The sequence below is a fragment of the Kamptonema formosum PCC 10802 genome, from assembly GCF_000332335.1.
GTDB lineage: Bacteria > Cyanobacteriota > Cyanobacteriia > Cyanobacteriales > Oscillatoriaceae > Oscillatoria.
Genome location: NZ_KB235948.1, coordinates 2972 through 118314 on the forward strand (window position 1 = coordinate 2972; position 115343 = coordinate 118314).

Annotated in this window: 101 protein-coding genes, 2 tRNA genes and 2 pseudogenes (1 of these 105 cut by a window edge); 37 read left to right on the forward strand and 68 right to left on the reverse strand. The window is 51.3% G+C overall.

Translation table 11 applies throughout. The annotated features are described in order from the left end of the window. The 7 genes from OSC10802_RS38030 to OSC10802_RS0100145 form a co-directional block, all read right to left on the reverse strand. Nucleotides 1-783 (reverse strand): AAA-like domain-containing protein (locus OSC10802_RS38030; RefSeq protein ID WP_017714742.1); only part of this gene is annotated, 783 nt, incomplete at its 3' end. Between the two features lie 267 nt (nucleotides 784-1050). Continuing rightward, entirely contained in the window at nucleotides 1051-4173 is a 3123-nt protein-coding gene (locus OSC10802_RS0100120; protein WP_017714743.1) for a response regulator, read from the reverse strand. 5 nt (nucleotides 4174-4178) lie between these two features. Next, nucleotides 4179-4505, reverse strand: a complete 327-nt coding sequence (locus OSC10802_RS56115; RefSeq protein ID WP_071593245.1) for a methyl-accepting chemotaxis protein — start codon at nucleotides 4503-4505, stop codon at nucleotides 4179-4181. A 179-nt stretch (nucleotides 4506-4684) separates the two neighbouring features. Continuing rightward, a complete protein-coding gene (locus OSC10802_RS56120; RefSeq protein WP_017714745.1) occupies nucleotides 4685-8389 on the reverse strand; it encodes a PAS domain S-box protein in 3705 nt (1234 codons plus the stop codon). 175 nt (nucleotides 8390-8564) lie between these two features. After that, on the reverse strand, nucleotides 8565-12380 hold the full coding sequence (locus OSC10802_RS43740) for a methyl-accepting chemotaxis protein (RefSeq protein WP_017714746.1): 3816 nt from the start codon (nucleotides 12378-12380) through the stop codon (nucleotides 8565-8567). Between the two features lie 210 nt (nucleotides 12381-12590). Then, complete coding sequence (locus OSC10802_RS0100140) at nucleotides 12591-13091, reverse strand: chemotaxis protein CheW (protein WP_017714747.1); 501 nt, start codon at nucleotides 13089-13091, stop codon at nucleotides 12591-12593. 141 nt (nucleotides 13092-13232) lie between these two features. Then, nucleotides 13233-13646: a response regulator gene (locus OSC10802_RS0100145; RefSeq protein ID WP_044169913.1), complete on the reverse strand. Its 414-nt coding sequence runs from the start codon at nucleotides 13644-13646 to the stop codon at nucleotides 13233-13235. A 473-nt stretch (nucleotides 13647-14119) separates the two neighbouring features. On the opposite strand from OSC10802_RS0100145, the gene OSC10802_RS38045 reads away from it, so the two are divergent. The 3 genes from OSC10802_RS38045 (at nucleotide 14120) to OSC10802_RS47225 (ending at nucleotide 15731) form a co-directional block, all read left to right on the forward strand. Beyond that, a complete protein-coding gene (locus OSC10802_RS38045; RefSeq protein ID WP_017714750.1) occupies nucleotides 14120-14443 on the forward strand; it encodes an IS1/IS1595 family N-terminal zinc-binding domain-containing protein in 324 nt (107 codons plus the stop codon). Nucleotides 14444-14595: 152 nt separating this feature from the next. Next, a tRNA-Gln gene (locus tag OSC10802_RS0100160) sits at nucleotides 14596-14667 on the forward strand. A 506-nt stretch (nucleotides 14668-15173) separates the two neighbouring features. After that, nucleotides 15174-15731, forward strand: a complete 558-nt coding sequence (locus OSC10802_RS47225; protein ID WP_155967239.1) for a ribosomal eL19 family protein — start codon at nucleotides 15174-15176, stop codon at nucleotides 15729-15731. A gap of 197 nt (nucleotides 15732-15928) precedes the next feature. Here the strand turns inward: OSC10802_RS47225 and OSC10802_RS43745 are convergent, their stop codons facing one another. Both OSC10802_RS43745 and OSC10802_RS48465 read right to left on the reverse strand, forming a co-directional pair. Further along, nucleotides 15929-16792 carry an AbfB domain-containing protein gene (locus OSC10802_RS43745; protein WP_017714752.1) on the reverse strand — a complete coding sequence of 288 codons (864 nt, stop codon included), beginning with the start codon at nucleotides 16790-16792 and terminating at the stop codon, nucleotides 15929-15931. A gap of 105 nt (nucleotides 16793-16897) precedes the next feature. Then, complete coding sequence (locus tag OSC10802_RS48465) at nucleotides 16898-17206, reverse strand: hypothetical protein (RefSeq protein ID WP_155967241.1); 309 nt, start codon at nucleotides 17204-17206, stop codon at nucleotides 16898-16900. Nucleotides 17207-17235: 29 nt separating this feature from the next. Here OSC10802_RS48465 and OSC10802_RS0100175 point away from each other — a divergent pair, with 29 nt between their 5' ends. From OSC10802_RS0100175 to OSC10802_RS0100215, 9 genes and pseudogenes are all read left to right on the forward strand, one after another. Continuing rightward, nucleotides 17236-18021 carry an HAD family hydrolase gene (locus OSC10802_RS0100175; protein WP_017714753.1) on the forward strand — a complete coding sequence of 262 codons (786 nt, stop codon included), beginning with the start codon at nucleotides 17236-17238 and terminating at the stop codon, nucleotides 18019-18021. Between the two features lie 567 nt (nucleotides 18022-18588). Then, nucleotides 18589-19803, forward strand: coding sequence for a DNA double-strand break repair nuclease NurA (locus OSC10802_RS0100180; protein ID WP_017714754.1), 1215 nt, complete (start codon nucleotides 18589-18591; stop codon nucleotides 19801-19803). 21 nt (nucleotides 19804-19824) lie between these two features. Beyond that, on the forward strand, nucleotides 19825-20265 hold the full coding sequence (locus OSC10802_RS0100185; protein WP_017714755.1) for a hypothetical protein: 441 nt from the start codon (nucleotides 19825-19827) through the stop codon (nucleotides 20263-20265). 187 nt (nucleotides 20266-20452) lie between these two features. Next, nucleotides 20453-20612: pseudogene (locus OSC10802_RS52445) on the forward strand (RNA-guided endonuclease TnpB family protein); the annotation flags it as partial. Between the two features lie 18 nt (nucleotides 20613-20630). Beyond that, nucleotides 20631-20897, forward strand: a complete 267-nt coding sequence (locus OSC10802_RS0100190; protein ID WP_017714756.1) for a hypothetical protein — start codon at nucleotides 20631-20633, stop codon at nucleotides 20895-20897. A 48-nt stretch (nucleotides 20898-20945) separates the two neighbouring features. Next, complete coding sequence (locus OSC10802_RS0100195; protein WP_155967243.1) at nucleotides 20946-21404, forward strand: hypothetical protein; 459 nt, start codon at nucleotides 20946-20948, stop codon at nucleotides 21402-21404. 162 nt (nucleotides 21405-21566) lie between these two features. Beyond that, nucleotides 21567-22652: a recombinase RecA gene (recA, locus tag OSC10802_RS0100200; protein ID WP_017714758.1), complete on the forward strand. Its 1086-nt coding sequence runs from the start codon at nucleotides 21567-21569 to the stop codon at nucleotides 22650-22652. Between the two features lie 854 nt (nucleotides 22653-23506). Next, nucleotides 23507-25525, forward strand: a complete 2019-nt coding sequence (gene sir, locus OSC10802_RS0100210) for a sulfite reductase, ferredoxin dependent (RefSeq protein ID WP_026098038.1) — start codon at nucleotides 23507-23509, stop codon at nucleotides 25523-25525. A gap of 160 nt (nucleotides 25526-25685) precedes the next feature. Beyond that, nucleotides 25686-26471 (forward strand): 16S rRNA (uracil(1498)-N(3))-methyltransferase, encoded by a 786-nt coding sequence (locus tag OSC10802_RS0100215; RefSeq protein WP_017714761.1) that lies wholly within the window; start codon nucleotides 25686-25688, stop codon nucleotides 26469-26471. A gap of 346 nt (nucleotides 26472-26817) precedes the next feature. Here the strand turns inward: OSC10802_RS0100215 and OSC10802_RS0100220 are convergent, their stop codons facing one another. Next, complete coding sequence (locus OSC10802_RS0100220) at nucleotides 26818-27210, reverse strand: hypothetical protein (RefSeq protein ID WP_017714763.1); 393 nt, start codon at nucleotides 27208-27210, stop codon at nucleotides 26818-26820. Between the two features lie 465 nt (nucleotides 27211-27675). Here OSC10802_RS0100220 and OSC10802_RS38055 point away from each other — a divergent pair, with 465 nt between their 5' ends. Beyond that, a complete protein-coding gene (locus OSC10802_RS38055) occupies nucleotides 27676-28311 on the forward strand; it encodes an esterase/lipase family protein (RefSeq protein WP_017714764.1) in 636 nt (211 codons plus the stop codon). 233 nt (nucleotides 28312-28544) lie between these two features. Continuing rightward, nucleotides 28545-29210, forward strand: coding sequence for an esterase/lipase family protein (locus OSC10802_RS0100230; RefSeq protein ID WP_017714765.1), 666 nt, complete (start codon nucleotides 28545-28547; stop codon nucleotides 29208-29210). On the opposite strand, the gene OSC10802_RS45595 is transcribed toward OSC10802_RS0100230, so the two are convergent. Beyond that, nucleotides 29140-29571: a VOC family protein gene (locus OSC10802_RS45595; protein WP_071593246.1), complete on the reverse strand. Its 432-nt coding sequence runs from the start codon at nucleotides 29569-29571 to the stop codon at nucleotides 29140-29142. The two genes, OSC10802_RS0100230 and OSC10802_RS45595, sit on opposite strands and share 71 nt — an antisense overlap. Nucleotides 29572-29765: 194 nt before the next feature. On the opposite strand from OSC10802_RS45595, the gene OSC10802_RS0100240 reads away from it, so the two are divergent. The 3 genes from OSC10802_RS0100240 to OSC10802_RS0100245 all read left to right on the forward strand — a co-directional run bounded on the left by OSC10802_RS0100240 (nucleotide 29766) and on the right by OSC10802_RS0100245 (nucleotide 31961). Next, the gene (locus OSC10802_RS0100240) at nucleotides 29766-30560 is read left to right on the forward strand and encodes a TIGR00297 family protein (protein ID WP_017714767.1); all 795 of its coding nucleotides are present in this window, start codon (nucleotides 29766-29768) and stop codon (nucleotides 30558-30560) included. Continuing rightward, nucleotides 30530-30769, forward strand: a complete 240-nt coding sequence (locus OSC10802_RS48470) for a hypothetical protein (RefSeq protein ID WP_155967245.1) — start codon at nucleotides 30530-30532, stop codon at nucleotides 30767-30769. Before OSC10802_RS0100240 ends, OSC10802_RS48470 begins: the two co-directional genes overlap by 31 nt. 184 nt (nucleotides 30770-30953) lie before the next feature. Next, the gene (locus tag OSC10802_RS0100245; RefSeq protein WP_017714768.1) at nucleotides 30954-31961 is read left to right on the forward strand and encodes a CIA30 family protein; all 1008 of its coding nucleotides are present in this window, start codon (nucleotides 30954-30956) and stop codon (nucleotides 31959-31961) included. Between the two features lie 108 nt (nucleotides 31962-32069). Here the strand turns inward: OSC10802_RS0100245 and OSC10802_RS0100250 are convergent, their stop codons facing one another. The 39 genes from OSC10802_RS0100250 to OSC10802_RS0100440 all read right to left on the reverse strand — a co-directional run bounded on the left by OSC10802_RS0100250 (nucleotide 32070) and on the right by OSC10802_RS0100440 (nucleotide 74911). Next, the gene (locus tag OSC10802_RS0100250) at nucleotides 32070-32273 is read right to left on the reverse strand and encodes a hypothetical protein (RefSeq protein ID WP_017714769.1); all 204 of its coding nucleotides are present in this window, start codon (nucleotides 32271-32273) and stop codon (nucleotides 32070-32072) included. A 301-nt stretch (nucleotides 32274-32574) separates the two neighbouring features. Next, entirely contained in the window at nucleotides 32575-33459 is an 885-nt protein-coding gene (locus OSC10802_RS0100255) for an SDR family oxidoreductase (RefSeq protein ID WP_017714770.1), read from the reverse strand. Nucleotides 33460-33618: 159 nt separating this feature from the next. Further along, nucleotides 33619-34401 carry an exodeoxyribonuclease III gene (xth, locus tag OSC10802_RS0100260; protein ID WP_017714771.1) on the reverse strand — a complete coding sequence of 261 codons (783 nt, stop codon included), beginning with the start codon at nucleotides 34399-34401 and terminating at the stop codon, nucleotides 33619-33621. A gap of 16 nt (nucleotides 34402-34417) precedes the next feature. Further along, the gene (locus OSC10802_RS43750) at nucleotides 34418-35056 is read right to left on the reverse strand and encodes a class I SAM-dependent methyltransferase (RefSeq protein ID WP_017714772.1); all 639 of its coding nucleotides are present in this window, start codon (nucleotides 35054-35056) and stop codon (nucleotides 34418-34420) included. A gap of 132 nt (nucleotides 35057-35188) precedes the next feature. Further along, entirely contained in the window at nucleotides 35189-36826 is a 1638-nt protein-coding gene (locus tag OSC10802_RS0100270) for an acetolactate synthase large subunit (protein WP_026098039.1), read from the reverse strand. A gap of 111 nt (nucleotides 36827-36937) precedes the next feature. Next, nucleotides 36938-38305: an NAD-dependent succinate-semialdehyde dehydrogenase gene (locus tag OSC10802_RS0100275; protein WP_017714774.1), complete on the reverse strand. Its 1368-nt coding sequence runs from the start codon at nucleotides 38303-38305 to the stop codon at nucleotides 36938-36940. 1150 nt (nucleotides 38306-39455) lie between these two features. Continuing rightward, nucleotides 39456-41783, reverse strand: a complete 2328-nt coding sequence (locus tag OSC10802_RS0100280; protein WP_017714775.1) for a GumC family protein — start codon at nucleotides 41781-41783, stop codon at nucleotides 39456-39458. Between the two features lie 250 nt (nucleotides 41784-42033). Beyond that, nucleotides 42034-43542: an SLBB domain-containing protein gene (locus OSC10802_RS0100285; RefSeq protein WP_232731583.1), complete on the reverse strand. Its 1509-nt coding sequence runs from the start codon at nucleotides 43540-43542 to the stop codon at nucleotides 42034-42036. Between the two features lie 227 nt (nucleotides 43543-43769). Then, nucleotides 43770-43934 carry a hypothetical protein gene (locus tag OSC10802_RS48475; protein ID WP_155967247.1) on the reverse strand — a complete coding sequence of 55 codons (165 nt, stop codon included), beginning with the start codon at nucleotides 43932-43934 and terminating at the stop codon, nucleotides 43770-43772. 417 nt (nucleotides 43935-44351) lie between these two features. Then, on the reverse strand, nucleotides 44352-44606 hold the full coding sequence (locus OSC10802_RS48485) for a hypothetical protein (protein WP_155967251.1): 255 nt from the start codon (nucleotides 44604-44606) through the stop codon (nucleotides 44352-44354). 130 nt (nucleotides 44607-44736) lie between these two features. After that, nucleotides 44737-45747 carry an NAD-dependent epimerase gene (locus OSC10802_RS0100300; protein WP_017714779.1) on the reverse strand — a complete coding sequence of 337 codons (1011 nt, stop codon included), beginning with the start codon at nucleotides 45745-45747 and terminating at the stop codon, nucleotides 44737-44739. Between the two features lie 315 nt (nucleotides 45748-46062). Continuing rightward, a complete protein-coding gene (locus OSC10802_RS0100305; protein ID WP_017714780.1) occupies nucleotides 46063-47070 on the reverse strand; it encodes an MraY family glycosyltransferase in 1008 nt (335 codons plus the stop codon). Continuing rightward, the gene (locus tag OSC10802_RS0100310; RefSeq protein WP_017714781.1) at nucleotides 47070-48047 is read right to left on the reverse strand and encodes an NAD-dependent epimerase/dehydratase family protein; all 978 of its coding nucleotides are present in this window, start codon (nucleotides 48045-48047) and stop codon (nucleotides 47070-47072) included. Before OSC10802_RS0100310 ends, OSC10802_RS0100305 begins: the two co-directional genes overlap by 1 nt. A 61-nt stretch (nucleotides 48048-48108) precedes the next feature. Then, on the reverse strand, nucleotides 48109-49038 hold the full coding sequence (locus OSC10802_RS0100315) for a glycosyltransferase family 2 protein (protein ID WP_017714782.1): 930 nt from the start codon (nucleotides 49036-49038) through the stop codon (nucleotides 48109-48111). Next, on the reverse strand, nucleotides 49025-49594 hold the full coding sequence (gene epsC, locus OSC10802_RS0100320; RefSeq protein ID WP_017714783.1) for a serine O-acetyltransferase EpsC: 570 nt from the start codon (nucleotides 49592-49594) through the stop codon (nucleotides 49025-49027). The genes OSC10802_RS0100315 and epsC overlap by 14 nt, the downstream gene beginning before the upstream one ends. After that, on the reverse strand, nucleotides 49591-50718 hold the full coding sequence (locus OSC10802_RS0100325) for an NAD-dependent epimerase/dehydratase family protein (RefSeq protein WP_017714784.1): 1128 nt from the start codon (nucleotides 50716-50718) through the stop codon (nucleotides 49591-49593). The genes epsC and OSC10802_RS0100325 overlap by 4 nt, the downstream gene beginning before the upstream one ends. An 83-nt stretch (nucleotides 50719-50801) precedes the next feature. Then, nucleotides 50802-51857 (reverse strand): glycosyltransferase, encoded by a 1056-nt coding sequence (locus tag OSC10802_RS38065; protein ID WP_512699230.1) that lies wholly within the window; start codon nucleotides 51855-51857, stop codon nucleotides 50802-50804. A gap of 30 nt (nucleotides 51858-51887) precedes the next feature. Next, the gene (locus OSC10802_RS0100335) at nucleotides 51888-52823 is read right to left on the reverse strand and encodes a glycosyltransferase family 2 protein (RefSeq protein ID WP_369797048.1); all 936 of its coding nucleotides are present in this window, start codon (nucleotides 52821-52823) and stop codon (nucleotides 51888-51890) included. Continuing rightward, nucleotides 52805-53791 (reverse strand): class I SAM-dependent methyltransferase, encoded by a 987-nt coding sequence (locus OSC10802_RS0100340; RefSeq protein WP_017714787.1) that lies wholly within the window; start codon nucleotides 53789-53791, stop codon nucleotides 52805-52807. Before OSC10802_RS0100340 ends, OSC10802_RS0100335 begins: the two co-directional genes overlap by 19 nt. A gap of 146 nt (nucleotides 53792-53937) precedes the next feature. Further along, entirely contained in the window at nucleotides 53938-55203 is a 1266-nt protein-coding gene (locus OSC10802_RS0100345; protein WP_017714788.1) for a glycosyltransferase family 4 protein, read from the reverse strand. Further along, nucleotides 55200-56021 carry a class I SAM-dependent methyltransferase gene (locus OSC10802_RS0100350; protein ID WP_026098040.1) on the reverse strand — a complete coding sequence of 274 codons (822 nt, stop codon included), beginning with the start codon at nucleotides 56019-56021 and terminating at the stop codon, nucleotides 55200-55202. The genes OSC10802_RS0100345 and OSC10802_RS0100350 overlap by 4 nt, the downstream gene beginning before the upstream one ends. A gap of 10 nt (nucleotides 56022-56031) precedes the next feature. Continuing rightward, nucleotides 56032-56799 carry a TylF/MycF/NovP-related O-methyltransferase gene (locus tag OSC10802_RS0100355; protein WP_017714790.1) on the reverse strand — a complete coding sequence of 256 codons (768 nt, stop codon included), beginning with the start codon at nucleotides 56797-56799 and terminating at the stop codon, nucleotides 56032-56034. A gap of 40 nt (nucleotides 56800-56839) precedes the next feature. Next, a complete protein-coding gene (locus OSC10802_RS0100360; RefSeq protein WP_017714791.1) occupies nucleotides 56840-57520 on the reverse strand; it encodes a class I SAM-dependent methyltransferase in 681 nt (226 codons plus the stop codon). 29 nt (nucleotides 57521-57549) lie between these two features. Further along, entirely contained in the window at nucleotides 57550-58293 is a 744-nt protein-coding gene (locus OSC10802_RS38070; RefSeq protein ID WP_017714792.1) for an asparagine synthase-related protein, read from the reverse strand. After that, nucleotides 58286-59242 carry a glycosyltransferase gene (locus OSC10802_RS0100370; RefSeq protein ID WP_017714793.1) on the reverse strand — a complete coding sequence of 319 codons (957 nt, stop codon included), beginning with the start codon at nucleotides 59240-59242 and terminating at the stop codon, nucleotides 58286-58288. Before OSC10802_RS0100370 ends, OSC10802_RS38070 begins: the two co-directional genes overlap by 8 nt. After that, nucleotides 59229-60326 (reverse strand): DegT/DnrJ/EryC1/StrS family aminotransferase, encoded by a 1098-nt coding sequence (locus tag OSC10802_RS0100375; protein WP_026098042.1) that lies wholly within the window; start codon nucleotides 60324-60326, stop codon nucleotides 59229-59231. Before OSC10802_RS0100375 ends, OSC10802_RS0100370 begins: the two co-directional genes overlap by 14 nt. Before the next feature lie 8 nt (nucleotides 60327-60334). After that, nucleotides 60335-61330, reverse strand: coding sequence for an NAD-dependent epimerase/dehydratase family protein (locus OSC10802_RS0100380; RefSeq protein WP_017714795.1), 996 nt, complete (start codon nucleotides 61328-61330; stop codon nucleotides 60335-60337). Nucleotides 61331-61388: 58 nt separating this feature from the next. Continuing rightward, nucleotides 61389-62348, reverse strand: coding sequence for an FkbM family methyltransferase (locus OSC10802_RS38075; protein ID WP_017714796.1), 960 nt, complete (start codon nucleotides 62346-62348; stop codon nucleotides 61389-61391). A gap of 13 nt (nucleotides 62349-62361) precedes the next feature. Next, nucleotides 62362-63186, reverse strand: coding sequence for a TIGR04325 family methyltransferase (locus tag OSC10802_RS0100390; protein WP_017714797.1), 825 nt, complete (start codon nucleotides 63184-63186; stop codon nucleotides 62362-62364). Nucleotides 63187-63245: 59 nt separating this feature from the next. Continuing rightward, a complete protein-coding gene (locus tag OSC10802_RS43755; protein WP_017714798.1) occupies nucleotides 63246-64466 on the reverse strand; it encodes a CgeB family protein in 1221 nt (406 codons plus the stop codon). Between the two features lie 3 nt (nucleotides 64467-64469). Further along, nucleotides 64470-65777, reverse strand: coding sequence for a nucleotide sugar dehydrogenase (locus tag OSC10802_RS0100400; RefSeq protein WP_017714799.1), 1308 nt, complete (start codon nucleotides 65775-65777; stop codon nucleotides 64470-64472). After that, nucleotides 65774-67108, reverse strand: coding sequence for a hypothetical protein (locus OSC10802_RS38085; RefSeq protein WP_017714800.1), 1335 nt, complete (start codon nucleotides 67106-67108; stop codon nucleotides 65774-65776). Before OSC10802_RS38085 ends, OSC10802_RS0100400 begins: the two co-directional genes overlap by 4 nt. A 21-nt stretch (nucleotides 67109-67129) precedes the next feature. After that, nucleotides 67130-68338 carry a glycosyltransferase family protein gene (locus tag OSC10802_RS0100410; protein WP_017714801.1) on the reverse strand — a complete coding sequence of 403 codons (1209 nt, stop codon included), beginning with the start codon at nucleotides 68336-68338 and terminating at the stop codon, nucleotides 67130-67132. A gap of 24 nt (nucleotides 68339-68362) precedes the next feature. Then, nucleotides 68363-69145: an FkbM family methyltransferase gene (locus tag OSC10802_RS38090; protein WP_017714802.1), complete on the reverse strand. Its 783-nt coding sequence runs from the start codon at nucleotides 69143-69145 to the stop codon at nucleotides 68363-68365. A gap of 38 nt (nucleotides 69146-69183) precedes the next feature. After that, the gene (locus OSC10802_RS0100420) at nucleotides 69184-70065 is read right to left on the reverse strand and encodes an FkbM family methyltransferase (RefSeq protein ID WP_017714803.1); all 882 of its coding nucleotides are present in this window, start codon (nucleotides 70063-70065) and stop codon (nucleotides 69184-69186) included. Beyond that, nucleotides 70062-71651, reverse strand: coding sequence for a lipopolysaccharide biosynthesis protein (locus OSC10802_RS0100425; RefSeq protein WP_017714804.1), 1590 nt, complete (start codon nucleotides 71649-71651; stop codon nucleotides 70062-70064). Before OSC10802_RS0100425 ends, OSC10802_RS0100420 begins: the two co-directional genes overlap by 4 nt. Next, nucleotides 71648-73675, reverse strand: coding sequence for a right-handed parallel beta-helix repeat-containing protein (locus tag OSC10802_RS38095; RefSeq protein WP_082218219.1), 2028 nt, complete (start codon nucleotides 73673-73675; stop codon nucleotides 71648-71650). Before OSC10802_RS38095 ends, OSC10802_RS0100425 begins: the two co-directional genes overlap by 4 nt. Next, on the reverse strand, nucleotides 73668-73820 hold the full coding sequence (locus OSC10802_RS48490) for a hypothetical protein (RefSeq protein WP_017714806.1): 153 nt from the start codon (nucleotides 73818-73820) through the stop codon (nucleotides 73668-73670). The genes OSC10802_RS38095 and OSC10802_RS48490 overlap by 8 nt, the downstream gene beginning before the upstream one ends. Nucleotides 73821-73843: 23 nt before the next feature. After that, nucleotides 73844-74911 carry a zinc-dependent dehydrogenase gene (locus tag OSC10802_RS0100440; protein WP_017714807.1) on the reverse strand — a complete coding sequence of 356 codons (1068 nt, stop codon included), beginning with the start codon at nucleotides 74909-74911 and terminating at the stop codon, nucleotides 73844-73846. A gap of 70 nt (nucleotides 74912-74981) precedes the next feature. Between OSC10802_RS0100440 and OSC10802_RS0100445 the strand changes: the two genes are divergently transcribed. From OSC10802_RS0100445 to hetR, 3 genes are all read left to right on the forward strand, one after another. Beyond that, nucleotides 74982-76796 (forward strand): FAD-dependent oxidoreductase, encoded by a 1815-nt coding sequence (locus OSC10802_RS0100445; RefSeq protein WP_017714808.1) that lies wholly within the window; start codon nucleotides 74982-74984, stop codon nucleotides 76794-76796. A gap of 92 nt (nucleotides 76797-76888) precedes the next feature. Continuing rightward, a complete protein-coding gene (locus OSC10802_RS53870; RefSeq protein WP_232731585.1) occupies nucleotides 76889-77113 on the forward strand; it encodes a hypothetical protein in 225 nt (74 codons plus the stop codon). A gap of 664 nt (nucleotides 77114-77777) precedes the next feature. Continuing rightward, nucleotides 77778-78677 (forward strand): heterocyst differentiation master regulator HetR, encoded by a 900-nt coding sequence (hetR, locus tag OSC10802_RS0100450; RefSeq protein ID WP_026098043.1) that lies wholly within the window; start codon nucleotides 77778-77780, stop codon nucleotides 78675-78677. A 331-nt stretch (nucleotides 78678-79008) separates the two neighbouring features. On the opposite strand, the gene OSC10802_RS0100455 is transcribed toward hetR, so the two are convergent. After that, nucleotides 79009-79082: transfer RNA gene (locus OSC10802_RS0100455), tRNA-Pro, on the reverse strand. 69 nt (nucleotides 79083-79151) lie between these two features. Between OSC10802_RS0100455 and lipA the strand changes: the two genes are divergently transcribed. The 3 genes from lipA to sigC all read left to right on the forward strand — a co-directional run bounded on the left by lipA (nucleotide 79152) and on the right by sigC (nucleotide 83242). Next, nucleotides 79152-80048, forward strand: a complete 897-nt coding sequence (gene lipA / locus OSC10802_RS0100460; RefSeq protein WP_255349184.1) for a lipoyl synthase — start codon at nucleotides 79152-79154, stop codon at nucleotides 80046-80048. 215 nt (nucleotides 80049-80263) lie between these two features. Further along, entirely contained in the window at nucleotides 80264-81181 is a 918-nt protein-coding gene (locus OSC10802_RS0100465; RefSeq protein WP_017714811.1) for an NAD(P)H-dependent glycerol-3-phosphate dehydrogenase, read from the forward strand. Between the two features lie 813 nt (nucleotides 81182-81994). Beyond that, nucleotides 81995-83242 (forward strand): RNA polymerase sigma factor SigC, encoded by a 1248-nt coding sequence (gene sigC / locus OSC10802_RS0100470; RefSeq protein WP_017714813.1) that lies wholly within the window; start codon nucleotides 81995-81997, stop codon nucleotides 83240-83242. A 539-nt stretch (nucleotides 83243-83781) separates the two neighbouring features. Here the strand turns inward: sigC and OSC10802_RS0100475 are convergent. The 4 genes from OSC10802_RS0100475 to OSC10802_RS56270 form a co-directional block, all read right to left on the reverse strand. Next, complete coding sequence (locus tag OSC10802_RS0100475) at nucleotides 83782-84993, reverse strand: glycosyltransferase family 4 protein (protein ID WP_026098044.1); 1212 nt, start codon at nucleotides 84991-84993, stop codon at nucleotides 83782-83784. Then, nucleotides 84987-85910, reverse strand: coding sequence for an NAD-dependent epimerase/dehydratase family protein (locus tag OSC10802_RS0100480; RefSeq protein WP_017714815.1), 924 nt, complete (start codon nucleotides 85908-85910; stop codon nucleotides 84987-84989). Before OSC10802_RS0100480 ends, OSC10802_RS0100475 begins: the two co-directional genes overlap by 7 nt. A 5-nt stretch (nucleotides 85911-85915) precedes the next feature. Then, nucleotides 85916-86761 carry a class I SAM-dependent methyltransferase gene (locus OSC10802_RS0100485; RefSeq protein ID WP_026098045.1) on the reverse strand — a complete coding sequence of 282 codons (846 nt, stop codon included), beginning with the start codon at nucleotides 86759-86761 and terminating at the stop codon, nucleotides 85916-85918. A gap of 213 nt (nucleotides 86762-86974) precedes the next feature. Next, nucleotides 86975-87226 (reverse strand): MDR/zinc-dependent alcohol dehydrogenase-like family protein, encoded by a 252-nt coding sequence (locus OSC10802_RS56270; protein WP_026098046.1) that lies wholly within the window; start codon nucleotides 87224-87226, stop codon nucleotides 86975-86977. Nucleotides 87227-87510: 284 nt separating this feature from the next. Between OSC10802_RS56270 and OSC10802_RS38115 the strand changes: the two are divergent. The 5 genes and pseudogenes from OSC10802_RS38115 to OSC10802_RS0100515 form a co-directional block, all read left to right on the forward strand. Beyond that, nucleotides 87511-88413, forward strand: a pseudogene (locus OSC10802_RS38115) (FAD-dependent oxidoreductase); the annotation flags it as partial. A gap of 340 nt (nucleotides 88414-88753) precedes the next feature. Next, a complete protein-coding gene (locus tag OSC10802_RS48500; RefSeq protein ID WP_155967257.1) occupies nucleotides 88754-88921 on the forward strand; it encodes a hypothetical protein in 168 nt (55 codons plus the stop codon). A gap of 36 nt (nucleotides 88922-88957) precedes the next feature. Further along, nucleotides 88958-91585 carry a GTPase family protein gene (locus tag OSC10802_RS0100505; RefSeq protein ID WP_017714818.1) on the forward strand — a complete coding sequence of 876 codons (2628 nt, stop codon included), beginning with the start codon at nucleotides 88958-88960 and terminating at the stop codon, nucleotides 91583-91585. Nucleotides 91586-91614: 29 nt separating this feature from the next. After that, nucleotides 91615-94965, forward strand: coding sequence for an acetate and sugar kinases/Hsc70/actin family protein (locus OSC10802_RS0100510; protein ID WP_017714819.1), 3351 nt, complete (start codon nucleotides 91615-91617; stop codon nucleotides 94963-94965). Between the two features lie 210 nt (nucleotides 94966-95175). Then, a complete protein-coding gene (locus OSC10802_RS0100515; protein ID WP_017714820.1) occupies nucleotides 95176-96333 on the forward strand; it encodes a hypothetical protein in 1158 nt (385 codons plus the stop codon). A gap of 190 nt (nucleotides 96334-96523) precedes the next feature. Here the strand turns inward: OSC10802_RS0100515 and OSC10802_RS38120 are convergent, their stop codons facing one another. From OSC10802_RS38120 to OSC10802_RS0100580, 13 genes are all read right to left on the reverse strand, one after another. Continuing rightward, a complete protein-coding gene (locus OSC10802_RS38120) occupies nucleotides 96524-97660 on the reverse strand; it encodes a peptidoglycan-binding domain-containing protein (RefSeq protein ID WP_017714821.1) in 1137 nt (378 codons plus the stop codon). A 416-nt stretch (nucleotides 97661-98076) separates the two neighbouring features. Then, nucleotides 98077-98253 (reverse strand): hypothetical protein, encoded by a 177-nt coding sequence (locus tag OSC10802_RS52450; RefSeq protein WP_198525030.1) that lies wholly within the window; start codon nucleotides 98251-98253, stop codon nucleotides 98077-98079. Nucleotides 98254-98276: 23 nt separating this feature from the next. Next, nucleotides 98277-98459 (reverse strand): hypothetical protein, encoded by a 183-nt coding sequence (locus OSC10802_RS48505; RefSeq protein WP_155967259.1) that lies wholly within the window; start codon nucleotides 98457-98459, stop codon nucleotides 98277-98279. Between the two features lie 343 nt (nucleotides 98460-98802). Continuing rightward, nucleotides 98803-99279 carry an SH3 domain-containing protein gene (locus tag OSC10802_RS0100535; protein ID WP_017714824.1) on the reverse strand — a complete coding sequence of 159 codons (477 nt, stop codon included), beginning with the start codon at nucleotides 99277-99279 and terminating at the stop codon, nucleotides 98803-98805. A 68-nt stretch (nucleotides 99280-99347) separates the two neighbouring features. Then, a complete protein-coding gene (locus OSC10802_RS0100540) occupies nucleotides 99348-100871 on the reverse strand; it encodes a Ycf46 family AAA ATPase (protein ID WP_017714825.1) in 1524 nt (507 codons plus the stop codon). 236 nt (nucleotides 100872-101107) lie between these two features. Further along, entirely contained in the window at nucleotides 101108-101614 is a 507-nt protein-coding gene (locus OSC10802_RS0100545; RefSeq protein ID WP_017714826.1) for a YceD family protein, read from the reverse strand. Between the two features lie 123 nt (nucleotides 101615-101737). After that, on the reverse strand, nucleotides 101738-102241 hold the full coding sequence (locus OSC10802_RS0100550; RefSeq protein WP_017714827.1) for a Jag family protein: 504 nt from the start codon (nucleotides 102239-102241) through the stop codon (nucleotides 101738-101740). After that, the gene (gene yidC, locus OSC10802_RS0100555) at nucleotides 102241-103398 is read right to left on the reverse strand and encodes a membrane protein insertase YidC (RefSeq protein WP_017714828.1); all 1158 of its coding nucleotides are present in this window, start codon (nucleotides 103396-103398) and stop codon (nucleotides 102241-102243) included. Before yidC ends, OSC10802_RS0100550 begins: the two co-directional genes overlap by 1 nt. Before the next feature lie 201 nt (nucleotides 103399-103599). Then, nucleotides 103600-104001 (reverse strand): PH domain-containing protein, encoded by a 402-nt coding sequence (locus tag OSC10802_RS0100560; RefSeq protein WP_017714829.1) that lies wholly within the window; start codon nucleotides 103999-104001, stop codon nucleotides 103600-103602. Beyond that, a complete protein-coding gene (gene rnpA / locus OSC10802_RS0100565) occupies nucleotides 103991-104398 on the reverse strand; it encodes a ribonuclease P protein component (RefSeq protein ID WP_017714830.1) in 408 nt (135 codons plus the stop codon). Before rnpA ends, OSC10802_RS0100560 begins: the two co-directional genes overlap by 11 nt. Nucleotides 104399-104442: 44 nt before the next feature. Beyond that, the gene (gene rpmH / locus OSC10802_RS0100570; RefSeq protein WP_017714831.1) at nucleotides 104443-104580 is read right to left on the reverse strand and encodes a 50S ribosomal protein L34; all 138 of its coding nucleotides are present in this window, start codon (nucleotides 104578-104580) and stop codon (nucleotides 104443-104445) included. 173 nt (nucleotides 104581-104753) lie between these two features. Further along, nucleotides 104754-105284 carry a DUF2808 domain-containing protein gene (locus tag OSC10802_RS0100575; protein ID WP_017714832.1) on the reverse strand — a complete coding sequence of 177 codons (531 nt, stop codon included), beginning with the start codon at nucleotides 105282-105284 and terminating at the stop codon, nucleotides 104754-104756. A gap of 52 nt (nucleotides 105285-105336) precedes the next feature. Next, on the reverse strand, nucleotides 105337-105558 hold the full coding sequence (locus tag OSC10802_RS0100580) for a hypothetical protein (RefSeq protein WP_017714833.1): 222 nt from the start codon (nucleotides 105556-105558) through the stop codon (nucleotides 105337-105339). A gap of 305 nt (nucleotides 105559-105863) precedes the next feature. On the opposite strand from OSC10802_RS0100580, the gene OSC10802_RS0100585 reads away from it, so the two are divergent. The 9 genes from OSC10802_RS0100585 to OSC10802_RS0100625 all read left to right on the forward strand — a co-directional run. After that, complete coding sequence (locus OSC10802_RS0100585; RefSeq protein ID WP_017714834.1) at nucleotides 105864-106271, forward strand: hypothetical protein; 408 nt, start codon at nucleotides 105864-105866, stop codon at nucleotides 106269-106271. A gap of 62 nt (nucleotides 106272-106333) precedes the next feature. Then, on the forward strand, nucleotides 106334-107482 hold the full coding sequence (locus OSC10802_RS0100590; RefSeq protein ID WP_017714835.1) for a Re/Si-specific NAD(P)(+) transhydrogenase subunit alpha: 1149 nt from the start codon (nucleotides 106334-106336) through the stop codon (nucleotides 107480-107482). Nucleotides 107483-107571: 89 nt separating this feature from the next. Then, nucleotides 107572-107865, forward strand: a complete 294-nt coding sequence (locus tag OSC10802_RS0100595; RefSeq protein WP_017714836.1) for an NAD(P) transhydrogenase subunit alpha part 2 — start codon at nucleotides 107572-107574, stop codon at nucleotides 107863-107865. 91 nt (nucleotides 107866-107956) lie between these two features. Beyond that, a complete protein-coding gene (locus OSC10802_RS0100600; RefSeq protein ID WP_017714837.1) occupies nucleotides 107957-109363 on the forward strand; it encodes an NAD(P)(+) transhydrogenase (Re/Si-specific) subunit beta in 1407 nt (468 codons plus the stop codon). Between the two features lie 202 nt (nucleotides 109364-109565). After that, the gene (locus OSC10802_RS0100605) at nucleotides 109566-110252 is read left to right on the forward strand and encodes a hypothetical protein (RefSeq protein WP_017714838.1); all 687 of its coding nucleotides are present in this window, start codon (nucleotides 109566-109568) and stop codon (nucleotides 110250-110252) included. A 187-nt stretch (nucleotides 110253-110439) separates the two neighbouring features. Further along, nucleotides 110440-111072 (forward strand): Uma2 family endonuclease, encoded by a 633-nt coding sequence (locus OSC10802_RS0100615; RefSeq protein WP_017714840.1) that lies wholly within the window; start codon nucleotides 110440-110442, stop codon nucleotides 111070-111072. A gap of 259 nt (nucleotides 111073-111331) precedes the next feature. After that, nucleotides 111332-114310 carry an SUMF1/EgtB/PvdO family nonheme iron enzyme gene (locus OSC10802_RS56275; protein WP_017714841.1) on the forward strand — a complete coding sequence of 993 codons (2979 nt, stop codon included), beginning with the start codon at nucleotides 111332-111334 and terminating at the stop codon, nucleotides 114308-114310. 292 nt (nucleotides 114311-114602) lie between these two features. Continuing rightward, on the forward strand, nucleotides 114603-114788 hold the full coding sequence (locus tag OSC10802_RS48510; protein ID WP_155967261.1) for a hypothetical protein: 186 nt from the start codon (nucleotides 114603-114605) through the stop codon (nucleotides 114786-114788). Between the two features lie 138 nt (nucleotides 114789-114926). Beyond that, nucleotides 114927-115343, forward strand: partial view of an REP-associated tyrosine transposase gene (locus OSC10802_RS0100625; protein WP_017714842.1) — the 5' portion only. 114 nt of this gene lie beyond the right edge of the window; 417 of the gene's 531 nt are visible here — the first part of the coding sequence; the start codon lies at nucleotides 114927-114929; the stop codon falls past the right edge of the window.

Genomic DNA, 115343 nt, shown 5'->3' on the forward strand with positions numbered 1-115343 from the left:
TGAGGGGGAAGCCTCGATGAGTTTGCAAATCTTCTGAGTCAGAAACGGCTGTCCGCCAGTCCACGCTATAATCTCAGCCAAAACACCCTCCGGATTCCCCACCGTTTCCCCCAGCCCCTGCGCCAGAGGCAAAGCCGCCGGCAGTTCAAACCCCGCCATCTCAATCGCCCTGCCAATATTAAACGGCGTGCGAGTTTTGTCCGCAATCAAATCCGAGGGAGTGCACACTCCCAGCAGGCAAAAACCGAGCCGGCTGTATTCCGGACTGTCAGCCCGCTTATTATAGCACGCCCTAATCCAAGCAAAGAAATCGTCCGTCGGAAATCTTAAAGCCAGAACGCTGTCTATTTCATCGATAAATATGCTAATATTAGATTGAACCTCTGCCAGCACCACCGTTCCGATAAACTCATCCAAACGCTGCACCGGCGGCAGGATTTCCCGCTCTTTCCACCACGCCCGCAAATTAACTTTGCCGGCCAGGTCTAGACTGCTGGCCAAACTCCGGGCCATGCCGGCATACCACTGTTCCGAAGTGAGTTCCTGACTGCCAATAGCAGTCAGGTCAATAGACGCGCAGGCAAATCCTTCCGCTTGCAGCCGGCGCATGGTTTGCACCCGCAGGGAAGATTTGCCCATTTGCCGGCAGTTGAGCACATAGCAAAACTCGCCGGCTTTCAACCCCTGATAGAGATCCTCATCTGCTTGTCGCCGCACATAGGTGGGAGCGTCAGCCGGCAGGCTCCCCCCGACTTGATACACTGATGCTTCTGCTGTGCTCATGGCTCTATCTCACCTTGGAGTCTGAATCAGAATTTTTCCTCATTTCCCCCTGTCTCCTCCGGTCTTGGCGTCTCCTCGCGGGGGGTCATTATTACCGCTTCTGGCTGGAATTTATAACTCCCCCTTCCCTATTATAGCGGTTTTCATCTGAGTGAGCTACTGAGAAACCCGGTTTCTTAAAGAAACCGGGTTTCTGGCATGTACTTCATCCAACTGAAAACCGCTATATATCAGAGCCGGTGCTCCCAACAGTACCCACACCAACCCTTAGCGATGAGCTTCCAAAAGTTGAGAGACAACCTGTAACAGCTGAACTTCACTGTAAGGCTTCGTGAAGTAATGAGAAGCGCCCAATTCCAGCGCGGTTTGCCGGTGTTTAGCGCCGCTGCGGGAGGTGAGCATGGCTACGGGAAGGCTGGCTAATTGGGAGTCGGATTTTATCGCCCGCAGCAGTTCAAATCCATCCATGCGGGGCATTTCAATATCGGCGATGACTAGGGAGCAATCCAAACCGCTTTGCAACTTTTCCAGGGCCTCCTGGCCATCTTTGGCCTGAACCACCCGGTAGCGAGCCCGATTCAGCGTCAGTGCCAGCATCTGGCGGATGGTGTAAGAATCGTCCACGACCAAAATTTGCGCCGGCAGCCGGGGCGGCAGTAGAGATGGGGAGCCGGGATTTGGGGATTGGGGGATTGGGATTGCGCTTGGAGAGGGGGCGGAAGTTTGAAGTTGTGGGGGCGGTTGGTGCGGGGCATTGTGGTGCCGGCTGGGCGCGAAATCTTGCACTCTGGCTGCCCCCAGAGTGCGGGCCTGAAATTGGCCAATTAGATCGTCCACATCCAGAATGGTAACAGCACGGCCATCTCCCAGAATCGTGCAGCCAAGGATGCCGTGAGGTTTAGACAGGGGTGCCGGCAGAGGTTTGACGACGATTTCCTGCTGGCCGACCAGGCGCTCAACTGCTGTGGCCAGAATGCCCTCACTGGAAGCGAGGACGATTACGGGGATGTGGTCTTGGGCGATGGGGTCGGGAGACGGGCCATCGGGATGGGGAATGCTGTATTTGACCAGTTCCTGCAGGCGCACGAGGCGGATAAACTCCCCCCGCCAGCGCAACATGGGCTGGGTGCCGGCCATATGGATCTGGTGCCCTTCCAGGTGGAGAATCTCCTCGACGGCATCCAGGGGCACGGCTACCGTATTGCGGTCGGTTCGCACCAGCAAAGCGTCTGCGATGGACAGCATCAGGGGCAGCTTCAGGATAAAACTGGTGCCTTTTCCAACGCGGGAGTCCACTTTCACCGTTCCCCGGACAAGCCGGAGATTGGTGCGAACCACATCCAAACCCACCCCCCGACCGGAAAGGTCGGTCACCTGACCGGCAGTGGTGAGCCCGGGCCAGAACAAAAATTCATAAAGTTCAGCGGTGGAGAGTTCGCGGGCTTGTTCCGGTGTGATATAATTATTTTCCACAATTCGCCGGCGAATGGCTTCCGGGTCAATTCCCCTGCCGTCATCGCTGACCGTAATGATGGTTTTGCCGCCTTGATGGCGAGCTTCGATTTCAATTTGGCCGGTTGCCGGCTTCCCTGCCGCCTTGCGCACGGAAGGCGGCTCAATCCCGTGGTCAAAGGCGTTGCGCACCAGATGCACTAGCGGATCGCGCAGGGCGTCGAGCAAGCTCTCATCAATTTTGGTGTCGCGCCCGAAAAGCTCCAAATTCACCTGTTTGTGGTGGGTTTGGCACAGGTCCCGCACCGCTCTCGGCAGGTGATCCACCGCCCGGCTGAAAGGCACCACCCGCAACTGCATCACCCGCGCTCGCAAGTCGTCGCAGATGCGGCGCAGGTGATCTGTGCTGCGCTCGAACTTGGTGGCCAGTTCGTCAATTTTGCTGGCCGACTGGGCGATAGCTTGGGTTGTCTCAATCACTTCCCCCGCAGTGGAGTGGAATTCTGTATACTCGTCCATCTCCAGAGGATCGAAGAAAGCGGTAAGGGGCGATGGGGCGACCGGCGCTGGAAATTGAGCTTCCCAAACCGGCGGTTTGTCTTGCTGAACATACCCCCCACCCCGCGCCCCACTGCCGGCGAGCCGGTCATACTCTTCCCGCAGCTGGCTTCCGTACTGATTTAAATCTAAAATTTTTCGCCGGATGCGCCTGACTTCATTTCGCAGCTGGGATTCCTGAAGTTCTAAATTTGTCCGGTTAATCACTAACTCTCCCACGAGATTGATTAACTCCGTCAGGCGTTCCAAGTCAACCCGGATGGTGGGGCGCGCTTCCACCGGCACCGGCACCCCTGCCCTTGCGGGGCGCTGCATTTGTGCCGGCATCTCTGACTCGCCGGCAGAATCTGCCGGCAGCAATTCCTCACCGGCACGCAATTCCACATCAGAAGATTCTGTGAGGGAGTAATTGTCAGCGAGCGAAGATGAATCCGTGTTTTCTCTTAACTCCTCATTTCCGATTTCGCTGTCATCGCTGAACTCCTCACTCACGCTTTTTGTTTTCACACTTTGCGCCACAAAAATTGGCTTACCGGAACACACTTGCTCGCGGGCAACTCGCAAGAAAAGTGCAATTTCTCCGCCAGACGATCGCAGCATTTCGGCACTCAAATCGGGAGTTTCAATCAGGGAGCGCAAAGCCTCAGCGATTTGGCCGTATTCCGGAAGATTTAGCATGCCGGCAACGCCTGACAGCTGGTAATAAATCTCGCTGACGGCGCGGACGGTTTGCTCCAAAGTTTCTGGCAAAACTTGCGAAATCTCTGTTTCTAAACGGTTGAGCACCGGCGGCAAATCGCGCTCAAAAATCGCCTGGATCGCCGGCGCGATGGAACTGCCGGCAGCAACCGAGCTTTGCGGAGGCGCTTGTTTTTTGCCGTACTCGGCTTCCAGTTGAGCTTTCAGCTGGGAGATCGGCAAATACGGTTCAGAATCGATATTCTCGGATGCTTCCGCACTCTCACTTGGCGGGAGGGGCGAGCCTGCCGGTGAGGAATTTCCAGGTAAAATCGATAAACTGTCGCCCGGAGGCTTCGCCCCGATTTGAATGGTGCCGGCAATCTTTCTCAGACAATCGACTCCGCGCAACAGAGCTGTTACCGTTTCCCGGTCTAAGTAGGACAGGTCCGCCTTATCGCGCAAAATCGAAAAACAGTCTTCTAAAGCGTGAGCTGCCTGAGAGATCGTTTCAAAACCAAACATTCGAGCCGAGCCTTTAATCGAGTGGGCGGCTCGGAACATCTCCTTAACCAATTGCAGTCGCGTCTCGCCGGTGCCCCCGCTTTCCATCGCCAGCAAATTCGTTTCTAGCAATTGCAGGAATTCCTGTGTTTCGGCGATAAATACGCCGATAAGTTGGCTGTAATCTTGGGAATTCATCGGTGTTAGACGGGATTTGCTAATGGTTGGCGCGAAAGGCAAAGGAAGGGGGAGCGGGGGAGAGCGCAAGTGTAGAGTTTTTGCACGGCTATGGGGCAGGGGTGTGAAGTTAAAGTTAATAATGAACCGCCAAGACGCAGAGATCGCCAAGAAAGAAGAGGGAGTTGCCGGCGGAAAACGCCATTACAGCGAACCCAGCGCCCGTGTTCGCCGGCGCGGACAGCTTCTATGGTAGCATTGAGCGCCGGCAAGTTGGTTTGGGCGGCGATTTGAGAGAGCGACGTTACTATTTTACTGATTTGTTGCGAACTTTCTCCCAAGCGCTTTATCATGTTGGAGGTTTGGGAAATGGTTTGCCGCAGTTCGTTAATCCCCTCTCGTGCCAGAGCTACAGCTTCCCCACTGGCGAAACGCTGTCTCCGCGCTATCTCTGCCAGAAACCCGGTTTCTTTAAGAAACCGGGTTTCTCAGTCCCTCTCAAAGGATGAAAATCGCTATAGTTCTGGCGGGATTAGGTGCTGAAGTGCTGCACTGAACGCTGCAATTCACTGACTGTGGTGGCTAAGCGATCCAGGGAGGCGGTCACGTCTCGGGATTTATCTGCCGTGGTGGTGGAAATTGCAGCGACTTTCTGCATGCTGGCGGAAATGTCTTCGGCAGAAACAACCTGCGCTTGAGAGGCGCGGGTGATGGTTTGAATGAGCGAGTTAATCTCCTGGCTAACTTCCATAATAGCAATCAGGTGGGTTTTGGCTTCTGCGGCGAGAGAGGTGCCGGCGACGACTTCTCGGGTGCCGGCTTCCATCGCTTCCATCACCCGCCCGACTTCGCTCCTGATCTGCTCGACAATATCGGAGATTTCTTCGGTAGCTTCTGCGGAGCGTTCGGCGAGTTTGCGGACTTCCTCGGCGACGACGGCAAACCCCAGCCCCTGTTCGCCGGCGCGGGCGGCTTCAATGGTGGCGTTGAGTGCCAGCAAGTTAGTTTGGGAGGCAATTTTGGAGATAGAGGTAACGATTTTGCCGATTTGTTGGGAGCTTTCTCCCAGGCGTTTCATCATCTTGCCGGTTTGGGAAATGGTCTGGCGCAGTTCGTTAATTCCTGACACGGTGCGGTCTACAGCCAGCCCGCCGGCGCGGGCTGTTTGGGCGGCTTGTTGGGCGACTCGCTCTGCTTTTTGGGAGATGTCAGATACTTCTTTAATAGAGTTGACCGTTCGCTCAATTTGCTGTAAGGCGCTTTCAATCTGTTGGGCTTGATGCCCGGCTTGTTTGGCCAGTTCCTTGGTGTCGCTAATCGATGCGGCAGACCGATCTCGCACCCCTTCAGCCACCTCCTGAATGCCGGTGACGACTTGCCGCAAAGACTCTATCAGGAAGTTGAAGGATTGCGCAACCGCTGCCAGGATGCTGTCGGACACCGGCGCTGTCACCGTCAGGTCCCCTTTGGCTGCGCCTTTGATTTCATTTAACAGGTTCTCGACTTGTTGGGTGAGGGAATCGGCTTCGGCTTTCCTTTCTGCCGCTAATTTTTCCAGCCTGTCTTCGGCGAGTTTGCGGTCAGTGATGTCAAAGCGAATGCCAATATATTTGACAATTTTGCCGCCGGGGTCAAAAATTGGCGCAATCGTGGTGTTCACCCAGTATAATGAACCATCTTGGCGCTTATTTTTGATTTCTCCTTGCCAGACTCTGCCGCGAGTGATAGTGGCCCACATCTCTTTAAAAAAGGACTTGGGGTGATAGCCAGAGTTGATAATGCGGTGGTTTTTCCCTATAAGTTCTTCCCGGCTATATTCTGAGATTTGGCAAAACTTGTCATTGACAAAAGTAATGGTTCCTTTTAAATCCGTTTCGCTGACAATCGCCGCTTTGTCGAGGGCTTTCTGCCTGGTTTTCAATTCCTCAGCCATGCGGTTTTGCTCTTCCGCCAGCTGTTTGAGGCGCTCCTCTGTCCGCTTGTTTTCGGTGATGTCGTGAGCGATAGCGTACAGCAATTGCTGCGCCGGGTCGGGCTTTGCAGTCCACGCCAGCCAGCGGTAGGAGCCATCCTTGCAGCGGTAGCGATTTTCAAAGTAGAGGGAGGTCAGGCCGGTGGCCAGTTTTTGCGCTTCGGCAATCGTCGCTTCCCGATCCTCCGGATGGACAAGCTCGATAAATGCAATGCCTGCCAGTTCCTCTGGCGTGTAGCCCAGGATGGGTGCCCACGCCGGGTTGAGGCGTTTGAAATTGCCATTCATATCGGCAATGCACAGCAGGTCGAGAGAGAGGGTGAAAAAGCCGTCGCGCTCTTGTTCTGCCCGCTTTCGCTCGGTGATGTCGATTCCCATTTCCAGCACCAGCAGCGTGCCATCGATGTCAGAGAATGGGTAATCGTAAATCTGGTAGGTGCGGCCTGTGTTTGCGTCGGGCCACTCCCAAGTTTGCGGAGTTTTGGTGTCGAAAACCCGGAACGTGGGGCACTCCTCGCAAGGCTCTTGCCGACCGGCCATCGTGGCGTAACAGGCTTTGCCTTCGGGCTCCCCAAACTGCTCCCGGAACTGCCGGTTGGCCAAGCGCACCGAATAATCGGGTGCCTGGAGGTACAGGAAAGCGGGAATGCCGTCAATGAGGGAGCGCAAACGCTGCCGCTCTGCCTGCAATGCTGCCTCCGCCTGTTTCCGCTCGCTGATGTCGGTAAAGATGGCAATAATTCCCAGCTGTTCGCCCCTGTCATCTTTCACTGCAGTGCTGCGCAGGAACGCCGGCTTTGAAACGCCGGTGCGAGTGCGGATTTCTATCTCGCCGCTCCAAGAATTTCCCCCGATTGCGGCAGCGATGGCAACTCTTGCTATTTCCGGAGCCTTAAACACCGCCTTTTGCCCCGCTGCGGCGCTCAGCCGGTCGGCAGTTGCGCATTCAAACAGCTCCGAGAACGCTCTGTTTTGATAGATTGGAGTGCCGGTCATGTCGGCAATCAAGATAGCGTCACCGGCACATTCTACCGCTTGTGTCACCCGCTGCAGGGACTCAATTAATCGCGTCTTTTCTTCTTCCGCCCGCTTGCGATCGCTCATATCGCGGGCGATGGTGGAAATAAACTCAACCTCCCCACTTTCCGATCTGTGCGCCATAATCACCTGGGAGACAGGAATTTCCGGACTGTTGCGGTACTGCAAAACAGTTTCGCCGCTCCAGACACCGTTTTTGATTGCGCTTGGCAGCCCTGTGTTTAAAATCAGTTCAGCTGCCGACTTGGCGCAAAATTCAGAGTTGTGGATGCCGGAAATATCCTCATTTTCCCCAATGCCCAACAAACGCCTGCCAGCCCGATTGATATAAAGCGAGTATCCATCGGTGCCGGCGGTGCCCACGCAGTCTGAGGTCATCTCCAAAATGTCAGCCAGACGCTTCAGGGAGGCTTCTGAGCGCTTGCGCTCGGTGATGTCTTGCCAGCTGCCGACGATTTCCACCATAGCGCCTGCGTCATCGCGCACCAGCCTCCGCTCGTCGCACAGCCACAGGTAGGTGCCATCTTTGCGCTCAAACCGATATTCTTCTGAGTGTGCTAGAAGCTCAAACAGCTTGTAACGGGTGGCTTTCAGGCGCTTTGCGTCTTCTGGGTGAATGCGACGGCTCCAGAAGGATGTGTCCTCGATAAATTCCCTCGCTTCCCAGCCGGTCAGGGTCTTGACATTCTCTGACAAATATGCATATTCGCCGCTGTTTTTGCAGCTGTAAATCACAGCTGGGCTACTGGCCAGCAACTGTTGCAGCCTCGCCTGAGTGGCTTGCAGGGCTGACTCCGCCTGCCGGCGCTCGGCAATTTCTTTTTCCAGGGCTAGGTTGGCTGCCTGCATCTGGGCTGGACTGGGCAGAGCCAGCGCCTCGGGCATCAGTGGCACCAGCATGCCGGCAGTGTACACCGAAACCGCAGCGGTTATGGCTTTGACGAAACCGCTCAGCCAGTAATCCGGGTGCCACAGCACCCACACTTCCATCAGGTGAGTGGTGCCGCAGCTGACGATAAAGGCACCAAACAGCAGGAAAATCCAGCTGAAAGGCAGGTCGCGCCGCCGGCGGACGAAATAAATCAGGAGAATGGGAATTGCCCAATAGGATACGGCGATTAACAAATCTGAAACCAGGTGGAGCCCCACTAATTCTGGCTTCCACAGGTAGCAGTGCCCGTGGGGAATAAAAGGGCCGGCAAAAAAGGTTTTCCAATCTTCTAGCATAGTCGATAGTCATCTATTTAGTAAGCTTTTAGGCTTTTAATCTTCCTGTCTGCCCAAAGGAGGCAGAGCCTCCTGGACGGCGTTCCCAGCCTGAGGCTGGGAACGAGGGATAAAATCCAAAATCCAACATCCAACATCCAACATCCAACATCCAACATCCAACATCCCCATGTCCCTAACTGCGGAAATTGGCCACCGAACTTTGCAGCTGGTTGACCGCCACGGCTAGCCCATCTAGGGAGAATGTCACCCGTTCAGCTTTGTGAGCGGTGGTGGCAGAAATTGCGCTCACCTGGCGCATGCTGCCGGCGATCTCTTGAGCGGAAACCGTCTGTTTTTCAGCGGCGCGGGTGATATTTTGCACCAGGGCGTTCATCTCCTGACTGACTTCTATAATGGCGATGAGATGGGTTTTGGCTTCTGCGGCTAGTTTGCTGCCGGCCACTGCTTCTTGGGTGCCGGCATCCATCCGCGCTGTCACCCGCCGAATTTCCTCCTGAATGGTGCCGACAATCTCCCCAATCTCCTCGGTGGCTTCTGCTGAGCGTTCGGCGAGCTTGCGGACTTCCTCCGCCACTACAGCAAAACCCAGCCCTTGCTCACCGGCACGGGCGGCTTCAATGGTGGCGTTGAGCGCGAGCAAGTTTGTCTGGGCGGCAATTTGGGAAATTGAGGTGACAATTTTGCCGATCTGTTGCGAGCTTTCTGAGAGGCGTTTCATCATCTTCGAGGTTTCGGAAATCGTGTGCCGCAGTTCGCTTATGCCTTCTACGGCGCGGTCTACGGCGACACCTCCGGCGGTGGCGGTTTGGGATGCCTGTTGGGCGACTTGTTCGGCGCGGCTTGAAACGTCGGAAACTTCTTTGATGGAGCTGACCAGAAGCTCAATTTGCTGTAGCGCCGCCTCAATTTGTTGCGCCTGGTTGCGAGCCAGACCGGCCAGTTCCTCGGTATTGCCAATCGCGGAGCTAGTAGCGGCTGTCACTTGCGCCGCCAGCTCCACAATGCCGGTAACGGCTCTCCGCAAGGAGTCGGTCAGGAAGTTAAACGAGTCGGCAATAGCGCCAAGAACGCCAGAGGGGACTTCGGCGCGCACTGTCAGGTCTCCTTTGGCTGCTCCTTGGATTTCACTGAGCAGTTTCAGCACTTGTTGGTTGAGGGCATCGGCTTCGGCTTTCCTTTCCGCCGCCAGTTTTTCCAGTTTTTCCTCTACCTGTTTGCGCAGCGCTGACGCGCCGCTATCGCTAACGGTGATGTCGGTAAACACAGCAATCAGCCCCACCATACTGCCGGTGTCATCTTGAATGCTATCCGCCCGGAAAAATGCCGGTAAGGTGCGCCCCGACCGGCTGCGAATCCCGACTTCCCCACTCCAGGAATTTCCAGCGATGACCGTCTCCAAAATTTCGCTGCCGGCATTTTTGTCGGCAAAGGGCAGCCACAGGGGGTTGCTCCGCCGCGACCGGGCGGCAAAGCTGTCAAGAGCCGCGTGTTCTAGCAACTCCGAAAATGCTCGGTTGTGGTAATAAATTTCCGTGCCTGCCGGGTTCAGGATGGCAATGGCATCCCCGGCACTTTCTACGGCTTGAGTGACGAGCCGGAGTTTTTCTTCGGCTTGCGCGCGGTGGGTGATGTCAGTGGAAATGCCACAGATGGCGTAAGGAACGCCGCTGTCGTCGCACAGGGGAAATTTGATGGAAAGGTAGGTGTGGGTTCCGCCGTCTTGCAGCATAACCTCTTCTAGCTTCAGGGGCGTTCTGCCAGCGAGGACTTGGCGGTCGTTGGCGCGTAAAACCTCCGCTATCTCCTGCGGGAACAGATCGCTGTCTGTCTTGCCAAGGATCTGCTCTGGGGGCATGTGGCAGACCGTTTCAAACTGCCGGTTGGCGAGAATGTAGCGGCCTGCGGTATCTTTGAGATAGATGACTGCTGGGGAGTTGTCCAGAATGGCTTGCAGCCGCTCTCTGCTCTCTCGGAGCGCAGCTGCCACAGAGGTGCGCTCTTCAATTTCTTGTTTGAGCAGTGCGTTGGCTCGCGACAGCTCTAAGGTTCTTTCTTCCACCCGCTTTTCTAGTTGATCGCGAGCTTGTTTGAGCGCAACTTCTGCTTGCTTGCGCTCGGTAATGTCGCGGGTGACTTTGGAGAATCCGCGCAGCTGCCCAGATTCATCTCGCAAGGCGGTGACAATCACATTGGCCCAGAATTCTGACCCGTCGGCGCGCACCCGGATGGCCTCTTCTTCAAACCGGCCTTCTTGTGCGGCTAGGAGCAGCTCTCGCTCGGGCTTGCCGGCGGCGATGTCAGCGCGGGTGTAGAAGCGCGAGAAGTGCTGCCCGAGGATTTCTGAAGCTCGATACCCTTTAATTTTTTCAGCGCCGGCATTCCAGCTGATCACGTTCCCTGTTGTGTCCAGCAGCAGAATTGCGTAGTCTTTGACGCTTTCAACCAGCAAGCGGAAGCGCTCTTCGCTTTGCCGCAGCGCTTCCTCTGCTTGCTTGCGCTTGGTGATTACTTCGCTGGCGATGATGATGCCACCGATCTCACCTTTGGCGGTGCGCCAGGGGTGAATTTCCCACTTCACCCAGTCGGTGCTGCCATCGGCGCGGGGAAACGGATCTTCGTCGCATTTCTCCACCGCTCCCGCCAGACACTTCCGATGAATCTCTTTCCATTGGTTAGAGATTTCGGGAAATATTTCGTAGTGGGATTTGCCAATAATATCTCCCTCTGCCAAGTTCAAATCTGCCAGCCACCGGCGGCTGGCTGCTAGATAGCGCATCTGCCGGTCGAACATGGCTACGGCAGCAGGCGTGTGCTCCACAAACAAGTGCAGCTGTTCCGATCTCTCCCGCAGGGCGTCCTCTGTCCGCTTGCGCTCGCTCGTGTCCCTGATGATTCCTAAAAAGACGGATTCCCCATCCCGCTCTATCAGTTGCAGGTGCACTTCTACCGGATAGATACTGCCGTCGGCTCGCTGGTGGGCGCTTTCAAACACCAGTTTCTCTCGCTCGCGCCGCAGCAGGGGCGCAATAATCTGGCGAAATTCATGATAGTCTATTTCGGGCTGGATGTCAACAAGTGTCATCGCCCGCATGACTTCTAGGGAGTAGCCCAGGTTGTGCGCAGCGCCGGTGTTGACATACTGGAAGCGCAGGGTTTGAGCGTCGAAAAGGTAGATTTCGTTGAGGCTGGATTCAACGACTTGCCACAGGCGCATTCGCTCGGCTTCCGATCTTTTTCGCTCTGTTATTTCCTCGTAAGTTCCGAGGATGCCGGTGACGGTGCCGGTGGCGTCGTGCAGGGGAATTTTGTTTGTCTCTACCCAGGTTTCTTTTCCTGCTGCGTTCTTCAGCGGCTCGATAATCTGATACTCTGGGGTTTCACTTTCTATCACCCGGCGGTCTGCGTCCCGGAAAAATTCGGCTTCTGAATGTTTCCACGCTAAGTCGTAATCGGTTTTGCCAACGATATCTGCCGGAGAGGCCACACCGGCCTGTTGGGCGAAAGCTTGGTTGCAGCCCTGGTATACTAAGTTTCTATCTTTCCAGAAGATGGTCTGGGGAATGCTGTCGATAGCCAGCTGCATCAGCTGCAGGTACTGTGTTTGACCGGCCTTTGGCGGGGCAGCCCCTTGCCCCCACCACTGCCGGCCAAACGGCAGCAACGCCAGGGCACTGATTGCGTGGGAGATATCTCCGCTGGTTTGCCACAGGTCAAGCGCTTCTGGGGCGTCAGAGCAACCGGGGGCGTGGCAGAGATGGCTGACTGCGCCGGTGAGGAAAAAGGCAAAAGCGAACACGGGCGCGCTGCCACCGGCTGTGCCGGCGGAGGATTTTTTTTCTTTTTCCTTGCGCCGCAAGCGCGTCAGTGCCAGCGCCAGACCCAAATAGCAGAGCGCGAGGAGCGCATTCGCCCCTCTATCTAGCCCTTGTAATTGGCGGCTGCTGACGGAGAAGGTATAAGCCAGTGCCATAAAGTTAGCAGATCCCATACTGTGGGGGATTGTTCACGAAACGTTTTAACTCTGTCCTCGCTGCCAGTTGCGAGCCGTGAGCGGTGAGCCGGCAGCCGCGACCTCTGACCTATTATATAGCGGTTCTCAGTTGCATAAACTCTGGCCTTTGAAACCCGATTTCTTTAAGAAACCGGGTTTCTCAGTACCTCACTAATATGAGAGCCCCTATATCTTTAATTTTTCCAGTTACCAGTATGGAGATTGCCCGATTCTTTCTGCATCCAAAATCATCAGCAATCGCCCATCAAAATCGTATAAACCCTTGAGAAAGGGAGCCAGGTCTTCGCTGACTTCTATCGCCGAAACAATTTGGTCCCGATTGAGCGCCACCACTCCCTCTACATGAGTGACGGCCAATCCCACACGCATAACTTCCAATCTCCCCTCTTGGCGACGCTCCTGCGGAGCTGCTCCGCCCACCGGCACTTCCAGGATCAGGATGCGGCTGCGGGGATTTTCTGTGTCCGCCGGCGCGTCCCCAATCAAGCGACCGAAATCCCCCACGGCCAGAATTTCACCGCGCAGGTTTGTCAGTCCCAGCAGGAACGGCTGTGTGTTGGGCACCGGCGAAACTGGCTGTTCGCTGAGCATCAGAACTTCCCGGACACCAAAGAGTTCGACAGCAAAGAAACTGCCTCCTTGGCCAAAGAGCAGATATTGCCGCAAATGTGACGCATTGGGCATCATCGTGTTGGGCAGTGGGCGATGGGGCAGTGGGCGATGGGCGCGCTGGCACGCGCGTATTGGGCATTGGCTGTTGCGGAAAATCTTCGGTATGCGCCCGGGGCCATGCGCCATGCGCCATGCCCTTTGAAGTTGAGCCCGGTTTTAAGCGTTCTGTTTCTCTTCACTCGGGAGGGACACACCGGCGAACTTGCCAACAACCAGACGCAGTTGATCCGCATCAAAGGGCTTGGTTAAATATTCTGTCGCGCCGGCAAGACGGCCTTGCACCTTGTCAAAAAGCCCATCTCGCGCCGTCAGCATGATCACCGGCAGGTTTTGAAATTGAGGCAAGTTGCGCACCGTGCGACAGAGTTCCAAGCCATCAATCCCTGGCATGGAAACATCCAGTAACAAAACCGCAATCTGGTGGTGGTAAATCAAGGACAGAGCGTCCACTGCATTGTCTGCCACTAAAACCCGATAGTCGGGTTCTAAAGCCCGTTTGACCAGGTTTTGCATGACCGCACTATCATCCACTGCCATCACTGTCCGTCTCGGACTCTCACTGGTAAACATATTTTTCTTCCCTGGCCATTTTTCTCTTCAAAGCTACTGTACACCCAGCCGGTGACTCGCTGAGGCACCCTCACAGTCCTGTGTCCTTTTGAGGAGGCAGGCGCTTCACCTACTGACAATTTGTCGCAGCTAGTGCGGCTGTATCCTGCGTAACCTCTCCTCTCAACCAGAGTGCCCCATTTTTATTTTAAGTCACCGCCCCTTAATGGTTTTTCACTATTTTAGGCCAAGACAACTGCAGCAGAGCACGCAAGCGCAGTTTTTCTCCCCCCGTTCCCTGAAGTTCCTCAACCCACCGTTGAAATGCCCTCCCACCGGCACCTATCGAACGGTCAAACTCAGCCAGACTCTGATGGCCACAGCGGGCTTGCTGTTAAAAAGATTAAAGTTTTTATACTTCTGATTGCAGGTGGCACCTCACAGAGCCTGTAGGTTTGCTAACACAGAAATGTACACACTCCTCCAAAAAACCAATGAACTGCCCCTTGTGCGCTCATCCCACAACCCACAAACACGGGAAAACGACCAAAGGCAGCCAGCGTTACCGCTGCGCCAAGTGCAACCGGACGTTCACCGACAGCCTCGACACCGTTCACTATCGCCGCCAAATCAGCCCCGAACTGGTGGGCAACGTTTTGCAGGCGTATGCCGAAGGCACCAGTCTCCGGGGCATCAGCCGGCTGACGGGACTGGCCTACGGTACTGTGGCCAGCCTTGTTCGAGCTGCCGGTTCCGGAGTTCAGTCCATTCCCCACCCCCCCGCGCCCCTGGTGGAAACCGCCACCGGCACTCCCTGAACCGAGAAGAACCCACTCCTCCCCCCTCCCCCAGAGACAGCAGCAGGTCAGAACCCTTGTGCTGTCTTGATTTCAAAAAAATTTTAAAAAAATTCCCAAAATAGCTTGACAAGCTCTAGGAGTCAGTCTTAAGATAATAAACGTCAAGGCAATGGGGTGTCGCCAAGTGGTAAGGCAGCTGGTTTTGGTCCAGCCATTCCGAGGTTCGAATCCTTGCACCCCAGTTGGAAGTGGCCCGCAGTGCGGGCCCCCTCACCTCAAAGGTGAAAATTTAAGGCTGCCAGCAGCCGAGAGATCGTTCCGCTTGCCACAGTATGCTATACTTTGCTATTGGCAGCGGACAATAGCCCGAGAACCAAAGGCGGACGGTTGGCCGCCGCAATCGGGAGCCATCTTAACCTAAAAACCATAATTGTGTGCCGACTTTCCTAAATTTAGATACCCGTTTCATTAACTTCATAGAGCGGTAAACGGAATCTAGACTGAACTTAAAATGCTGCTCGTGGGATTTGACTGCGGGCAAAAGGTTGATACGCCTTGGCTAAAAGACTCTCTCAACTTATATAGCAGCAGTCATATTGGTTAGAACAATAGAAGCTTCGGGAGCTCTGGAGCAAGGGAGGCCGGAATCTAGGTTTCCTAAATGCTTACTGCTCTATAGACGTAGGGCAGGCGTCCGCCGAGCCTGAAGGTCTAATGTTCTAACCTAAGTGCATACTGCTATATCAGGGTGTGGGAGGCTGAAAACAGCAGTGGGTTGGCGGCAACCGGCACGACGGAGCCGGCAATTGGTACGACGGAGCCGGCAATTGGTACGACGGAGCCGGCAATTGGTACGACGGAGCCGGCAATTGGTACGACTGAGCCGGCAATTGGTACGACGGAGCCGGCAATTGGTACGACGGAGCCGGCAATTGGTACGACTGAGCCGGCAATTGGCACGACGGAGCCGGCAACCGGCACGACTGAGCCGGCAATTGGTACGACGGAGCCGGCAATTGGTACGACGGAGCCGGCAATTGGTACGACTGAGCCGGCAATTGGTACGACTGAGCCGGCAACCGGCACGACGGAGCCGGCAATTGGTACGACTGAGCCGGCAATTGGCACGACGGAGCCGGCAATTGGTACGACGGAGCCGGCAATTGGTACGACGGAGCCGGCAATTGGTACGACTGAGCCGGCAATTGGCACGACGGAGCCGGCAATTGGTACGACTGAGCCGGCAATTGGTACGACTGAGCCGGCAATTGGTACGACTGAGCCGGCAATGATTAACGCAGATTAACGCAGATGTGGCACTGTCCTAACCTAAGTAAATATTGCTATATAGCAGTATTCACTTAGGTGATGACATTAATAGTATGGCGCATGGGGCATGGCGCATGAGGCATGGCGCATAGGGAAGACTGACAGCTTTTGCCCAATGCCCAATGCCCCATCGCCCACTGCCCAATGCTCAATGCCCAATGCCCAATGCCCAGATTAAACATTAACGAATGCCCATTTTTCCGATGGTTCTGCTGGCTTTGCCAAATAGTACACAACTCCTATTTGAAAACTGTCCGCAGTATAGGAGCCGATCGCAAACCCATTGGTTTTATTTTTAATCGTGCCATCAGCGCCAATAACCCATTGTTGGGTAGCACTGCCATTTATGGGATTAATTACCAATAATTTGTTCGCCCAGCCGGGAACCTCCTTGATATCCAGAGCATAGTTTCCCAACTTGCTCTTAATCACCCCATCAGCGGTAATTTGCCACTGTTGCTGATTCCCCGCATTATAGGGGTAAACTAACACCTGGGTTTCGGGATTGGCTTGACTCCCTGCCACATCCAGCACCGCACCATTGGCCGCACTTTTGATTGCAATCCATTGGATTGGCTGCGGCGGAGCTTCTAATAAAATAGGCAACCAAGTTGCATCTCGATCGAATAATCCCGAGCCGTCCCGACGATTCAGCCGACCCAAAAACGAGCTATGCCGCATGAAGAATCCGGGGTAGTTTACTGACTCAAAGGAGAAACCTTGAGCATTAGCTAATCCTCGTTGAGGATTCCACGAAGCGTCTTTCTTGAACAAGTCACTGCCGTCTAATTTGTGAATATAGCACTCATAGTTAGAGTGCCGGATGTAATGGTCTGGGTAGTTTTCCGACTGGAAGCTAATCCCAGTTCCTGCCAGACCTGAAACTATACGGAATGAACTATCTAACTGGTATAAGGCACTGCCGTCATTGGGATCGAGCTTAATCCGAAAATTTTGGTGCCGCAGGTAACGGTCGCGGTAATTGTTTGATTGAAAGCGGAACTTCTTGCCTAAGAGTTCATCGATTACTGCAGCCACTCATAGCTCCTTTGTGTGAGATTTATTGCTGAGGATATTCAGTGAATTCATCGGCCTGTACGCTCTTAGGATATTATGTGCGATGGCTGTCTTGAAAAACCTTTATTATCTTTTTATGTTTGTAGAACTGCCGGGATGAGTTATCCGAGTTATGGCCATAGTGCGGGTGGGAATCGCGACCGGGGTAAGCGCAGAATACGCTAAGGGTTTTTGTGTCGGTGTGGCCAAATCCAGAGTCGGCCCGCCGGTGTGGCCAAATCCAGCGCTGACATTAGCCTTAACGGTGCCGGCATTGTCTGGAGGATTGAGAATTAATTGTTTTCCGCCACGCCCCACTCCTGCCGCCACGCCCCACTCCTGCCGCCACGCCCCACTCCTGCCGCCACGCCCCATACCCCATACCCGTGGCATCATAGACAGGGATGTCCCACCAACCACCTACCATGCCGGCAAAAGCACCCACAATCCTCGCTCTTGACTTCGATGGCGTCCTCTGTGACGGACTGCTAGAATACTTCCAAGCCGCATGGCGCACCTACTGTCAAATATGGTCGCCCTCCAGCCCCACACCGCCTCCAGAGTTAGCGCCGGTTTTCTACCGGCTGCGCCCGGTTATCGAAACCGGCTGGGAGATGCCGGTGCTGATCCGCGCCTTGCTGCTGGGGATTCCCGAAGGAAAAATCTTGCAAGACTGGCTAACCGTCGCGCCGCAGCTATTAATCGACGAAAAACTCCAAGCTGCAGACATCGGCGCTAAACTCGACCGGCTGCGAGATGACTGGATTGCCGGCGATTTGGCTGACTGGCTGAGCTACCACCGATTCTACCCTGGCGTTGCCGAAAAATTGCAGCAGCTGCTCGCGGAAAACTCAGTGCTGCCGGTAATTATCACCACAAAAGAAGGGCGATTCGTCCGCCAGTTATTGCAGCAGAAAGGCATTGACCTGTCGGAAAAGTACATTTTTGGCAAAGAATTGAAGCGCCCCAAACACTTTATTTTGAGAGACTTATTAAAAGGGGCTGCCGGCAATGCCGCGATCTGGTTTGTGGAAGACCGGCTGAAAACCCTGGAAATCGTCCAGCAGCAGCCAGACCTCACCGCCGTCAGACTTTATCTGGCAGAATGGGGGTACAACACCCCGCAAGAGCGAGAATATGCCGGTCAAAATCCTGGCGTAGAGCTGCTGTCACTCGAGCAATTTGCCCGCGATTTTTCAGAATGGCCCTAGAAATTGAAGCCGCCGGTGAGCGCTGGTAAGCCCTGCGCTCCGAGGGCACTCATTTGACTGAGGTGAGCGAAAGAGAGCCGGTCTGTTTAAGAAATTGGCTCTCAACCCACCTCACTAATATGAGAGACGCTATATCTATATCTGCGTTCATCTGCCTTTATACCAGTAGCCACTGAGGGCAGGGACGTAGGACAGGCGTCTCGCCTGTCCCTGTCCCTACTGCCCTGTGAAATACCTTGTCCTAAACTGACTGTCTGTTGCTATATCTGGGGTTCAAAGAGTCTGTTGGCGAATGAATGGGGGGTTATACCTCCTGCGCCCGTGGAATATCGCGCTTATTGCTTGGAGAGAGGGAGGCGGAGCCTTCTTTGAAGCGTCTCCCATAAGGAGCCTGGGAACGAGGAAAAAGGGAGCATGTAGGGGCGGGTTCACCCAAAACTTGTGCCACACAACCCCAACGCCGAAAAACCCGCCCCCACCCCTCCCTAACCCCTCACGAATTCGCCAACAGCATCTTCAAATCCAAAATCCCAAATCCACAATCTACAATCCACAATCCACAATCTTATGCTAGACCTGACCAAACTGGCACGGCAAATCCCCGACATCAGCAAGCACCTGACGCAAGAAGCGCTTTCGGCTCGCCAGCGCTTGGAATTAGCCCAGAAGCTGATGCAGCAAGCGGAAGCGCAAAACGAGGCATTGGTAGCGCGGCAGCAGGAGTGGCGGCACCGGCTAGTCTTTCCGAACGCCGAGCCGGTGGAGCCTCTGAACACGCGCAGCTACGTCGCCCCACCCCCTCGCCCGCACACCGTCATCGCTACAGATGGCTCTCAAATTGCCCCCAGCCACCACGAAATTGCCTACTGCTATTTGCTCAACGTAGGGCGGGTGGTGCTGCACTATGGCCAAAGCCGGCACCCCCTGTTAGACAGCGTGCCACAAGTATTCTACCGGCCAGAAGACCTTTATGAATCTCGCCAGTGGGGGATACGCACAGAGGAGTGGATGGGCTACCGGCGCACGGTGCAGGAGGCGAAAGTGATCGCGGAACTGGCGGTGGCGGTGCGGGCGGGAGCCGCCGCGCCGCCGGTGCCAACCATCGCCCTGGTGGACGGTTCGCTGATATACTGGTTTATCGAACCCTTGCCCTCCGAAGCGCGCGACCGCATCCTGTACGCCATTCTAGAAGCGTGGGACAAGCTGCAAGCGGTTGGGATTCCCATCGCCGGCTATGTCAGCGCCTCGCGCAGCATAGAAGCGATTAACTTCTTGCGGCTGCAAGCTTGCCCTTACAAAACCCCGGACTGCTTCACCCACTGTCCTCCCAGTCTGGAAACCGACGCCGGCGGGATGCCGAAAAAATCACCCTGCCAGGTTTTCGATCCCGTGCGAGACACCACCCTGTGGGCGTCGCTGCTGCAGCCTGGACAGCGCAGTCCCCTGTGGCGCAGTTCGGCTGCGATTCTAGACCTGTATGGCCCCCACACGATTTATTTTTGCTATGTTCATGTAGGGAGTGAAATTGCCCGCATTGAGATGCCGGCTTGGGTGGCGGAAAATCCCGCAATGTTTGAGGAAGCCCTCAGCCTCACCGTGGCTCAGGTGCAAAAAGGCTACGGCTATCCCGTGGCTTTGGCGGAGGCGCACAATCAGGCGGTGGTGCGGAGTGCCGACAGGAACCGCTTCTTCGCTCTCTTGGAGCGGGAGATGATCAAAGCCGGTTTGAAAAATGTTGGCACGTCCTACAAAGAAACGCGCAAGCGCGGTAGCATTGCTTAAAGGTTTGAGACGGTAACACCCATGACTCACGACAACCCCGATCTGCCTGAACCTGTCAGTGATCAGGATTTTGCCCTAGCCCGGGAGATTGAAGAGGGGCGGTTGCTGCGCAAGCGCCTGTACGAGGCGCTCAACGGCTCCATGAAAGCGCTGTTCAGCCATTGCGAGTGGCGCGTCACCCGCTACGACAGCGGTATGACGGAACTGGTGGTTCGCTGTCCGACTATGGTTGTGTATAAGCGGCTGAACGAGAAAGTGATTACCATCCAAAGCCGGTTGGAAAATACCGTCACCGTCAAGCACACTAAGTTTATTCTCTACTGCCCCAAAGACCCTGAAGCTTATTACGAGCACGAAATCACCTGCAGGGGGTGGATACAAATGAATAACTACCGGACGATCTGGGATCTGGACTTTGATGATTTCAGTGATGAAGAAGGCTATTACGACGATCGCTCTTGAGTTCTAGCTTCCTGCCTCCGCGCCGGTACAGAGTCTGGGTTTTTTGCCGGTGAGTGCCGGGCGGCTTTTTTGTAAAATCGGAACGTGAGAGAGGCGAAATTTAATAGTGGATTTTATGGACAAACCTGGATAATGTGATAGAATATAGGCAGAGAGTTGAGGACAGCCCTATTGCTAGATATGTTAAGTTTTCCACTGTCCCACTTGCGGCTTTACGCTATCGCAAGACTGGAATGGCGATGCGTGGGATTTTCTTGAAAGCTTTGCGGGATACCGCCTCTATCACTTTTAACGGGGATAGAGCCATCGTTGCATTGTCCAGAGATTCCCGGACAAATGTCGCGTAAATGTATCAGGGTTCAAGTATGGGAAGAGTCAAAGCCCACCAAATCAAAGGCTTTTGGATGGCCGACAGAATCTACGAGCGCAACGGCACCCACGTTGCTGTGTTCAATAAGCATCACTGCGTCTTGGTGACTCGTCCCCCTGAAATCAAACGCAAAGATTGGCGGAAGCGGGGATACCACCCAGTCGCCGTGCGCGACAAGCACCGGCACATTGTCTCGGAACCGGAACTCTGGTTCTGGCAGCAGTTTGACCCGGGCGAGGAACCGCCGGAAGGAGAAGATTAGGAAATCCCGCTGTATGCTTAGCTATCCTGCAGGGGGCGCTCCCCTGGGGTGCCGTCTGTGTGGCGTGCGCCGCCGGCCTATTCTGTGCCCCCATCGCACTGCAGTGCCGGCGTTCCACCGCACGGTGCAGTCCCCAAGGCTCACCGGCGCGACAGCCGAACCGGTGCCGGTGGCGATTGCGCACAATTGCGCAAACGCGCCGGCATCTCACCGCCTTCTGGCGATCTGCCACAGGAGATTTGCGGATTTCTCCCTTGGCGTTACAAAAATTTATTTAACTTCACGATTGCTGTCAGGTGGTGGCTCCCACCGGCCCGCTCCGGCCCGCTTCGCCCCGAGCGAGCGCAGAAAAAAGGCACTATACCACCGAAGCCGAGCTGCGTCAATTTATTAAGTTTTGTGTGGGATTCTGGCGGCTGCGGCAGCGGGACTCAGAGAAATGTGCTACAAAGAGCTGTAACGGGGGTAGATTTTTTCGTCAACGCCGGTGCCGGCAAGAGGGGATAAGCGCTGAAACCCTGAAATGAAGGGCATTTCGCCGCCGCTCTCCGGGACTGCGCCACCGAGTGCGCCCCGAGCCCTGGCCCGTCTTGAGCCAGAGGCTAAACGTTAAAATAGAGACTCTGCCCCAAACCCTCACAACCCCAAATACCCTCCTTGAAGCGAAACATGCCTGCAGAAACGACCGACGTTGTCCAGCAAAAGCAAAAAGCGCTGGACATGGTGCTCAATCAGATTGAGCGCAACTTTGGCAAAGGCTCAATCATGCGCCTGGGAGATGCCGCCCGCATGAAAGTGGAGACAGTCTCCACCGGCGCGCTGCCCCTAGATTTGGCCCTGGGCGGAGGCTTGCCCAAGGCGCGGGTGATTGAGATCTATGGACCAGAAAGCTCCGGGAAGACGACACTGGCGCTGCACGCGATCGCAGAAGTGCAAAAAGCCGGTGGGATAGCCGCCTTTGTCGATGCCGAGCACGCCCTAGATCCGACTTACGCAGCGGCGCTCAACGTCGATACCCAGAACCTGCTGGTGTCCCAACCCGACACCGGCGAAATGGCTCTAGAAATCGTAGACCAACTCGTTCGCTCTGCCGCCGTTGACATTGTGGTGGTGGACTCAGTGGCGGCGCTGGTCCCCCGGGCTGAAATCGAAGGCGATATGGGAGACGCCCACATGGGCTTGCAGGCTCGCTTGATGAGCCAAGCCCTGCGCAAGATCACCGGCAACATCGGCAAATCCGGCTGTCTTGTCATTTTCCTCAACCAGCTGCGGCAAAAAATCGGCGTCACCTACGGCAACCCAGAAGTCACCACCGGCGGGAACGCGCTGAAATTCTACGCCTCCGTGCGCCTGGACATTCGCCGCAAGGAAGCCTTGAAAAAAGGTTCAGAAGAGTACGGCGTCCGCGCCAGAGTTAAAGTCTCCAAAAACAAAGTGGCCCCTCCTTTCCGCTCCGCTGAGTTTGACATCCTGTTTGGCAAAGGCATTTCCCGGGTGGGCTGCGTGTTCGACATCGCCGACGAAACCGGGGTGATTGTCCGCAAAGGCACCTGGTACAACTATAACGGTGAGAGCATGGGTCAGGGGCGGGAAAACGCGCTCAAGTACCTCGAAGACAGGCCGGCACTGATTGTCAAGATCGAGCAGCAAGTCCGGGAAAAACTGGATGCGGGAGCCGTTGTCTCCGCCACGACAGTTGCCCCCAGTGAAGCTCACGAAGACGAGCAAGAAGAAGTCTTTGAGGAAGTGGAATAACTGACAGCCCGCCTCCCCTGACTTCCGCAGCAGCTGCGCCGCCAACGGGCAGCACAGAATACCTTAAAATTGCACTAAACCTGCAGGCTGGAGCCCCCGCTCGCGAGCGACTAAAAAAGCTCTAATATGCAGGTTTATTGTTTTTTCTTGAGGTGGGGCGCGCGCGCGGTGCGTCCCGAGGGGCTCGCACTTTCGCCGGTGCCGCCCACAAAATCGGTTTCAGCGCTCTTGGGGAGGGCGGACATTTCCCAGATATAGCAGCAGTCATATTGGTTAGAACAATAGAAGCTTCGGGAGCGGGTGGAGATCCTAAATGCTTACTGCTATATAGACGTAAGGCAGGCGTCCCGCCCCCCCTGAAGGTCTAATGTTCTAACCTAAGTGCATACTGCTATATCTGCTGTAAAGTAAGCAATGCCCACCGCGACCGGCCCGGAGCGGGCCCGCACAGCCATAACTCGTATCCGAAGCGCACCGGCAGTGTTTTCTCCCGTTATGCAAAGAACCTGCAACGTCCTGCAGGGTTAATCAAATTCCGCAGCGGGCTCAGCTCGGGGAGGTCGGGCGCTTTTCGCGGCGTTGGGCGATTGCCGGCTGCTTGGGATAGCCCAATTTCCAGCCAAGTCCCTGGCCGGGGGATGGCCATGATAAAATCGGAGTGTTGATTGCAAAGCCGTCCGGCAGAATGGGGAGATCGGAAACCGGTTGAAAGTAATATGTCCGATTTTCCTGACTCTAATTACGGTTCAGCCGTTCCAATCCTGGCGTAAAGCGATATGATAGCTCATCGGGCTCTTCCGGCGAAGATGATTCAATGACGGACGCTTTTTCCCACATCGCACTGCATCTTTCTAATGTCTGACTCTCCGACTGCAATTCCTAGCGACCGCAAGCTTTCCAAGGTGGAAGGCATCAAGGATCGCAGCAACTTTTTGCGGGAACCCCTCGCCACTGAGCTGCTGCAAGACACCACCCACTTCAGCGAAGACGCGGTTCAGATTCTCAAATTTCACGGCTCGTACCAGCAGGACAACCGGGACAATCGGGTCAAGGGGCAAGAAAAGGACTACCAGTTCATGCTGCGCACCCGCAGCCCCGGGGGGTTCATTCCGCCGCAGCTGTATCTCACCCTAGACCGGCTCGCGGACGAGGCCGGCAGCGGCACCCTCCGCGCCACCACGCGCCAGGGCTTCCAGCTGCACGGCGTCCTCAAGAAGAACCTCAAGGCGACGCTCTCCGACATTATCAACAGCATGGGGTCAACCCTGGGGGCGTGCGGCGACCTCAACCGCAACGTCATGGCACCGCCTGCTCCATTCCACAACCGCCACGACTACGACTGCGCGAGGAGGTACGCTAATAACATCGCCGATCTGCTCACACCCCAAACCGGCGCTTACTACGAGATTTGGCTGGATGGGGAAAAAGCGATCGCCGGCGAAGAAAACCCAGCCGTAAGAGAGGCGCGCCTGCGCAACGGCACCGGCACCACCTTCTCTGACTGCGAGGAGCCAATTTATGGCAAACACTACATGCCTCGCAAGTTCAAGTGCTCCGTCACCGTACCGGAGGACAATTCCATTGACCTCTACTCCCAAGACCTGAGCTTGGTGGTGATCACCAAACCCAGCGGCGAGCTAGAGGGCTTTGACCTGTTTGCCGGTGGCGGGTTGGGGCGCACACACAACAAAGAGGGAACCTTCGCCCGTCTGGCTGACCCGATTTGCTTTGTCCCCAAAGAAGATATCTACGACCTGGTGAAGGCGATTGTCGCCACCCAGCGGGATTATGGAGATCGGGCTGACCGGCGTCACGCCCGCTTAAAATACCTGCTCCATGACTGGGGTGCTGACAAGTTCCGCACCGCCGTCGAGAAATATTTTGGCAAACCTCTTGAACCGTTCCGACCGCTGCCCCCCTGGAAGTACGAAGACTTCCTGGGATGGCACGAACAGGGCGACGGCAAGCTCTTTGCCGGCATTTCTATCGAAAATGGCCGGATTAAAGATGAGGGCGGCTTGCAGCTGAAAACGGCGCTGCGAGAACTCGTGGGGAAGTTTCAGCTGCCAATGCTGCTGACGCCGCACCAAAATGTGATTCTCTATGACATTGAACCGGCTAATCGCCAGGAAATTCAGCAAATTCTAGACCGCTGCGGCGTCAAGAAGGAAACCGACATCGACCCGCTGGTGCGCTATTCGATGTCTTGCCCAGCTTTGCCCACTTGCGGTTTGGCCATTACTGAATCAGAGCGGGCTATGCCTGGTATACTGGATCGGATTCGGGCGCTGCTGGACAAACTGGGCATGGAACACGAGCATTTCGTCGTGCGGATGACCGGCTGCCCTAACGGCTGCGCTCGCCCTTACATGGCGGAATTGGGGTTTGTCGGCAGTTCCCCCGAAGCCTATCAGGTTTGGCTTGGGGGTTCTCCTGACCAGACGCGGCTGGCAGAAGTTTATGTCGATAAGCTTCCTATCACTGACCTGGAAACTTTTCTGGAGCCAATTTTTGTTTGCTTCAAGCAAAAGCGGCAACCGGCAGAGAGTTTTGGGGATTTCTGTTTTCGCGTCGGTCTAGAATCCATCCGTCAGTTTACCACTACCTACTCAGCTGCTTCCACGATGACAACTGATACAACTAACGAACAACAAGAAATCAAACCAGAAGTTACCGCTCCAAGCGCTAACGAAGAGGCGGCTCCCGCTGAAGAAACTCCTGTCGATCCCAATAAAATCCGCCACCGGGTCAGCCTTCGCCATGAGGTTTACATCGAGCTCAAAGCAGAAGCGGAGCGCCAAGGTAAGCCTCTCGTCCAGCTGGCTACAGAAGCGATCGAGTCCTATCTCAGACAGGTGAAGGGGGAAGCCTAACGGCGGCTTGGTCTGGCCGGCCCTCCCTTCCCTTGAAGGGCTTTACCCCTGCGGCTGGCGGCATGCGGGATCGGTTATCGAGCCGGCGCTTGGGCAGCCTAGGGGCGGATGCCGGTGCCGCACCAGGTTTCTCTTCTCTATTTAGTGGCACCTTCGGCTGATGGCTCAACTGCAACGGCTGGCGCTCGCACCCGAGCAACTCCACAACCAGCACATTCACCTGACGGCTGAACAGCAGCACTACTTGTGTCGGGTGCTGCGGTTGCGGGACGGAGATCGCTTTATCGCCATCGACTGCCAAGGTCAGTGGTGGCTGGCCAGACTGCACTTGGCGGCGGTCGCGCCAGCCGGCGCTGAAATTCTCGAACGGGTGCCCGCCCAAACTGAGCTCCCAGCCGGCGTGAGGCTGATAGCGGCCTTGCCGAAAGGCAATGGATTTGACGATGTGGTGCGTCAGGCTACCGAAATTGGCGTGACCGCTATCGCGCCGGTGCTTAGCGAGCGCACCCTCCTCGATCCCGGAACCCAGAAAATCGAACGCTGGCGGCGCATCGCTCGCGAAGCTGCTGAGCAATCCGAACGCCAGGTGGTGCCGGCTATCCTCTCTCCGGTGCTTTTTTCTCAAGCTTTGAGCGAGCTTGCCGCCACAGATGTTTCCGCTCTTTACATTTGTGTGGCTCGCCCTGAGAGCCCGCATCTACTGGATTGTCTGTCCGAGCAACAGTCCCTCTCCCAAGTTCTCTCCGCAAGCGACTCAAATCCAAGGCCCAGTATTGTCATCGCCACCGGCCCCGAGGGAGGGTGGACGCCCTCCGAGGTGGAGGGGGCCATCGCCGCCGGCTTCCAACCCGTTTCCCTGGGCCGTCGCATCCTCCGAGCCGTCACCGCGCCGGTGGTGGCTCTCTCCCTGGTGGCGGCAGTCCTGGAATTACAAATTAAAAATTAAAATACCATTAACCCTCCTGTCTCTTGCAGGTCGCCGAGCTAAAATTTCCGGCTGGCCAAGAAAGCTATATCAATATTAATCAAAAGGATATTAAGAAACTGTGTTCCCTGCTTATAACACCAGGCGCAGTCCACAGACCTTTATTTTTTGTATTATCCGGTTATTTAATCATATAAATTGACCGGTGGCGGACCCCACTTGAGGGCGGGCAAAGCAACCGCCGGTGGGGCCGGCGGGGGAGGATTCCCAGTCGGGCGGGAGTGGGCTGCCCGCCCTGGGAACGAGAGACTGTCAAGATTCAGACCGCAACTGCACAGGCATTGGGCAGGAACACCCCAACCGGCTGCTAGCGGGCTGTTTTCACTTGAGTGGCCATGTTCAGGAACGAGTTCATGTTCGCACCCGGACGCCGGCGAGTGGAAGTTGAGGTGGAAACCAAGTAGCTCGTGGCAAAACCGCCGGCAGGCTCGGCAGCCTTCGGGGGTTGCGGCTTCGACTCTTTGGCCGGGGCTGCCGATTGGGCTGGCTTAGCGGGTGCCGGTTCCGCCTTCGCTTTTGCCTCGGGGGCTGCCGGTTTGGCTGGCTGGGTTTTCGCCGGCTCAGCCGGCTGGCCTTTCGCCGCTGGCACGGTGCCTGAGCCCGAGTCGAACTCCAGAACGTATTCAGACTTGTTGAAGCCAAACAGCTTGCCGAAGAAGCTAAAAATGCCGCCAAAGAAATTTTTGATGAAATCGAACATGCCGATAACTCCTAACGTGAACGCTAATCAACGCTACTGCTGTCCCCACAGCCAAGCTCGGGGGACTCTTGCCGGTCAGACCCCGACCCCTGCGCTGCGTGGAAGAATGGGATCTGGGATAATTATGAATTTTTCCTAAGTCTTATGATCGGACTCGGGGAATTTATTCATAAAATTTAACATATTGTCGGGCCGGCAGCCCCTCGCCCCACCCCAGAAACCGGGTTTCTTCCCGCCACGGGGTGCAGGGCCTTAATTTTCCTTTGCAATTCTTTGCAGCCTTTTAAGAATTGGCTGCCGGTCTGCCGCTGGCCCACACCGCTGTGGGGCCCAGAGCCTTTAAAGTAACGAAGTAAACGGAATTTCCATAAAATCTGCCAGCCAGTTGGCGAACCGGCCCCTTCTGAGATAGCTGCGAGCGGGAAGCCGGTCTATGCTTGGATCAGGCGATCTTTTTCAGGTGAAATGAAAAGTTCAAACAACCGCAATCCAGTCCTGCTGGTTCACGGCATCTGGGACACTTCCGCCATATTTGGCACCATGTCTGCATACTTGAGCCAGCGGGGGTGGTCTGTGTGCGGCCTCAACCTCACCCCGAATAACGGAGACAAATGCCTTGACCATCTGGCGGAACAGGTCGCCGATTGCGCAGCCCAGACCTTTGGGCTAGAACAGCCCTTCGATCTGGTCGGTTTCAGCATGGGCGGGATTGTCAGCCGGTACTACCTGCAGCGCCTGGGAGGAATTAACCGCGTGCAGCGCTTTATTTCCATCTCCTCCCCTCACGGCGGGACTTTGACCGGCTACGGTTCTTGGCGACCGGGCTGCGTCCAGATGCGTCCTGACAGCCCGTTCCTGCGGGATTTGAATAGGGATGTGGCGGTGCTGGAAAAGCTGAATTTCACCTCCATCTGGACGCCTTACGACCTGATGATTTTGCCGGCAACCAGTTCAAAAATGCCGGTGGGGCGAGAAATCATCGTGCCGGTGGCTTTGCACGCAATGATGGTGAGGCACCCGAAAGTTATCGCAGCCGTGGCTGAGGCGCTGGCGGAACCCGTTAAGGTTCGGAGTGGAACAGTGAGCCGCAAATCTATGTAGCGTTTTTCATATTAGTGAGATACTTAGAAACCCGGTTTCTCCAAGAAACCGGGTTATGGATGCGCCTCTATTTGGGTCACAGCAAAGAATCGCAGTCAAGAATCACAGTCAACCCGCCCTACCCCGGTGTGGGAATAGGATATTTGGGTGCGGTACTGTGAGTGCGGCACCTATTTCTGAGATAATAGGAGGTTCAAGTAAAAACAAGCTAGGAACTAATAACTAACAGTCACATGCACAGCGCTTCTCGCCGCAACCCGGTGTTGCTGATTCACGGAATCTTTATCAATTCGGCAGTTTTCCACAAAATGTCTGCCTATTTAACTGAGCTGGGCTGGGAGGTACACGCCCTCGACCTGCCGATTCACGATACTGCTCTGGGACTTGATCGGCTGGCAGAGCGAGTGGCGGACTATGCAAACAAGAAGTTTGGGCGAGAGCAGCAGCTGGATATCGTGGGCTTCAGTATGGGGGGGCTGGTGAGCCGGTACTATGTGCAGCGCCTGGGGGGAATTGAGCGGGTGCAGCGCTTGGTTGCGATTTCGTCGCCGCACAACGGCACCTGGATGGCACACTGTCTCGAAAGTCTGACTACCGTTCAGATGCGCCCTGGCAGCGCTTTTTTGGAGGATTTGAATGGGGATGCCGGCATGCTGGAACGGCTGAATTTTACCTCGATTTGGACGGATTGGGATTTCATTATTGTGCCGGCATCTAGCTCGCAAATGCCGGTGGGCAAACAGGTGAAGGTGCCGGTGTTCGCCCACCCTTTGATGCCGTGGCACCCGAAAACTTTGGAGGCTGTGGCTGAGGCGCTCAGGGTGCCGGTTAAACCACATCGCCCACTTGTGCGCACTCTTGAACGCCAAAAATCGCTTCAGGGTGGCAGTAATATTTAAATTCCAGCACGTTATAAAACGGGTCTTCTAAAAAGAAAGTTCGGTGTTCCAGAGGCGAGCCGGTAAACCGGCGCTTGGGCTGCTCTCTAAAAGGCAGCTGTTTTTGCTGTGCGCGTTCTAATAAAGCTTCCCAGTCCGCTTCGGAAGTAAAGATTAAGCCGAAGTGTCTGGGATAGATAGTTTTCTGGGGGGTGAGGGGTTCTTTAGTGAGGTGGGCAACAATTTGATGCCCGCAGAGGTTGAGAATCACCGAGGTGGGGGATTCGCGCCCGACTTGGCAGCCAAGTCCGCCGGCGTAGAATACTTTGGTTTCGGCGATGTCGGTAACGGGAAAGGCAAGATGAAATATAACTGCGTTCATGGCTTTTTTATTTTAACCGAACAGTGCACAGGCGGGACGCCTGTGCTACGGGAAGCCTGTCCCTCCCCGAAGGCGTAGGACAGGCGTCTCGCCTGTCCTTACCCCTGTGCACAGGCGGGACGCCTGTGCTACGGGAAAAAGGGGGACGTTAAGCTATATTCTGGCAAACCTAAGACGCTGTTGACTTTTTGCTAATGCTATCTACTATTTATTCCCTAAATCCCTGGCTGGTTGCGGTTGGCTTAAATACCGTTTTGCTGGCGATTGCCCACTTCGCCCCCAAAAAATTGCTTACCCCCGCTGGGCTGTTGCACGCCTGGGCGCTGGGCGTCATCATCTGGGGGACATTGGGCTGGCAAGGATATGCGGTGGTGATGTTCTATTTTCTCGTGGGTTCGGCAGTGACGCGCATCGGGATGGCCGAAAAGGAGGCGGCTGGAATTGCGGAAAAGCGGTCGGGTGCCAGAGGGCCAGAAAATGTCTGGGGTTCGGCGCTCACCGGCACGCTCTGCGCTTTGGGATCATTTATTATACCTTTTTTTGAACCTTCTGTCAAGGGGGGGGTGGCGGTGTCGCTGCTGCTGCTGGGCTATGTGGCCAGTTTTAGCACCAAGCTGTCGGACACTTGCGCCAGTGAGGTGGGGAAGGTGTATGGGAAGCGGACGTTTCTGATTACGACGCTGCAGCCGGTGCCCAAGGGGACGGAAGGGGCGGTGAGTCTGGAGGGGACGCTTGCCGGTGTGGTGGCGTCTGCGGTGATTGCGCTGGTGGGCTGGGGTGTGGGGATGGTGGATTTGACAGATGTGCTGTTTTGTGTTATGGCGGCTTTTGTTGCCACCAACATAGAAAGCGTGATTGGCGCGACGGTGCAATCGCAGTTTGAGTGGCTGACGAATGAGGTGGTGAATTTTATTAATACGCTGACGGGGGCGCTGGTGGCTATTATATTAGCTCAGCTGTGGAGTTACTGGCAGGGGCTGATGTTTTAGGGGTGGATTTGGGGGATTTGAGGTTCAAGGTTTCAGCCGGCTTTTCGGGCGGGATGGCTAGCCGGCTTTCCCACCGGCATGAGTGGCAAATATTTGCCGGCGAGACAGGGATATTAGGGGGTGGGGGGTGCCGGTTCGGAGAGAAACGCCGGCGAGGGGAAGTGCATTCAGCTTGCCGGTGCAGACTGACTGAGCGCGATCCTGCTTGATTTTGGTGCGGTAAAAAGGCGTGCTGATGGAACGAGGAACTCACGCACAGCTGATTCAACAGAAAGTGCTGGGCGCTTTATGAGGGACAGCGCCCATAAATGTAAAATTTTGATAAAAAAAATTGAAATTTTCCCTCTCAAGCCTATGGCTTGAGAGGGAAAATAGATTTGTGACTGACTGGCAATGGCAGTTAACTTATTTGACGCGAATTTCTACCGAGGCGTCAATCCAGACTTGCGGGGGTTGAGCGATGGCCAAGCCTTGCAACACTTGCTGGATTTTGGGCTGAACGAAGGGCGGGTATTTTCACAGTATGCCGATCTTAATGTCTATCGGTCTAGCAATCCAGACTTGGCGGCTGCCGGTTTGACCACAAACAGACAACTGTATGACCATCTGTTAAATTTTGGGGTCGCCGAGGGACGGCAGTTTTCAGGTGTTTTTAATGCGCCTTTCTATCGGAATGCCAATCCAGACTTGGCGTCTGCCGGTTTGAATAACGAGCAACTGTTCGAGCATTTCCGAAATTTTGGTCTCAGTGAGGGACGCCAAGCGTCAGAATCGTTCAGTGTTAGCTTTTATCTGGCTAATAACCCTGACTTGAGGCAAGCGGGACTCAACAACCAGCAAGCAGTGCAACACTTCGTTTTAAATGGAATTCGAGAAGGGCGCATTGCTTCGCCACCTCTCCCCAGTAACGTTTTATTTTTTGAAGACTTTGAATCGCCGGAGGCTCTGTCCCGATGGACGGGAAAATCGAGGGGAGAGCATAGCGGAATTCTTGTTACAGATCCTCTTCAAGGAGACCGCGCCCTTTCCTTTACTGATTTTGGAAACGGTGGGGATATCTTTACTCTCCAGTCCTTCAGCAGTCCCTCTGAGATATACCGGCTCTCTTTTGACTATCTCGGTTTAGCAGGTCCGCAAAGTGAGGGGGGAGACTTAGGTGGGTTTGTGGGATATGGAGCCACGCTGTCTGGCAACGCAGATTTATGGCTGGCTGGGACTAGCAACGATAGCATCAATTTATCACCCGACTTTCGTGTGTTACCCGATACTGGACAGTGGGAGTCTATCTCAATCCCATTCGCCACTGCTGAGAGCATTCACCTAACTTTTGAAGATTTTGTCTCTTCAAGCGGGATAGCTGGGGATGTCTACTTCGACAATATCCGCTTAGAAGCTTTGTAAATCCCACTGACAGGCTTTTTCTGTTCGCCTTTGAATTTCATTCACCGGGGCAACATTTGGGGGGGGCACCGGCAATCAGCCCCCCCAAAAGATTTTTTGAGCCTTCTGTCAAGGGGGGGTGGTGGTGTCGCTGCTGCTGTTGGGCAACTCCCAGTCCCGCTCGGATAGCTGCCCAGGTCGATTGCTGTAGGCAGCCGGCCCATTGATAGTCGCATCCAATTCATCCAAGTATTCTTGGAGTAAATGCAGGCAAGCCAGCCACTTAACCCTGGTTTCGCTTCTCTTTTCTGTACAGCGATTGCATAGTGCCATTCCTTCCGCTGCCCATTTCCTTGCCAGCGTCAACCCCCACCGGCAGCTACTATACATCTATTATAGCGTTTAGATTTGAATTGTGACACTGCACTTGCTTGGAGAGACGGAGGCGGAGCCTCCTTTCAGGCGTTCCCAGGCGGAGCCTGGGAACGAGCAAAAAAACCACAGATTTTGAAAGTCTCGCTCCACTCTTAGCCCGCGAAGGCGGGCTTCGTTTGTATAGCCGCGATTTCCAATCGCCTGAAACCTAGCTAATCCCTAGCGAATACCCAGCAAACAAGAGGGCATTCCCAATTCCTCACCCTCCCAAATACCGCCGGACAAAACTCTCCAGAGACTCCATCTTCATATTAAAAATACTCTCCAAATTCTCAATCTCATCCGGCGTGCAGAAAAACTCATTTGCCAGCAACACCCGCAGCGTTCCCAGAGACTTTTGCAGCCGGGGGTTCAACAGCCCCAACCCATTCCGCAACCCATCAAACACAAACAGCGGCGGATTTACAGTCACCGGCTCCCGCTTAAAAACGCGCCCGAAAATGCGAGGGACATCCTCCCTCATCAAAATCTCAGGACCCCCCACCGGCAAAACTTGATTCCGCGCACCCGCCACCGAAACCGAATCCACCGCAATCTTCGCCAAATCATCCGCACTCACAACAGACGAGCGATTCTTCGGGTCCCCAATCAGCAGATAAATCCCCGTATCCCGGAACCGTTCTGCCAGCGGTAACAAATTCGACGCAAAACCAGACGGGCGCAGAATTGTATAGTTCAACCCACTCGCTTGCAGGTATTTTTCCACCTCCCGCTTCGCCTTAAACACCGGCGCATCCTCATAGCCCCGATCCGCACCCAGCACCGAAATAAACACAAAGTGCTGCACCCCCGCCTCCTTGGCGAAGTCAATCAGATCGATATTCGCCCGGTAGTCAAGCGCCTGAGCGCCCCCACTCGCCTCATTCGAGCCGTGAGCGCTTATCACATAGCGCACTTTTTGGCAAGCCTTGCGAATATCCCGCTCCTGGCGCAAATCCCCAATAAAGATATCCGCACCGCGCTCTTCCAACTCCCCATAGCGAGAAGTCAGGCGGACAAAAGCCCGCACCGGCATCTCCCGCTCGCGCAGCACCCGCACAATTCGCCGGCCCAATCCGCCGGTGGCACCCGTAACTAAAAACATCACCCTAACTCCTTTACAAACATCTACACACAACTTAACATTTTTCTTCTTCCCCCTCTTTCTTACTCAACAAGTAGGGTGCGTTCCCTTGAAAAAAGCACCCTGCAAGCTAACTCCTTCCTTTGGGAACGCTACAAACTTCACGGGGGCGCTTTATCCCTAAAATTCCACAATCACCGGCGCGTGATCGCTCGGTTTTTCCAACGTCCTGGGAGCCTTATCAATCGCGCACCCCCCACACCGCTCATAAAGCCCCGGCGTCAGATAGACATGATCGATGCGCCAGCCCATATTGCGCCGGAAGGCAACCGCCCGGTAGTCCCACCAGCTAAAATGACCCCCCTCCGCCGTGAACTTGCGAAAGGCATCTGCCAGCCCCAGCTCCAGCAACGCCTGCAACGCAAGGCGCTCAGCCTCAGACGCCATCACTTGGTTTGCACAAGCTACCGGATTGTAAATGTCCCGGTCTTCCAGGGCCACATTGAAATCCCCGCAAATGCACAAATCAGGAGTTTTGTCAAGCAGTGTTTTGAGGTATTCCCGCAGCACTTTTAGCCAGCTCAGCTTGTAGGAGTATTTTTCGCTCCCCACCGCTTCGCCATTGGGGACATAGACATTGACAATGCGGACACCGGCAACAACGCCGGATATCGCGCGTTTTTGCGCGTCAAAATCGGCTACATCGGGGCCGAGTGTGGGCGCAAAGCCGGTGCGGAGATCCCCCACCGGCAGCCGGCTGAAAATTGCCACGCCGTTATAGGATTTCTGTCCAGAAACGTAAAGGTCATAGCCCAGCTGCTCAAACGGCGCTCGCGGGAAATCCGCATCTACCACCTTCGTTTCTTGCAAGCAGAGCACATCAACCGGATTTGCCTGCAACCATGCCGTGACGTGCTGCAATCGGGTGCGAATCGAATTAACGTTCCAGGTCGCAATTTTCATTCACCTTGCTGCCAACTTAGATAATTTCCGGCATCGCTTCCGTATGGACTGCCGGTGCTGCCGGTTTCCTGTGCGCCCACAGAGACGGAGCTACCACTTGACCTTGCAGACCAACTGTTTGCACTGCTTGCGCAACTCCAGGGAACTCAGGCACCCCGTAGTCATCGCAAAACAGCCATCCGCCCGGTTTTAGTTTGGGATACCAGTTCAATAAATCTGATTTTACCCCCTCGTAACTGTGGTCGGCATCGATGAAAACCAGGTCAAAATATTCTGCAGCAAATTTTACAGACGCTTCATTTGTACTCATCACGAGAACGCGAACTTTGTCCTTGACTCCAAACGCTTCAATATTTTTTGTTAGAGCGTTAAGATTCTTTTTAACTATCTCTTCTATCGGCGGCTTCTTCTCCCCGGGGCGAATAATTGTTCCGCGAAACATATCCACACAGTACAGGATACTGTCGGGAGGCATCACCGAAGCAATCGCCACGCTGCTTTTCCCTTGAAAAGATCCCAATTCAGCGATCCTTGAGCCAGGGGGTAATTGCTTGACCGCAGTTTGAATGGCAATCGCTTCTTCCAGGTCAAACCAACCCGTAAGTCGCATCCATTCTCGCAAGCTGGTTAACTCAGTAAAGTCGTATTTATTCATGCTCAAGTTCTCTGGCGATGTTTTTTTGGCAATACAGCGTCATGAGCCATTGCTTTCAGAGCCTTCTCAGTTGAGTAGGCTCCAGAAACCCGGTTTCTTAAAGAAATCGGGTTTCTGTTTCGCGTCTTTATTCTAGATCGCGCAAGTCAAATCGCCCGCTTTTTGGGAGAAGCGGATATTTTCCCGATAGTCCACCGGACAGTCTATCACCGAGGGAACGTCCTGAGCGAGAGCCTCCTTGAGAGTGGGAATCAGGTCAGCAGCGGAAGAAATGCGGTAGCCCTTCAGGCCCATGCTTTCGGCGAATTTGACAAAATCGGGATTGCCGAAATGGACGAAGGCAGAATCACCGTAGTGATTGTGTTGCTTCCACTCAATCAAGCCGTAGCCGCCATCATTGAAAATGACAGTGACGAAAGGCGTGCCGACGCGCAGAGCAGTTTCGAGTTCCTGGCAGTTCATCATAAAGCCGCCATCGCCGGTGGCTGCCACGATTTTCCGGTCGGGATGGACCAGTTTCGCCGCGATAGCGCCGGGGATAGCAATGCCCATTGCCGCGAAGCCATTGGAAATCAGGCAGGTGTTGGGCCGGTCGCAGTGGTAGTGGCGGGCGATCCACATCTTGTGGGCACCCACATCAGAGATGAGAATATCTTCAGGGCCCATTACCTGACGCAAGTCATAGATGAGTTTTTGCGGCTTAATGGGGAACCCGCCGTCATTGGCATACTGCTCGTAATCCGCGCGAATATTCGCCCGCAACTCAATGGCATAGGGGTCGGGTTTCCCCTGCCGGTCGGCGCGGCGCACAATTTCGTACAGCGAATCGGAAATATCCCCCACCACCTCCACTTCCGGAATGTAACTGCTGTCAACTTCTGCCGGAGTGGCACTGATATGGATAATTGGGATCTTGCCTTCCGGATTCCACTTCTTGGGGGAATATTCAATTAAGTCGTAGCCAACCGCGATCACCAGATCGGCGCGGTCAAACCCACAGCTGATGTAATCCCGCTGTTGCAGACCGGCACTCCACAGGGCCAGCGGATGGGTGTAGGGAATCACCCCTTTGCCCATGAACGTATTGGCCACGGGTATGTTCAGGCGGGTGGCAAATTCCGTCAGCGCCCCACTGGCGTTGGCGCGGATTGCTCCATTGCCCACCAAGAGCAGCGGGTGTTGCGCCTTGGAAATAATGGCAGCCGCTTCATTAATACTGTGATAGGAGGCGAAGGTTTTTTCCAGCTTGTCCTTATTCAGGGGGGCACCCGTTACCGGCATCGCCGCAATGTTTTCCGGCAAATCAATGTGAACCGCCCCGGGTTTTTCGGTCTGCCCTAGCTTAAACGCCTTGCGGACCACTTCTGGCGCAATGCTGGGGCGGACGATCTGGGCGTTCCATTTGGTCACCGGCGCAAACATGGCCACCAAATCTAGGTATTGGTGGGATTCTATGTGCATCCGGTCGGTTCCCACCTGGCCGGTGATCGCCACCAGCGGCGCACCGTCGAGGTTGGCGTCTGCCACTCCTGTCATCAGGTTGGTGGCACCGGGACCGAGGGTGGACAGGCAAACCCCGGCTTTGCCGGTCAGACGCCCGTAAACATCGGCCATAAAAGCCGCACCCTGCTCGTGCCGCGTCGTGATAAATTTGATCGAAGAATTTCGCAGTGCTTCCAGGACGTGGAGATTTTCTTCTCCAGGCAGTCCAAACACGTATTGCACGCCTTCGTTTTCCAGACAGCGCACTAGCAGTTCGGCTGTGTTCATCTCTCCCATGTCAGTTTTTCCTCAACAATTCCTCAAGCGCGCGAATTGCTAATTGCTAATTGTTAATTTGTGAGGCCGGTCAGCGATTAGCCACTAGCAATGGACGCGATACTACTTCACCCAAACGGTTTTGACATTCACAAATTCGTGAATGCCTTGGATGCTCAATTCCCGACCGTACCCGGAACGCTTAATGCCGCCAAAGGGCAGGCGGGGGTCAGATTTGACCATGCCGTTGATAAATACGGCACCGGCTTCCAGTTCCTCCATTAAGCGCTCGCCCTCTGACTCATCGTTCGTCCAGGCACTCGCTCCCAGCCCAAACACCGTGCTGTTGGCCAGCTCAATGGCCTCGTCGATCCCGGCCACCCTGAAGAGCAGCGCCACCGGCCCAAAAAATTCCTCGCTGTACGCCGGTGAGCCTGGCGGCAGATCCGTCAAAATCGTCGGGGGATAGAAATAACCGGGGCGGTTGGACAAAGGTTGTCCTCCTGTTAAAACGCGGGCACCCTTTTGAATGCAGCTTTGGACAAGGCTATCCAGCTCCTTGAGAATTTCTGGAGTCGCCAAGGGGCCAACTTCTGTTGTAGCACTCATCGGATCGCCGATCTGCAAAGCTTTAAATTTCTCTACGAATCTTTGCTCAAATTCATCTGCGATCTGGTGGGCCAGAATAAAGCGTTTGGCCGCAATGCAGGATTGGCCACTGTTGAGCATGCGAGAGGCGACGCCGGTGGCCACAGCAGCTTCCAGGTCGGCGCTGGGCAGGACAATAAATGGGTCACTCCCGCCCAGTTCCAGGACGGTTTTTTTAATCTGCTTGCCGGCGGCTTGTGCTAGGCTGATTCCGGCGTACTCGCTGCCGGTGAGCGTCGCTGCCATGACCCGCTCGTCAGCTATAATATTGGCAACTTTGTCCGAGCCTACTAGCAAGGTTTGAAATACCCCCTCAGGGAAACCCGCCTCCAGGAAGATTTCCTCAATGGCCAAAGCGCACTGCGGGACATTGGAGGCGTGCTTGAGCAAGCCGGTATTTCCCGCCATCAGTGCCGGTGCGGCAAAGCGGAAAACCTGCCAGAAGGGAAAATTCCAGGGCATGACGGCCAAAACCGGGCCCAAGGGCTGGTAGCGGACAAAACTGCGGCTGGCATCAGAGGACATCGGCACGTCCGCCAGAAAGTCTGTAGCGTTTTCAGCGTAGTACCGGCACACCCAGGCGCATTTTTCCGCCTCTGCAATTGCAGATTTTAAGGTTTTGCCCATTTCCAGGGCCATAAGGAAGCCAAACCGCTCGCTCCCCTGCTGTACAATATCGGCAGCTGCCTTCATCCAGCTGGCTCGTTGCTCGATAGGGATGCGCCGGTACTGCTGAAACGCCCGCGCGGAAAGGTCGAGTTTCGCTTCTATCTGAGCATCGGTCAGTGGCGCGAAGGTTTTCAGGGTTTCCCCGGTGGCGGGGTTAATCGTAGCGATAGCCATAAGGTGAGATCCAAATTAAACAGGATGTGGGGGGACAGGCATCGGCCACTCCGGACGCCGGTGCTGTCGCCCGCAAGCACCTATTATTAAGTTTGTCTTTAAAAAGATCGTTTTGCTACAAAGTCAGGGGATTTGAAACGTAACTCAACAATGTAGCGTTTTTTGCTCTCATATCATGTCCGCTTGCATCGGTTTTGTATACATAGCCTTGTAGGGGCGGGTTCTGCCAAGATATTTGTGGCGAGCGAGCAGAATATGAATAAACCCGCCCCCCCTCAGCACACAAACGGTGCTGCCGGACATGATATCACGCCACTCTCCCTGTGTGCGGCGGGAAGAATTTATCTAAATTTTAGGAGAACAATAAACCGGGTTTCTTGTGGTGGGGAAGCCGGAAGAACAAGTAGGGGCGGGTTTATGGATATCCTTTGCCACCGTGCAGATGTGTTGGATAAACCCGCCCCTACCGGGGGGAACATAGGCGACTGCCAGAGAAACCCGGTTTCTGGCCCTCACTCTGACTTAACAATTACTTTATAGACACGATAAGCTGTTAGGCTTTTAATCTGCTTGTCACATAAAGTCGGCGGAGCTGACACCGCCTTACAGCAAGATATGTAAACGAGCGCACATCTTATTTAAATGCAAATTAAATGTTTTGTTACTTATCAGCGCCCTAGAGCGCCGGTCAATAAAGATAGCAATAGCCACTTAGGGCGCGGACATTAGACCTTGAGGGTATGAGGCTAGGGCGTTTGCCTCCCCTACGTCTATAAGGCGTAGGACAGGCGTCTCGCCTGTCCTTTGTGTCTTAATATAAGTGGCTACAGCTATATCAGCAATCCTATCGGGCTAAACTTTCTAAAAATCTGTATATAGCAGTTCTAAATTATAGGTGAAATTCTCTCTCTTTTCTTTCCTTGGCGATCTACTCTGCGGGAAGCCGTATGCCGTAGGCGCTTTGCGCCGGGAGCTCAACCCTGCGGCAAGCCGCTTGTGCGTCTATAGCGCAAGGCATTCCCGCTTTCTTGCCGCGCGTTTATGGCATCAATGCGGTTTATTTTCAATAATATCACATCTCAATTATCCTAAGGACAGGCAAGATGCCTGTCCTACAGGCACAACCGGCAAACCTAACTGACACCGGCGATTAGACGGAGACAGCATCGGGGTCCGGGCTTTGTTCCTCGGCAGGAGGCGCGTAATACCGGCGGCGGTTATAGTAAGAGCCGGTGGCAAACTCTTTAGCCCGATTGGCCACGACACCCAAAACCGGCGTGCCAGCCATTTGCAATCCCTCCAGTGCTTGCTTGACTTCAGAGCGATCCGTCTCACCCATGCTGACAACCAGCAAAATCCCATTCGTATGGCCGGCCAGAAGACTGCCGTCTGCCAGACCCAATAAAGGCGGCGTGTCATAGATAATTAAATCATAGTCAGCTTGCCATTGCGCCATTAAATTGTGCATTTTCTTGGAAGAGAGGAGGCGGAGAGGGTCGGGTGGGACAGAGCCGGCAGTCAGCACAAACAGGTTTTCCTCGTGGGGGGCTTTCTGAATCGCCTCCTCCGGCGCTAGGGCAGTAGCAACGACATCGCTCAGTCCCCGCTTATTGGGGAGGCCCAACAGGTCATGGAGATAAGGCCAGCGCAGGTCCGCATCCACCAGTAGCACCCGCTGTCCCATAGCCGCTGCCGCCAAGGCCAGGTGTGCGGCAACAGTGGACTTACCGTCTGCCGGTGCCGGTGAGCTGACGGCCAAAGAGCGGATGGGGCTGCCGGCTCCCAGGAGGCGGAGATTGGCGTTGAGAGAGCGAAAAGCTTCCACAAACGGCGAAGTGCTGGCATAGTGGAATTGGTCAGTTGGGATTGAATCAGCGATAAGTGCCGGTGGGGCCGGTTGAGCATCCCTCTCACTGGAGGGAATCACCCCTAGCAGGGGCCATCTGGTAGCATCTTTCAGCTCATCAGCTGAGTGGAACACATTGTTTAGCCTTTCGGCAAGCATTGCCGCCCCCAAACCCAGCATCAAGCCCAAAATCGTCCCCAGCGCCACATTGCGCATCAAGCTAGGAGAGGCCGGTATCAGTTTGCCGTTTTCGTTGCGCGGGATTTTGGGAGCCTTAACATCCTCTGTCAGCTCCCAAGGCACATCCTCCTTAGCTGCATCCACCTGCAACCCTTCTCGTTGGGCTAGAAATTGGTTCAACGTATTGGTCGCTACCCCTAATTCCCGCTGTCGGTCTGTGAACTCACGCACCGTGACTGGAAAATTTAGAATGTCTTGATTGAGAGCGTTGATAGCCTGAGTAATAGCTTTATCTCGCACCTCTAAAATCTGGATGGTCTGGACGGTACTCACCAGTTGCCCTGCCAGATTGCGGCGAATCGAGCTCTGGAAAGTTAGCGCTTGCGGATTGCCCACAACGCTTGCCAAGTCTTTTCCCAGAACATTTTCGGCTTCTTCCTGCAACAGGGGAAGCAAATTTCGCTGTCGCTCCCGCAGCACCTGGATATTTGGATGGTTTTCTCGAAACCGAGTTAATTCAGAGGAGATCGCAGATTCTATATCCTGGAGTTGGTTGAGTAAGTTTTGGTAGCGAGGCGATTCACTTAAAGCTGAAGCTGCGATCGCCGAATTCGGGTCTAGTCCCAGCTGCTGTTTCAGGGTCTGGTAGATACCTCGGTACTGAGTCAGTGCGGTTTGATTCTCCATGCTTTGGTTCTGGAGTTGAGCGAGTTGCTGAGCCAACTGTTGCCCTTGAACTTGAGGGTCAATTAATTGCTTCTGCTGGCGAAAAAGCTGGAGGTCTGCTTGCAATTTGTCAACTCGCTCCCGCAGTTTTGGCAGCTGGGTGTCAATAAACTGAATTCCTTGGCGGCTGGCTGTCTTGCGATCGTCCCGACTGTAATTGAGATACCCTTGAGCTACTTGTTCCAAGACAAACTGAACCTTTTCCGGATCGGGGTCGAGGTAGCTGATTTCTATCAGTTTCGTTTTTTTCAAGCGCCCAATCGATAAGGTTTTTTTCCCCAACAGTGATTTGTAGTCAATGTCGGGATACCGAGCGTGCAGCTGCTGAATAATGGGATCCATCACTTTGTGACTCTGCAACACCTCAAGCTGGCTGTCGTAATCCAAGCCGGAATTTCCCAGACCCCCTCCGAACCCAAGGTTCTGCGCCATTGCAGCCGCCGCAGACAGCTTATTTGAACTCGACACCGGCTCAACTAACAGCTGAAATTTACCTTGATACTTAGGAGTCTGATTCACAGTCCCAATCAAGGCTGCAGCCGTCACTGCCGTGGTGACACCGGCAATTAAAACTGCTCGGCGACGGACAACACCCAAAAGCTGCCCCAACTCCAACTCATCTTCTTCAGGCTCTTGGACTTCGGTCCCGTAGGGTGACGGGAATTGCTGCGGCGGGCTGCCATTCCTGTTGAGCGATAGCGGCTGAGAATTTTGTGCGGTTTCCATCTTTAACCCTATATATGTTTTGTTAATTGCTATCCTATAATTGTAACTTTGTTGAAATTTTTCCCTGGCACGCTTGCCGGCGTCTAGCGAGCAATTAAGTAGGTTGAAGAAGAACCCCACCCCCCAACCCCCTCCCCTTTAACGGGGAGGGGGAGAATTTCCTTTTTCTCTGCTGGCGGAAAGGGGGGTAGGGGGGAGAAGTTTATTGTACGTTGAATTTTGTGCATCTGCTTAACTGCTATTGGCCAGTCTACTGGAAGAGTCTAAAAATGTTAAAGATTGAAAACACTCCGCCCAAGGGACTGAGCACTGTACCTAGGGTGTCCGAGAAACTGGCCACACCAGAGCGCCCTACGACAATCACATCGTTGGGGCGCAGGGCAGGATTTGTTTCCTCATTGAGTTCTTGGGAAAAGTCAACCTTGACAGTCCGGCGAGCAACGGTGCCATTGGGGTTCAGGCGAATCAGTTCCACTTCCCGCTTGCGGGCTCGCGTATTGTTAAATCCGCCCGCTGCCAGCAATGCCTGGTTCAAGGAAGTGTTGGGTGGCACTTGCACAGCGCCCGGTTTGACCACTTCTCCCACGACGTTGACTGCAATCGTCTTTGGAGAGAAACTGGCAGTCGCGAGTTGGGGTGCCTCCGTTAAGTCTATATTCTCTGCCGGCGGAATAACAACGGTGTCTCCCTGATCCAAAATCATGTCTTGGCTGAGGTCGCCGGACTGCAAAAGTTGCCAGAGATTCACATCAATAACCTTTTCGACGCCTTCTTTGGTGGGCCGGCGCACCTGAATCCGCCGAACATCGGCTATTTGGGTAATCCCTCCCGCCGTTTCAATGGCCCGGGTTACAGTTACCAGCCCCAGCTGTGCGCCTTGGTCACTAACTCTCTGTATGGTGTAGGAACCAGGACTGTTGACTTCGCCGACGACAGCAACCTTCAGTGGTCGAGTTGGATCGCCAGAAAAGCTGGTAGTCGATAGTTGTGACGCTTCTGCCAGGTTGACATTCGTTGCCGTCGGGACAAAAATCGTGTCCCCATCTCGCAAGCCGAGGTCTTGGCGCAAATCGCCGGTCTGTAGCAGTGCCCAAAGATCGATGTTGAGAATTTCCTCGGCACCAGATACCTGAGGGCGGCGCACCTGAATCCGCCTCAGATCCGCAGCTTGCGTAATTCCCCCGGCCATTTGAATCGCCCGCGTTACCGTTGGCACTTGTATCCCCTGCCCCGTATTACCGCTTCCCACTCCTATCAGGGTGAGGCTGTAAGAGCCTGGACGGTTCACTTCTCCTGCGACGCCAATGTTCAGGGGGCGCGGTTCTTTCAGAGTCAGGGTAACGATGGGACGTGTGAGGAAGGGAGCGTACCCATCAGAAATTACTTTAGCGGCCTGTTGCAATGTTAGCCCTTTGACGGGGACACTGCCAATCAGGGGCAAGTTGAGTGTGCCATCCACCAGAACTCGGCGCTGGCCATTCTGCCCGCTGTATTCGGGCACATTAAAGATATCGATTTCAATGAGATCCCCTGGCCCTAAGATGTATGCTTCTTTCTGTTGAGTCGGCCCTGCTGCTGGACTGGGCGCGACTGTCCCGATACCGGGGAGCTGAGCGATAGCCGGGACGGTGCCGGTGATTGCCATTAGACCTGATAGTGTTAACCCGGTTACAGGTTGGGTCAGGCGCTGAATTAAGCTGTGGCTGCTGGCAAGCTGGGAGCGCATGGATTTCGGATACCTAAAATCTGCACGAACCATACGGATTTTAGCATCAACGGCAAGAGAGCCAACGAGAGTGCCCCCGCAAGATGGGCTTCGCGATGAATCGCTGACAGGATACGACCGGCATATCTACCACAGCCAAGGTTGTGTCCAATCTTGCTCTACAGGTTGGACTTCTAGCTGGACTGCTTTTCCACAACAGTGACTGACAAGCCTCTGTCGGAGGGCAATCTCACGGCTGGCAAGGGTCTGAGCTATACCGTCTAAAAACAGGGCACGAGCAAAAAACAAAATTTTTGCCTGCCGGTGGCGCGCACCGCCAAAGCTTCTATCTTCTGGGGGATGGCAGATCCGTGCGGGAAGCCGCTTTCCGCAGTTGGTGCCGGCGGGAGCGTCACGGGTTTCAACCTTACGTTAGCAAAAGACAAGACCTCTAGGAGCTTTCTTGAGGTTGCTGTTTCCAAATTCTCAGTTATCTTGGCAGCCGCTCAAAGCCCGGTGATTATTGCAACAGGCGTTTTGCTTTCTCCGCTTCAAGGCCAGAGATTTCTGGCGCTTGAGCTTGGGGATATCAAGGGGGCAGAGGGTTGCTGGCTCTTGGAGGAGGGCGCTCCCAAAGAGGTTTTACCTAGGACGCCATGTAAACTCACCCGGTTCCCTGCTTTCCCGAAACAGCTGGTGATGCCGGCAACTGCAATCGCCAGCGCCGGTGTTCTGGGTTGCCCAGAGCGCCTCACACTGGCCTGATGCCTGCAATCCCCGACCTGCAGGCCGGTGGAAATCAGCGTAAAATCCCCAGATACCAGAAGCCCAGCTTCTTACAGACACAGGGTTTTTTAACTCAGTTACTTGACATAACGGTTTTTTTGTGCGTCCCCACTTGCAGATTGCAGAGGGCTTTGAGATATTTTCCCCGCCTCTGGGGTGACGGACAAGGGCGCAAATGGCATCACCGGCAGTGCCGGGGTGATGGCCAGGGCAGCTCCGTTTCCAGCCGTGCCGCACCGAAAACTGTACTGCCCTTTCGGCGGTGAGGATTTTGGCCGGTGACTTCCTGCAGGGCCAAACCCCCCCGCAACAGTGACTGCCTTTTGTTGCAATGGCTCTGCGTGCGGGCGAACCGGCTCTTTTTACTGATAAACCCCGCGCCAGAAGCACTCTGCTCCCCAAAGCCAAGAATTCTTGACAGTCGGGCCAGGCCGCACAATAACATGCTGGCACCGATTTCTGTCAGACATTATAATAAGACCGATACCAGGCCACAAAACGTTCAATCCCTAGCTCAATCGGTGTGCTGGGTTGAAAGCCAACATCTCTGACTAGATCGGAGATATCTGCATAGGTTACAGGCAAATCACCGGGCTGGAGCGGCAGCATATTTTTTTCAGCCTTCACGCCCAGGCAATTTTCCAGCACCTCAATGAAGTGCATTAAGTCAATCGGTTGATTGTTCCCGATATTATAAATTTTGTAAGGGGCATTACTGGTGCCGGAGTCAGGTGTATCTCCTGACGGCGCGGGATTGGTTTCAGGTATTTTATCCACGACCCGCACAACCCCCTCTATAATATCATCTATGTAGGTAAAATCTCGCCGCATCTGGCCGAAGCCAAATACATCAATCGGCTTCCCTGCCAAAATTGCTTGGGTAAACAGAAACAGCGCCATGTCAGGACGCCCCCACGGCCCGTACACTGTAAAGAAGCGCAGCCCAGTTGCCGGCAGACCGTACAAATGGCTGTAGCTGTGAGCCATCAGTTCGTTGGCTTTTTTGGTGGCAGCATAGAGGCTGACCGGGCGATCTACGTTATCGTGAACGGAAAACGGTATTTTAGTATTAGCACCGTATACTGAACTGGAAGAAGCAAATACTAAGTGCTTCACTCCTGAGTGCCGGCAACCTTCGAGGATGTTGGCGAAACCGACCAGGTTGCTGTCGGTATAAGCGTGGGGATTCTTTAACGAGTAGCGGACGCCAGCCTGTGCTGCCAAGTTGACGGCGACATCGAAGCGTTGCTCGGAAAACAGCTTTTCCATGCCGGCACGGTCTGCTAAATCTAGCAGGTGAAAACTAAAGCCTGGTTTCCCTTCCAATTGAGCTAATCGGTTTTTTTTGAGAGAGACATCATAGTAATCATTGAGGTTATCTAGCCCAACGACCTCATTGCCCCCAGCGAGTAGGCGTTGACTTAGGTGAAAACCGATAAATCCCGCTGCGCCGGTGACTAAAATTCTGCCCACGTTTTCTCCCTATAAGCTCCAGTAATCTATATGTGTTGGTAGTGTAGCAGGAGCTGGAATGGATTTTACACCCACCAGCACTCCTGCCGGGGGCACGCCGGTCAGCAACTGCTCGCGGGAATTCCCCCATCCGATTCTCTCCTCTGGGTTATCAGACGCCCGGGCTGTACCGCGAAGGGGCACCGGCGTCGGGAAGAAGTTAATGCCAGTGAACTTGAAATTACTCTGTGACGATCTGAACAGGCATTCTGCTTGTAGAGTGTGAGGCCGGGGATTTCTCGCGCTTGAACCGAGCAATATGATGGGGGCGGGGAGTTACCGGCTGGGGGACGAGTGCCAGCCCAGATAGGTTTCACCAACAATGATGGCACCAGCAGTGCCGGCTAAAGTCACCCAAGCACCAGCGGGCCCGAAAAGGCTGATGCTGGCAGCAGCTAGAACAGTGACGCCGATATAGGTGCTGGCGACTTGTGCGTGCGACCACCCAGAGAGCTGCAGTCGCTGATACAGGTGGCTGCGGTGGGCTTTGAAAATATTTTCCCGGCGTCTGAGGCGGCAGACGAGGGTGTAAATGGCGTCGCCGATCAGGGGAAGGGTGATGGCTAGGGCAGGCCAAGATCGGGCCGGGTCGCTGCCGCTGTTGAGCAGGGAAAGCGCCACAGTCGCCCCCAGGACTGTGCTGCCGGCATCTCCCATAAAGATTTTAGCAGGCGACCAGTTCCAATACAGAAAGCCCAAAATTGCCGCTACCATCAGCCAGAGCAAGGGCTGATTGAGGTAGATGGCCAAGAAGCCCAGCTGGACTGCGGCGGTACCGGCAACCAGACCGTCAAGTCCGTCCATGAAGTTATATAAGTTAATCAGCGCAGTCATGCCGAGAGCGGTGAGGGCGATGGCGGCGATGGTGCCGGCGGTGCCTAGACTGGTGAGCCAGGGTTGGGGGAATGGCCCGAAACAGGTGAGGGAGATCCCGGCGGCTGCCAGCTGCACCAGGTAGCGGAAGGCTGCAGGAAGACTGTGCCGGTCATCCAGGATGCCGGTGATGGCTAGGGGAGTGAGAATCAGCCACAGGCAACTCAGGTTTGGGGTGGCGAGCTCGGTGGGGAGGAGTTGTGGGAAATAGCCGGTCAGGGCAGCGATCAGCGAGCTTGTTACTGCAAAGGCGATGATGAAGCCCAAACCGCCGCCTCTGGGTGTGGGCTGGGTGTGGGAGCTGCGTTCGTTAGGGATATCGAGCAGCTGTTGACTGAAGCGCTGTCTGATCAGGGCTGTGACGATCAGGCTGAGCAGAAAAGTGGCCAATGACAGAATTAGGACTGGCATTATGAGCGCAACATTTGCGAGAGACCCTGATCAATGGTATAGGGTGGCTGCCAGTTTAGGGTGGTTTGAATGTGGCTGCTGTCAACAGCCAGGGAACCGAGCAGGCGGTCAATGGTAGAGCTTTTGAGAGGTATCGGTCGTTTGAGGAGGTGTTCTGCGGTATCTCCCAGGTAGCCGGCAAATCTCAGAAGGCTGGGGGGCACCGGCAGGAGGTGACAGGGGCGTCCCAGATGGTGGGCAATTTTGCGGATCAGTTCGGGTGTGGAGAGGTCTTGACCGTCAGTGACGAGAAAAATTTGATTTTTGGCATTGGGGTGAGTCACGCAGGTGGCGATGGCCTCAACGAGATTGCCAACATACACGAAGCTGCGGCGATTTTTTACCAGACCCAAGGGCAGGGGCAAGCCTCGGCTCACGAGTTTGACCAGTCGCTCCATATTACCGGGATTGCCCTGACCGTAGACTAGGGTGGGGCGCAGGATAGTCCAGGTCATGCTGCTTTGGCAGGCCAGGTCAATTAGGGCTTTTTCGGCTTGGAGTTTGCTCCGTCCGTAGGGAGTGTCGGGTTGGCAGGGGGAGTTTTCCGTGAGGGGGCGCTCGCTCAGGGTTGCCATTGCGCCAATGGAGCTGATGAAGATGAAGTGTTTTACACCGGCTGCTATGGACTGTCTGACAAGGTTGGCGGTGCCGGCGGTGTTGACTGTGAAAAATTCGGCTTCGGGGTTGGGGCTTTTGTCGTTAAAAATGTGGGCGCGAGCGGCTAGGTGGAAGACGGTATCAATGTTTTGTAAGGCTTCTGTCCAGTCTGTATGGCCGCAAAGCTCTCCACCCTTAGTTAGTTCAATATCAGGGGATATTGGTTGATGATAATTTATATCACGGGTAGATGCCCTGATGAACCAGCCTTTCTCAAGCAACTTCGGCATTAGGTTGTGTGCTATAAAGCCATTAGCACCAGTCACAAGAGTGGTTGGCATGATTCCTAATTTTTTAAGTATTATTAAACTCTACAAGGGAACCCATTTTAACCCTCATTGATTAAGAAGGTTTGATCGGTCTTTTGGAGGCAGATGACACATTTGGAGATCGCCAGACGCGCTTATTACTTGAGATACTATACTCCATTAAATTTATTATCTCGCGGAACTTTATCCCCGAACGAATTAGGGAGCGTTTCAAGATATTGTCTTCAGGGGCATAGTACAAGTCATAAAACCTGCGGAGTGCTTCGTGGAGCAAGCTTATTTCTTTGATTCCACTCTGATTAATACTTTGACTTCCATAATGTAAAACAACCGCATCTGGTACATAATAAATTTTTTGATTTTGTTTTTTTAGCATATAGCAGTATGCTAAATCCACGAACGCTAAGGAAAACCTCTCGTCTAGCATACCATAATTTTCCCAGGTACTGCGTCGAATGATAAAACTGGTTGTACCAATACTGTCAACGACCTGTGATTTGCTATAATCAAAATCCGTGTTGTAATACTTATTCGTAATTGGATTATTAGGCCACAACAAATGAAGATTCAAAGACTGAAAAATCATTGGGATTAATCCGGGAAAACTCCGAATACAATGCTGAATCGAACCATCAGGATTAATCAGTTTAGGGCCAGCAGCCGCCGCATCGGGGTGGGCATCCATAAACTTAACCAAGTTATCGAAAGCACTCGGTTGAACCTCAACATCACTATTGAGCAATAAACCGTAACGACCAGCGGCAGCTTTCAAGCCAATATTGTTAGTTTTAGCGTAACGTACATTGACATCGTTGCAGATTAATTTTGCCTTTGGGAAACACTCTCGCACCATTTGAGGACTGTCATCTTTTGAGCAATCATCTACAACAATTACCTCAAAATTTATCTCGCGAGTATTGTCATAAATAGACAGCAAACACTTACTCAATAAGTCTTTTGTGTTGTAACTAGCAACAATAATAGATAAGTCAATCGAGTTCATAAAACGGGTTCCCGACTAGATGACGTATGATTTGAGCGGGTATGCCAACAGCGACAACGTTATCAGGCAATGATTTAGTGACAACAGCGTTGGCTCCTATTGTTACATTATTGCCTATGATAATACCACCTAGGATTTTAGCGCCTGCACCAATATTGACATTGTTGCCTATTATAGGTCGTCGTTCTGGGTGATAGCCCATATCTATTTCTTTTGCACCTATGGTAACATTGTGATATATAACAGCATTCAAACCAATACTCTGGGCACCAATAACTGTACCGACACTATGGGGTAGATACAGCCCATCACCTATTTCGCATTGCATACCGATCTCGATACCGAAAAGCACGAAATTAATAAGTGAAAACAATCGGGACAATAAAAAAAAATGCTTTCTGTGCAAGGCGTGAGCAATGCGGAACAACAGGACTGGCATAAAACGAGGGTAAAAAAAACGCTGCAACAAGCCGCAGATTGTTGGAACGCGCTCCGGTACTCCATCGTAGTAATACTGCCTTTCCAAATCGGTCAGTAGAGTTTTTTTGAGGCTCATAAGTTTCTCCTCTTTAATTCTACTGTGGCTATTTCTGATTGGTCTTCAAATATGGCTTTTTGACGTGCCCACTCTACAAATCTCTCCAGACCAGTGTACAAGTCAGTTACAGGCCAATTGCTCCAAACTGAACGCAACCGGGAAATGTCAGCCCAGTTGTGGCGGATGTCGCCAACACGATAATCACCTGTGATCGAGATCGTACTGCTGCTGCCCCAAAGTTGTTTGAGGGTGTGGGCGAGATCCAACACACAAATAGGTTTGCCACTACCGACATTGAAGATTGCTGTGTCGCAGTCGAGCGTCAGAGCCTGCGTGCAAGCGTTCGCGACATCATCTACAAAAACAAAGTCACGGGTTTCTTGGCCATCTTCATAGATGTTGATAGGCAAGTTTTGACGCATCTGGTTGCTGAAAATAGAGATGATGCCAGTGTAGGGATTTCGCAGGGATTGACCTGGACCGAAAACATTTTGAAATCTTAGCACGACCGTAGAGATGTCGAGAGCTTTGCCCATTGTCAGAGAAATTTGCTCTTGGGCTAATTTGGTGCAGGCGTACAGTGAAGCGGGTTTAGGGGTGCTGGTTTCTGGTGTGGCGAGCGCTACTGCCGCTTGACCGCAATAGGGGCAGGTTAACTCCCACTGACCCCGGGCTAGTTGGTTTTTCGTGCGGGGTTCCGGCACGACTGAGCCACACATACCTCTACAGGCATAGGCCCCCTCACCGTAAATAGAGCGCGACGATGCGACGACTACTTTTTTGACCTTCGTTGGCTCGTTCACCAGAATATCCCACATCAGAGCCGTGCCGCCGACGTTTACCTCAGTATAATAGCCAACACGATACATGGATTGCCCGGTGCCAGTTTGTGCTGCCAGGTGGATGACAGCATCAATATCTTGAAGGGCGCGTTGCCAATTTTCCCGAATGCACACATCTCCTAATATCATTTCATCGACTTTCTGGCTATAGTCAGCTTGTTTGGCTGCCTCAGGGCCGTGAATTTGGGTATCGAGCGTATCTAACCATCTCACCCAATGACCAGATTGGCGAAGGTGTGCTGTGAGATGGTTGCCAATGAACCCAGCTCCACCAGTGATCAGTATTTTCAGAGGAACCATCTTTGGTTTCGCATTTTTAATCTATCTGGATAAAAACAGAATAAACTAATTTGATAAAAATTTGTAAAATTTAGCGTTATTTTTTACAAAAAAAATCGTTTAATAATGTATTTCATGCGACTAATTAAAGGAATCGATATTCTAGCCAGCGGCTTAAACTGAGTCAAGAAAAGAAAAATACGATATCTAATGTTGGTTGGATCTAGCTCCACAGCTTGCTTGGCCAAATCCCGTGCCAATGTTAAGTTTTTGTTCAGTTGCCTAAATGCTTCCCCTGCGATGTAACGAGCTTTTCCTTGTCGGCAAATTTCTACGAAATCTCGACGTTCTGGGTGGTTTTCAATTATTATGTCGAGGGCGCGAAGGGATTGATCTAGCAATTCAAAAGTGCGATCGCTGGCTCCTCGACCATGTTTTCGATATCGGCACAATACCCTATCTATTCTAGCCACTTTACCTTTGAGGGCGACCTCGGTAAGAAACACCCAGTCTTGAGTATCGCGTAATCGCGTATCGAAGCCACCGGGCGGACAAGCAGAACGTCTAACCATCACAGCACAAGTCAGTATCCCGCCACGAGCGATGATTTCTTCAGCACTGTCGGTATATTCCCTTGGATTTTGGTTTGTCACATAAATCGTTTTATTAGTGGCAGAATCAAAAATTTCAGTTGCGTGATAGCACAGCACTACCTCCGGATCTTGCACAAACTTCTCTACCTGAGCTTTGATTTTTCCCGGTAAGTAGATATCATCCCCATCAAGAATAGCAATCAGTTCGCCGCTACACGCAAAAAATGCCGTATTACTATTCGCTGTAACACCCTGATTGCTTTCATTAAGGATTAATTTAATTTTATTAGGGTATTTAATTAAATATTCTTTAATAATTTCTTGAGATCCGTCAGTAGAAGCATCATCTGCTACAACAACTTCAAAATTATCGTAATCTTGTGTTAGTACACTATCGAGGGCCTCACTAATAAAAAAAGCTAAGTTGTACACAGTTACTATGACTGATACTTTTGGGTTAGATGCAATCATCTTATACTTTATCCACTTTTCTTTAATCTTATTTTTTTGAAAGCAAACACTAAGTGAAGTTTTTAAGGATGCAATTGATGGACATTGCTTTTTAATTTTGAGTGGTACTTGTGTTTAATGCACTGGCTATTTTAAAACCTTTACTCCTCTTGTACGCTTTTTTATTTGAGGAGCTATCAATAACCGCAAATAAGTAAACATCCAGTAAATAAACCATAGAGATCCACCATGACGCTTTACAAAAACTTTCCATTCTTTGGGGGGTAAACCCTTGGGCTGTTGTACCTTTTTCCATCGCTCCAGCAAAGATACCTCTGGATCCATCCAGCTTTCGTCGAGTAAGTTACGGGCGCACACGCCCAAATAACCTGGGCAAACCCAAATAGTGCATCCTTGTTGGCGAGCGCGTAGACCATAGTCAAAATCTCCTATACCGTGAGTAAAAGCGGGATCGAGGTTTCCCACTAACTTGGCCACACTCCCCGGTATGAGAACACAGTTCCCATTCATTGTATCACAAGGCTTAAGGGTATCACCGGGATCAACTAAACCAAATTTCAAAGGATGCCAGAGGCTAGTTCGGCATATCCCACCGTGACTTATCTCCCCGGTTTTTGGTTCCTGAATCGCCCCTACCAAGATAGTCTCTTTGTAGCCTTGATTGCTTAGTTGCCGGTGGCTTGCTAGTAAAATATTCAGGGCTTGAGGGTATAGTTCTGTATCGTCATTGAGCCATAGGTAATAGTCCCTCTCCATTTTCATGGCTTCGGCAAATACAAGTCGCATCCCACCATTCCAAAACATACTTCCATTGCCTTGAAATATTTTTACCTGTGGGTAAGTAGAAAGAATGGTTTCTGCTGTGCCATCTGTACTACCATCGTCGAGAAGATAAACTTGCACGGCAACGCCAGGAAAAAGTTCTTGACTAAACAATGCGGTTAGACTGCGAAGAGTCTTGTCGCGTCGGTTATGACAGGTCATCAGGACAGCAATATCAGTTTTATTCATTCTGTATAAATTGATTTTATATCTATTTAGACCTAATTTTTCATTATCCAAAAAGAACCTGGTTCATTCAAAGGCTCAGTATTGAGAATCGGACATTTTTGCGCCAGGTTTTCAAAATGCCGATGTTTCAATAAGTTCATAGCCATTATAACTCTATATTGACTATTGCAGGTCAGAAATGCCTCCAAAAGATATTGCTCGTTCCATAATTTTATTTCATCAAGCACCCACTCATCAAGATAGTCTTTGGGAGTGAAGATATCGTGAATATGGACAAGTACACCAGATTTCAGAGTTGGCAATATTTCCAGATATTCCAACACTACGTCGCCTTGGGGTCTGATTATATGAGAGGAATCGATAAATAATAGATCCTTTCTATTTAGGGTCTCAAATAATGACTTTTCTACCTCTTCTAGCTTTCTCCTTATAACTTTTACCGGCATTTGCTCTAACCATTGATTTTCATAGGGTTCAATACATATATGGTCGCAAAAATAGTCGCTATTCTCTTCTTTATTTTTGGCTATCGCCTTGATGGCCATTAAGGTTGAATGTCCGCTTCCTATCTCAATAATTTTTTCGGGCTTAAATAAACGAATTATATTGTAGAGCATTTCGGCATCGCCAGCTACAAATGAATCGTTATGATAATAAAAATCTATATTAGTGCTTGAATCATTGGTTATTGGTATTTGTTCCAATTCCGCATTATAGTGAAATTGTTCTAGCAGTTTTAGTTGCTCATCAATGTTTAAATCTATCCCAGGCAGAAATCTATCATCTCTTAATGAACGATAGAGATTGCGGGTTTTAAACAAGGGTTCGTAATAATGATCTCTGATTGGGAATACGCCTACTTTATAAAAAATTTCTTTACTTATAGGCATTCTTTGCATGCCAGCTTTTCGGATAAGTTTCAATAATACTGCGCTCAGAAGTGTGGCTGGAGCCAGTAAAACGTCAAAAACCTTAACCGATTTAATTAAAAATGCTTTAGTTATACTATTTTTACCCATAAATTACCATTTATAATTATAAACATTATTGGCTTTACGCAAGCCCCTATTAGTTTTCGCCTGACATATCGTACAGGCAGGATTTTGGAAACATCTCGAAACAGGTCAGTTCGGTATGGAGTTAACTCAGCTCGGAATGGACTGATTTAATTGTAGATGCTGCTTGCTTTTTTCACAACCTCCTCAAATAGGGACATATAAGAACGGGCTTGGAGTTCCATGCTAAACTTTGTTTCCGCTTTTTCACGGGCGCGATCGCACAGCTGCAGATACCGCTCAACATCCTCCAGCACCCAGGCAATTCCCTGAGCCAATTCTTCGACCTCAAATGGACGAGCTAGATATCCATTTCTTTGATGATCAATTATATCAGGCATACCGCCAATATTGAATGCCACACAGGGTTTACCACAAGCCATTGCTTCCAGCAGGGTATTAGGCAAGTTCTCTTGAATTGATGGTGCGACAAACAAATCGGCTGCTGCGTAGACGAGCGCCAAGGAGATGTCATCATTTAGTTTACCCAGGTAGTGAACTTTAAAACCTGGAGAAGGGAGTTCACTCGGCTGAGATGACCCAAGAACAACTAACTCGATTCTATCTTGCCATCCTGACTGGCTGAGGTTTTGTAAAGTTGGTTGCAGCAGATGGAAGCCTTTGATAGGATTGCTAATCCCATTCATAGCTACAAACAAAACCAGTTGCTTATCTTGAGGCAAGTTGAACAGTTCTCGCGCCATCTGTTTACTCATAGGCTTATATCTGGTTGTATCAAGACCGTTGGGAATCACCTCGATCCGCCGTTCCTGAAACAGAGAACTAGAACTGGCACACTCGGCTAACCATCGACTGGGAGTAATAATTGTCAGATTCAGGTTTCGCCAAGCCTTGGCCTTGCGTTGCCACACCCAGCGGGATAAATCACAGTCATTACTACTGCCAAGAGTGGGACAAGCACCACAGGATTTGGTATAGCGATCGCAACCCTGAGTATAATGACAGCCTCCAGTAAAGGGCCACATATCATGTAGAGTCCAAACTAACGGTTTACCCAATTTGGCCAACGTTTCAATTTGCAGGTAACCTGCACTGATCCAGTGGATGTTAATTATATCCGGTTTAAGTTGAGCAACTTTAGAAACGACTGAATCTGGCAGCCACTGCGATGAATACATTGAGCGAGAACACTGAGGGTAAAACACTAAAGGCAGAGCATTAAAACTAGGCCTCAAATTTTGAATTTCCTTGCTTAACTGCCTCTGGGGTCCGCTCACTGTTTTATCATTACTATATTTAGTCTGTACCAATATCTTAGAGTCTAAAGCGATATTTTGTAAACCTTGATGCAGTCGATAAGTAGCACGAGCCGCACCGCCCTCAAGGTCATAGGTGCTAATAATCAGAATATTCACGACTTAGTTCCCTCCATAAAAAGAGAGTCTGGTTTGCGTACTTGACCCTCAACTACATCTAAATTATAGCTGTTAAAATCTGGAATACGGCTCTCTCCAGCGCCACAAACACAAACATCTACAAATCCCGTTTGTTGGAGCATTCGCCGGAGGGAGAAGCGATCGTACATCCAATAGTGGATTTCACCTGATTTGCGAAACATACCTTCTTCAAAGGCGATTTTGGCTTGCTGACCTGCTATAACTGTCACGCATATTTTTGCAAGCCAGAATCTCAACTTGCTAACTCGCCCAACGATTTTTTTAAAGTTGCCTAATTTTTGTAGATATTTTTTTTTCCTAGTGTTCCAAAATTCTTCTGCTGCACAACCAATCCGGGATATTATAAATTCTTTATTTTTAATATCTGATTGAGAAAGATACCGCTTCAATTCACCCCCATCGAAGCTACGGACTGTCTGATCGTATAGCTCTATCATCATCCAATCATAGTTCGGTTCTGCTTCCTTTAAACCTGCCTCTACTTGCTCTAAACTATAAATATAGTTTCTGACTATCGCTTCCAAATCCGGTACAACTACTCTCACAATTCCTTTGGGTTTTAAAACTCGCAAACACTCAGCAAGCAGCTTTCGAGCTTCTTCTTGATAAAGGTGCTCTATTAGATGAGATGTATAACATACATCAAAATAATTATCTGGAAATGGTAGATTTTTTCTGACATCGTGGCTTGATACGTCTGGGGAATTAGAATCTATATCTATATTAATCCATGCGGAATGGAACGTCCGACCGCAACCCACGTTTAGTAATTTCATGGTTCCTTAATTATCTCCAAACAACCCCTATTCTTCCTGTAATATCAGTTCGGTTTAGCAAAATTTTTATCTTATTCTTTTTCATATACTCATCTACAGCTTGGCGCGCTCCTTTCCAATAACCATAATCATCAATGATAATTACTCCTCCAGGGGATAAGCGAGGAAACAGATGTATAAGTTCGTGTCGTGTGGACTCATACCAATCTGTATCAAGTCGAAGCAAAGCAATATTTAAAGGAGCTTGTTTTGGTATGGTATCTTCTACTCTACCCTTAATCAAATGTATTTTTTCAGGATCGTAACCGATGCTATTAATCGCTTGCTTAACTTCTTCCAGAGGCGCATAACACCAAACTGAATGGCTATCTTCTTTTTTACTGCTTTTTAGCATTGATGAAGCAGAAATACCCTGAAAAGAGACATCCTTCTCGCTGGGTTCCGTCATCCCTTCAAATGTATCAAAAAGAAATAGATGTCTGCTATTGTCTTTTATTTGGCAGAGAGTATGGGCAACAGCCATCATACTACCCCCTTTCCAGACACCACATTCAACTATGTCACCAGGAATATTATTGGCGGCTATGTATTTAACTGCTTCACATAAACAAAATATACGCTCTGGAGATGTCTGCGTAAAAGGGCTCACGCTGACGATCATTTCGATAGTATCTCGATCAAAATCTGGAGGAAATTGAATTGAGGGATCGTATCTAACAATATTAAATCCAATTTTTTGGACGATTTTTTTGGAAGCGTTAATTAACCTCTTTTTCATGCAGCCTCTTACAAAATGTTTTTGTTTGCCAATCAGACTTCTAAATTCTTTTCATAAATATGATCGAATCCCGTTTCAAAAGTCCCAAATCAGAGCTAATAACTGACCAGCCAGACTCTACCGCTATTGCCCGCATTATTTCTTGATTATTTCGAGGCCACCAAATCTCATTATCAGATTTATTTTTGAAATCTGTGGGAACCTTGCCTTTCTCCCATCCATATATGTCCAGTTTTTCCCAATCGCCGTATTGGTGTACTGCTACTCCTCCTTTCTTCACCTTTTGCAAAGAATTATGTAGGATTTCTCGAATATTATCAGCATTGTTGTGACAGAGAACACCGAAAGACCAAAAAAAGTCAAAGTAGCTTTCTTTGAATCCAGAAAAAGAATTATCTTTGACTTGGTGACAGATGAGTCTACCCTTATATTTTTCTGGTTTTAACCAACCTTTAACATCCTGAAAATCAACTGTATGTAGTTCTCCCTGAGGAATATATTTAAGTATGGCTCTGGACCAAGAACCTTTTCCTGGCCCAAGTTCTAATATCACTGAATTAGGTTGGATATATGGTAGGACGGCTTGAAAGAAAACTTTACGATAAGACCCCCCGATTCTTCTTTCTTCGTTGAATCGGGTTATATTAGGAATAAGAGACAAGACATCTCCACTGTCATATCCGTAATCAAACTCTTTCCTAAGCCAGTCTAAAGTAGGCATATCTAGCGGGCTCCTTTAATTACTTTAAATTATCTTAACAGTTCCGTTGCTGTGTGACCATCAAGGCTGACTTTAACGCCATTGGACATTAACGCCTCATAAATCATCATAAAAGGAATTGGGCTAGTCAGGTAAATATCTTGAAGTAAGTAGAAATAATCATACAAATGATCGCTCCGCTTGAGGGTGTCAATCTCTACGAAAGTTGCCTCAATGCCCAAATGGTCAGTCACCTGCTTGGCATAGGTGCTCTCATCGAGAGGCGTTCCTGGGAAACAAGCTACGAGCGCGTGTTGCCAGTCCTTGCTAATACGGAGACTATTGTCAGTTTGTGCAATATGGGCGATTGCTGAAATAACCGAACTAGAATCTAGCCCACCGCTTAAAGATGTACCAATGGGCACGTCACTCCGCATCCGCAACCCGCAAGCATTTAGGAACAGACTGCGAAACTGCTCGAGTTGTTCCTCATAACTTTCCGGCACTTGCATCAGGTGTTCTGAAGTACACCACCCACGCCACAGGGTTAGTTTTCTATCTTTGACCCAGCCGCAATGTCCAGCGGGAAAGCGCTTGATGCCTTCAATAACGCACTCCTCAGTATTCGCGTAGTCTATGATACGCCGTGAATCTTTAACTAAAGGCAAATTTGGTCGCACCTGCGGCTGGAGTGGAAAGAGGGCTTTGATTTCCGAGGCGAAGGCAAATCCACTTGGAACAAAGGCATAAAAAAGGGGTTTGACACCTAAGAGATAGCGCTTGTCCTCACTCAATTGCTCTAAACTTCACTGTCTTAGTAATCACTCGCTTAATGAAACGCAGTCTAGCCCATTTTTCTTTGGGGATTGACATATATGGAGTGAGTATACCGAAAGATTTTAGCATACTGAGACACTTCAGCAATGTAACTATATAGGATTCGTAAAGGCGCAACCCCTGTTTTTCAATGTGATACCCCAAGTACAATCGCACTTGACTGGGGCTGACGATTCTGAAAGTTTGAAAGTGATAGAAGACTGGTTTAAGTACCCCACCTAGATGATTCTCAAAAAATCTCACATTCCAAGGAGCAAGAGTCTTTTCAGTCTGTCTAACAATGTGTACTTCGTCAGCAAAAAAAAAAGGCCAGCAGTCCAGATACTTCTGATCTCCGAACTTGCCATCTTCAACACGGGCAAAGCACCATTCTAAACAACGTTCTTGCCACCACCTCATTACCTGAATTGCTTCAATAGTGTTTTTAAATGTCATAAACTGCACGCAGAAACGACCACTTATGAGACTTTGGTCATATTCAGGCGCATAGGCGTGTTCGGTAATCAAAACGTGCTTCTCACTTTCATCTAACTCCCGCAGCAGGATTTGGGGATCGTCAAAGAAGAAAATATCAGCATCCAAGTAGGTTACCCGCTTCAAATTCTGGTTTCGGTCCAAAACTGCCTGAAAAATAAACGGTGTCAAAGTCCAGCAATATTCACCTTTACTTCTACCCGCTTTCACAGCTAATAAATCAGAAGTTTCAACTTCTCTGAGCGGAATCAGTGTTACATGAGGCAGGTCAATGATCTCTAGCTGCTTTTCTACCAACTCATCCACACACAATATCCACAGATGAAAAGGCTGTGCGTGGGCAAGCAAGGATTCGTGCAAAGCCATACCCATCGGCAAAAAGTTGCTGTCAAATAGCGTGCAAAAGTGTTCAGGGTGACTATTTGTAAGCATTGACAACCTCAATCACTTTATTGATATCTGCGTCACTCATCTGTGGATGACAGGGAATGGATAGACATTGGTTTGCATGAGCTTCCGAGTGAGTTAAACCGTTAGGATCGCATCTCAAGTTCCGACAAGGCGCTTGATGATGAACGGGGATTGGATAGTGGATGAGATTGCTCACCCCCTGTTCTTTTAGAAAATCCTCCAGGTTGTCTCTTTGTTCGCACAGAATCACGAATAGATGGTAGACGTGATTTTCACTATTTTTAGGTTGAGCTAGCAACCTGACTCTAGGGTTTTTGATGCCTTCAAAATAAGCCTTGGCAATATCTTTACGTCTTGCAGTGAACCCATTTAGCCAATCCATCCGCGTGGTAAGGATAGCAGCGTGCAATTCATCCAAGCGACTATTTAATCCAAGTTCTGGGTGGTGGTAGCGCTGACTTTGCCCGTAGTTGCGGAGAACCTTGGCTTGATGGGCAACTGTTTCTGAATTTGTTACCAGTGCCCCGCCATCCCCTATCGCCCCCAAATTCTTAGTTGGGTAAAAGCTGTAGGCTCCCCAAGCCCCAAAACTCCCAGCAATTTTACCATTCCAGGATGCCAGATGAGCCTGGGCGCAGTCTTCAAATAAATGAATGTTAGCGCGAGCGCACAAATCCATCCACCTGTCCATATCCCCTATCTGTCCGTAGAGATGGACAAGCAAGACAGCCTTGGTGCGATTAGACAAGCAACGCTCGACACTAGCAGGGTCTAACAAAGCAGTTTCCGAGTCAATATCAGCCAACACCGGCGTTGCACCAGCGCGAATCACCGCAAGGACAGTAGCAAAAGCCGTCATCGGCGTAGTAATCACCTCGTCACCCGGTCCAATATTCAGGGAACGCAGTCCAATCTCAATGGCATCCATGCCATTGCCCACCCCAACCGCGAAACTCGTCTGACAGCGTTGGGCCCAAGCCATCTCAAAATTCTTAACTTCATTTCCTAAGACATACCAACCAGACCTAAACACCCGTTCAGCAGCCGCAATCTCCTTTTGCAGCAGTTCCTCGGGTTCTGCCTGGAAATTATTCATTAATATCATAATTGACGCTACCAGTAATTGGCACTGTGCTGAACATAATATTCCAAAGTACGCCCGATGCCTTGTTTCAGATTAACTTGGGGAACCCATCCCAGAGTTTGATTCATCTTAGCATAGTCTCCGTAGTAGTCTCCGATGTCAATGGCTTTACGGTCTGGTGGAAAAGGGACAATTTCATAAGTCCCACCCTGGTAAATCTCAACCAGCATAGCAGCTAAATCTTTGAGACTGATGTATTCCCTACTCCCCAGATTGAATACTTCTCCATCGGCTTCAGGGCGAATAGCGGCAATTAACATAGCCTCTACTACATCATCAACATAGTTAAAGTCTCGTAACTGCGTCCCGTCACCGTAGACTAAGATAGGTTTTCCCTCAATCAAGTTCCTCAGCCAAATACCCAAAAAGGTCTGTCGTGCATCTTTGACCCGCATCCCCGGCCCGTATGTGTTAGTCAACCGCAGGGCACAAGCGCGAATATTATAGACGTTGTTGTAAAGCAAGTGATACCACTCACCTGCGAGTTTGTTAATACCATTGACGTCTACAGGTCGAATAGGGTGCTTTTCATCAACTGGTATGTACTCGGGTTTGCCATAAATCTGCCTCGTACTAGCAAAAACAATCTTGACACCTAGATTGTGCTGACGGCAAGCTTCTAGGATCGATAGCTGTGCGGAGGCGTTGATAGCCAGGTCAGTTTGCGGGTCAGTCATGGAGTCCAAATGACTGGTCTGACCAGCTAAATTAAACAGGAAGTCTTGACCCTGAACTAGATATGCCATCGCATAGGGATCGCGGACATCAGTGATATTAACGGTTACTCGATCTTTGATGTCGTTGATATTAAATATGTTTCCACCATATTGAGGGATTAAGCTATCTGCTAGGGTGACTTTAGCCCCTAGCTGGACGAGCCGCCGTGCCAGGGAGGAACCTATAAATCCTAAACCCCCTGTGATTAGTACATTAGCTCCGCTAAATTCTCTGCTAAAATTTTCCATGATGTTTCAATAAATCACTAAGTTTTGGCAAATAAATATTTGGATTTTCCGGTTTATTTTAAACCTTCTTAAAAAATCTTCTAAGAAGTTTCTCTGTGTATAAGTTGAAATTCATTAATCGGCTTCTGAGTCTGTTTACAGATTCTTTTAGCAATTCTTCAAAGAAACTATCTTGATAATTTATCAATCCTTTCTGGGCTAATTCAATAGCAAATCCGTGCTGATTTTCAATGGTTGCAAATACCCATCCCAAAAGAAAATCTCTTTTGTCGAAAAGGCCATCTTTTTTAAAAGAATTTAGGTAAGTAACTTCTGCACAACCAGGGGCCATTTTAAAAAGTCTTTTGAGCAGGCTTTCCTCAAATTCACTAAAATAAATTTTCATAACATCTCTAGTTATCCTCTGAAATCCCCCAATTTTTAGATCGGACATCCAAAAATTACCATTGTCCATATATTGAATAACACTGTACAGTTTATCTTCTCCTTCATAAGAGTCAAGGATTCCAGGCTCAAATTCTGCTGCTAATACTCTACTTACTACATCTTCACCGAGACTCTTAAATAGACGCAAATCAGTTCCCTGTGAGTCAGTCTTAAACCAATCTACTTTGGTAATTTTAAGTTCCTCCATAATATATTTGAGAGTGACTGAATTTAGTTGGATTTTTTTCTCTACTTCAAATAGATCATAACAATACCAATCTGCTAACCTCTGACTATCTGGTTTTAATGTACTCGAACAATAGGGAAACTTAGTTAAATAAAATTCAACTTCTGGTTCCGCTCTATCGGTAACTACTGCGTTGTAGACATAGAGTTTCTTATATTCACTCGATTCCTTAACTACAAATCCAAATTCTCTGCTGTCGGCATCAAAACAAATACAAATTGATTGCTTTGCAATTGATTTCCACTTGGGGTGGAGCGCCCCTGATGCTCCTATATCTACGAGAACAGGTGGATTTTCTTTGAATTCATTTAATCCGAGAACTTTTTCTATTAGATTCACAGCCATAAAACCTCCAAAATTATTTGGTTTTCCGAAAAATAAAACCCTTATCTTCGGCATAAGTGTCCGTCAAAGGAATTAATCCAGCCAGAGCATCAAATTCAAGCAATAGCTGGTATTTATCAGAAAAAAAGCTCATAAACTTATCCAAATTGAAAAACCAAGCTGGATAGCTGGCATCGTATATCTGGGGCGGCACCCTTTGAACTGTCAAGCGATCGCGACAACCTTTGATAAAGGATGTCCTGTCAAATATAATATGTTTAATATTACAATCAAGCAGACATTCAAGCAACCCGTAAGGATATTCAAGATACTGAATTACGCTAGAAAGCAATATTACATCTGGCTGCTCATGTTTTAAACAGGTTTCAATATCGAAGTAAAACTTTAACTGTTCATTCCCAAACAGTTGTTTCCCGCACCGGACAAATTTTTCTTGCTCTACTATGCTCCACCTTAGTTCATCTAAGTCTGAAAGAAACTGTTTGTACTGGTAATAGTGGCTGCCAAGAGAACCGCCGAAATCCAGAACACTAAGCTTATTTTTATTGGCTGAAGCAATTCGCAATAAACCAGCTAAAACAGGCCACGAGTATTGGATTTTATCAAATAAAACTGAGTCTCTTTCATAAACTGCTTTTCCTTCTTTAACTTTTAACAGTGAGTCGCGCACCTTGTCCAAAATTAAATCTGAATCATAGCCATCTGAATCTTTCAGGGCATCTTCCCACGATGAGTAATTTCCAAAATAGCCATACTTATTATTGAATATAAGTCTGTATGCCTTGATAAGAATAGGTGGAATAATCTCTTCAAAAACGGGCTTAATTTTGGCGATCATCTTGCTAATTCAAAACTTCGGTTTGTCCGCTTCGTATAAGATCGAATCTCATATCCATTTCAATGTCTACTCAACTCTCGTCGAATAATCTGGTCTAGTTGGACTGCTCTGTGTGCAAAAGAGTGGTCTTTTAATGTCCGGGATTGACCTGCTCTTGCGATCTCCTCCCTTTCTGTTGGATGCTCCAGCAACCATTTTACCTTATCCACACACTCCTCAGCAGAACGGTAGGTTACAACTTCTCTATCTGGCTCAAATAGCTCCCCCAAGTTTGATTTCCAGTCCGTGACCAGACAAGTGCCCACACCGGTAGTCTCAAAAAGGCGCATATTAGAGGCATGAGTAGGAGATGAGTCGGCGTGAATGTTCAGCGTCATCTTTGATTCTAGCAGAGTCTGATACATTTCCAAACCAAAAACAGCAGGCTTCAAGAAGGGCTTCAGTTTGGAATTGACCGGAGTTTGTGGTCTAGATGTCCATTTTGCCGCTTTTCCAATAACTGGTACCTTCTGCAAGAAGGTATCTGGAATCCCCATCCCTTGGAAACCTTTCATACCAGCATATAGACTTATGCGGGCACAAGCTTTCAGATTGTCTAGCCAACCAAAATCTACGCTGGGAGAAAATATCTGTATAGATGTCTGAGAGACTAGCTGTTCGAGCAGGCGATCTCGCTCCTGGTGGTACTCACTGAGCCGCAAAATCTGGCCAATAAACGAAATATCTATTTTCTTATGTTTCTGCTGAATGCGCGTATTAATTCTTTGGTCAAAACCGTGATGCAAATGCTCTGAACGACACCCTAAGCTTCTTAACTGATCGACGGATTCAGGAGCGCATGATAAAATTAAATCGATATATTGCAAAGCATTAGTATTAAGAAACGCACTTCCAACCCATCCGAGCACAAGACGAATTGAAGGAACTTCAGAACGAATTTCTTTAATCAAACTACTGTTAGTACCTTGAAACCATATAATTTCTGGTCTGAACCTCTTAATCTGTTCCAATGCTATTTTATTAATATCATTTTTCGGAAACCAGGGAAATTTATTTTCTAAAGCCCATACTCTTTGCATTGACTCAGCATTTGCACTAATTTCCAGCACTTCATAACCCATGGGAGTTAAAGCGTGAAACCAAAAATCCGCCCACCCAAAAGCATCATAATCTAAAATCTCCTTCTGCTCCGCGTAGGATTTCTTTTTCAATCCGGGATGCTTTGCATAAAACTGGTTTAAATATCCAGGATAGAAAGTAGTTAGATTTACAAATTTCATATTTTAAGCCTTGACGATATTACTATAAGCGTGCCGATATCGTCCGCGAGTATCTACAATTAATTGACTGTTTGCTTGGATAACTTCGTAATCAAAAGCATCGTGATCTGTTGCTATCAGTACGCAGTCCATTTGAGACAATAACTCAGGATCAATATCGACTGAATTGAGATTAAAATGATAATTTCTCATTCTTGGAAAAACAGGAATATAAGGATCTGAATAGTAAATCTCTGCCCCCTTGTTTTTCAGAAGTTCCATTAATTCAACTGCCGGAGACTCCCGCACGTCATCAATATTTTTTTTGTAAGCTATTCCCAAAACTAAAATTTTCGAGCCTTTCAGCGGTTTACCGCGATCGTTCAGAGCATCTATAAGTTTCCCAACCACCCAATTAGGGATTGCCGTGTTGACTTCGCCTGCAAGTTCAATAAAGCGCGTGTGGACTCCATACTCGCGGGCTTTCCAAGTCAGATAGAAAGGATCGATAGGAATACAATGACCGCCCAGACCGGGACCGGGATAGAAAGGGGTAAAACCAAAAGGCTTGGTAGCAGCAGCATCAATCACTTCCCAGATATCAATGCCCATGCGATCTGCCACTAATTTCAGTTCATTTACCAAACCAATATTCACAGCCCTATAAATATTCTCTAAAAGTTTACTCATTTCTGCTGCTTTTGTCGAGCTAACAGGTACAACCATTTCGATAATACTGCTATACAAAGCACAACCTACATCGAGACATGATGCGGTCGCTCCTCCTACAACTTTAGGTATATTGCCCGTAGTAAAATTTCTGTTGCCCGGATCTTCTCTCTCAGGAGAATAAACCAAGAAAAAATCTTCACCAATACTAAAGCCTCGGCTTTCTATTCTGGGGCGAAGCTCCTCTTCTGTCGTACCCGGATAAGTTGTACTTTCCAAGCTCACCAGGTGCCCATTTTTCAGATGAGGAACCAAAGAATTAACTGTATTAATCACAAAATACAAATTTGGCTCGTGGTGACTCCCTAGCGGAGTTGGAACACAGATAATCAGCACGTCAGCTTCATTGGCACGACTAAAATTATCTGTTGCCTCAAATTTACCTGTTTTTTGGGCGCGATATACCCTCTCGGTTCCAATATGCTGAATATAACTTTCACCTTTATTCAGCTTATCAATCTTGGAAAGATCGATATCAAAACCTAGTACGCGAAAGCCTGCTTCTACAAAACGAAGCATCAAGGGTAATCCTACATAACCTAAACCCACAATTCCAACAACAGCCACTTTTGATTTAATTTTTTTAATTAGATTATCTTTCATTTGCACTTGGTTGAAGTTAAACTTAACTGTTTACTTGAGGATGGAAAAAAATTTACTAAGCCATAGTCCTTAATGTGAAGAAACGCTCCTAGCCCAAAACCTAATCCTAGAAAAGAGTATTGATTATAGCCTCCTGAAAGACTCACGATAACGAGCCATCCGAATATTCCCGGCAATACAGTTAATATAGCACTTCGGAGCTTTGCATCCATAGAAAATGGTCTTAACCACGCTGCGAGATATAAAAAAGGTAGTCTAAAATAAAAGAAAATTACCAGGGGCACAAATATCAAAATTCCAAACTTTAACAAGAAAGTAAAAATTCCTACATGCAAAGCGTTAATTGGGTAGCCTAGAGTTGAGTTAAATGCAAAGCCCAACCCTCCTCCTATTACAAACTGCAATGAACTCACCTGAGTGAGAGCATCAGCCAGTTCTTCAGAGCGCATATTGCCAGAACCAGAATCATCTTCTATCCTTTTTGAGATTAGACTATTTTCAGAAAAAAGAACACCAAATAATATTAACATTACAATTACTACTCCTATAATTATTAGTAGGGAAATTGCTCTGGCAGAAACAGATTTTTTAGTTGTGATTACCCCGTTATAAAGCTGGTATGATAAGCCAACAGATGAAAAAATTAAAACAGCAAGCAAGCTGAAAGTGGACGCTCTTGTTGCAGAAAGTATCGTCACGGAAAAAAAGTGAAGTCCAATCATTGTCACTATGGGAATAAGCCAGGCTATACCTTTCCTTGCCAATATTCCTAGAGCGATACCAGTGGGAACTAGCAGTAGCTCGGAGTAAAAGAACAAAACGCTATTTTTAGCTATTACTCTGACAAGGGTTTCTACATTGGCATCTTCTAAGGCTAGTATTTGAGAATAATACAGTACAAATGTTGCCATACCGATAAAAGCCAACAAGTGCCAGCTTGAATTACCTGCCTTTACTATCAGTCTGAAGAGTGCCAACCCCCCGATCAGCCAGAGAAATAATAGTAGGTCTATTCTCAGCCATACAGCTTCACTACCTTGCCCTATCCCACTAACAGTATAAAGCAATAAACCAGTCCAGTAAAATAACCCCCAAGTTCCTGAAAGGAGTTTACGAAAAGGTCTATCTACAAAACTAGCCCCACCAACAGCCAGCAACCATCCTAAAACTGAGGGGCCTAATAGGCCCTGGTTTACTTCATTGCCACTGCCTAGTTCAACGCCAGCTCGAACTAGCGACAAAAGACTGCCATAATAAGCAACTAATGCCAGACAAATTTTCCAACTAATTCCTTGATTCTTAGATTTCTTGTTGATGGCTGTTTGTAGCATGCAAATCTAATTTGTAAAAAATCAAAAAGCTAAAATAGACTCAAATGCTCGGTGTAGTTGTTGCTGAGAGTGTTGGTAACAGTAGTCCTCAAAATTAGGTTTTATTTTCGTAGCTTCGGTTAAGGAATGATTACACAAGCTCTGCAACGCTTCAATACCTCCTTGTACGTCCTCCTCTTTAATACTCAAACCCAAAGAAAATTTATCCACTCTTTCGCCCATACAATATCCCCGGCTAACAATCACAGGTTTTTTAAAAATTGCAGCCTTAGTTAAAATATTACTGCTATGAGGAAAATTATTATAGGCAGCAAATAAAACATCACATACATTTACTAGGGCGTTAAATTTAGGTCCGTCAGGAATTTCATCGAAATGAAAAAAGCAGTTGTGATACTTTTGCTTAATAATGGATCGAATTCTTTCTAGCTCTTCCGGTAGAAATGCAGATTCGGCTAGCTGACCAGCGAAAACAAACAGCCAGTTTTCTTTGACTGATTTGTGAGCCATGTCTAAAAGCGTTAAAATTCCCTTACGTTTGCCTATAGATCCCAGCAGGCCCACAATTTTCCTCCCCCCAGCTTTCTCAATAATTTGCTGCGCAATCCAGTAATTAGGATCTGCTAGCGATTCATCAGCTATATCGGGGAAAATAATCACAGGTTTATTATCAATTCGGGTTTGTAGTTTTTGGGCAATGCCCTCATCAAGCACAGCAATGGAGCGACAGCGAGATGATTTCAACATTCCATCTGGGTTGAAAATCCCACGGCGAATCGGCAAAAGTTGCAACCCTATCCGCAAATGACTGGGCTGAAAATAGAGTCCAGACCAATTATAAGGTAAAATTTTTTCTATTGCACGATGTGTTAAATAAGGCCACAGTTGAAGATCGATATAGGCGAAAAAGACTAGATCCGGGGAAGTTCCAAGCTGGCGCGACGCATCCTGAATAGCGGCGGCGGCAGAACGCCACCGAGCCAGTGCATTAAAAGTTAAGCGCAGTCTGGGTATCGGGAACTGACTAAGCTCTGGTTCGCTCAGTGCAAACGTCTGTAGTCGAGCGGCTAGGCTGGGACAATTAAAGGCAACCCATTCGCTTATTTCCACCGGGTGGGGACAGAATACCATAACTTTCTGTCCAAGCTCCAGTAAAGTTCTGGCAAACAGCTTGAGGTAGGTCTGATGATGGCCACCCCAAAGGGTGTCAATGAGAGCAATAGTTTTCATAACAGGCATTTTATCCCCGAACGACTAATCCCATTCCCCAAAACTTTTTACCAAACCTGTATTGATGAAAATTCCGTCCATTTGTAATAATTCTGCCCTATTTTTAGTCGATCTCGATTCATAACCGCGACCTACCATGATGTAGTGATTTTTTTGTAAAAACTCCAGAACTTCCCATAAAGCAGGCTGGCCATCATAAAAATGACGAAATGATAGCTCAATAACCAAGCATTTAGCTTGTGAAAGTACATTTACTGCTCCTCTGAGTACACTGAGTTCAAACCCTTGCACATCAATTTTTATCAAATCAGGATAAGGTAGTTCATTTTGGGCGTATATTTTATCTAAAACCTTTATTTCTACTTCTTCTTTATCGAATAAAATGCTATTGGGAAAATAGTCTTCTTGAATGTCAGTTGCCTCCAAAAATGAAGCAGAAGCAGTGCCACCTTTTATACTGAGCCTTTCTTCCTTCTCCCCTAAGCCGCACTGATAAATCACTTTGGATACCCCAGGCAATCGTAGCGAATGTAACTTTTCTTGAAATTTATTCTGAGGCTCAAAAAAAACCACATGTTTGAGATCCGGGTTCAACTGATGCAAGACATAAGCCCATTGTCCGCAATTTGCTCCAATATCACACAAATATTTAGGTTGAATAAATTGTGTGACACAAGATGTGGTTTCAAATAAATCTCTTCTATTTAAATGGAAAACCAATGGATCGGCATTTTTGACTTCTACTTTTTCCGCTAAATAAAGTAGCTCTCTAGAAAATTTGCGTAATAGTTTACTGAAAAAATACATAACTCAGTTTTTAGATTAGTTTAAACTATCGTTAACACTTAGAGCTGATTTTTCGCTACAGCCACAAACATAAAGGAGTTTGTGGGAATCTCGTTACCAACAAGCGGTACTAACCTGCCATAACCCTTAAGCACAAACCAGTCGTACCCGCAATCTCTGAGCATAGATATGATATCTGAAGGTTGATAGCCGAATGACTTTGACATTTCGTAGGTCATTTCAATCAGTAACCGTGTAATTTTACGAGCTTGGAATAGCTTTAGCATTCCCTTAAGCACTGTGTACTCGCCGCCCTCAACGTCTAGCTTCATAAGGTCTATCTGGTTGACGTTGTGATTCTCCAACCAGCAAGCTCCTTCAAAAAGCTGAATACTAACTTTGTCGAATTTACTGGGATCGGCACCGGGATGACAAATGTCTCCCAAAGAGTTGTACACTTCCATGCCGGGTTCCCCACTGCTTAGGGTTGTAATTGCATCTCTTTCCCCTAGCCCAGCCTGATAGATTTCTAGCCAATCAAATTTATTTAATTGCTTATTTTGTTTTAACAAATTGAAAGCAAACTCACCTGGTTCAAAAGCAATTACACGACCTGTATAACCGACAATTTTACAAAAAAATAGCGAGAAATATCCCACATTAGCCCCTACATCTAAAACAATCTGTCCCGGTCTTAAATGGTCGCGGATGAAATCCAAAGACTCTGGTTCAAAAATATATTCCGTATAGGCAATACGGAAATACATATCTGGATGAATTACCATTGGCAAATCAATGCCAGGCATCACATCTACGAGTTCCCGCATTTCGGCTTTTGCTTTGGCTAAATTAGAATTATTTTTATTAAAAATTATTTGATTCAAACCAAGCTTGCTCTTCAGAAAACTGTTGATTCGTCTAAATAAAAATTTAGGATTCACGCGCGCTCCTTATTTACAGATTCGTAGGGAATGCCAGCTAGCCGAAAGATAACTTTTCCAGTAAGACCTAATTTAGCAAATACAATTTCTAGCGCTCGACCGAGAGTTTCTATCCGGTGCTTCCCCCCCAAGTAAGTTCTCTCAATTCTAGCAATAGATAGTCCTGTCAAGATGTAGAATACTCCTAAAGCAACAAACTGAGCAATATCACTAGCTTTTTCAGCATTCAACACCAAATGCAGCAGACAGGATACACACATCAAAATCAGAGATGCGTATAGGGGTTTTAAAAACCAAATAGTAAACAATTGCAAAGGCATTTTATTTTTGTCTCTCCTACATAAATAGAGAACTCCTACTAAAATCGCTAGGTTCCCAAGGACTGCATATCGAAAGCCCAACGTTATAGAAAATAAGCTCAGAAATGGCAGGATAGCAAAACCCGCGAGCGCATGAAATATCCAGTTTCCTTTAGCATCTCCCTTACTCAATCCAAAAAAGAACGTTACTATCGCTTGGGCATGAATGTAACCTACCCAGCAGAATATGAATAATTGGAAAGACGCTTCCTTAGCAAATTGAGCATTTACCATTATAGTGAGTAAAGCAGGCCCTACAATTATCAGTCCCGCAAAAATCAAGCTAGACATTAATCCTATGAACCAGCGCAAACGCTCTTCGGTTCTTTCGGCTACCTCTTCCAACTGATTTCCTTGGGCTGAAAGCATAGGAAACAGGTAGCTAGCTTGACTGACTAATGTCTGGTGGACTATTTTATAAATATTTTGAGCAAATGCGTAGAAAGGCAGAGATGCGCTTCCAAAAAAAGAAACTATAAGGATTCTATCTATACCCTGCAGTAACGGAACCGTAATTTGAGTCATGTAGACCCACTTACCAAAATTCCAAAGTTCCAAGAATATATTTTTATTCCAGTATGGCATCGGCAAGAAACCAATCACTCGGATAACCCCAAAACCTGTAAAGAGAAGTCGAAGGGTATAAAGTGATACCAAAACAATGCCAACGGTAAGGATGCTGGGAAACGCCTTCAGTAAAGTAATACCACATATACCATTAGCTAAACTAAATGCTAGGTTCAGTTTAGTTTCCCAATCAAATCTCTGTAAAGAAATTAGCAAATTATTTAGGGAACTGAATATCTGGATAAACAGAAAGACTACACCGGACAAGACACAGTACCACTGACCTGTTTCAGGATTGCCACTATACTTAGTCCATTCAATGATAAAAGGAGCCCCTAGTGAAAAAATGCCTAACCCGAAAACCCCGAAACAGAGTGAAGTGGACAAGCATATTCCAGCTACTTGTTTAATAGTTTCAGAATCATTTTCAGCATGAGCTTTGCTTATCAGGCGCGTAGCAGCAGCACCCAGTCCTAAATCGCTAAAGCTACTGTTAATACCTATGATAGTGCTGACAGCAATGACAAAGCCCGCTTCCGCTTCTCCAAGCCAGCGAATAGTAACGCCAGCAAACAGAAAGCCAAGGATGGCTGTGCCAATTGAGCCAATACCAGTCCAGAAAGAATTATTAACCGCTTTAGCCAGCAAGCTACTGCTCATATATTTTTACTTTTAATATTTTTTTGTTCTTGAGTAAAAATATTTTCAGCTCCTGCCTTCCAAGGCTCTCGCCCATACTCGTAAGCTCCTATATCTGGGGCTGAACCAATGTACCCATCTGTGTATGGAGGAATAACATCACCGGCATCAACGGCAGGAGAATTATATTCTAATTGGTAATTGTTAAATTTGGCATTCACAAACTTTGGTTCTGTCCCATTGTATAAGTTGTTTTTCTGAATAATTGCAGTAAAAACAGGATCGGTATTTATGCGGTTCCTAAAAATGTTGTTATTGGCTTTCGTTCCTTTAAAATTTTGTGGCCCGTAACTGGTTAGGCTGAGATGATCTCCTAAAAAAGTATTATTATTAACTTGAACATTAATCCCTTTAATGCTAAGTATCATCGCGTCAAAAGCATTCCATATTACGTTGTGGTGTATGATAAAATTAGAAGAACTGACATCTATGTAAAGGCCAGCACCCTTATAGTTACCATATTTTAAAGTTCTGGCATTATTGTCGTGAAGCACATTATAAGCAATTTCTGCACCCCCGCCATTGCCTGCTGTGTAAAGTAACCCGCCGTCTGGAGTCTGTAAATTTGAATTGTACAAGTGATTGTGAGTAATCTTTATATTAGATGCATACTCAGGTGCATCGTAAGTATTCAAGGGGTTATACATCAAAGTATGCCTTCCTGAGTTGTAAACCGTATTTTGAGTAACTTCGTGACCAGTACCTGCAGCAATATAAATTCCAGCCCCCTCGTATCCGGTATAGCATACCTCCGACACTACATTATTTTTAATTGTGTGATTACTGCCTCCCACCGATATACCAGTACCTGCACTGTAGGTAATCCTACTGTTGATTATGCTATTATTATTTCCTTTAATATTAATTCCAGTATTATATATTTTGGAATGATCTGGTTTGGTCATATCGGTATAGTGCCAGATATATTTAGCATCAATACGCTCAATAATATTATGGCTGGAATTGTTATTTAACATGATAGTGGATGCAAAAATATGGAATCCCTCTACCTTGATGTATGACCTATTAGACAAGTCAAAAGCATTTAGGCGTTTTTTGGCTTCTACTAAATGATTTGCTGGACTGTCACCTTTTGGCGTCCAGAGATACAGAATAGAGCTACTACTATCCAAAAACCATTCAGAGTCTGTATCTAAAGCAGCTAGCTTGCCCCATAAAAAGTAAGGATTATTGGCTTTAGGTCTATAACCTTCACCCCAGTCCACAAAATCGAAATTAAGTTGTCCGGACAAGTTACTGGTAACTGTACCTGTCTGAGTCCAGTAAGCTACCCCACCTTGAATGTTAATCTTGGCACCTTTCCAAAAATTAGTTGTTTCAGTTAAGTCTTGATCGCTCAAGCTTGCTTGCAAAACTGAACCGCTTGCTTCGGTAGGTTTTGAGTAAGAAGCGGTTTTTGTCATGGATTTGACAGGTTGCGAGATGTTAGTGCCAATGTTTGGCCATCTAGCCTCAATCATCATTTGTCCGTCTACAAAAATTTGATTGTTACCCAAACCCAGATCCCAATTCAAATTAGTTTTATAAATAGACTCTTCATGGTTACTCCAACCTTCAATGATTTCAGCCCCACTGATAGTTACTGTTTCATTTTGATAAGGTTTAAAATTAATTCTGCCATTGGCTATTCCCGAGTTAGCTGGAATTACAGTTTCTCTGTAAACACCTTCCCTTACATAGCAGGTATCTCCCGCTTTAGCTATCTCAGCGCATTTCTGAATAGTTTGGAAAGGTTGCTCTAAAGTTCCTGAATTTTTATCAGAGCCAGAGGTTGCTACAAAGTAGCCACGGGGGGTTCCATCTTGAGCTTTGGTCAAGCTTGAATTTTGCCAGTCAGTTTCCAAGAGTAGTGCTAATATAAATCCTGCTGTGAAGCAAATGATACTAATTTTACGAACAGCTACTCCCAACATACTCTTGTTTTTCCAGTTTCCCATAGCCTTGCTGGCAGTAGGTTTAGCCATTCCCCTCACAGACAAAAGCTGAATCTAAAAGTTCCTTGTAAGCATATTGAATATATGTAAAATTAATAGCCCACAGCTTTTTATCTAAGGCTCGAATACTCGCCGTCTGGGATACCAGCTTCCATATCTCGATTTCAACCCTCATCTTCCTTTGAGCTCACTTCCCAGTCAATCAGTTGCTAATTGCTCGTTTGGATAAATCAAAATCTTATAAGTCTCCTCCCCCGGACTCACCGCCCGCTCCACCGCTTGGGCCAAATCCCGCAATGGATACCGGTCACTCACCAGCGCATCCACATCAATCCTCTTACCAAACACAATATCCGCCGCCAGCGCCTGCACCCGATAGGACGAACTGTAACTCCCCATCAAGTCAACCTCCCGCCGGTACAGAATATTTGGATTTATCGGAATTTCCACCTCATCCGGAAATTCCGCAAAAAACAAAATTTTCCCACCTTTCCGCGTACAGTCCAGAGCCTGGAAAAATGCTTTTTCACTCGGAACCGCTAACAGCGTAGTGTCCACCCCCACCCCGCCAGTCAGCGCCGCCACCTTAGCCGGCAAATCCGCATCCCGCGCATCAAAAGCAGCCTCAGCCCCCACACTCAGCGCCTTCTCAATCCTGGACGGCAACAAATCCGTCGCAATCGCCCGCGCCCCAAAATACCTCACTAGCATGATGAACATCAGCCCTATTGGCCCAGCACCCGTCACCAACACCGTTTGTCCAGGTGCCACCTGAGCTTTTTTCACCGCCTTCAGACAGCAATTTGTCGGTTCGACAAAACTCGCCTGCTCAAAACTCACACCATCCGGAATCGGAATCAAGCCCCCGTTGGCCACAATATGGCCCGGCACTTTCACATACTCAGCAAAACCCCCACCGCTGGGCGCAAACCCCGCCGTCGTCGTAATGTTTTTATAAACATCACACATTGAAAAATTTTCATTCAGGCAATAAGCGCAGCGCATGCAGGGGATGTGGTGCATCACCACCACCCGCTGGCCCACCTGCCAGCCGGCTACCTCTGCTCCCACCGCAGCGATTGTCCCAGCTGTCTCGTGGCCAAAAATGCGCGGAGGCTCGTAGAGAGGATAGCGAATTTTTTTAATATCCGACTGGCACAGCCCGACTACCCGCACTTGCACCAGAACCTCATCCGGCCCAATCTCCGGCACCGGCACCTCTTCATAGCTCAGTTGATTGACCCCTCTGAATACCTGCGCTTTCATGCTCCTCTTGTTTTACCCAGTGCCACTACACTTTATCAAAACTTAAAAATTTTTGCACTAGGGATTTCCCGTGATAGACGAATTGACTGCTGACATCTTAGTCGTTGGTGGCGGCACCGGCGGCACCGCAGCCGCCCTGCAGGCCGCTCGCCGGGGGGCCAAAACCATCTTAGTCACTGAAGGGCCCTGGCTGGGAGGCATGCTCACCTCCGCCGGCGTTTCCGCCCCCGATGGCCATGAACTGGCCGCCTTTCACACCGGCATCTGGGGTGCCTTCCTCCGCGAACTCCACCAGCGCCAAGCTGGCGGCTTAGACAACGCCTGGGTCAGCTTTTTTACCTACGACCCCCGCCTCGGGGCCCAAATCTTTTCAGACTGGGCCGCTGCCGAACCCAACTTGCACTGGATTGCCGGCTGCCACCCCAAAGAAGTCCTGCGACAAGGAAACCGCATCACCGGCGTCCGGTTTAGCGACCTCACCGTCCGGGCCCAACTGACCCTGGACGCCACGGAACTCGGAGACTTGCTAGCCCTAGGGGAAGTTCCCTGCAGATGGGGCTGGGAATTGCAATCCGAGTGGGGCGAACCCAGCGCTCCCGCAGCGGCCAGCGCCCTCACCGAAAACTACCCCGTGCAGGCACCCACCTGGGTTGTCATTATACAGGATTTTGGTGCCGGTGAGGCAGCGCCCGAAATTCCCGCGCCCCCCCTGGACAATCCCGACCAGTTTGCCGGCGCTTGGGACGGGTACGGCGCAGAGCAGTTCCTCAATTACGGACGCCTGCCAGGAAATCGCTTTATGATCAACTGGCCACAAAAAGGCAACGACTACGGCTCAGGTGCTGGACGCCTGATTGAATCCGAGGCGGCGCGGCAGCAATTTCTCCTGGAATGCCGGTGGCACACCCAAAGTTTCGCCCGCTTCATCCAAACCCAGCTGGGCCGCCGGTATGGCTTGGCCGATAGCATCTTCCCCTCATCTTACTCCCTGGGTGGGGGAGCCTACGCCCTGCACCCCTACTACCGGGAAAGCCGGCGCGTCCAAGGACTTGTCACCCTGCGCGAGCAAGATATTCTGCCGGTGCCCGGAGGGCGCACCGCCGGCTTGCCGGTCAGTCCAGAGGGCCAAGTAACCGCCATCGCCACCGGCAACTACCCCAACGACCACCATTACACCGGCTTCCAGTGGCCGGTGCGGCCCAAATCCATCCGCTGGGGCGGGCGGTGGACCGGCACCCCCTTTACCATCCCCTACGGTTGCCTGATCCCAGCCGGCACAGATGGCCTGCTGGTCTGCGAAAAAAATATCTCCGTCTCTCATATTGCCAATGGTGCCACACGCCTGCAGCCCGCCGTTCTCGGTATTGGCCAAGCTGCCGGCATCGCCGCAGCCCTGTGCGCCGAACGGGGATGCCAGCCGAGGGACTTGCCGGTGCGAGTCCTGCAAGAGGCGCTGTTGCGAGAGCCCACCGCACCGGCAGCAATTATCCCCCTGTTCAATCTCACCCCTGGCCACCCCGAGTGGCTGCACCGGCAACTCTATTATTTAGATCGTCCCGACGCCTATCCAGCCACCGGCGACTGCCCAGAACAAAACAGCTCCAAATCCCCAAATCCCCAAATCCCGGCATTTCCAATCCCCCAACCGGCACACACCGGCATCTTCCACCGGCACGCCGAACAGGATTACACCCTCACCCTCACCGGCCCCCCTGAGCTGGCCAATCAAACCCTGACACTCGTCACCCTGCAGCCAGAAGTTGACCGGCAGTTACTTTCCTGTCGAGACGGGCAGGTGGTCACAGTCAGGGGGCGTCTGAATCCGGCGGGCAATTGGCTTATCGTACAAGAAATATGCTATAATAACAAGCTTTTCGTCAGGTGAGAGCCGGTTGAGTCTGAGAAAAATTGACAAACTGTCCTGATGGACTGGTTGTTGATGCGTATCAGAAAAGGAAACTCTGATACGGACATCTCATGCGGACTCAGGCGGTTATCGTCTTATCAAGTTTCCTGTTCGTTGGGCTGGCGGTTGCTTTCTCTGGGATGCGGTCAGATTCAACTGAGTTGCTTCCGCCCACCACTTTCCCGGACTTCGCGCAAGACAAACCAGATTGCGACGATCATCGGGGCAGTGGACGGGTGGAGGAGTGCCAGACGCCCAACGATTCGAGCTCTCTAGTAGCGAGTTCTGCCAGATGAGTCTTGTCACCGCTAGAGTAGTGGCAGGGCTGGTGTCGGCTGCTGGCAACTGGCCCATTTTGACTGCTGCTCTTCGCTTTGAACTTGCGGGAGAGGCCCACTGGTACAGCTGGCCAAAAGGAAAGCTGTCCTGAGGGCTAACCGTTGTGGCAGTTTCGCGATCCCAGCGGCTTTGAAAAAGCAGCGCCTGTTTTTGTGGCAATCGAAGCGACAAACAGCTGTATGGGTCTTTGGGTTTTTTTATAATTAAATGGTTGAAGGCTTTGAGGTACATGTCAGCAACCCCATGCTTGACGGCAGGGGCGTTTGTTTCCGCTCACGCGGGAACGATCGGGGTAAAGCAACCTTGACGCAGCGCAGCGGCTCCTTTAGGAGTATCGCCGGTCTGTGACCTGTGTTATTACTGAGGCATTTGGACGGAGTAACTTTTCTCTCAGTCCTGAGCAAGCTGGAACCCCCGCCGTCAAGTCATTTTGATGGGTGGCAAGCTACATGAATTCACCTCAGCCCCAGTCCCTTCCTAGGGATGGGCGCATCTGAGGAGGGCTGCTGACTCACCAACCAACACCGGCATTACCGAATTAGGTTATGTCGCAACCATCATGCGCAACAATCAACAGAGGAGTCCGTGACTCCTCCCGATGTAACCATCTTAGGGATTGTGATGACAAACGACTTAGATCTGATCAAACGCCTTAGCCCCAGTGCCATGGATCAGATCATGTTTTATCTTGCCTTCAGTGCCATGAGAACCAGTGGGCACCGGCACGGAGCATTTCTAGATGCAGCAGCGACAGCGGCTAAATGTGCCATTTATCAGACCTATCTGGAGCAGGATCGAAACCTGCGGATGACGGGGCACCTGCATCACATTGAACCCAAGCGGGTTAAGGCGATTGTAGAGGAAGTCCAAGAGGCGCTGACTCAAGGCAAACTCTTGAAAATGCTGGGCTCTCAGGAGCCTCGCTATCTGATTCAGTTTCCCTATGTCTGGCTGGAACAGTATCCCTGGCAGCCCGGTCGGGCCCGCATTCCAGGCACCAGTCTGACGTCTGAAGAAAAGCGCCAGATCGAGCAAAGACTGCCACCCAACCTGCCCGACGCCCAGCTGATCAACTCTTTTCAGTTGATGGAGCTCATAGAATTCCTGCACGCTCGCTCTCAGGAAGATTTACCCCCAGAGCGGCGCATGCCTCTCAGCGAGGCTTTAGCAGAACACATCAAGCGGCGTTTAATCTATGCCGGTACGGTGGCCCGGATTGACTCTCCTTGGGGAATGCCTTTCTACGCTCTCACCCGCCCTTCTTACTCGCCTTCCGACGAAGAAGAGCGCACTTATATCATGGTCGAGGATACGGCCCGGTACTTCCGGCTGATGAAGGACTGGGCCGATCGCCGGCCTGGAGTGATGCGCGTCCTGGAGGAACTCGATATCCCGCCCGATCGCCTTGGCCAAGCTCTGGAGGAATTGGATGAAGTTATCCGCGCTTGGGCCGATAGATATCACCAGAAAGGTGGCTCCACCATGATTCTACAAATGGTTTTTGGCCCCAAAGAGGACTGATGAGGAGGTGGAGAGCCATTGACTCAGACTGACGGCTGGCGGCTCATCCCTCAGTCTTCAGTCCTGAAGTCACATACCACTTATGGGTATTTTTGTCAATCCATTAAGGGCAATATTTTATACGATTTTTTGATTTGGCTGCTTCTACCCTCTCCCCCTAGCGCTCCTGATAAAAGAGAGCTGGGGGAGTTTTGTGTGGCCCTTGCTCGGCTTGTGGGGTGCGCTGTTAACGCACCCTGCGGCCACACCGGCTCGGCCCGCTGGCCCGCATACCGCACTGCCCGCTGTTTGTCAAGAGGCACAGCGAAAATCTTATTCAAAAAAATAAAAATCGGGATGACTGGATTCGAACCAGCGGCCCCTTCGTCCCGAACGAAGTGCGCTACCAAGCTGCGCTACATCCCGTAACCACTTCCTTACTATAACACAAGTGTATCAGATAATCTTGAGTTAGGATCGAAAAGTTGTAACTTTATTAACTCAAACAAGCGCGTGACTGTCAAGCCAGACTGGTTGCGGGTCAAAGCGCCTCAGTGGGAGCGCGTCGGCAACGTTAAAGCAATTCTCCGGGATTTGGCCCTGAATACCGTTTGTGAGGAAGCGTCCTGCCCCAATATTGGGGAGTGCTTCAACGCGGGTACGGCTACCTTCTTAATTATGGGGCCGGCGTGCACCCGAGCGTGCCCCTACTGCGACATCGACTTTGAGAAAAAGCCGAAAGCCCTCGACCCGACTGAGCCAGAAAGACTGGCCCAGGCTGTGGGCAGGCTGCGCTTGAACCATGTGGTGATTACCTCGGTCAACCGGGACGATCTGCCCGATGGCGGGGCGTCCCAGTTTGTGCGCTGCATTCAGGCGGTTCGCTCCACTTCTCCCCAGACTACCATAGAAGTTCTCATTCCTGACTTGTGCGGCAACTGGGAAGCTCTGGAGGCGATTCTGTCGGCTGGGCCAGAAGTCCTCAACCACAATACCGAAACCATTCCTCGCCTCTACCGGCGGGTGCGCCCCCAAGGAGACTACCGGCGCACTTTGGAACTGCTGCGGCGAGCGCGGGATTTAGCCCCTTGGGTGTACACTAAATCGGGGATTATGGTGGGACTGGGGGAAACCGATGAGGAAATCCAGCAAGTCATGCAGGATCTGCGAGCTGCCGGTTGCGATATTCTGACGGTGGGCCAGTACCTGCAGCCGAGCCCCAAACACCTGCCGGTGGCCAACTGGGTGACACCGGCCCAGTTTGACGCTTGGAAGCAGCTGGGCGAATCGTTGGGGTTCCTGCAAGTTGTTGCCTCCCCCTTGACAAGATCGTCGTATCATGCAGGGCAGGTGAGAGCGCTGATGGAGCGCTATCCGCGCCGCCGGTTTTAAAGTTATTGTTTTAGGTTTTAGATCGAAACCGCAGATGAACGCAGATATAGCGGTTTTCATCCGAGGTGAGGTGCCCAGAAACCCGGTTTCTTAAAGAAACCGGGGTTCTGACATGTACTTCATCCAACTGACAGCCGCTATAAAGGCAGATGACCCGATCGTATCCATCCGCGTTTATCCGCGCCCATCTGCGGTTCAAAATTTAAAATTGAGCAATGCAGCAAACAACTGTCGCAGTGATTGGAGCGGGTGTTTGGGGGACGGCCCTCGCCGGTTTGGCCAGCGCTAATGGCCACCGGGTGCGGCTGTGGTCGCGCCAGTGTTCGGAAAGCCTCGAAGATGTGGCCGACGGCGCTGAGATCCTGCTGTCCGCCGTGTCGGTGAAAGGGGTGAGGTCGGTGGTGTCGCAGCTCCAGTCCGGGCCATTTTCCGCCGGCACCACGATCGTCACCGCGACCAAAGGGCTAGACCCCCAGACCACCTCTACCCCTTCTCAAATATGGCAGGAAGCGTTTCCCTCCCAGCCGGTGGTTGTTTTGGCGGGACCGAACCTGTCCAAGGAAATTCAGCAGGGACTGCCGGCGGCGACTGTCGTGGCCAGTCCCGACGCCGCTGCAGCCGCGCGGGTGCAAGCGGTCTTTTCTTCGAGCACTTTTCGGGTTTACACCAATCCCGACCCCTTGGGAGTGGAACTGGGCGGGACTTTAAAGAATGTGATGGCCATCGCCGCCGGCGTGTGTGACGGGCTGCAGCTGGGCACGAATGCCAAAGCGGCGCTGCTGACCCGGGGGCTGGCAGAAATGATCCGGATTGGCACCCACTGGGGGGCGCAGGCGGAAACCTTTTACGGCTTGTCCGGACTGGGCGACCTGCTGGCCACCTGCAACAGCCCCCTCAGCCGCAACTACCAAGTGGGGTATCAGCTGGCACATGGCAAGACACTGCCGGAAATCTTGGCCCAGCTGGAAGGCACCGCTGAAGGGGTGAACACGACTCAAGTTTTGATCGATCGGGCTAACCAGCAGGGAATATATGTTCCGATTTCCTATCAAGTCTATCGCTTGCTGCAGGGCGAAATTACCCCGCAACACGCCGTTGAAGCCTTGATGCTGCGAGCGCTCAAACCTGAGTGATACGCCCTCCGCGCCAGGGAAGGCCGGCCCCAAACTATTCTGCATTAAATTTGCATAATAAATCACTGTTATTCCGTTTCTCTCGTTACGGTCATTGCCCGTAATGGGCGTCTGGAAGCTCGGCCTTGAAAAAGTTTGCAGTTGGGCTTTCTAGCAGTATTCACTTAGCTTAGGACAGTAGGACAGGCGAGACGCCTGTCCTACGCCTTTTATTGCGTAGGGGGCAGGAGGCGGAGCAAAATGTCTATAATAAGCAAATTAAAAGCATAACAGCTGAATTCTCCCTCACCCCCCCTCTCCCCACTCGGTTTCGGGGTTGGGAGGGTGAGGGCTTTCATGTCTGTCTCGCCGGCCAAAGTGGGATGCTGCGAGCCAGACCGGCTCGTTCGCCTGGGAGAGCGGGCACAGCTTTCTGGCTGCTGTTTCCGTGAGGGTAACAGGTGAGCCGGTTTTAAGCAGTGATCGAGATAACTTAACTGCAGTGATGGAGATTAACGACAGTAGCGAACAGAGGTCACATCCTGATGCTGAGGGGGCTTCTATACTATTGACATGATAATAGTCCAGCCCTTTACTGCTGACAGGATGGCGGTTGGATACCGAGATTGGTGTCGCCTTAAGTAGCTGTCGCTCAATTAAAGCGGATTTAGAATCAGAGGCAGCATCAGCCCAACTAAACCAGCGCCGCAGGCAAGCCTAAGTCAGTCAAGAAACTGTAAGTAGTGTTTGCTCGTTCTGAAGGGCGGGAATAATAAGCGTGAGCGACAGCATGCGCGAGCCTCATTGTCACCCAGATCAACTGAGACGATTGCTATGCCAGGAACCTTCTTCTTCGCTGATACAGACTATGACGAACAACTGAATGCCTCGGGCGTTCAGCCAGACGGCATCGCCGACGATGTTGAGCTAATCGAGGATGGGTTGGTTGAGCTGGAAATGGAGGATGCAGACCCTGTTAGCTTCGGGCAAAATGCCAACCGCCGCACCACTGACCTCGTGCGCTTGTACCTCCAGGAGATTGGTCGGGTGCGCTTGCTGGGGCGCGATGAGGAAGTCTCCGAAGCTCAAAACGTGCAGCGCTACATACGGCTGCTGGAGTTGAGAAATAAAGCAGCTGAGGGGGATGAACTGATTCAGCGCTATGTCAAGTTGATGGAGGCGGGAGACAGGCTGGCTTCTCAGCTGGGGCTGCGCCCTTCTTTAGAGCGCTGGGCGGCTGAAGCAAGGGTTCTGGCTTCCGATCTCAAGCCGATTTTGGCAGGGGGAAAGCGCCGGTGGGCGGAAATTGCCGGTCTGACGGTTGAGGAGCTGGAATTAGTCCAAACTGAAGGCATCCGGGCGAAGGAACATATGATTAAGGCTAACCTCCGCCTGGTGGTGTCTGTGGCGAAAAAGTATCAAAATCGGGGATTGGAACTGCTGGATCTGATCCAAGAGGGGACTTTGGGTTTGGAGCGGGCGGTGGAGAAGTTTGACCCGACGCGGGGATACCGGTTTAGCACCTATGCTTACTGGTGGATTCGTCAGGGCATTACCCGCGCAATTGCTACCCAGAGCCGCACGATTAGGCTGCCGGTGCACATTACGGAAAAGCTGAATAAAATTAAAAAAGCCCAGCGCAAGATTTCCCAAGAAAAAGGTCGCACTCCGACTGTGGATGATATTGCCGGCGAGCTCAATATGACCACCAGTCAGGTGCGAGAAGTTTTGTTGCGCGTTCCCCGCGCTGTCTCTCTGGAAAGTAAGGTGGGGAAAGAGAAAGATACGGAACTGGGGGATTTGCTGGAAACTGCGGATCTGTCTCCGGAAGAGATGCTGATGCACGAAGCGTTACACCGGGACTTGAATCAATTGCTGGCTGATTTGACCAGTCGGGAGCGCGATGTGATTCAAATGCGGTTCGGTTTGGGGGATGGCCACCCTTACTCTCTGTCAGAAATTGGTCGCGCTCTGGATTTGTCTCGGGAACGGGTGCGCCAAATTGAGGCTAAAGCTCTGCAAAAATTGCGCCAGCCAAAACGCCGCAACCGCGTGCGGGACTATCTGGAGTCTCTCAGCTAGGTAGGGGGAGGGCACTGGGCACGCTCGCATTGGGCATTGGGCATTGACAGCTGAATTGTGGCAGTTCAACGAAATGGGATTAGGCAGGTTGAATGGGTTGCACCGGCAGCCGGCTGGCACGCCAAGCTCGGTGGTTAATAAAGCTGTGGGGTGAACCCGCCCCTACCAATCTTCGCTATGCAAGCCGGCTTTTTGGGTGCGTTCCCCCCAAGGGGAACGCTACTTCTGCTGGCAAGAAATGTAATAAATCTTTACAGCCGGTGCGGCGCGCCAGCTTCAGGCCGTCATATTTTTCAGGTAAAATAGGGTTTGTGTCAGGCGAAAATAGAGGCTAGTAGCCAAACAATCTGTCACAGGCTTCACTCTATCTGATCGTCTGTAGTGCGGGAGTGAGATTCCCGCGCTACTCAATCTAGGTGAGGCTTGAAAAATACACTTTTAGCTAGCTCAAAAATTGCGGTATGAAAACACAAAGTAGGCGGCATACTTTTAGAAAAACTATCGAGAAAATTTGATGTTATGCAGATGAATTAGCTCCCTCATTTCTTCTTGCTTTCGTGGCGAACACTGTTTAATCTTCGCACAATTTCCAGGAACTCTTCTCCATATCTTTGTCTCTGATATTGACTAACTTTTCTGGCATTTTCCTCATTTGAAAAGTCAGGCCCAGGAATGAGTTCAGGTAATAAAAGTTTTATTTTTTCTGCCAGGTCTTGCGGAGAATCGCGCCGAAAAAAAGTAGCGTGCGGGGGATTCTGTTCCAGATGAACTGGGATATCTGAGAGAATTATTGCTTTGCCCAGCAGACGTGCATCTTCAACTACTGTACTCCACCCCTCAAATAGTGAAGGCTGAATAACAGCTAACGCTCTCCTCATTAACTGGATTTGCTCTATCCTGGGAATTAGACCAATAAGTTTTACCTGTTCGTCTAATTCGTATTTTTGAATTAATGCGAGGAGCTCCCTGTCATAACCCGGAAAGCGACCATCTCTCAAATTCCCCGTACAAACGATAACTGGCTCAATCTTTTCTTTTTTAAGAAGAGCTAAAGCTTCGATAATAATTTTATGATTTTTATGAACCCAGAATTGATTGCTTACCAAAAAAAAGCGTTCCGGCAGTTTATACTGCTCTTGTACTGCCATAGGATCGGAAACAAACCATTCGGGATAGGGAACTGATCTAAAATTTAGTACGAAAGTTTGAGCTTTACCCCCTGGGTAGAATCTTTTAAAATCTTCTAACGCCACTTGACTGCTGAAAATAATAGCTGGTGCATTATGCCCCATATAGTTAAAGTAAAAATCACAAAGTTTAATTTTTCTTTCCGAAAAAAACTCAGGTAAATATTTGTGCTGAAAATCAGGTATCCAAGTGGCCCAGGCACAAGGTAAGTCCCAGCATAAACCATAAGTTTCATTAACTGGATACAAAAAATCTAGTTGTTCTCGCTTGGCAATTTTAGACAAAGCACCGGCATACAAAAACGGAATTTTTCTTAAAATTTTCCACTGAACCTGATTCCAGAAAGTTCCAGCCAAGTCCTTTTCCACACATAGCTTCTTGACAAACGGCTGCATTTCATTATAAATTTCTGGAGCGGAGTCTGAAGGAACTATTAAGTATAACTCAAGACCTGGCAGTTCTAAGGAAGCTATCGCCTTAACTAAGTTATGAATGTAGATTACTCCTCCCATCCATGTCTTATCGGCTGACATAATAATGCCAATTCTCAAAGGTTTTACCATCCTAATATCTCCGCTCTACACCATTGAACGTAAACCTTAACGCCCCTCTCAAGCGTCACTTCAGGCGTAAATCCTATTTGAGCAATCCTGCTAACATCAGAACGCCAGTTAATTGGATTTCCCACCGCTTGATGCCGGTCAAACTCTACTGGAATATTTTCATTCAGTTGCTCTAACACTAAATCCGCTAATTCCTTAATCTTTATCTCAATCCCACTGGCAAAATTATACACTTCGGCTTCGCATGGAGCTTTTTCTGCCAGCATATAAAGTGCTTTGGCCACATCGCGACCGTGAATAAAATCCCGGCTCTCATCGCCAGTTCCTCTTAATCGCAATACGTTTTGAGTGAGCGCTTTGTAACACATATCCCAGAGCACTTGCCGCCGCAGTCCTGGCCCATAAGCAGAAAAAATACGAACGATCGCAGTTGGCAGATTATAAACTTTGAAAAACTCCGCACAAAGCTGCTCAGAAATCAGCTTGTGGAACCCGTAAGGAGAGATGGGATTGGGATTTTGGCTCTCCCTGATCGGTAAAGTCTCCGGGTTGCCATAAACAGCCGCACTAGAAAGATAAATAAATTTACATTTAGGAGCGTATAGACGCAGGTTATCTAGAATATTAAATGTAACAGCAACACTGGCGTTGAAGTCTGCTGCTGGATCTATCACTGAGATATCGACTGAAGCTCTTCCAACACAGTGAATGCAAACCTGAGGTTGCACTTGTCGCACAACACCAGCTAAGTCAGTGGAGGGCAAAACCAATGGATGATAAGATAACAAATCTGGCTTGGGTGCATTTTCCGGCGGACGAGTTCCCAAACCCACTACTGACCAGCCAGCTTCAGCAAACTGACGGGCCACATATCTCCCGATAAATCCTGTGACACCAGTGATCAGAACAGCTTTCACAATTTTTATGGCTTAAGAGCAACGAATGAGTAAAGACGACCAGGCGTTCTATCGAGCCAAGAACGAAAGCGACCAACAAAAGATACAAAACTTCTTTGAGATGCCAGCCAGTTTGCCACGGATTTTCCCAGATATTTTTCTAACCAGGCAGCTATTTTTTCTCGGTTTTGCGAGCGGGTTGTAGGAAAATAATTGATGACAGATTCCGAAGGCCCATACACCTTTCTCAAAACCAGTCCAGCTTCACTTATCGCCCGACAATACTCTCCCAGTAAGAAGGCATTCTCCCCCCCATAGAATGAATGCAGAGGATGAGAGCTGAGAAAAGCCTCCAAGTCTTCTGGCTTAGAGATAACGTGTTCGCGAGTGGCTATAAATACACCACCTGGACGTAAGACTCTTGTCGCCTCCCGACAGAGCTGACCCAGATTCGCCGCGTGGTGTAACACCTGACGACAGTGCACTATATCAAAACTTTCATCGGCAAAAGGTAAAGTTTCAGCGAAGGTTTGTTCTACAATAATATTTAAATTAGCTTGTTGAGCTAATTGTCTAATCGCCCCAGCTCCCACCGTTAAACTGGCATCTGGTTCCAAGGCCGTAACTGTACATCCTGAACTAGCAAACGCATAACTTGATATCCCATTTCCTGCACCCATATCCAACACCTTTCCAGGCATCCAAGGCTGCAACACTTCGCAAACAGCTTGCCATTCTTCACTGTCGGCAAATCGTTGAGCTGCTGCAAGTAAAGGATCGTCGTAATAACAAGCTTTTACCAATTTTTCCCTTTGGGGCTGAGACTTCAACCACTCAACTGCTTGTTCCCATGTTAAAAATTTAGCGTTCATCTTCCGGTATCTCTCGAAGAATGCTCTCTGGATTATCTGCTACTCTTGTCCAATACAAAAAAATATTTTGTGACGGCTGAATCCTATCTCACAACAGAGCCTTTGCCAATAGTCGTTCCCCTTCTCAAAAAATGTCTTTATATAAATCCATGCTTTTCTCTCCAGATTTACAGGTTCAATGCCTGCCTCAGACCAATCTTTTGTTCCATTGTTTCAAATTATTCTTGGCCCAGCACCCGTCACCAACACCGTTTCTCCTGGTGCTACCTGAGCTTTTTTCACCGCCTTCAGACAGGAATTCGTCGGTTCGACAAAACTCGCCTGCTCAAAACTCACACCATCGGGCATCGAAATCAACCCCCCGTTTGCCACAATAGGGCCCGGCACTTTCACATACTCGGTCAAACCGCCACTGCTGGGCGCAAACCCCGCCGCCATCGTAATATTTTTATCAACATCACACATCGAAGAATTCTCATTCAAACAATAATGTCCCAACTGTCTCGGGGCCAAAAATGCGCGGAGGCTCATACAGAGGATAGCGAATTTTTTTAATATCCGACTAGCATAGGCCCACTACCCGCACTTGCACCAGAACCTCATCCGGCCCAATCTCCGGCACCGGCACCTCTTCATAGCTCAGTTGATTGACCCCTCTGAATACCTGCGCTTTCATGCTCCTCTTGTTTTACCCAGTGCCACTACACTTTATCAAAACTAAAAAATTTTTGCACTAGAGATTTTCCGCGATCGACGAATTGACTGCTGACATTTTAGTCGTTGGTGGCGGCACCGGCGGCACCGCAGCCACCCTCCAGGCCGCCCGCCGGGGGGCCAAAACCATCTTAGTCAGTGAATGGCCCTGGCTGGGAGGCATGCTCAGCTCCGCCGGCGTTTCCGCCCCCGATGGCCATGAACTGGCCGCCTTTCACACCGGCATCTGGGGTGCCTTCCTTCACGAACTCCACCGGCGGCAGACCGGCGGCTTGGACAGCGCCTGGGTCAGCTTTTTTACATACGACCCCCGCCTCGGGGCCCAAATCTTTTCCGACTGGGCCGCTCTCGAACCCAACTTGCACTGGATTGCCGGCTGTCACCCCAAAGAAGTCCTGCGGCAAGGAAACCGCATCACCGGCGTCCGGTTTAGCGACTTCACCGTCCGGGCCCAACTGACCCTGGACGCCACGGAACTCGGAGATTTACTAGCCCTAGGGGAAGTTCCCCACCGATGGGGCTGGGAATTGCAATCCGAGTGGGGCGAACCGAGCGCTCCCGCAGCGGCCAGCGCCCTCACCGACAACTACCCCGTGCAGGCACCCACCTGGGTTGTCATTATACAGGATTTTGGTGCCGGTGAGGCAGCTCCCGAAATTCCCGCCCCACCCCTGGACAATCCCGACCAGTTTGCCGGCTCTTGGGATGGGTACACCCCAGAACAGTTCCTCAATTACGGACGCCTGCCTGGGAATCGGTTTATGATTAACTGGCCACAAAAAGGCAATGATTACGGCTCAGGTGCCGGACGCCTGATTGAATCCGAAGCGGCGCGGCAGCAATTTCTCCAGTCAAGCCGGTGGCACACCCAAAGTTTCGCCCGCTTCATCCAAACCCAGCTGGGCCGCCGGTATGGCTTGGCCGATAGCATCTTCCCCTGATCTTACTCCCCGGGTGGGGGAGCCCAGGCTAAAGGTCGGCAAAATTGCGGCAGCCGAAACGCCGCAACCGCGTGCGGGACTATCTGGAGTCTCTCAGCTAAGTAGGGGGAGAGCACTGGGCACTGGGGATTGGGCATTGGGCACTGACAGCTGAATTGCGGCAGTTCAACGATATGGGATTAGGTGGGTTGAATGAGTTCCACCGGCAGCCGGCTGGCACGCCAAGTTCGGCAGCTAATATAGCAGCAGTCATATTGGTTAGGGCGTCAGTGACCTAGGGAAAAAGGCGTAGGGCAGGCGTTCCCTCCGACCCTCTCGATCTAATGTCCTAACCTAAATGCATACTGCTATAAAACTGTCGGGTGAGCCCCCCTACCAATCTTCGTTATGCCAGCCGGCTCAAAGGGTGCGTTCCCCAGGAACGCACCCCACTTCTGCTGGGAATACATGTAATAAATCTTTACAGCCGGTGCGGCGCGCCAGCTTCTGCTCGCCTGATTTTTAAGGTAAAATACTGTTTGTGTCAGGCAAAAACAGCCCTATGGAACCAGACAAACTGCGACGATTTAAAGAATATGGGGAGTCGGTACTCCAGAAACTGGACTCGGTGCCAATGCGCCCGTCTTTGCAAGAAAACTGGGTTCCAGCCAGCCTTGATGGCTGTCTGGATCGCCTGCGGGATGCCGCCAACAAAACCGTCGAACAGGCTTCTTCCCCCGTGAAAATCGGGGTGATGGGAGAGTTCAGTGCCGGCAAAACTTTGCTGCTGGGCAGTTTGATTGGCTATGCGGACGCTTTGCCGGTCAGCGCCAACCCCACCACCGGCAATGTCACCGCCATCCACATCGCTCAGCAAGACGGCTTACACACGACGCAAGTGCACGCATTTAAGGTTGAGTATCTCGACCGGCAAGGCGTTAAAGACTGTCTGCGCTTCATGCTAGAAGAAGCGGAAAAACGGGCTGTGGCGGCACAACTCCCATCACAGCAGCTGGCGGCGCTGAAAAGTTTGAACCCTCAAGACGCCGGTGTTTGGGACGGTTTGCTCAGCTTTTGCGAGGGAGCGTGGAACAGCAGCAAAAATTTGGAACTGCGCTATTTGCTCCGGGAGCTGGTATTATTTGCTCGCACCTATAACACTTACGAAGCTGCTATCACCGGCAAGAGCTACGAGATAGATGCCGCCACGGCACGGGAGGGGCTTCAGCTCGCTGATGCGGCAACCGACATTCAAAATCTCAGCTTCAACAGTTTGCCACCGGCACCGCCGCGATTGCAAAATCCGCCAAAGGATCTGACGGCTTGGTTATTGAAAAATACCTTCCCCCTGATCCGCCGCATAGAGGTGTGGGTCAAGGTATCAAAGGAAATCTGGGATCTCTCTGCAGTCAAAGGCGTCAATGAATTCGTTCTCCTGGATTTTCCCGGATTGGGAGCGGCAAATTCGGGAGTTCGGGATACCTTCTTGTCCCTGCGCGAATTAGAAGAAGTGCAGACAATTTTGATCCTGCTCAACGCCCAATCTCCGGGAGGGGATAGAGCCAATCGCATCTTCACGATGATGCAGCAGCGCAAACCCGGACAGGACTTGAAAGATCGCATCCTGGTTGGCGTGGGGCGCTTCGATGAACTGCCCCTGCAAAATGAGGGGGGCGAAAAAATTCTGGACGAATTGATTGGGGAGGACGGTTATTTTGACGATATTTTACAGTTGGGTGGCGAGCCGGTGACGGAAGAGAGCGTTTTGGAAAAATTGCGGGTTTTGAAAACAACCCTAGCCGGCGCTCAAGCGTTTACAAACCAAAAAGACCGGATTGTTTTGCTGTCGCCGCTGTTGGGGCTGGCGGACTTAGCAAAACGTGCCGGTGCGGTGAGAGCCGGCTCCCCAGAGTTTTTGGCGAATCTGGACTATCCCGGTTACTTGGATCAGTCCAAACGGTTGCGCCAGAAGTGGGGGAAATTGAGCGAACGGCTGCAGGAATCTGACTCGCGCAGCACCCTGGGGCGACAGCTGGGTTATTTCGCGCAAGATGGCGGTATTGGCAGATTGCGGGAATTGCTCCAGAAACACGTAGCCGATCACGGACTCAAGCAACTGTATGAAGACACCCGTCGCGCCGCCGGCGCTTTGCGCCAGCAGCAGGAGAGCCTGAAAAATATAGTAGAGCAAATCCACCAGCAAGGCATACCGACAGCAGAAACCCCGGGGTTTAACACCTTGCGCCAAAGCATCGACAGCCTGCTGAAAACCTACAGGGAGTTTCAAAATAATTTAGGCAAAAAGCCCCTGCAAAACCGCCAGGGGGTGGCCGTCACGGAGGTAGTCAGGGACGAACTTACCTTTCGGATGTCTCAGTGGAACAAGTGGAATTTGCTGTTTCAGAATACTGAGAATGGCATCATCAGATTGCCAAAATCAACCAGCTTAATAGACGAAATTTTTCGCGATCTTGATGCGGCTGAAGAGATTGGCATACCCACCAAAAGCGACGATTTTTACCCGCCTTTTGAAACAACTGTCAGAGAGCTGGAAAAATTTGCCCGCGATCGCGTCCGAGAAGCTGTCGCTGATTTGTTGAGCGGACTGTCTCACAAGGTGCGGGAGGAGCGAACTAACCTGGAAGAAATCCTGCCGGCGGAAAAGCAGAAGCCGCTGTTTGCGCAGCTCCGGGAGGCGAACACCAACATCCGCCCATTGCAAATTCTCGTTGGAGGTGCTAAACAGCCGCAAATCTGGCAGGAAGGCATCTTCAGAAAATGCGAACTTCAAGAGAACAGTCCGCCCACGATTAACCCGGAAATAATATTTCCCCTGGCGCGTACCGACAGCCGCAGGAGTGGCCAAACTTTTGAATGGGGGCGGGACAGTCAAACCCAAACTCAACCTCGACCGTTCAACCACCTGATGCTGGTGCTGCGGCTGCAAAATGAAATGATTGCTAGCGCCAGACAGCAGCTTGTCCAGTATGTGAGCGAGAGAAATCAGCTACTGAACAGCATGCTGGGAGAATTACTGAGTGAAATTATTAATAATCTGCAAGCGCTGTTGCAGAATGAAGCGTTGCTGAGGACTGTCGCTGCAGAGGATGGAGAAGCCAGGGGTTCCGCTCCTAGCTGGTTAAAAAGTCTGTCGCATATCGCCTCGATTTCTGACTCAGAGCCAACCTGAACCATTTCACTTGCCCCAAAGGAAATAAGATGCCTGTTGAAATCCGGCTTGTGCCTCGTTTTATACTGCGTACCGTCAGCAGTGACGATAATACTTTGCTGCTTCCCGCCATCGAACTGGCTCCCGGGGGAGGTAGCAATTTCCCCCATATTTCGCGGATTGTTTGTTCTGTCAGGGGAACGCCGCCAGCGCTGGCGGCGCTGATTCAGTCCGCCTATCCTGAATTTAGCTCTCCCACCGCTATCAAAATTTACAGCCCGCAGCGATTGAGGCAATCTGAGTGCCGGCTGAATCAACCTTTGGGTGGGGATGTTAAGTGTACGTTGCAGGCTGTTGTGGAATATTTTGATTCCGACGCCGAGGGCAATCCGCTCCTATCTGTGCGGAAGAATATTGCTGCGACCTGCCTCCTGCTGACGCCGGAAGCCTCCCCACAGCCTGAAGCACCGGCGGTGGAACCAAATCCCCCTATTTCTGCTAGCGATCCCCAGTCTCAAATGAATCAGCCACAAGTAAGCCAGATCAGTTTTCCTGGCTGGTTCGCTGTCGATTTTGGCACCTCGAACTCGACGGTGACGCTTTTCGATCCCAAAGTGGTTTCTCCGCCGGACAGTTTGCCAAAGGAGCAGGAACTGAGGTTGCGCCAGCGGTTAGCGCAATGGGTGAGGGAGCCAGCGGCTGCTGCGTTGCCGAGCGCGAGCGCCAGCGAATGGGAAAACTTTCTGGCTGAAGTTAGCAAAAACCTGGAGATAGAAGATTCAAGCCGGTTGGGCGATATTTTTTCCCAAGGGACGAGTTCCCGTTTGCTGGAAGCTATCCGCCAGATCGAACTCTGTTTGGGCAGCCGCAGCGAGATGTTCCGCCGCGCCGCAAGAATTCGGCTGAATAAAATCTTCCACGAAGCGTTTCGCATCCCGCCTCTGGAGTGGCAAAGTCTGATATCGGTAGAGCTTGACCTCTTGCGCCGCGCTATTGAAATTCCCAGCGAGTTACAAATCCTCAGTCTGGAGAATCCCTTGAGGGTGTTGATGGGGGAGCGAGTCAAACAGAACAGATTTAACGCCATCGCAGAGGGTGCGAGCAGTTCCGTAAACGAGATTATAGGAAAGTTCCACCACTCCCCCAAACGCTACTTTGGCCAGGAGCGCTTCCTCAAAGTCACTCTGAATGGACAAGAGGACACCATTCACATCAACCAGCTCATCCAAGCTGCCTGGGCTCATCTCATCGAGTTAACCGAAGAGTGCCGCAAGCAAAATCCGGGGCGGTTCGCTGAGGGGCGGTTCAGCACTGCAGTGGTCACTTATCCCACTATTGCCCCACCAATGGTGCGCCGGTCTGTCGAGCAGCTTGTCAAGAACCTGGGCATCCCGGACGTGCAAACCGCTTACGATGAGGCGGTTTCTGTGGCAATCTTTTTCCTGTGGCGAGAATTCGGCGGTGATTTGAATATCGGGATCGAGTCCTTCAAAACCCGCTGTCACCGGCAGGCGGATAAATGGTCGCAAAATGTGCTGGTTTTGGATATCGGTGGCGGAACGACTGATATCGCTTTGATGAGCCTGACCCTGGAAGAGATAGACCCGTTTGAGAAAAATGAAGACCGAGGTCTTGGGGGGCGCTACTATGTCCTGACTCCAAAACTGCTTGGCTCTTCTGGTCATTTGCAGTTGGGCGGCGAGTTAATCACGCTGCGCATCTTTCAGCTGCTGAAAGCTGCCATAGCCGACTGTCTCCTGACCGCCGTTACGGAAGGTCGCCTGGAAAGCGAAAAGCTGGAGGATGTAACCAGGAATTTAAACGATCGCTTCTTGGTAATGGGCAAATTCCAGAAAGGCAAGCTTTTGGAATGCGTGGACAAGGAAAACCTCTACCCGGAAAGCGACCCCGCCTGCAACGACGCCCTGGATGATGCGGAGAAAGTGCTGCCCACTCGCGGGAAACAATATCCCTCTCGCCTGCAAACCTTTTACACGCTCTGGGCTCATGCTGAGGATGCCAAACTCAAATTGGGCCAAAACTCTCACCCCGAAACTACCTTTGTCCTCTCCGAGCCGGAAATATCTGAACTGCTGGCACAAAGCGACATTAAAGTTTCGCCCAATGACCCGAATAGCCTGCGCGTGGAGCTAAATAGGGAGCAATTTGAGCGGGCTGCTGCTCCAGCTGTCAAGGAAGCGATCGGCATCGCCAAAGGACTGATGGAGAACAGGTTGGGCAAGTCGGATGAAGGCAACCCTGATTCTAGCACAGAAAAAGTCGATTGGTTAATTTTGTCTGGAAAAACCTGCAATCTATCCCTGGTCAAAGATGAGATTTACCAGGAATTTAGCAAGTCCAAGTATTTCGTATGGAATGAGGAACGGATTACCTTTGTTCCGGAATTTACCAAGCTAGCCACCTCGGCGGGCGCGTGCTACGCCGAAAAGCTGCGGCGGCTGATTTTTGACCCCAAAGAGTCCAAGTCCATGCTGCGCAAGGGGGCGAACCAACTCTACATTGATGTCAAAAACTTGTTTTATTATCTGCCCTGCTCGTTTATCCTGGAAACGATTGGGGCGGGAGAAACAATTTTTCATGCCGGTCAAGAACTGTATCAACTCGCTCCTGGCGATGCAGTGGCGAAGGTTCGCAGTCCGTGGCGGGGAGCTTCTTTATCGAGTATCATCAAACGTCAGGACTATAAGGACATGACCCCGCAGCTCTGGGGGAGCTTCAATGGCAAAGCGCTGGCGGAGCGACTGGGAATGAACGAGTTTGAGTTTCGCGACCAAATCAAAATCCAATTTGAGATTGACCACAAGCTGGGGTTCAGCCTGCTGCTTTGCCGGGGAAATCCCCATTACTTCATGGCTGCCGGCGCACCCAGTCTGGATATGAAAAAAGCGCTCGGACCGGCAGCAGTGATTGTTGATGACAAGTTGGCCGGCGATATTGCGATCCATGTTCAAGAAAGCGCCACGGCTCACCAGACTGATGCCGAGCATTTAGTCTTTGAAGCCGGCTTGGACTACAGCGAGTCTCTCAAAGATTTTCGCTATGAAGACAAACAGCAAGGAAAGGGTTTAATCAGCGCTCCCTTACCTGAGTTCCCCCGCAGTGGCAAGCAGGCTTTCTATTTCCGCAAGGGGAAAACCGACCCCTGGATCGAAATTGGCCAATTGAGCCGGCCTGACGGCAAAACGGAGTACATTTGCAAATATTACGTCACTCTCGACGACAGAGGCATTCTGCGGCTGCACCTCGGTGAGGTGCCCTACTGGACATCCGACAGGGCGGAAGTCCTCAAAGAGCAAGAGGGATGTGTTTTTCGCGCTGAACTGGAGTTGCAACCCAATGATATTGATCAAAAGCGCGACCCGTTTTGCGGCAAACATTAATTGAAAATCCCTGTTTTGCTTTCCGTAGGGGCGGTGCGGCACGACCGCCCCTACTGTAGCGATTATAATATAGCGTTTATATTTGAGCTGTGAAAAGGTAGAAACCCGGTTTCTCAAAGAAACCGGGTTTCTGGACCCGCTCTCACAAATCATTTATAACCGCTATATAAAGCCCACGGCAAGCCAAACTAAAACCTGGAGGAGATATTCATGCAGGACCTGCGCAAGCTATTAGAAATAGACAGTTCAGATTTAGCCCGCACACTGCGGTTTGGCTTGCACGGGCTGCAGGCTTCTTTAAAGGTAGCGCTGGCAGAATATGCCTCAGATCCAGGAGCGAGCGCCTGCGCGGCTCTGCTGAGCGAATTGGAGCAGTTATTGGCACCGGCATCCCCACAAAAACCGCCAACTGAGAATATTCTTTTCCCCCCAAAGGATGATTACCCCTGGGAGGTGTTAGAGCCGGCACCGCAGACAAAACCGGCAGTATCGCGATTGCTGAACCGTCTCCGCGATGCTTTTGTTTCCGATCTGGAACTGCGCTCCTATCTGGGAGATTTCCAACTTCAAAGCAGCACCGACTCGGATTTGTGGGGGGAAATTCAGCGAAAGTTGCTCCGCGTTCCAGAAACTTTGGCGAAGTCTTGGCGGGAACGCGCTCTCGCCCTAGCGCAGGAAGCCGATGCGAAACCAGACACTAACTTCTCCCTCAAAGTTCCTTTCAGTCGCGACGAAATTCTTTACCCAGGGCTCACCGGCTCTGTCATAGCTAGGGGGCTTTGTTTGTCCGCAAGCGTTCCAAACGATGCGCGAATTGCAAAGGGAGCGCTGGAGGGGGACCTGTCTTTCCTCGCCGATGTTGTGTCGGTTTGTTTAAAATTCATCGAGCTGGAGCCGTCTTTGCAGCACGCTTTTAAGAGGGTTTATCGCTTCGGCGTCAAATCTTTGAACTCACTGGAAGAGCAGTCTAAATACATCGCGGCGCTGACAGACTGCTTCCGCCGCTACCGAGAGACGGAGGCGAATCCAGATCCCGTGCTGGCGCTGCGTCACCGGCTCGATCTCGACGAGGCAATCAACTCTTTAGTATTCTTACCGCCGGCTGAGCGCGACTCTTGGTGGGGCAAGCTGCAGCTGGAATCGCGGCGCACACTCAAGCATGCCGCCGAGAGGGCGCTGAATGCCGGCTGTGACGTGCGTCTCCGCCAGCTTTCGGGATTATATGCCGATGTGTGCAATTTGTCAAGAGATGATTTTGAACTCGACAGTGGTGGCATTCCCGGCGAAGTTGTCGCCTGCCTGCGGGTTTACGCCCGAATTGGGCAAGAAGAATTGCCCGGTCGCGTGCTGTTTCGCTCCTTGCGGTAGCGCCGGCTGGGTCTGTGGGACAGGCGAGACGCCTGTCCTACGTCCTAACCTAAGTGGCTGCTGCTATAAACAGAAACCTCGTTTCTAGCCTCTTTGTTGCGCGATCTTTCGCTCCTTTCGGCAGCGCCGGCGAACAGTCAAAAGAAACCGGGTTTGTTCAGTTTCCCAGAACAAACCCAGTTTCTCGCTGTCAAAACCGTTTGACTAAAATGTCTTTACTGCTGACACCGTAACGCTTTTGAGCGGCTTTAATTGCAGCCTGGGTTTGAGAGTTCAAGCTGCCATCTAATTGCCCCCTGTAGAAGCCCAGGTCTTTCAGCCGCTGTTGTAAAGCCAGCACGTTAGACTTGCTGGCATTCGGACTGGGGATGGGAGAGACTGGAGGCGGCGGCGTCGGCATCGGGGGCTCCAGAGCCACCCGCAGCGCATTCCAGGTTTGCTGGCCGACAATCCCATCCGGTCGCAATCCATAATCTCGCTGGAAGCGGATCACAGATCCCTCAGTGCGGGCGTCAAAGTACCCATACACCGGCCCGTCATAGTAGTTTAACTGTTGCAGCCCCGCCTGCAGGTCACTGACCGGCAGGCCGGTTGAGCCTTTCTGCAGGAGGTCGCTGGGGCTGCCGCCGGTGTTGGGGTTAGGCGCACTGGGGCCAGGAATATTGGGGCCAGGAGCCGGTGCCCGGCCAAGGTTTGCCAGTGCGGCGAGTGTGGCTGAATCGGCAATTCCGCTAGCGGTGAGTCCCTTATCTTGCTGGAAGCGGATGACACCTGCTTCGGTCAGGGAGCCAAAATAGCTGGTGAGCGGGCCGTTATAGTAGCCGGCGGCTTGCAACCGTGTTTGCAAGTCTTTGACATCCGAACCGCTGTCGCCCTGTTTGAGGGCGCGGCTGCTCGGAATTGGGGTGGAGTTCGGGTTCGGCGCTGCCGGTTTTTGACCGCCCAGTGCGACTTCTGTCTCTCTGCCCACAACTCCATCCGCTGGCAATCCCTTGGCTTGCTGAAAGCGAATCACAGCGGTTTCTGTTAAGGAGCCAAAATAGCCAGTTATTGGCCCGTCGTAGTAGCCGGCGGCGGCTAGACTTTCCTGGATAGCGCTCACTTGAGCGCCGGTATCGCCTCGCTGGAGTGCTGCTAGGGCGCTGCCGGTCACACTCAAAAGACCCACAGACAAGGCCACGGACACCCAGCGAATAGCGGCTCCGATGGCTGGCTTTTTCCTGTTCAGTCGCTGGAACCAGTTCAAACCTCCGGAGGCAGGAATCGCTTCGGCGGTTTCCTCTCTCTCGCGGGCGACCGCTAGTTCCAGATAGGCAAGGGTCTCCATAGTTTTTTATCTATATAAAGAACTTCCCTAAATAGTGTTACATCTTTTCTGCTACTAACTCCCCCTAAATCTTTGATCTGGGGGGATAATCAGCGGCGGTTAAATGTTCAATTCCTGATAGAGATGAATCAAAACTGCACCCGCGCCAACAAGTAAAACAGGGCTTGCTAGTTATTACATCATATCATATCCAGCTCTGTCTTCCTTGTGGAGTGAAACCCCTCTTTTCCCCCATAGGGCGCAGGGGTGGCGTGATGGGGAATTCTTTATCCCGCAGGGGCTTTGCTTGTCGCGCTGGGGACGGGAGGCACCAGAAGCCACCGGGGGTGGCGGGGCGACCGGCGAGCCGGCAAAAAATCCCGCCTCAGGTGGGGAGGCGGGATTGCAGCCAGCGGGTGCGAGCTCTGGCACCGGACTCAAACCAGTCCCAAGCGCTGGCAGACGAGGGCGATTGCTACGGCCAAACCCGTAATCCCCAAAGCGATCAGGGGGTGCTGTCCTTGACTGATGGCGAAGGACGTGACAATCCCGGCTCCCAAAGCGGCGGTGACAGCAGCGCCTACCCAATCGCTATTGGAATTTCTGTCGTGCATATTGAATATCGAGGGTTGAGTTTTTAAGTGCGGATGAGCCATCCTACCATCCCCGAGCCAGCCAGTTGAACCGCTGAGCGAAGAATTGCAATTAATATATAAACTTCGCCACATTTCTTAACATTGTGTGGGGAGGGGCGGCTCCCCTGACTGCCGCGCTCCCGAATTTGTGGGGGGTTGGCAACAGCAAGTGATTTGCGTTCCATCTTCCAATCTATGCTATACTTTAGTCAAGACAGTCACCCGAACCTGAAAACCAAAGGCGAGTGGCTGCTCTGAAAAGCTCAAGACAGTCATCTGAACCTGAGAACCTTTGGCGGGTGGCTGCTCTAAAAGATGCCACAAAGCCTGAAACTCAGGCATGAGTGGCCTTCAAGCTAGTTCAATTGACTTCTTCTTAAAAGAAGGTAGGCAATATCATGAACTTTGCTGCTGTGTTCGCGGTATTTTCCTGTGGGCATGGGTTGATACGCCTTGGTTGAGAGAATCTCTCAGCTTATGTATTTGCTGGCAACTGTTAAAGGTTGTTAGCAAAAATGTATCGGATATCTATTCTGGGATGCGCTCAATGTTGCCGGCCTTAATCCACCCTTCCACACCGCCGTCGTCCAAGCGCACCCGCTGCCATTCCTTATCACCGCTTTCTTCGAGGACGACAACGGTTTCGTTGTATTCTACTCCTCCGACGCTTGCGGATTCAAAGTTGGCACTCTCCCGCACAAGCAGACCTTCTTGCCAGATAACGCGAGCTCGGTAGGCTCCCGGCGGTAGGGGCTGGGCCGACGGTGACGGTTTGGGGGCCGGCTGGGCTGTATTTGCCGCCACCGCCTTCACCTGCTTGGGAGTATTTTTGGCGCTCGGTGCCGGTTTAGTGGGGGCCCGCTCCTCTTCAAAAACGGGCCTTTCCGGCTGTGATGAGTGTTTGGCCGCCAGGTAGATGGCTGCGGCGATGCCGCCACCTGCCAGGAACGCCAGGGCCATGATCACGCCCAGCATAAACTGCAGTGCTAGAGAGAACTTGTTCATAAACGCTACTCAGTCAAACCGTTGCTTTATTCGCTGTTGAAAAGGTGGCTCCCGCCAGACGCGCGCTTTCAATCAGGGCCCGCCGGCTGGCTCTGAATCCGGCGAGTCAAACTGCTGTACCTGGAGGCGAGACGGGCTTTACCGGCAGCCGCCCAGTCCTGCAGGAACTTAATTTGCTCAGAGGCGGTGCGAGCTAGGGGCACAATCTGGCTGGCAGCTTCTAAAATATCATCTGTGGTGAAGTCTCGGTTCTGGCTGAATCCAATATGCATCGCCTCTATCAGCGCCTGCTCGATTTCCGCCCCGGAAAAATCTGGCGTCTCGTAGGCGAGCCGGTCTAAATCGTAACTTTTCAAATTGTGCGGGCGCAAGCGGGACAGGTGGACGTCAAAAATGGCGCGGCGCTCTTCCCGGTCGGGCAACCCGACAAAAAAGATTTCATCAAACCGGCCTTTTCGCAGCATCTCGGGCGGGAGAGACTGGATGTTGTTGGCGGTGGCCACCACAAACACCGGCGAGGTTTTTTCTGCCAGCCAGGTAATAAAGGTGCCAAAGACGCGGCTGGTGGTGCCTGCGTCCCCTCTGCCATCCACACCGGCAAATGCCTTGTCTATCTCGTCTATCCACAGCACGCAGGGGGCGAGGGCTTCTGCCACCTGAATCATCTGCCTGGTGCGGGATTCCGACTCCCCCACCAGCCCGCCAAACAAGCGCCCCACATCCAGGCGCAGCAGGGGCAAGTGCCAGTGGTGAGAGATGGCTTTTGCGGTCAGGGACTTGCCGGTGCCCTGGATGCCGGCCAGCAGCAGCCCCCTGGGGTGGGGCAGCCCGTACTGCCGCGCCCGCTCTGAAAAAGCGCCGCCGCGCCGCAGCAGCCAGTCTTTTAAGTTATCCAGCCCGCCAATGTCAGAAATTTTTTCGCTGGTGGGGTAGAATTCCAAAATTTGCGTCTGGCGGATGGTCTGGCGCTTTTCTTCGAGAATCAGCTCTACGTCATCCGCTTCCAGCTGCCCGTGAGTGGCGATGGCTCTGGCGAGCACTCGCCGAATCCGCTCTACCGTAAGCCCTTGACAGGATCGCACGATTTCGTCTAAAATGCGCGGCTCTAAAGATTTGCCGGTGGCGGCGAGCAGGCGCTCCACTTCGGTTTTAATTTCCGGGGCGGCTGGGAGGGGAAACTCCAAAACGGTCAAGATTTCGCTGAGGTCTTCTGGAATCACCAGCTGCGGCGAGACAATCACGAGATTTTTGGGCTGGGATTTGAGCAATCTGGCCAGATTGCGGAGTTTGCGGGACACCGAGACATCTTCCAAAAAGCGGTGGAAGTCGCGCAGGATAAAGATTGCCGGTGCGCCCGAGGGCAATTTTTCCACAAATTCCAGCGCCTGCAGGGGATTGCGGCGTCCAAAACCGAGGTCATTGGGGTTGCCCTGGTAGCCATCGACAAAATCCCAGATATAAACGGCTCTGTTTCCCAGTCCTGTCGCGCACTGTGCGATAGCGGCTTCGACTCGCTCTTCTTCACGAGTCGGGATGTAAATCGCGGGATAGCGAGCTCGCAGCAGCAGTTCAAATTGATCGCGGAAAGCCATATCAGCTGTTACTTGTTATTGATTCCTGGAGATGGGGATTGGCGAGCGGGTGGCACTGAGCTGAGCGGGGCACTCATTTAAGTGAGTTGCGCCGAAACCCGGTTTCTTTAAGAAACCGGGTTTCCCAGTCTCTCACTAATATGAGAAACGCTATATGAGCTTTTAGCTGAAGCTACGAGCTAACAGCTCCCCCTGTCAATTAACAATTAACAATTAACAACTAAATCCCCACCCTCTTACTGGGGGAGCTGTCCTTTGAGGGCTTCCAAGGCGGCCCAGCGGCGGTCGGCTGCCGGCTCAGCGGCAGGTGCCGGTGCCACCGGAATTCCCGGACACTGGCTTTCGCACAGCTGCCGGAAGGGAATTTCCAGACACAGCTGTTCGTACAGCCACTCGCCCGGGTGGAAATAGCCGTGAGGGGGGAGCGTTTCCACTAAATCTTCGAGAGCGGTTTCCCGTTCTAGGGGCTCCTGCTGGGATTGGTCAGCTGCCACATCCAGCCAGATGAGTTCAGATGGGTTTATTTTCAGGCGGTAATTGAACTGTTTCAAGCAGCGGTGACAGGTGAGGGTAACAATCGCTTCAGCTTGGGCGGAAACTTCCAGATAGTTGCCCTGGTGCTTCACCCGCATGCGCCCCCGGACGGGAGTGAGGGTTTCTAAATCGGGCAGAAACTCTTCAAACTCAATTGTTTCTGTCCCCTCACGCGCTCTAGCCAGTTGGGGGATGTAAATTGCTTCCATGATCCGTGCCTCCTCAAGCTTCCAGACGGTAAGCCGCCAGCGACTGAGCTCACTTATGCCAGTCGGGTGTGAGGCGTGGAAGCCCCCAGACTAGCTCTGAAAGCTGATAGCTGACAGCTTAAATCATCGCAGGCGCACGACCAAACGCCGGTCAGGCTCCTGGCCCCGACTGTAGGTTTCCAAATCCGCCCACTCCTTCAAAAAAGTGTGCACCTGCCGCCGCTCTGCGGCAGAGAGGTCTTTGAGCTCGATCTCTTTCCCCGTCTGGCGAGCCCGCTCTGCGGCGGCTTCTGCCATTTCGCGGAGTTCGGCTTGCCGGCGAACCCGATACCCGTGCAGGTCGATGGTGTAAGAGGCTTGTTCCTCTTCCTCTCTGCCGATGTTGAGCGTGCTGTTGGCGAGATACTGAATGGCGTCGATAACGGTGCCTTCAGGGCCAATTAAAATTTCAATTTGTTCTGGCGTCAGGTCAGTTTCATCAATAGTCAGCCAGTAGCTGTCAGCTTCCTCCAGGCCGGCGGGGCCTGGAGTTGCCGTAACGGTTGCGGGGAGCGAAGCTAGCCGCAGCAGTTCTTCTAACCACTGCTGGCCTCGCTGCATTTTACTTTGATCGCTCATAGATCCCATCAGGCTTTCTTCTTGGAACGCCCCGGTTCAAAGGGAAGTGATTCGCGTCCCTGTCCTTTGGCAGTTTCAACTTTCGTCTGAGCGTCCACAATTTTCTGGAGGTTTTCCGGCAGGGGCTCCCGTGACAGGATAAACGTCTGGACGGTTTGGAATATGTTGGCTATCAGCATGTACATCAGCACCCCAGCCGGCAGGGGAAAGAACAGAAACATCCCGGAGAAAATAATCGGGGTGAGTTTGTTTACAGTATCTTGCTGGGGATTGGCGCTGCTGCCGCTGGCTCCCGGGCCTTGACCTGAGAGGAGCTGGTTGATATACAAGCTGATGCCAAACCCCAGCACCATGCCGACAATATCCCAGTGGATAGTTCCGTCTGGATCGAACGCGCCCACCCGACCGAGGGCGTCAATGAACAGAAATCCTTTGTCAGCCGCTATGCCGGGCACAGTTCCCTGAAGCGTGACATCTCCGGGCTCTAAGGCTTCCAGAGTGCCATCTTCATTGATGCGCACCCGCTCTTCGCCTTTGAGGACCTTCCAGTGGGGGACAATTTTGGTTTCGGGATAGTCTGCCAAAATTGCGCTCAGGGGTTTGCCCTCGACTGTTTGAAAGTCTATCCGGGTTTTTTCGCCAACTGTCAATTTGTTCCCTCCGGGAAGCAGGGCGCTCACCGGCACGTGAACCTTGTCAGCGACAAAAATATTCAGGGGTGGGGTCGTAAAGGCTTGTGGCTGAATCCGCTCGATTTGTTCTTGCGGGAAAATTTGTAAAGAAACGCTGTAATTTGCGTCTGAAAATGGCGAGCCCCGCAAAGTTGCAAACAGCGCAAACAGCACCGGCATCTGCAGCAGCAAGGGCAAGCACCCGCTCAGGGGGTTGCCAAATTCTTGGTAGACTTTTTGCATCTCCTCCTGCTGCTTGGCAGGGTTGTCTTTGTAACGGTCTTGGATCTCTTTTATCCGCTTCTGCATCACCGGCTGGGCCACTCGCATGCGCCGCATGTTGCGAATAGAACCGGCGTTCAGGGGAAAGAGGGCCAAGCGAATCACTAGGGTCAGGGCCACGATGGCCAGACCATAGCTGGGCACGATCCCGTAGAAGAAATCCAGGATCGGCAGCATGACATTATTGGAAAGAAACCCGACACCAAAGTCCATTCGTTCTCATTCAACCTGTACGTTCTGGAACTTTCCGACTGGAACCCACTCAAATACTGGCCAGCACGCCAGCCGGCCCGGTACATCGCAGCGGCTGTCAGCGCGCTACACCCCCGGCTTGAGGCTCTTATATTTGTGGGGAGAGGGAGCCAGCGCAGGAGTCGATCCCTATTTGCTGAAACCGCTCCCCAAGCAGAAGCCTCAACCCTTGGGACTGCCGAGGGCACCGCTCACTCTCTGGGCTTGCGGAGACAGTTTGTCATTGATGTAGGCGTAGGCGTCGCGGAAATTGGGAACAGCTCTCAGTTCCAAGCGACTCCCGTCTTTGAGGGTGATTACCATGTCCCCCCAAGCGCCAAGACCTCGGGGCACAGTGATCACCTTGGCGATTTCCCCATAGATGATATCGCTGCGGTCGCGTCCCATCCAGCCACCGGTCACTGATATGCGGCGATTGGTGATGCGGTAGCGCAGCCAAAGCGCCCGCACTATGGCTCCTACAGTCAGGGGCAAGCAGATGATTGTGAATCCCAGGAGGATATTAATGATTAAATCTCCAACATGAGGGCCCCCCTCGTAGTAGGTTTCCTCTTTAATGCCCATTGAGTACCTCTGCTTGTGCCAACAACTGCTCTAATTCTTGCAGAAGTTGACGATAATTGCACTCCACCGCTGCCGGCCCGACTACGATAACGCAGTCCCAACCGGCTGACAGTCGGGGCAGCAAATGGAGCAGGGCCGCGCGAATCTGCCGCTTGATCCGGTTGCGAACCACGGCGCGCTTGCTGACTTTCTGGCTGATAGAAATGCCGGTGCGAGTCGGCGCAGGGGAGTGGGGTGCCGGCGGCGGCAGGGTTTGGCCAGACTTTTTGGCGTCACGGAATGCCGGTGGGTGCCGCCGGGCTCTCAAGGTGAGGTGAGCGCCGGTGCGGCGAATCCCACCCCGGTATACGGCACTGAAGTCCTGCCGGTGCCTGAGTCGATTCTCTTTGGGCAACACCGCGCTTTTCTTTTATATCTCCATCTTTTGCCGGCATTCCCCCTCTATACTGCCAAACGATACCGCCCTTTGCTCCGGCGAGCTTTGATCACGGCTTGGCCATTTTTGGTGCGCATGCGGGCGCGAAAACCGGACACTCTCTTTCTTTTGCGGCTAGTGCCGTGTAGGGTGCGCTGAGTCATAGCATTTCCTGCGTCGCTAATCTTACGCTTGATAAAAAGTCACAATCTCCAATCTTAGCATCCACAGGACTTGCGCACAACCGTGATAGAAACCGGGTTTCAGTTTGGGGACTGTGGTTGAGAGCCCTGGTTTCTGCGCAAGTCGGGCGCAGTGAGCGCCGTCGCTGTGGGGGCTAGGTAATGCTCAGCATCCAGGTGCCGATGTAGCGCAGCATGGGCACGTCGCCGGGGGTGAGGATCTGGCAGTTGAAGTTGTACATGCCTCGCCGCGTGGGGTTTTGCACGTTTGAGAACACCAGCTCCACATCGCTGCCGGCGGGAATCGGGCTGACGGGATAAATTTCCACCCGGTAATTCTCTCTGTCCCAGACTACCTCTTGCAGCGGCACTGATTTGCCTTCGACGCGCACCTCTATTTCCTTTTTGTCAAATTTTCCTTCGTAGTGATTGGGATAGCTAATGGAGAACTGGGCGATCGCCAGCTTCATTTTTTTTGCTGGGATGCGCAGCCGGTAGCGATCCCACACACCGGCTGCGCCGTAGTCCAAGCGAAAGTTGAGCTGATTTTCTCTCGGAGGGCCACCAAACAGGGTCAGTCCGGGCAACCCCTGGGCCACGGTCATGGCCGGCACGCCTGCAATCAGGCAGCCGCTAATGGCCACAGCAGACAGGAGACGGCGGGAATAGCCTATTACTGACAGCATGGGATCGATACCTCAACACCAGGACGTTTTTAGGGAGCTGTTCAACAGTTTACTAAACTTTACCGGCGGTCAGCTGTTTGGATTGATGAGTAAAATCACGTTCCCCGTGACAGCCCGCCGCTGCCCCAACTTCCAGTCTCCCTCCCGCACCGCGATCCCCGCTGTCCCGCTCGCTCTCACAATCGCCCGCACCGGCCCGTTCCTTCAGCAATACATGCCACTCAACAGCAGGCCGCCGGTTTGCGCCCGCCCACAAGCTTAATTTTTTTAACATTAAAGAAAGAAATTGAAATAAATTGTAACTTTTAGCCGGCTTAAGCGAGGGAACAGGCTCAGGCAACGCCTGCGAACAAGCACCGATGTTTGGCTGCGATATTCTCCTGAGGAATTGGCTCAAATGCTTGATGAGCAATGGTTTGGACGAATGTAACCGCAGATGAAACCGACTTGATTTCCGTGGGGGGATTTGGTATTACAGGTAACATAAGCCATGCTTTTTCACAGGGTGTTGATTAAGAAAAGTTTAAAAATCGGGCGAATCTTGGGCGGAGAAAATACGATGCAAAAAGCCACTCTTGTATGAAAAGCTGGGTAGAATTGCCGGCCCCCAAAAACCCGGAGGAAAATCTGTGGGCACCGGCAGCAGCCGGGAGCCGCCCGTGCCAGCCCCCGGCGGTTGAGGAGCCTGGACAGGAGGGGGAGACGTGGCCGAAGTGGAACGCGCCCCAGCGCGAAGGTGCCGGAGGAAACACGCCCGAGGAGCACCCTGGCAGGGGCCAGGTTGCTCCGGGGCAGCTTTCAGCAAGTGGCTCGCTGTTTCAGCCGGCTCAGATTGCTTCCTGGATGGGCGGGGCAGCCGGTGCGGGGAAACCGCAATCAGAGTCACCGTCTGCCGTCCTGCTGTCAAGAGAATCGCTTTGGCGATCGCCGGTGGCTGAGACTGCTGCAAGACAGCCCGCTGGCACCTGCAGCGTGAAAACGCTTTAGTCCGATCAAGTCCTGTTTCTGTGGCGATGAGTGCGCCGAACCAGAGGAAAGTAGGAGAATTTATGAAAATAGCGGTTGCAAAAGAAATAGAAGTGGGCGAACGCCGTGTCGCCTTGATTCCCGAGGTCGTCGCCAAGTTGGTGAAATCGGGCCTTGAAGTGTGGGTGGAAGCCGGTGCCGGTGAGGGGGCGTTCTTCCCGAATGAGGCTTACTCGGCTGCCGGTGCCACCATTATCTCGGACACAGGTGCCCTGTGGCGGGAGGCGGATGTGGTGCTCAAGGTGGCCCCTCCAAAGCCGCACGAAATTAACCAGATCCGCGAAGGCGCGGTGCTGGTCAGCTTCCTCAATCCCCTGGGAGATCCGGTGCTGGCGCAGCAGCTGGCCGACCGGCAGGTGACAGCGATGGCGATGGAACTGATCCCGCGCACGACCCGGGCTCAGAGCATGGACGCCCTGTCGTCCCAGCGCTCACTAGCGGGCTACAAGGCTGTCCTGCTGGCGGCGGCGGCGCTGCCCAAGTTCTTCCCCATGCTGACAACAGCAGCCGGCACGATCCGCCCCGCCAAGGTGTTTGTCATTGGTGCCGCTGTTGCGGGGCTGCAATCCATTGCCACCGCCCGCCGTCTCGGGGCTGTGGTGGACGCCTTCGATATCCGACCGGCAGCCAAAGAAGAAGTGCTCAGCTTGGGCGCGAAGTTCGTCGAAGTCCAGCTCAACGAGGAAACAGCAGCTGCCGGCGGCTACGCCAAGGAAATTTCCGACACATCCAAGCAGCGAGCTCAGGACGCCATTGCGGAGTATGTCAAGCAGGCGGACGTGGTGATTACCACCGCCCAGGTTCCCGGCAAAAAGGCCCCCGTGATGGTGACCGAAGAAATGGTCAGCCAGATGAAGCCCGGATCTGTGATCGTGGATCTGGCAGCGGATCAGGGCGGGAACTGCGCCTGCACCCAACCGGGCAAAGATGTAGTCCGCAATGGCGTGACGGTTATGGGCCCGCTGAATTTGGCCGCTTCCATGCCGGTGCACGCCTCTCAGATGTATGCCAAAAATCTTTTGGCGCTGCTGCAACACCTGATCCAAAAAGATGGGACGCTGCAGCTGAAATTTGAAGACGATATCACGGGCGGCACTTGCTTGACTCACGCGGGTGAGATCCGCAATCAGCGGGTGCGGGAAGCTTTAGCCGCCAGCACTCAGCCGGTGTGAGGATGGTCAGACCTCCCCGGTGGTTCCAGAAACCGGGTTTCTTCCCGAAAACCGGTTTCTAACAGTCAAAAAAAGGAAGTTGCAGAACAATGGCAGAAGGATTAATTGCCGGTTTAGTTGTCTTTGTGCTAGCGTCATTTGTGGGATTTGAAGTGATTAACAAAGTTCCCCCGACGCTTCACACGCCCTTGATGTCCGGCTCTAACGCGATTTCAGGCATTGCGGTGCTGGGAGCCATCTTGATTGCCGGTCAGCGCGATGTGAATATCACCGTAATTTTGGGCGTGATTGCGGTAGCGCTGGCGACGATTAACGTGGTGGGCGGGTTTTTGGTAACAGACCGCATGTTGCAAATGTTCAAGAAGAAAGAGGCTAAAGCCTGATAAGTGGTAGTGTGGGGTGCGCACTCCTTATAGGAGGTTCTCTCAACCGGGAGCGCACCCCAGTTCTAATAACAGAGAGCGAAGAATTGATATGAGCGATTTTCTCCCCTCAGGTATTCAGCTGAGCTATTTAGTAGCTGCATCTTTGTTCATAGTGGGCCTGAAGCAGCTGAGTTCGCCGGCAACGGCTCGCCAAGGCAATGTCATCGCCGCCGTGGGGATGCTGATTGCTATAATTGGCACGCTGCTGGAGCGGCAAGTGGTGAGTTACCAGATGATTGCGCTTGGAATCATCATCGGTTCGATTGCGGGAACCATCATGGCGAAAAAAGTTGCCATGACTGCCATGCCGCAAATGGTGGGTTTGCTCAACGGTTTTGGGGGCGCAGCCTCGGCTTTGGTTGCCGTGGGTGAGTTCTGGCGCTACCTGAGCATTCCGGAAACGCCGCGCACCGATTCCTTGATTATCATCATTCTGGGCGTGCTGATTGGCGGCGTGACGTTCACCGGCAGTGTGCTGGCGTTTGCCAAACTGCAGGAACTCCTCCCTGGCGCACCGATTACGTTCCCTTTGCAGCAACCTTTTAATGCTTTCCTGGCGGCTGTGCTTTTTGGTGGCAGCGCCTATATGGTGGTGGCGGACCCGGAAAATGTGCCGGTCTTCCTGGCGCTGGTGGCGGTTTCCAATATCCTGGGCGTGATGTTTGTGCTGCCTATTGGCGGCGGCGACATGCCGGTGGTGATCTCGCTATTGAACTCGTATTCCGGTTTGGCGGCGAGTGTGGCGGGGTTCATTTTGATGAACAATATGTTGATTATCGCCGGCGCTTTGGTGGGCGCATCTGGGATTATCCTCACCCAGATCATGTGCAAGGCGATGAACCGCTCCTTGACGAATGTGCTGTTTGGTGCTTTTGGTGCCGGCGGCGGGGCGGCTGTTGCCAGTAGCGCTGCGGATATCGACAAGACTGTGCGCACGGTTGCACCGGATGAAGCGGCGATGATGCTCGGTTACGCTCGCTCTGTGGTGATTGTGCCCGGATACGGGATGGCGGTAGCGCAAGCGCAGCATACCGTGCGGGAATTGGCGGATCAGTTAGACCGGCTCGGCGTTGAGGTGAAATATGCAATTCACCCGGTTGCCGGTCGGATGCCTGGACACATGAACGTGCTGCTGGCGGAAGCGAATGTGCCCTATCCGCAGCTGTACGATATGGAGGATATCAATCCGCAGTTTGACGAGACGGATGTGGCGCTGGTAATTGGCGCGAATGATGTGGTGAATCCGGCGGCGCGTCACGATCAAGCTAGCCCGATTTACGGGATGCCGATCCTGGATGTGGATAAGGCAAAGCACACGATTGTGATTAAGCGCAGCATGAATACCGGGTTTGCCGGTGTGGATAATGAGCTGTTTTACAAGAATAAGACGATGATGCTGTTTGGCAGCGCGAAGGATGCGGTTGGCAAGCTGGTGTCTGAAGTGAAACAGCTGTAGGTAAAAGTTTCCCTCTCGTTCCTAGGGTTACGCCTGGGAACGCCCCCTCGGTCGGCAAGTGCCGACCGTTTTTTTGGCTGCCGGTGGGGGATATCTGAGGGAACGCCTGTCCTAAAATAAAATATAGCGGTACTGAGAAACCCGGTTTCTTAAAGAAACCGGGTTTCTGGCAGCCGGCATTACTTCTGTTTCATCTAAACTTATGAACAATTTTCCTGACAGCAATACCCCTAATAGCGGTAATTCTCAGTTTGATGACTGGATGCACTCCCTTAATCTTGACCTGCACCAGCTGAACAGCACTGAAAATTTACACAACAATTTCCACAGCACTCCCCACGACACCAGCCTACCGCACAATTCCTTTCCCGACAACCCCCACCACACAGTCACGCCAGACTTTACCCACACGAGTTGGACGGATAACTCTCACGGTTTCTCTGAGCATCAATCCCCAACCGACTGGAGTCATCCCCACCACGAATCCGTCAGTCAGTGGCACGATACAGACAACAGTGTTGCCTCCCCGACATATCACCCCCATGATAGCATTGAAACGCCTCAAGTGCTAAATTATTCCTATTCCAGTGCGCAAGATGGCCCGTATATCCACATCGACCGCTCTGGCGACGTTCACCTGCACAAACTCGACGGTACAACAGAAGTAGTTGGTCATGTAAACGGGCGAGATTTTTACAATTCTGCCCACGATCATATCGGCTATCTCAGCAAAGACGGACACGTTTATCGGTGGAGGGATGACAGTTCTGTCGGGCGAGTCGAAGGCGGACACATTTACCGCGAAAACGGCCAAGAAACCGGTCGGGCTGATACTGATTTGGAAGGCGCTGCTCACATGCTTTTTGTTGTGCGCGGCGGCACTCCTTGAGAGCAGATTTATCCAGGAACTGTTAAGCTTAAGTGGGAGCCAGAAACCGGGTTTCTTGAAGAAACCCGGTTTCTTTTCCTCCTTCCCAGGATCTGCCTGGGAACGCCGTTCTGCCGGCTCCGCCGACTTTGAAGAGGAATGCAGCATTATTCACCTAATATCTTAACAGACAAGAGAAGATTTTGCCATGACACAAGCTATCCCCAAAACAGTAACATTTGACGAATTCATCGCCTGGTATCCAGAAAAGTCAGAACACCGCTACGAATTGCACAGGGGAAGAATTGTCGAGATGCCCAAACCAACAGGAAAACATTCAGAGATTGCCGGCTTCCTCACCCTAGAAATAGGTTTTCTGTGTCGCAGCAGTCAATTTCCTTACTTTATTCCCAAAGAATGCGCAGTCAAAGTTAGCGAAGATTCTGGGTACGAGCCAGATATTATCGTTTTACACCGGCACGCTGTCACCAACGAACCGCGCTGGGCAAAAGAATCTATTATCACGATGGGGGCGTCGGTGCGTCTGGTCGTCGAGGTTGTTAGCACCAATTGGCGAGATGACTATCTCATCAAAGCCGGTGATTATGAAGAAATGGGAATTCCTGAATACTGGATTGTTGACTATCTGGGCTTGGGTGGAAGGCGGTTTATTGGCGATCCAAAACAGCCGACTCTTTCTGTCTATCAACTTGTTGACGGCGAGTACCAAGTCAGCCAATTTCAGGGGAGTAACCCTATAGAATCGCCGGCTTTTCCCAGTTTGAGTTTAACTGCGGAACAGATTTTTGCAGCTGGATTGGAGCCGGTGGGCCAGGATTAGGCGATGGGACAGGCGAGACGCCTGTCCTACGCCTTTTTTGGACAGACGCCGGTCCTGGCGTAGCACAGGCGTCCCGCCTGTGCTGTCCTATTTAGGGACAGGCGAGACGCCTGTCCTACGCCTTGATTTGGATGGACAGGCGAGACGCCTGTCCTACGCCTTTTTTGGACAGACGCCGGTCCTGACGTAGCACAGGCGTCCCGCCTGTGCCCGCCTGTGCTATCCTTAGGAACAACCTTCCACAACTAAATGCAGACTAATGACACGCGCCTTACCAGAGAAAAAAGGATTTTGGGGCACAGTGTGGAACGGGGTAAAAGCCGTATTCGCTCCCCCAGTTTATCAAGCTGACAGACAGGCGGAAACCCTAACCCGCAATGCGGACTTAACCATCGAAGCGAATAAGCAAATCGAAGCCAGCCGGCAACACCTGCGCCAGCAAGAACTTGCTTTGCAAGAATTCCAGCGCCAAGCTAACTTGGACTTCCAAGCAGAACAAGGGGATTTGAACCGGGGGTTGCAATCCGAACTGGCAAGGCTGACTCGCGAATTGCAAGCGCAAGAAGGATTGCTCAACCGGCAATTCCAAGCAAATGAAGGCAGTAAAACCCGCGAACATCAAGAAAAACTCGCCCGCCTCAATATGGAGTTGCAAGCGGAACTGGCAAAGCTCACCCGCGAATTTCAAGCCAATGAAGGCAAATTGAACCGCGAACACCAAGTTCAGTTAGAAGTCTTCCGCTCCAACCTGCAAAAATGGTGCCTCGAACAGCAAAAAGAACTGCAACTGCAACTGAAAGCCCTCGATGCTGAACTCGCCCGCGAACTGAGGATTTATGACCGGCAAACCGCTTTAGAAGTCATCCACGAGCAAAAACGGCAGAACAATTCTCCCATTTGGTTAATTGCCGAGGATATTGTCCACTCCAACCCCTATCAAAATCCCATCCCCCTGCGAGTTTTCCTCTCCCCTCCCACCCTGCGGTTCGACCGATCGGGCGATGGGAGCGACGCAGCTAAAGGCTTTCCCGATATGGAAGAAACCCTGGGCGCTTACTTGCAGCAGTTCTTTGAAAAGTATAGCGCACACGGACGCCCGATTGAATTTCTGGCGGGGGCTTGGACGAGTAAGTTTTTCCACAGTCAAGCCGCCACGAAATCCATGTTTCGCGGCTTGAGAACCGAACCCACTCTAATTTTAGAATCCGCTGCTGAAGGTGATTTCTTCAATCTCCGCTTCGGGTACTGGGGCTTGAATTGGGCAACTTACCGCTACAAGTCAGCGATTACCATGCTGCCTTGGCGGGAAGTGCTGTTCGACTTCGCCAAAACCCGCGCCTTGCGGTGGAAAGAAAAGCGAGACGCGCATATTGCGGCGGGGAAAAAAGCTGAAGAATTTGACAGCCGCTATGGGGTGGAAACCGTAAAGCGCTATCTGAGTAATCTGAGAATTATCGAAAATGAGCGGCTGTGCTTGGAAGATGGGGACGATCCCAGCGACATCGAACGCCCCTACAGCATCCATCAAAATGACTACAACCAATTGCGGGAGTTTGTCGGCATCTGTCACTGCATCATTGCGGGGTTGCTGGCGGATGAATACTTTTTGGCTCACGTCTCTCCTGAAGTCCGCAAATCGCCCCTGCTGCCACAACTCTTGCCTGACTTGCTGCAAGATATGCCCGCAGAGGAGCAGGAAAAGTTAGTGGAAATTGTTGTCAGTTTCTGCACAATGCTGTATAATGCAGTCGGGCGAGACGAGTCGGGCTGGATTCCGGAACTGCGGTTGGATTTGGCAGAAAGTCTCCTCAGTTTGCCCAAAAAGTCTTGGGCGGAGGCGCAAATCTTTGAATCGGTGAAAGCTTGGCTGCAATTGCGCGGGTTATCTGTGTTGCAAGGCAATAAGGAGTTGCTGGATGCCCTAGAGTCAGCTTTGACTGCCGGTGATGTGGAATATGCCGACAGGCTGAATCGCTGTCTGGCGGCTGTCGGGAAAAGTCGCCAGTTCAGCGCGATTGACTCCTGCTACAATCGGGGCATTCAGCGCTGCAAAGAGGAAAAATACTCAGCGGCGATTGTGGATTTCACGCAAGTTATTCAGCTCAAGCCTGATTTGGCGAAAGCTTATTACAACCGGGGACTGGCTTATGTGAAATTGGGGCAATATCAAGCGGCGATTGAAGATTGCACTCAGGTGCAGCGTCTGGCTCCGGAAAATGCCAGCGCCTATCACAATCGCGCCAATGCCTATTACAAGTTGGGAGAGTATGAGCGGGCTATCGCTGACTACAACCAAGCTCTCAGTCTGAACCCGAATTTGCCGGGAGTCGCCCACAGTCGCGATGTCGCGCAAGGCGTGTGGGATGAGAAAAAGCGCCAGCAGCGACAAGAAGAGGAGCGCCGAAATTCTGAGGAGGAAGCGAAGGGGCGGGAATTCCACTTCGAGATTGTGACTGTGAGCGCTCAAGGGCGAGAAATTGGTCGCCAACCGGGCAAAGCTCGTCAGAAAATTCTGGATTTGGGCGGCGGGGTGAATTTGGAGATGGTTTACATTGCCGGTGGGACTTTCCAGATGGGTTCCGCAGACGGTGAGGGAAGTAGGGATGAGCGCCCGCGACACCAAGTCACTGTCAAAGCTTTCTTTCTGGGCAAATATCCCATTACTCAAGAACAGTGGCAAGCTGTGATGGGGAATAACCCTTCTGACTATAAAGGTGCGAAACGTCCTGTCGAAAATGTCTCCTGGAATGATGCTGTCGAGTTCTGTTCCCGGCTTTCCCAAAAAACCGGCACCACTTACCGTTTGCCCAGTGAGGCGGAGTGGGAATATGCCTGTCGCGCGGGAACGACGACGCCTTTCCACTTTGGCGAAACTATTACTCCCGATTTGGTCAACTATAACGGAAACAACCCTTACGGTTCCGCACCCAAAGGACTTTACCGTCAAGAGACAACGCCGGTGGGGAGTTTTCCGCCCAATGCCTTTGGACTGTACGATATGCACGGCAATGTCTGGGAGTGGTGCAGCGATCCTTGGCATGGCAGCTATCAGGGTGCGCCCTCTGACGGGAGTTCGTGGGAAGCCAGCGGAAATGATAACCGAGTGCATCGTGGAGGCTCCTGGGGCAACCGTGCGGTCCTTTGCCGCAGTGCCAGCCGCGACTGGAACTCTGCGGGCGACCGGTACGGGAGTTTGGGGTTTCGCGCAGCGGGAGCGTCGTGGCTCGTTGCGTCCTAGGTTCTCCGGCGAGGATTCTTCTCTGCCCTTTTGCCCTTTTGCCCTTTTCCCTCTCTTCTTTTCCCTCTCGCGCTGGGTTGTTATGGACAGGCGAGATGCCGGTTCTGGCGTAGCACAGGCGTCCCGCCTGTGCCCCATGTAATGGACAGGCAAGATGCCTGTCCTACGCCTTTTTGGGGGAGATGCCGGTTCTGGACAGGCGAGACGCCTGTCCTACGCCTTTTTGAGGGAGATGCCGGTTCTGGCGTAGCACAGGCGTCCCGCCTGTGCCCCCCTGTAATGGACAGGCAAGATGCCTGTCCTACGCCTTTATAGGGGAGACGCTGATCCAGACGTAGCACAGGCGTCCCGCCTGTGCCCCCCTGTAATGGACAGGGGAGACGCCGGTCCTACGCCTTTTTGGGGGAGATGCCGGTGGGATGGACAGGCGAGACGCCTGTCCTACGCCTTTATAGGGGAGACGCTGATCCAGACGTAGCACAGGCGTCCCGCCTGTGCCCCCCTGTAATGGACAGGGGAGACGCCGGTCCTGCGTTTGTATAGAATGGGGTTAGGACAGGAGAGATGCCGGTCCTACGAATTCTCGCCTTTTTTATCAATTTTTTAAGACCTAACCATGACGAAAAATCAGCTAATTTTACACAACCCTACGTTGCAAACCACCAGCAGGAATCTGCCTCACTGGGAGCTGTACGGCTCGGTTTATCATGTGATTTTTGCAACTCGCGATCGATTACCACTTTCTGAAGCAGCTAGAAAAATTGTATTCAACGCTTGCCTGTTTTTCCATCTCAAGAGATATGAAATTTTTGTCATGGCTGTTATGCCAGACCATGTACATCTACTCATACAGCCTTGGGCAAAATCTCAGAAGGAGTGCTGGTCGCTTAGCAGTATCACGCACAGCTTGAAGAGCTACACTTCTAAACAAATTGCCAAAATAGGCCGGCCATCTCGCCCCTCACATATTGGGAAGGTATGGAAAGAGGAGTCCTGGGATCATATTATCAGAAATTCTCAAGAATTTGAATAC

Bases quoted from the DNA above. Each gene is read 5' to 3' on its own strand.
- OSC10802_RS0100615 (WP_017714840.1), top strand. From the start codon at position 110,440: ATGACACAAGCTATCCCCAAAACAGTAACATTTGACGAATTCATCGCC.
- OSC10802_RS48465 (WP_155967241.1), bottom strand. From the start codon at position 17,206: ATGATGCCACGGGTATGGGGTATGGGGCGTGGCGGCAGGAGTGGGGCG.
- OSC10802_RS0100400 (WP_017714799.1), bottom strand. From the start codon at position 65,777: ATGAAAGATAATCTAATTAAAAAAATTAAATCAAAAGTGGCTGTTGTT.
- hetR (WP_026098043.1), top strand. From the start codon at position 77,778: ATGACAAACGACTTAGATCTGATCAAACGCCTTAGCCCCAGTGCCATG.
- OSC10802_RS56115 (WP_071593245.1), bottom strand. From the start codon at position 4,505: ATGATAAAGCGCTTGGGAGAAAGTTCGCAACAAATCAGTAAAATAGTA.
- OSC10802_RS0100590 (WP_017714835.1), top strand. From the start codon at position 106,334: ATGAAAATAGCGGTTGCAAAAGAAATAGAAGTGGGCGAACGCCGTGTC.
- OSC10802_RS0100175 (WP_017714753.1), top strand. From the start codon at position 17,236: ATGCCGGCAAAAGCACCCACAATCCTCGCTCTTGACTTCGATGGCGTC.
- OSC10802_RS38075 (WP_017714796.1), bottom strand. From the start codon at position 62,348: ATGGCTGTGAATCTAATAGAAAAAGTTCTCGGATTAAATGAATTCAAA.
- OSC10802_RS53870 (WP_232731585.1), top strand. From the start codon at position 76,889: ATGCGGACTCAGGCGGTTATCGTCTTATCAAGTTTCCTGTTCGTTGGG.
- OSC10802_RS0100355 (WP_017714790.1), bottom strand. From the start codon at position 56,799: ATGAAAAAGAGGTTAATTAACGCTTCCAAAAAAATCGTCCAAAAAATT.
- OSC10802_RS0100340 (WP_017714787.1), bottom strand. From the start codon at position 53,791: ATGGGTAAAAATAGTATAACTAAAGCATTTTTAATTAAATCGGTTAAG.
- sir (WP_026098038.1), top strand. From the start codon at position 23,507: ATGTCTGACTCTCCGACTGCAATTCCTAGCGACCGCAAGCTTTCCAAG.
- OSC10802_RS0100220 (WP_017714763.1), bottom strand. From the start codon at position 27,210: ATGTTCGATTTCATCAAAAATTTCTTTGGCGGCATTTTTAGCTTCTTC.
- OSC10802_RS56275 (WP_017714841.1), top strand. From the start codon at position 111,332: ATGACACGCGCCTTACCAGAGAAAAAAGGATTTTGGGGCACAGTGTGG.
- OSC10802_RS48505 (WP_155967259.1), bottom strand. From the start codon at position 98,459: ATGGAACGCAAATCACTTGCTGTTGCCAACCCCCCACAAATTCGGGAG.
- xth (WP_017714771.1), bottom strand. From the start codon at position 34,401: ATGAAAATTGCGACCTGGAACGTTAATTCGATTCGCACCCGATTGCAG.
- OSC10802_RS0100410 (WP_017714801.1), bottom strand. From the start codon at position 68,338: ATGAAAACTATTGCTCTCATTGACACCCTTTGGGGTGGCCATCATCAG.
- OSC10802_RS0100540 (WP_017714825.1), bottom strand. From the start codon at position 100,871: ATGGCTTTCCGCGATCAATTTGAACTGCTGCTGCGAGCTCGCTATCCC.
- OSC10802_RS38090 (WP_017714802.1), bottom strand. From the start codon at position 69,145: ATGTATTTTTTCAGTAAACTATTACGCAAATTTTCTAGAGAGCTACTT.
- OSC10802_RS38055 (WP_017714764.1), top strand. From the start codon at position 27,676: ATGAAAAGTTCAAACAACCGCAATCCAGTCCTGCTGGTTCACGGCATC.
- OSC10802_RS0100215 (WP_017714761.1), top strand. From the start codon at position 25,686: ATGGCTCAACTGCAACGGCTGGCGCTCGCACCCGAGCAACTCCACAAC.
- OSC10802_RS0100380 (WP_017714795.1), bottom strand. From the start codon at position 61,330: ATGGAAAATTTTAGCAGAGAATTTAGCGGAGCTAATGTACTAATCACA.
- OSC10802_RS56120 (WP_017714745.1), bottom strand. From the start codon at position 8,389: ATGCTAGAAGATTGGAAAACCTTTTTTGCCGGCCCTTTTATTCCCCAC.
- OSC10802_RS0100465 (WP_017714811.1), top strand. From the start codon at position 80,264: ATGCAGCAAACAACTGTCGCAGTGATTGGAGCGGGTGTTTGGGGGACG.
- OSC10802_RS0100580 (WP_017714833.1), bottom strand. From the start codon at position 105,558: ATGTTAAAAAAATTAAGCTTGTGGGCGGGCGCAAACCGGCGGCCTGCT.
- OSC10802_RS0100280 (WP_017714775.1), bottom strand. From the start codon at position 41,783: ATGGAAACCGCACAAAATTCTCAGCCGCTATCGCTCAACAGGAATGGC.
- OSC10802_RS0100510 (WP_017714819.1), top strand. From the start codon at position 91,615: ATGCCTGTTGAAATCCGGCTTGTGCCTCGTTTTATACTGCGTACCGTC.
- OSC10802_RS43755 (WP_017714798.1), bottom strand. From the start codon at position 64,466: ATGAAATTTGTAAATCTAACTACTTTCTATCCTGGATATTTAAACCAG.
- OSC10802_RS0100545 (WP_017714826.1), bottom strand. From the start codon at position 101,614: ATGGAAGCAATTTACATCCCCCAACTGGCTAGAGCGCGTGAGGGGACA.
- OSC10802_RS0100285 (WP_232731583.1), bottom strand. From the start codon at position 43,542: ATGGTTCGTGCAGATTTTAGGTATCCGAAATCCATGCGCTCCCAGCTT.
- OSC10802_RS0100515 (WP_017714820.1), top strand. From the start codon at position 95,176: ATGCAGGACCTGCGCAAGCTATTAGAAATAGACAGTTCAGATTTAGCC.
- OSC10802_RS0100485 (WP_026098045.1), bottom strand. From the start codon at position 86,761: ATGAACGCTAAATTTTTAACATGGGAACAAGCAGTTGAGTGGTTGAAG.
- OSC10802_RS56270 (WP_026098046.1), bottom strand. From the start codon at position 87,226: ATGTGTGATGTTGATAAAAATATTACGATGGCGGCGGGGTTTGCGCCC.
- OSC10802_RS0100240 (WP_017714767.1), top strand. From the start codon at position 29,766: ATGCTATCTACTATTTATTCCCTAAATCCCTGGCTGGTTGCGGTTGGC.
- OSC10802_RS38045 (WP_017714750.1), top strand. From the start codon at position 14,120: ATGAACTGCCCCTTGTGCGCTCATCCCACAACCCACAAACACGGGAAA.
- recA (WP_017714758.1), top strand. From the start codon at position 21,567: ATGCCTGCAGAAACGACCGACGTTGTCCAGCAAAAGCAAAAAGCGCTG.
- OSC10802_RS38095 (WP_082218219.1), bottom strand. From the start codon at position 73,675: ATGGCTAAACCTACTGCCAGCAAGGCTATGGGAAACTGGAAAAACAAG.
- OSC10802_RS0100585 (WP_017714834.1), top strand. From the start codon at position 105,864: ATGAAAAGCTGGGTAGAATTGCCGGCCCCCAAAAACCCGGAGGAAAAT.
- OSC10802_RS0100310 (WP_017714781.1), bottom strand. From the start codon at position 48,047: ATGCCAACCACTCTTGTGACTGGTGCTAATGGCTTTATAGCACACAAC.
- OSC10802_RS48500 (WP_155967257.1), top strand. From the start codon at position 88,754: ATGCATACTGCTATAAAACTGTCGGGTGAGCCCCCCTACCAATCTTCG.
- OSC10802_RS38120 (WP_017714821.1), bottom strand. From the start codon at position 97,660: ATGGAGACCCTTGCCTATCTGGAACTAGCGGTCGCCCGCGAGAGAGAG.
- OSC10802_RS0100475 (WP_026098044.1), bottom strand. From the start codon at position 84,993: ATGGTAAAACCTTTGAGAATTGGCATTATTATGTCAGCCGATAAGACA.
- OSC10802_RS0100600 (WP_017714837.1), top strand. From the start codon at position 107,957: ATGAGCGATTTTCTCCCCTCAGGTATTCAGCTGAGCTATTTAGTAGCT.
- yidC (WP_017714828.1), bottom strand. From the start codon at position 103,398: ATGGACTTTGGTGTCGGGTTTCTTTCCAATAATGTCATGCTGCCGATC.
- rpmH (WP_017714831.1), bottom strand. From the start codon at position 104,580: ATGACTCAGCGCACCCTACACGGCACTAGCCGCAAAAGAAAGAGAGTG.
- OSC10802_RS0100440 (WP_017714807.1), bottom strand. From the start codon at position 74,911: ATGAAAGCGCAGGTATTCAGAGGGGTCAATCAACTGAGCTATGAAGAG.
- OSC10802_RS38085 (WP_017714800.1), bottom strand. From the start codon at position 67,108: ATGCTACAAACAGCCATCAACAAGAAATCTAAGAATCAAGGAATTAGT.
- OSC10802_RS0100180 (WP_017714754.1), top strand. From the start codon at position 18,589: ATGCTAGACCTGACCAAACTGGCACGGCAAATCCCCGACATCAGCAAG.
- OSC10802_RS0100595 (WP_017714836.1), top strand. From the start codon at position 107,572: ATGGCAGAAGGATTAATTGCCGGTTTAGTTGTCTTTGTGCTAGCGTCA.
- OSC10802_RS43740 (WP_017714746.1), bottom strand. From the start codon at position 12,380: ATGGGATCTGCTAACTTTATGGCACTGGCTTATACCTTCTCCGTCAGC.
- OSC10802_RS0100390 (WP_017714797.1), bottom strand. From the start codon at position 63,186: ATGATCGCCAAAATTAAGCCCGTTTTTGAAGAGATTATTCCACCTATT.
- sigC (WP_017714813.1), top strand. From the start codon at position 81,995: ATGCCAGGAACCTTCTTCTTCGCTGATACAGACTATGACGAACAACTG.
- OSC10802_RS0100270 (WP_026098039.1), bottom strand. From the start codon at position 36,826: ATGAACACAGCCGAACTGCTAGTGCGCTGTCTGGAAAACGAAGGCGTG.
- OSC10802_RS0100425 (WP_017714804.1), bottom strand. From the start codon at position 71,651: ATGAGCAGTAGCTTGCTGGCTAAAGCGGTTAATAATTCTTTCTGGACT.
- OSC10802_RS0100575 (WP_017714832.1), bottom strand. From the start codon at position 105,284: ATGCTGTCAGTAATAGGCTATTCCCGCCGTCTCCTGTCTGCTGTGGCC.
- OSC10802_RS0100315 (WP_017714782.1), bottom strand. From the start codon at position 49,038: ATGAACTCGATTGACTTATCTATTATTGTTGCTAGTTACAACACAAAA.
- OSC10802_RS0100275 (WP_017714774.1), bottom strand. From the start codon at position 38,305: ATGGCTATCGCTACGATTAACCCCGCCACCGGGGAAACCCTGAAAACC.
- epsC (WP_017714783.1), bottom strand. From the start codon at position 49,594: ATGAGCCTCAAAAAAACTCTACTGACCGATTTGGAAAGGCAGTATTAC.
- OSC10802_RS0100560 (WP_017714829.1), bottom strand. From the start codon at position 104,001: ATGGGCATTAAAGAGGAAACCTACTACGAGGGGGGCCCTCATGTTGGA.
- OSC10802_RS0100145 (WP_044169913.1), bottom strand. From the start codon at position 13,646: ATGTTTACCAGTGAGAGTCCGAGACGGACAGTGATGGCAGTGGATGAT.
- OSC10802_RS0100375 (WP_026098042.1), bottom strand. From the start codon at position 60,326: ATGATATTAATGAATAATTTCCAGGCAGAACCCGAGGAACTGCTGCAA.
- OSC10802_RS0100255 (WP_017714770.1), bottom strand. From the start codon at position 33,459: ATGTTTTTAGTTACGGGTGCCACCGGCGGATTGGGCCGGCGAATTGTG.
- OSC10802_RS0100360 (WP_017714791.1), bottom strand. From the start codon at position 57,520: ATGCCTACTTTAGACTGGCTTAGGAAAGAGTTTGATTACGGATATGAC.
- OSC10802_RS0100185 (WP_017714755.1), top strand. From the start codon at position 19,825: ATGACTCACGACAACCCCGATCTGCCTGAACCTGTCAGTGATCAGGAT.
- OSC10802_RS0100605 (WP_017714838.1), top strand. From the start codon at position 109,566: ATGAACAATTTTCCTGACAGCAATACCCCTAATAGCGGTAATTCTCAG.
- OSC10802_RS48490 (WP_017714806.1), bottom strand. From the start codon at position 73,820: ATGAGGGTTGAAATCGAGATATGGAAGCTGGTATCCCAGACGGCGAGT.
- OSC10802_RS43750 (WP_017714772.1), bottom strand. From the start codon at position 35,056: ATGAATAAATACGACTTTACTGAGTTAACCAGCTTGCGAGAATGGATG.
- OSC10802_RS0100245 (WP_017714768.1), top strand. From the start codon at position 30,954: ATGGCAGTTAACTTATTTGACGCGAATTTCTACCGAGGCGTCAATCCA.
- OSC10802_RS0100250 (WP_017714769.1), bottom strand. From the start codon at position 32,273: ATGGCACTATGCAATCGCTGTACAGAAAAGAGAAGCGAAACCAGGGTT.
- OSC10802_RS0100505 (WP_017714818.1), top strand. From the start codon at position 88,958: ATGGAACCAGACAAACTGCGACGATTTAAAGAATATGGGGAGTCGGTA.
- OSC10802_RS0100550 (WP_017714827.1), bottom strand. From the start codon at position 102,241: ATGGGATCTATGAGCGATCAAAGTAAAATGCAGCGAGGCCAGCAGTGG.
- OSC10802_RS0100370 (WP_017714793.1), bottom strand. From the start codon at position 59,242: ATGCTTACAAATAGTCACCCTGAACACTTTTGCACGCTATTTGACAGC.
- OSC10802_RS0100140 (WP_017714747.1), bottom strand. From the start codon at position 13,091: ATGATGCCCAATGCGTCACATTTGCGGCAATATCTGCTCTTTGGCCAA.
- OSC10802_RS0100350 (WP_026098040.1), bottom strand. From the start codon at position 56,021: ATGAAATTACTAAACGTGGGTTGCGGTCGGACGTTCCATTCCGCATGG.
- OSC10802_RS45595 (WP_071593246.1), bottom strand. From the start codon at position 29,571: ATGAACGCAGTTATATTTCATCTTGCCTTTCCCGTTACCGACATCGCC.
- OSC10802_RS0100230 (WP_017714765.1), top strand. From the start codon at position 28,545: ATGCACAGCGCTTCTCGCCGCAACCCGGTGTTGCTGATTCACGGAATC.
- OSC10802_RS52450 (WP_198525030.1), bottom strand. From the start codon at position 98,253: ATGCACGACAGAAATTCCAATAGCGATTGGGTAGGCGCTGCTGTCACC.
- OSC10802_RS0100535 (WP_017714824.1), bottom strand. From the start codon at position 99,279: ATGAACAAGTTCTCTCTAGCACTGCAGTTTATGCTGGGCGTGATCATG.
- OSC10802_RS48510 (WP_155967261.1), top strand. From the start codon at position 114,603: ATGCCTGTCCTACGCCTTTATAGGGGAGACGCTGATCCAGACGTAGCA.
- OSC10802_RS0100325 (WP_017714784.1), bottom strand. From the start codon at position 50,718: ATGGTTCCTCTGAAAATACTGATCACTGGTGGAGCTGGGTTCATTGGC.
- OSC10802_RS0100120 (WP_017714743.1), bottom strand. From the start codon at position 4,173: ATGAATTCCCAAGATTACAGCCAACTTATCGGCGTATTTATCGCCGAA.
- OSC10802_RS0100305 (WP_017714780.1), bottom strand. From the start codon at position 47,070: ATGCCAGTCCTAATTCTGTCATTGGCCACTTTTCTGCTCAGCCTGATC.
- OSC10802_RS0100190 (WP_017714756.1), top strand. From the start codon at position 20,631: ATGGGAAGAGTCAAAGCCCACCAAATCAAAGGCTTTTGGATGGCCGAC.